The sequence below is a fragment of the Brucella sp. MAB-22 genome (assembly GCF_025908475.1).
Taxonomy (GTDB): Bacteria; Pseudomonadota; Alphaproteobacteria; order Rhizobiales; family Rhizobiaceae; genus Brucella; species Brucella anthropi.
In genome coordinates this window covers 1,026,717-1,142,059 of record NZ_CP109781.1, presented here as the reverse complement: position 1 = coordinate 1,142,059, position 115,343 = coordinate 1,026,717, and the positions used below count along the sequence as shown (strand labels likewise).

Genomic DNA, 115,343 nt, shown 5'->3' with positions numbered 1-115,343 from the left:
TGCAATGGCGAAGGCTGGCAAGATCCCGCAGGAACTGCTCGACAAGCTGCCGCCGGCAGAAGCCTATGAAAAGGCTATCTTCCCGACCCTGGAACAGATTGAGGCCGCACAGACCACGATCACCAAGGAATGGGACAGCGTCGTGGGCGCAAACGTCCAGTAAGGACCTGTAAGCGCCAAGTACACACTTGTCGCATCGAACACATATCGCGTCGGCCTTAGAGCGCATCCCGAAAAGTGTGAAACGGTTTTCGGAAAAGATGCACGGTGCAGAACAAAAGTTGAGATACATTGATCTGGTTTATTCAGATCGGCGTATCTCAACGGTCGGCGCGATATCAAAGCGGCTTTCATCTGAGCCGCCGGTCCTCTTTTCCAAACAGCGTCACGCTCTTTGGCAAACAGGATGCGCAGTTCAAAAAGAATGCTAGCTATTTCCGGCAGGGGCGAATGGCAGCCTGCCGATCGCAAAAAATAAAAACAAAAGTCGGAACGGTTCTGTCAGTTCCGTTCTGGCGGGAACCGGTCTAAAGAAAGAACGTATGAGTTCAATAGCCGAAACATCAGCCCCCAGCGGAGTGCGCAAGCGCCGACTTCCGTTATCATGGCTTGGCGTGACACCGTTTTTCATCTTCGCCATTTTGTTCCTGATCTGGCCGACGATGTATCTCATCATCGGTGCATTTCAGGACCCGGCCGGAAACTTCACGCTCCAGAACATCCACGATCTGTTCCAGCCGCAAATCATGAGCGCGTACTGGGTATCGATCAAGGTCAGTCTCGCATCGGCCATTGGCGGCGCGATCATCGGCTTCTTTCTGGCCTGGGCGGTCGTTCTCGGCAACCTGCCTTCGTGGCTGCGCCCGACGGTATTGACCTTTTCAGGCGTCGCATCGAACTTTGCAGGCGTGCCGCTTGCCTTCGCCTTTCTGGCGACACTGGGGCGAACCGGCTTTGTGACGATCCTGCTCAGGGAGTGGTTCGGTTTCAATCTCTATTCGACAGGTTTCAACCTGCTCTCCTTCTTCGGCCTGACGCTGACCTATCTGTTCTTCCAGATACCGCTGATGGTGCTCATCCTGACGCCCGCGCTCGACGGTCTGAAAAAGGAATGGCGGGAAGCCTCATCCATTCTGGGTGCGACTACCGCGCAATACTGGCGCATGGTGGCCTTCCCGATCCTGTGGCCGAGCCTGCTCGGCACGACGCTTCTGCTGTTCGCCAATGCCTTCGGCGCAATCGCAACCGCCTACGCTCTGACGGGTTCCTCGCTCAACATCGTGCCGATTCTGCTCTATGCCCAGATCCGCGGCGACGTTCTGCATAACCAGAACCTCGGCTACGCGCTGGCACTTGGCATGATCGTCATTACGGGTGTTTCGAACCTCATCTATATCTGGCTGCGTATGCGTGCCGAAAGGTGGCAACGATGAAAAAGAAAGGCATTAATGCCCAGAAGATTGGGGCCTGGATCGCCTTCCTGATCGGCGCAATCTACTTCCTCGTCCCACTGATTGGCACGTTCGAATTCTCGCTGCGTATGCGGCGCGGCGAATATTCCTTCGATGCCTATCGGGTCGTGTTCTCCGATCCGAACTTCCAGGCCACCTTCGGCTATTCGATTCTGCTTGGCTTGCTCACCATCGTTTTCGGTGTTCTCCTGGTGGTGCCTACGGCCTATTGGGTGCGCCTGCGCCTGCCGCAACTGCGCCCAGTGATGGAATTCATCACGCTGATGCCATTGGTCATTCCGGCCATCGTCATCGTTTTCGGTTACTTGCGCATCTACAATTCGTCGTCGTGGCTGCCGTTCACGGCATCCACCCGCGCGACCGACCTGCTCCTGATGTTCGGCTATATGACGCTGTCGCTGCCCTATATGTATCGCGCTGTCGACACAGCGATGCGCACGATTGATGTTCGCACGCTGACCGAAGCAGCCCAAAGCCTCGGCGCGGGCTGGGGCCGCATCATGTTCAAGGTGATTTTCCCAAACGTCATCTCCGGCGTGATGAGCGGTGCTTTCATCACATTCGCCATTGTCATCGGCGAATTCACGCTGGCTTCGCTTTTGAACCGTCCGGCCTTCGGTCCCTACCTGCAGCTGGTCGGCGCAAACCGCGCCTACGAACCGTCAGCGCTGGCGATCATTTCGTTCGGCATCACGTGGCTCAGCATCATCATGCTGCAGCTCGTCTCGCGCCTCAATAAATTCAAGACAACCGCCGGGTAACATTCATGGCTTTTCTCAACATCAAAAACCTGAAAAAGAGCTTCGGCGCCAATACCGTCGTCCACGATTTCAACCTCGCCGTGAAAAAAGGCGAATTCGTTTCTTTCCTCGGTCCATCGGGCTGCGGCAAGACAACCGTTCTTCGCATGATCGCCGGTTTCGAAGCGCCCGATAACGGCGCCATCGAAATCGACGGCAAGGATGTGGTCGATCTCAAGCCCAACCAGCGCAATATCGGCATGGTGTTTCAGGCCTATGCGCTCTTTCCGAATATGACGGTGGCGCAGAATGTTTCGTTCGGCCTGCGCGTTGCCGGGAAGCCGAAGGCGGAAATCGACGCCACCGTGCAGGAGATGCTCGGCCTCATCCGCCTCGACCATCTGGCGGATCGTTATCCCTATCAGATGTCCGGTGGCCAGCAGCAGCGCGTGGCACTGGCCCGCGCGCTTGCCACCAAGCCGCAGGTTCTTCTGCTCGACGAGCCTCTATCGGCGCTGGATGCGAAAATCCGTATATCCTTGCGCGAAGAAATCCGTGCCATCCAGCAGAAGCTTGGCATTACCACCGTCTTCGTCACCCACGATCAGGAAGAAGCGCTGTCGATTTCCGACCGCATCGTGGTCATGCACGAAGGCCGCGCCGACCAGATCGGCTCGCCGTTCGACATCTATAACCGCCCTGCCTCACGCTTCGTGGCATCTTTCGTCGGCACACTCAACATGCTGGAAGCCTCGGTTAGCGAACCCGGCAAGAACAGCATCGAACTCGACGGCCGCACCATCACCGTGCAGGAAAAGCTCGACCATCATCCGAAGGGCAAGCCTGTCACATTGGCCTTGCGCCCGGAAGCTGTCAGCCTCGAAGCACGCAAGAGCCACGATACCTCGCTGGATGCGACGATCGAGGACGTGCACTTCCTCGGCTCTGTCATCCGTACACGTGTGGCGCTTGGCAAGAACCGCCTGTCGTTCGACACGTTCAACGACCCCACCCAGCCTCCGCCGCAGCGCGGTGACAAGGTGACGGTGCATTTCGCCTCGCATGATCTGCTCGTGCTGGCAGATTAAAATAAAAAAGCCGCCCGATGGGCGGCTTTTTCAATTATAGCGAATTTTATTCGCCCCAGGGACCGTGGAAATCACCATCCTTATCGATACGCTTGAAGCCGTGCGAACCGAAGAAGTCGCGCTGGCCCTGAATGAGATTGGCCGTGCCGAGCGCCTGCGTGAAGCTGTCGAAATAGCTGAGCGCTGAGCCGAGCGCTGGCAGAGGCAGGCCAGCGAGTGCCGCCTTGGCGACGATCTGGCGCAGGCCCTTGGAAGCCTTGCTCATGCGTTCGACAAAAGCAGGTGCCAGCAGCAGGTTGCGGCTTTCGCTGTCTTCGAAGGCATGGGCAATATCGTCCAGAAGCTGCGAACGAATGATGCAGCCTGCGCGCCAGATGCGCGCCGTTTCGGCAAGCGGAATGTTCCAGCCATGCTCTTGCGAGGCGGCTTCCATCACCGCAAACCCTTGAGCATAGGCAGCAATTTTGCCAGCAAGCAGGCCCTGCTCCAGATCGGCAAGGAATTTTGCCTGATCGGAAATGTCGAGGCTGCGCGAACCCGGCTTGTAGGCCTTTGCGGCAAGCTCACGCGTAGCCTTCAGCGAGGACAGCGAGCGCGCGGCAACAGCGGCTTCGATTGCCGTTGCCGGAACGCCAAGCATCTGCGCCTCGATGGCCGCCCAGCGGCCCGTGCCCTTCTGACCGGCTTCATCGAGGATCATGTCGACCATCGCCTTGCCGGTTTCCGGATCGGTCGCCTTCAGCACCTTGGCGGTGATTTCGATCAGATAGGAGTTGAGCGGGCCTTCGTTCCACTTCTCGAACACATCACCGATGGCCGGAGCCGAAAGCCCGAGGCCGTCCCGCAGGATGCCGTAGATTTCGGCGATCATCTGCATGTCGGCATATTCGATACCATTGTGGATTGTCTTGACGAAATGACCGGCGCCATCCGGGCCGACCAACGCGCAGCAGGGCTCGCCCTTATATTTGGCGGCGGCAGCAAGCAGGATCGGTGCGATGCGCTCATAGGCTTCCTCAGTGCCGCCGACCATCATCGACGGGCCATGGCGTGCGCCTTCCGCACCGCCGGAAACGCCCATGCCGACAAAGGTCGGGTCGTTGGGGCCAAGTGCCTTCAGACGGCGCACCGTATCGCGGTAATCGGAATTACCGGCGTCGATCATGATATCGCCCTTCTCAAGATAAGCCTTGAGGCGGGTGGTTTCGGCATCCACGGGAGCGCCTGCCTTGATGAGGAAGATGATGGGACGCGGCTTGCGGATATTGGCAGCCAGATCCTCGAAAGTGGGGCAAGGGATGATCTTGTCGCGCAGCGGGCCAGCCTTTTCCATGAAGGCTTTGAGCACAGGCTCATCACGGTCATAGACGGCTACCGTGTAGCCTTTCTCGGCTATGTTCAGCGCCAGGTTGGAGCCCATGACGCCAAGGCCGACCATTCCGATATCTGCTTTTTCCATTTTGTGCCCTTCAGAAATGCAACCGACCGGCCGTCGTCTAGACACATGCAGAACATCGAACGCCGACAAGCCGAACCGATAAGAATAGGCTGCAGCCGGATTTCGGCAGCAGCGCATGTCAATCTGTATCCTATTGTGGGATGATCTAGGGCATATGACGCAAAGTTGATAGACCTCCCATGACGAAAATCACCGGTTTTGCCCGTGGAATCGTCTGGTTAAATCGGTTAGCTCACCCCAAAAACCTGTATTTCGCACACTTCACACCCGTTCCAGCTTGCGATGCGGCAGCGGCGGCAATTCGACAATTATCGCGTCTTCCGCCTTCACCGTGCCGCCTGCAAGAACGACGGTCATGATGCCGGACTTGCGAACAAGTTCGCCGTCGGGCGTGCGATCCAGCACAGCATCGAGAAGCCCGGCCTGGAAATTCTCTATCTGGGAGCAAGGGTTGCGCAGGCCCGTTGTTTCCAGAACGACCTCGTCGCCAATTCGGATCAAAGCGCCCTGCGGCAGCCCCAGAAGATCAACGCCGCGCGTGGTGACGTTCTCGCCAAGATCTGCGGGCGCGACATCAAAACCCTTTTCCGCAAGCTCGTCGAAAAGCTCGGCATGAATGAGATGCACCTGCCGCAGATTGGGTTGCGTCGGGTCGGCCCGCACGCGTGAACGGTGCTTCACCGTCACGCCTTGATGCGCGTCGCCTTCGACGCCGAGTCCTGTGACAATGCGGATTTCCGGCACGACCTGCTTTGAAAAACGATGCTCGCCATCCCGCGCCACAGCCACGACAAATCCACGCATCACGTCCACCTCCCCTGACAGGATAAACAAACTTCGTTGGCCGCATTACATGGGTTATATAGCACCTGTATGAAGCTGTAGGGCAAGCACGTGAATCACGACAAGCAGGTAAAAACGGATTTCCGCTGGGGCATTTGGGGCACAGGCACGATAGCCGCCGCCTTTGCTGCCGATATTCAGGCAAGTGCTGGAATGCGCGTTACCGCAGTCTGCTCGCGAGCATCAGAGACCGCCGAAACATTCCGGCGACGTATCGGCGCCGACAAGGCGTTTGGCGATTCAGGTGAATTTCTTTCCGACGCGAATATTGATGCCGTCTATATTGCGACCCCGAGTGCCATGCATGTGCTACAGGCCATGCAGGCAATCGCAGCGGGCAAGCCCTGCCTGATCGAAAAGCCGCTCTCGCTGGATGCTGCTGGCGCGCGGCAGATCGAAGCTGCGGCAAAAGCAAAAAGCGTCTTCGCCATGGAGGCCATGTGGAGCCGTTTTCTGCCGGCGATCCGCGCTGCCAAACAGCATATCGATAGTGGTCGCATCGGCACCGTGACACGCATCGAAGCCGATCTTTCCTATATCCGTGCCTACGACCCGCAAAGCCGCTTCTTCAGCCCGGACCTTGGCGGCGGCGCAGCATTCGATCTGGGTGTGTATCCGGTTTCGCTTGCATTGTATTTTCTCGGTCTGCCGGATCATGTCGATGGCCGCTGGCAGCGCGCCAAAAGCGGCGTGGACATGCGCACCGAGTTCCAGCTTGGCTGGCAGGGTGCCACGGCCAGCCTCTCCTGCGGCTTCGACCGCGACGGCGACAATCGCATGCTGATCGAGGGAACCAGGGGCACGATCCTGATCCACGCGCCGTTTCTGAAAGCCCAGAGGCTGACCCTGTTTTCAGCCTTTGCGGCGCGGTCGTCGCTCGGGCCGAATGGCGGCAAAGGCCTTGTCGGCAAGGTTATGAACCGTCTGCCCCTGCCGGGCCGCACAATCGAAACTCATGCCTTTTCCGGCAACGGGCTGCAGTTTCAGGCCGAAGCGGTCCGCGATGCGGTGCGAAGCGGCCAAATCTCCAATGCGATCATGCCACTCGACCAGAGTGCAGCCGTTGCCGATATCGTCCGCAAGGTGCTGGCTAGAGCATGATTCCGAAAAGTGGGAACCGGTTTTCGGATAAAATCATGCTCAAACAAAAGTTTAGAGCGGGATAACGATTCAACTTAAAAACATCACGCTCTAAAGGCTAGAAGCTGCTTCTCATCCTGTAAGGCTGTGCATTTTCGCCAGCATTGTTCAAGGCAAGCGCGATTTCAGTGATATGCAACGCCACATCACCGGAAAAGAATGCCTTATCGCCGGTTTGGATAGCCCGAGCCTGATCGGCAATACCGCGCACAAAATCGATCTGCGAAGGATACATCGGCAGCGTCCGCTTGTCGGCCTTCGGATAGGAGAGCTTTTGACCGACGGTCGGTTTCCATGACAGGAACTTGCCGATGCGCATTTCCAGAATACCGAACAGGCGCGCCAGAAAACGGCGTTTTTCTTCCGTGCGCTCAAGACGGACAGCCGAGCGATTATCCCAAAGGTCATCCACCACAATCGAGCCCTTGTCGGCAACGATTGTCAGGCTGCGATCCTTCGGCATCGCAAGCCCGGATGTGAGGCGTGCCACCAACCCCGACCTGAAAACAAGACAGCCGACCGAAAAATCGCGCGCCATATGCAGATGTTCGGTCCCCGGCCCCTTGTCGGGAAAGGTTATGGCAGAAAATGCCGAAACGCTCTCGACCGGGCCGAACAGCGACACCAGCCATGACAGTGCATAGCCTGCATGTTCCAGCGTGCAACCAATCTCAAACTCGTGCAGGCCCGGCCATGGCGCTCCCGACTGCGAACGCCAGGTCGACCATTTGTCACGAAATACCGGCCCGTCTTCCATTTCGGCATAAACCAGCCGCGGCATGCCGATCCCGTTGATCACGCTTGCTACCAGACGATAGGCTTCGCTGAGGCCGTTTGCCGGGGCTGCCGCCAACGTGAGGCCGGCTTGCCGTGCAAAAGCGACCAGCGCTTCCGCATCCTCATAATTCATAGCCAGCGGTTTTTCGGAGTAGACATGTTTTCCGGCGGAAAGCGCTGCATGCGAGATTTCAAAATGGCTTTCAGGTGTTGTCAGATTGACGACGATCTGCACGTCTGGATCGGCCAGCACGGCCTCGAAACTTTCATAGGCGCTAACTGAATAGTGCGCGCAGAACGCTTTCAGTCGTTCAGGCGACCGATCATAGACCCCGCGCAGCGTCAGCTCGGGATAATTGCGCAGCGTGGTCATGTAATAGTCGGCAACAAACCCGGTCCCGACGATTGCGATATTCATGAAGTGGCTCCGGCTACCCTTTTAGGAATGATAATTTTCGCAGTCAGTCTGAGGCCGAAAATCGCAAAGACGAGCGTAAGCCAGACCGGGTCCATGCGGCGGAAGAAAAAACTTTCCAGCATGGCATTCAGCGTTCCGAAGAACACGATCATCAGGAAGAAATCGGCAAGCAGCAGATTTTCGCGAACCGGACGGCACCGCACATAATTGACCAGCGGCATCACGATGATGACCAAGATCGTGCAGATCAGCGCCGGAATCCCCATCGATACCGCAATATCGAGATAGCCATTGTGTCCATGCACGATGCCGCGCACATCCCAATCCAGATAATAGGGATTCGCCGCCTCTTTCACGATTGGCGTGCCCCAGAAGCTTTCATAGCCGAAACCGGTCCAAGGGCGATGGGAAAGCGCCTCAACGGCAAAGGCCCAGATGGAAGTGCGTCCGGTGAAGGTCGGATCAACATCAAGCTGCAGAACGAGCTGGTGCATCGGCTCGAAAAGAATCGTACCGAAGGTGAACAGCGCGAGCAGAAACTGGATCGTGAAAACTGCCACTGGCGCAAGAAAACGGAGACCAAAAATGCCGGGGCCGATCACGAGCAGCATGGCGAGCGGCACCAGTGCCGCAGTGGTTTTCGATCCGGTCTGCGAAACGAAGATCAATGCAGAAACCGCAATCAGAAAACCGCTTACGCGCCAGCCGCGCCGCCACAGATAGACACCGGCAAAGGCAAAAGCGGCCATGACCGGACCGGCAATGTTCTTGTGCGTGAAGACACCGCGCCAGAGATAGGCGTTTTGCGGCTCCAGAGCGTCGGCGCCGTGTGTCCCGAGATTTGGCAGGAGGAGGACGCCCGCATAGGAAATGACAATCACGACCGAAGCCACCGCGACCAGCATCGACGAATAGGCATCGCCATCCTGTGGCAGGCTCAAAACAGCGATGACGGTCAGAATGCCGATCATCGTCAAAAGCACGCCGCGTATGGCGGTTGACGGATCGGGGCTTGCGAAAACCGATGCGAACAGGAAGGCGAACATCAACAGCCATCCGGGGCTGACGATTTTGACCACTTTTTTCGGGTCGGCAAACATCGCAAGCGACAGAAGCGCCACCGCGCCGAGGCAACCGAAACCAAGCTGATTGATGACGTCGCCGCCGCCCGATGCGGCACCGTCGGCTGCGGCACTCAGCGGATTGAACGGGCGGAATGAAATCAGAAGGATGCAGAACGTTATCGTGGCGATAACAAGCGCAATCGTACGGATCGTCGCCCGCATATCGGTTTGCGCTGCAACGTCGGAGCGGGTGTCAGTTCTTGTCCGGGTTGCGATACTGCTCATTCAGATATCCAAAATGGGCCATGACCCGGCCCAACCCGATATGGATGAAATAGGTCCCGACCGGCACGAAGCGCGCCGCGAATCCGCGCCGCAGCGCCTTGATTGGAGAATAACCCAGAAGTGCAACGCTTTTCAAAAAGACACGGACCTGACCGAAAGGCTCGTCCTTGCGCTGGCGCTGTTCGATCAGTGTCGACAGAACACCGTTGCGCAAGCCGCGCGCCGTGATCCAGTCACTCTCCAGCCGCCGCGCCGGAATGGTTTCACGGACAATGCCTTCATTGCACCAGGCGATATTAAAGCCCTTGGCCCGTGAACGATTGATGAAATCTGAATCGCCGCCGCCGGTGAAGTTGAACTTCAGGTCCATGAACGGATAGCCAATGGCTTCCAGAACCGGACGCGCAATGAGCAGATTACCGGATGAATAGATGATCGGAACCGGGCCAGTCTTGTTGTAATGCGGCAGGAAGACAGGATGTCGCGCCCATTTTTCCGCGCCCGGCTTTTCAAAGATCGGATATTGCGGGCCCCCGACGAGGCTGGCGTTATAACGCTCGGCAGTGGCTACCATGTTTTCGATCCAGGCCGGATCAGCCAGTTCATCGTCATCGATGACGATGACATATTTGAAGTTCGGAAAGTAGGTCATCGCCGTCAGCCAGCCCGCATTATATGCGTTGCAGTTGCCGCGATGGGATTCGACAATCAGCATGCCGGTATATTTTCCGGCCTCGAACTGAGGCGCCGCAACCTTGGCGCCTTCCTGGTCCTCCGCCTCGTTCTCGATCACCACGACCGCGAAGCGGCGGCTCGTGACCTGAGCATTCAGCGTATCCAGCGTCCGGATGACATGCTCCGGACGGCGGAACGTCGGCAGCGTTACCACCACCTCGACTTCATCGAAACGAAGCCCAGGAGTTTTAGCAATTACTTGTATATGACTAGGTAAATCAGACATAAACGCTACCGGATATTTCGAACTTCTATATTTGTTTATCCGCCACTATTGAAAAACATTTAAAGAAAAGTTCACCGCAGGACTATAAACACTGGCCAAAACTATCATAGAGCATACCGACCCGAAATGTTAAGGGTTTTAAGATGAATAATGCATTAGGAAAAGCTTGAGCGCGCACCATTATTTTTGATGCTGCCAGCGCGAAAATGATTGTTCAGGAGTTGAATTGCCGTCCCCTCACCTTGTTTTCGTGACATCGATTGTTCCGCACGGAGTACCGACCACCGGCTATGAAGTGGCAAACGCCGCCGTGGTCGACGGCTTGCGTCGTTCGGGAGCAAAGGTGACCGTTCTTGGCTTCACATGGCCGGGCGTGAAAGCCGATGCCGCGGATACTGTCGTTCTGGGCGAAGTCGAAGTACGGACCGAAGGCGCGGGTATCAAGCGCAAGATCGGCTGGGTGCTGAAATCCTTCCTGACCGGCCTTACGGTTTCCTCGGCGAAGCTGCGGGTGATACCAGCTGAGACACTGCACGCGGCCATCGCCAAGATCGGCCCGTTCGATGCCTATGTGCTGAACGGCGTGACCTTGCCCGGTGCATTTGAAGACATCTTCAAGGACAAGCCCTCGCTGTTCGTGGCGCATAATGTGGAATATCGCTCGGCAGAAGAAAACGCCGCCGACGCCGGAAGCTTCGTCCAGAAATTCCTGTTTGGTCGCGAAGCCCGTATTCTGAAAGGATTGGAAAGCCGTCTCATCGGGAATGCCCGCTTCGTTTTCACTTTCGCCGAAGATGACGGGCCGGCGCTCGGCCTCGGCCCTGATCGGTTTGCGACAATGCCGCTTGTTACGCCGGGCGGGATGCAAGCCGCACAGCAGCGGCCTGTCAAGTACGACCTCGCCCTGATCGGCACATGGACTTGGCACCCAAACCGCATCGGGCTCGAATGGTTCCTGCGCGAGGTAAAGCCGCATCTTCCAGACGATATTTCCATCGCAATTGCGGGCAACACGCCCGCCGATCTGATTGCTACATGGTCGGGTGTGGGGTCCGATATCAATTTCGTCGGCAAGGTGCCGGACGCGACTGAATTTGTCGAAAGCGGCGCGCTTGTACCGCTCATCAGCCGTGCGGGAACCGGCGTGCAGCTCAAGACCATCGAGACATTCGAACTGGGCATGCCAAGTGTCGCGACATCGCATTCCGTGCGCGGTATCGGCAATATTCCGGACAATTGCACCATTGCCGACGACCCGAAGGCATTCGCTGCGGCAATCGTCGAGCGCATTGAAAAGATAAGGTTGGGGGATCGCCAGAGACTGGACGGCAAAGCCTTTACAGGGTCACAAATCGAAGGCATGGACCGCGCAGTTGCCAGAGGTCTGCAAGCACTTCATGGCGAAGAGAAAAATACGGACCAGGCATGATGCATACCGAAAATGTCACTTACCGGAATATCCTTGGCGTGAAGGTCGCCTGTTTCGACTGGGCCGGCGCCTTTGCCTTTTTCGAGAACCGCATCAATGAAGGCCGGTTCATGAAACAGGGTTGGCTCAATGCCAACAATTCCAACATTACGGATACCGACCCAGCTTACCGCACTGCATTGCAGGATTTCCTGATCCTGCCCGACGGTGTGGGCGTCGATATTGCAAGCAAGGTCGCCTATGGCAGCAAGTTCCCTGCAAATCTCAACGGAACAGACTTCATTCCGGGCCTTCTGCAGCATATGAAACGCCCGCTGAAGGTTGCACTTCTCGGTGGCGGTCCGGGCGTTGCCGCCGATACTGCGCAGCTCTTCATGCAGCAGATACCGCACCATGAATATCGCGTCATTTCCGACGGCTTCTTCAAGCCCGCAGATCTCGACGGCATTCTCGGTCAGCTCAAGGAATTTCATCCCGATATCCTGCTCGTCGCCATGGGCGTTCCGCGCCAGGAACTCTTCATCGACAAGCATATCACGGCGGAGCATTGCACGGTGGCGAGTGCGGTCGGCGCCTTGTTCGATCTGCACACGGGTCGTGTGCAACGCGCCCCGCACTGGGTGCGCAAGATCCAGATGGAATGGGTGCACCGGCTGCTACAGGAACCGCGACGGCTCGCAAAACGCTATCTCATCGGCAATCCCGTATTTCTGTGGCGCGTTGCCAAAGGCTGGATGAAGGGAGAACCCCGGTGAAAACCGCAATCGTCACAGCCAGTTGGGATCAGGATTTCGAGCGCTGCAAGCTGCTTTGTGAAACCATAGACAAATATGTCAGCGGTTTCACGAAGCACTATATCCTTGTCGACAGCAAGGACGTTGCCCTGTTCCGCAAACTCGAAAGCACACAACGCGTCATCATCGATGAACGCGATCTGCTGCCCTCATGGCTCCACGCCTTCTGGGATCCGACCTATCTGTGGCGCAGGCGCGTTTGGCTCTCACTCAGAACCAAGCCGCTGCGCGGCTGGCATGTGCAACAGCTGCGCCGCATCGCACTTGCCGGTGCCGTGGAGGAAGATGGATTTCTCTATACGGATTCCGACACGGCTTTTCTGCGTCCCTTCGATTGCGGCACACTCTGGCACCACGAAAAGCTCCGGCTTTTTGTGCGCCCCAATGCGCTTGCAAACCCGGAATGGCCGGAGCATCCAGTCTGGGCGGCCAATGCGGCAAAGCTGCTCGGCATCAGGAAAGGGAAAAGCGGGCTGAACGACTATATCGGCCAGCTGGTCTCATGGCGGCGCGATAGCGTGATTTCCATGTGCGAAAGGATCGAAGCCCATACCGGACAACATTGGGTGGCAGCCCTTGGCAATATACGTCGTTTCTCCGAGTGCTTCATCTATGGTCGCTATGTCGATGACGTCCTGCACGGCTCCGGTCATTACAGCGACACCCATGATCTGTGCCGGATGCAATGGTTTGCACCGCCGCCAAGCGAAGAGGAATTCCGCACCTTCATCGCGGAAATGGAACCGCATCAGGTCGCCATAGGCATGCAGTCCTTCCTCGGCCTTTCGGTCGATGACATTCGGCGGATTATCGGAGCCTAAATCTCAAACACGTTTTGCCGGCAAACGAATGCTCGTATAGGTGAAAACCAGCGACAGCAGATAGAGCCCGGCGAATACGACGTTGAGGCCGAGAATCCAGTCGTGATTATCGGCATAATTCACGAGCAGAAGCCAGACGAAGAATGCCTTGGCAGCGGTCATCAGCACCATGCTCAATGTCCTCAGACCGGACTGGCCGCGCGCATAGAGAATTTCGGTCTGATACTCGATGAGGTTGCGAAAACCCGGTACGAGCAACACCAGCGGCAGCAGCCCGACAATCGGGGCAACGCTTGAACCGAGTGCGTTCGGGAAGATTTGCAGGAACACGACCATAGCGCCAAGACCTGCCACCGAGACGGCAAAGACTGCAAATTCCAGCCCGGCGCGGATGCGCAATGAGGACAGCATGTCCGGCGTGCGCATGAGCTTTTGCACCAGCATCATGTTGAAGGACCGCACAGGCAAAGCTGTCAGATCGACAAGCCGCATGATGATCGCATAAAGACCCGCCGTCGCAGGCCCGCCAACGGTCAGCACAAGAAGCTTGTCGAGCTCGGCCTGAATATAGAACAGCAGTTCGGCCCCCATGACTGCAATCGCATCCGAAAGCCGCCGCATATAGAGAACCGGTTTGAAGCGGAGCCGGATAGACGGATAGAATTTCAGCGCCGTAAGCAGCGCAACGCCATTGGCCGCCGCATACCACCACGCCCAATGGGCAATGTCATGAACACTCGCCAGCCACATGAACAGGACAGCCGCCACAGCGCGTGTGGCTGTTCCGAAAATCACCAGCCCCGCCGATATGCCGAACCGGCGCAGGCCATTGTTGACGATGATGATGATTTCCGTCGAACGCCAGAGCAAGGCTTCCGCAAATACCACCACGGCAAAAGGCAGAAATGAAATGTCGCGGCTGAAAAAGACGAAATAGACCAGCCAGGACGCCAGCGCGAACAGTGGCAGGGAAACCAGAAGAGCGACAAGAAAACCCGCCGTATAGATGCCGAGCAGGCGCGGCTTCACTGTCGATATGCGGTAAAGCGGCGAACTGAAGCCCAGAGAAACGAGACGTGACAGAACCACGCCCGTGCCCGATGCGGTGGCAAATATACCGAAATCACCGGTCGGCAGTGTGTTTGCAAGCGCAATGAAATAGACAAGCGAGACGACCAGCCTGCCAGCGGAGCCTGAAAACAGGGACAGGTAATCGCGCACCATTCCGGCGTTATTGCCTGACAGTTTCCGGAGCGCTTTCGCTATCAACAGGGAGCCTCGCCTATCATAGTCTGGTGTATATGCCTGTTCGTTGGAACGGAGGCATAATCGGGGTTTAGCTAAAAAGACTTAAACTCTTCTTTGCAAGCTCAAAGAGTAAACAAGCAAAAGCTAAAGTTGCAGATTCAAGGAATTGGCACTTCACCTCGACATTATTTTAACGTTTTGTTTTCTATAAAAAATTACATTCGGCCTTGAGGTGCGAGCCAATCGGATTCCCGTTTGGCATGCGCAAGCCTTGGCTTATGAATTTCAAAGCAGCCGTTGGCGCCGGAAACGGTTGAGACGGCTTACAGACACGGACGATTTCGGCAATGAGCGATCACGAGGAGCGCAGAAAGGCGGGAGTTGAGAAACCTCTTCTCGCATTCTCCGACGCTCGCCCCGCTGGTCGTTTTGACAGCGAAACCGCACCACCCTGGACACCACCGGCGACGCCGGATGAACGCGCCGCGTTCTTTCGCCAGCACGATCATGCTGCGCAGGAAACACCAGAACCGGCGGAACCTGTTCTCGAAGAGGAACTGGATGATGCCGATGTCGCCGAGCTGCAAAAGCGCGTCGCGCTGATCGAGGCGGAACTGGAACGCAAGGTTCAGGAACGCGAGCGCCGCAAAGTCACAGTCGAAACTCCCGTTCCAACGCCAGAGCCGACCCGCGCGCCGGCCCCGGAGCCGATCAAGCGCCAGCGCCCTGTCATTGACGGACCGGCACCTGATGCGGAATGGAAACCACTGATCGATCCGCGCATCGCTATCGACGTGCTGCGGGGATCGCGCAAGCTACTGCTTGTCAGCACACTACTGGGTGGTGTGGTCGCCGCGCTCTATGCATTGTCCTTGCCGCAGATGTATGTCGCATCGACCGATATTCTGGTCGATCCGCGCAATATCAAGACCGTTGGAGACGAACTGACACCAGGTCAGCTCCCGACCGATGCGTCACTTGCCGTTGCGGAAAGCCAGGCACGCATCATCGATTCCAGCAGTGTGTTGCTGAAAGTGATCGACAGGACCGAACTGACAAAAGACCCCGAATTCAACGGCACTCTGGTTCCAACCGGCATTGCCGGGCTGTTTGCACAGATCAGGGATATGCTGTCGCCCAAAAAGGCAAGCGACAGCCAGACACTGCAAACCCGCGTCCTGTACAATCTGCACAAGAGCATCGCCATCGGTCGCGACGCCAAGACCTTCATCTATTCAATCTCGGTGAAAACGCGTGATCCGCAGAAATCGGCATCGCTTGCGAACACGATCAGTTCCGTGTTCCAGAGCGAGCTTGCATCCGTGCAATCCGATGCTGCACGGCGCACCTCGGACGAACTGTCGAACCGTCTTGCCGATATGCGCGCCAATGTCGAACAGGCGGAGCGCGCAGCAGCTGATTTCCGCGCCTCACGCGATCTCGTCAATGTCGACGGCAAGCTGATCAGCGATAACGACCTGACCCGGCTCAACGACCAGTTGACCAACCAGCGCGCTGAAACAATGCGGCTTCAGGCCCGTGTGCAGGTACTGAACAGCGCCACATCCGACAGTGTTGTATCCGGTACCTTGCCGGAAGATCTGCGTTCCAACACGCTGACCGCGCTGCGCGCGCAATATGCGCAGGCGCGCCAGACGGCAAGCGGCCTGTCCACCCAGCTTGGGCCGCGCCATCCGGCACTCATTCAGGCACAGTCGCAGGCAGGCACGGTCCTGAACGACATCGATGCCGAATTGCGACGCATCCGCTCCTCGTTGCAGGTCGAGGTCGCCCGGTCCACGCTGCAGGAAAAGGACCTCACTGCCCGCCTGGCGCAGCTAAAATCGCAACAGGCGAACAATAGCGGCGATCTGGTGAAGTTGCGTGAGCTTGAGCGCGAAGCCACAGCACGGCGCTCGGTCTACGAAGCCTTCCTCCTGCGCTCGCGCGAGACGAACGAACAGGAAGGTCTGAATACGGCCAATGTCAGGGTTTTGTCGGAAGCTCGCCCGCCGCTCGATCCCGCAGGCACATCGCGCAAGCTGATCGTCATTGCCGGGCTGATTGCAGGCTTCCTTGCAGGCCTTGCAATCACAGCCGTCCGCAACTTCGGACGGCTGCTGCGTCTATCTTAGAGCGCGTTTCGATCTGATTGGATCAGATCGGCGCTCTATCTCTTTGTTTTGACGCGCATCTTTTCCGAAAACCGTTTCACACTTTTCGGGATGCGCCCTAATTCACGCGGACTGCCGCAAAGAGGTCTCAACGCGCGGCACCTTGCGCCCGCTGGCACGCAGAATGCCATGTGTCCCGTCAAGATGGCCGGGCTTCAGCTCCAACGCCAGAAAGCGACGCTTTTCATAAGGGCCGGGCATGGCAAGCTCGCCGGTCTTTTCAGCGGTGAAGCCGAAACGCTCGTAGTATTCCGGATCGCCGACAAGGATGATCGCGCCATGGCCGCGGTCTTTTGCTTCATCGATCGCACGACGCATCAACGCCGAACCGATACCGCAACCGGCAGCGAACGGATCGACCGCCAGCGGGCCGAGCAGCAAGGCAGGCACCGGAAAGCCGAAAACATCGAGACCGGCATGGACATTCCATAGCCGCACAGTACCTGCAAGCAATCCGTCTTCGCCAAGCGCGGCAAAAGCCAGACCGTCCGCAGGCAGGCGACCGCGACGCAGCTTTTCCGATGACTTCCGGCGACGGCCTTCACCCATCGCGCGATCCAGCAGCGATTCACGCGCAAGCACGTGCTCCAGCGTTTCGCCCGCTATTGTGAAAGCCGGAGCGACGATGGTTGCAGTATGTTCCTGAATTTCCAGAGTTACATTCATGACATCTATCCCCGCAAAGCGGCAGCAGCACACCCCACCCAGCGCCTTGCAGCACTGGGCGGATTGAGAGGATCATTCGGGACTTTTGAAGATATGATCTAATCCGAAAATCGGTTCCCACTTTTCGGGATCATACCAAGTCTGAATGATCAGATGACGTAGGATCGGAGCGGTTCGAAGCCGTTGAACGCCACCGCCGAATAGGTGGTGGTGTATGCGCCCGTGCCTTCGATGAGGATTTCATCACCGATGGTCAGCGAGACCGGCAGCGGGTACGGCGTCTTTTCATAAAGTACGTCCGCACTGTCGCATGTCGGCCCAGCCAGCACGCATGGTTCGGTTTCGCTGCCGTCATGCGGGGTCACGATCTGATAGCGGATCGCCTCGTCCATGGTTTCGGCGAGACCGCCGAACTTGCCGATGTCGAGATAGACCCAGCGCACATTGTCGTTGTCTGCCTTGCGCGAGACCAGAACCACTTCGGTCTTGATCACGCCTGCATTGCCGACCATGCCGCGACCCGGTTCGATGATGGTTTCCGGGATACGGTTGCCGAAATGCTTGGACAGCGCATCGAAGATCGCCATGCCGTAGGCCTGAGCAGTCGGCACGTCCTTGAGGTAACGGGTCGGGAACCCACCGCCCATATTGACCATGCGCAGGACAATGCCTTCGTCAGCCAGGGTGCGGAACACCGATGCTGCATCGCCAAGCGCGCGGTCCCATGCAGAGAGGTCCGTCTGCTGCGAGCCGACGTGGAACGATACACCGTAGGAATCGAGACCGAGCGACTTTGCATGGCGCAGAACGTCGATGGCCATCGCAGGCACGCAACCGAACTTGCGCGACAGCGGCCACTCAGCACCTTCACCATCCGTCAGCACGCGGCAGAACACGCGGCTGCCGGGAGCGGCGCGAGCAACCTTCTCGACTTCTTCAACGCAGTCGACCGCATAAAGGCGAATGCCCAGCTCGAAGGCGCGCGCAATATCGCGCTCCTTCTTGATGGTGTTGCCATAGGAGATGCGGGTTGGCGTTGCGCCGGCTTCCAGAGCCATTTCGATTTCAGCAACCGACGCAGTATCGAAGCACGAGCCGAGCGAAGCGAGCAGGCGCAGGATTTCCGGCGCAGGATTTGCCTTCACCGCGTAGAAGATGCGCGAATAGGGCAAAGCCTTCTCGAAGCTCTGATAGTTGTCGCGCACGACGTCGGTGTCGACGACGAGGCAAGGACCGTCCGGACGGCGGGTGTTGAGGAAGTCGATGATACGCTGCGTTGCCATGGTCGTTCTCCCGCACGGCTTGATCTTGCCGTATTCTGGTGCGTAACCCCGAAAAGTTTCAGACTTTTCGGAAAGGATTACGCAGAAAAGGACTTAGAGAATTTCGCAGGTCCTCTTTGGACCAAGAGAAACTCTAAGGACAAAGTGTGCATGAACGCATCCGCCGTGAGGCCAGCCTTTGGAGGTGCTGATGTCACGCGAAAACTCATGCGGCGATGGAACAACGCTAAACCCGCGTTACTCCGCTTTGTCTGCCTTGGATTGGAATTGGAGAACCGCATCCGCACTTCTGGCAATGAAGGTGTGCCTCTTCAGTAATTTCGGCTTTTGGACAGCCGAAAGACACTAGAAAGGCCCGCACCGTCGTTGCTTCAAGATGTCCTCGATCTGGCGGTTGGCCAACAGATCGACTGGAGCGGTTAGGTCCAGGTACCGTACCGAATTCCTCACCATTCGAGGATCGGCGGACACCCACAGGCACGTGCGACTTTGGGCAAGCGCGATATAAGCGCAAAGTCGTGTCCATTCAATGACAAAAATTCCTCCGGACGAATTTATTTTGGCAGGATCGCGTTGAACGGCACGCTTGCCATTGTTCAATATAAGTGAAACATTCGCAGCTCAGACCTGCCTCGAAAGAGCGTAAATAGACCGTTAATTGCTGCATGTTGTGAACAATGGCCAGTTTCGATCCCTTCAACGCCATCATTGCAAAACCCGAAAAGTCACCCGTTCACACAACGGACGGACCGCTTAAAGGTGAACGGCTGGCCGTAAAAGACATTTATGACGTCGCCGGAATGGCAACCGGATGCGGGAATCCGCAAATCGAGGCCGAATCACCTCGCGCCGAAAGATCGGCCCCGGTGGTGGAGAAGCTCCTCGCCGCCGGTGCCGAATTTGTCGGCAAGGCGCAGACCGACGAACTTGCCTTCTCCCTGATGGGGCAGAATTCGCATTTCCCCTATCCGATCAATCCGGCAGCACCGGACCGCGTTACCGGCGGCTCATCATCCGGTTCGGCAGCAGCAGTTGCGGGCAAACTCGCCGATATTGCGCTCGGCTCCGATACGGGCGGCTCCATTCGGGCACCTGCAAGCTTTTGCGGTCTCGTCGGCCTGCGCACCACCCATGGCCGCATTCCGCTCGAAGGCATCATGCCGCTTGCGCCCTCGCTCGATACGATTGGATGGTTTGCACGCGATATCGACCTTTACGACCGCGTTGGCTCTATCCTGCTTGGCAACGACGCCCGAGAATTCAGGCTGACGCAACTTCTCTATATGCCGGTTCTGGAACAGCTTCTGCTCGGTCAGCAGGAAACAGACGCCTATCGCACCATGTTCGCCCAAGTGCGACCGCACTTCTCGGGTCTCAAGGCGGCGAGCCAGCCGACGCTCTCGATAGACGAACTCTATCTGGTCTTCCGCCACATACAAGGCGCGGAAGCCTGGGCGACACACGGCGGCTGGATTTCCTCCGGCGATCGCAAGCTCGGCCCCGGCGTCGCGGACCGTTTTGCCTTCGGTGCGGAAATCGCCGCTGATCTCGTTGCCAGCCAGCGTATGCGCCGGGCACAATTCACGCAGGAACTCGAACAGATCGTCGGCAATGATGCCGTGCTGGCACTCCCGACCGTACCGGGTGCAGCTCCGCTGGCAAAAGAGCCTTTCGAGACATTGCAGGCCTATCGCGAACAGGCTTTGCGCCTGCTTTGCCTTTCGGTACTTTCCGGCCTGCCGCAGATCACATTACCTTTGGGACAGGTGCAGGGCGCACCTTTCGGGATTTCCTTCATCGGACCACGCGGCAGCGACCGGGCGCTGATCGGGCTGGCCAAAAACATCATCGGGAAGCGGGGCTAGACCATGGACACACTCACACGTATGCGCGCCTTCATCGACGTGGTCGAGGCGGAAGGCTTTTCCGCCGCTGCGCGAAAAATCGGACGTTCCAAGGCGCTTCTTTCCAAATATGTGCGGGAATTGGAGGACGAACTCGGTGCACGCCTTCTCAACCGTACCACGCGGCAATTTTCGCTGACCGAAGCCGGTCACACCTATTATCACCGAGCGGTGGAGATCATTCGCGAGATCGACGCGCTGCAGGATGCTGTCAGCGAAACCAGTTCTGATGCGCGCGGGCGTATCAAACTGTCGGCCCCGCGCACTTTTGCCGATGCCGTCATTGGGCAGTCGCTGATCGACTTTTGCCTCGCCCATCCGGACATTGTGCTCGATGTGCGGCTGGATGACCGTTTTGTCGATCTGGTGGAGGAAGGCTTCGATCTTGCGATCCGCATCACGCGTTTGCAGGACTCTTCCCTCATTGCCAAGCGCCTGTCGCCATTCCATTCCATCCTGTGCGGCGCGCCCGAACTCATCTCCCGCGTCGGCAAGCCCGAACGTCCGGAAGATCTGGCCGATCGGCCTTGCATCATCGACACCAATGCACGCTCGCGCAACAATTGGCATTTCCGCAATACGGATGGCTCGATGATGACAGTTCCCGTCAACGGTCCCATCGAGGTGAACAGCCCCGTCGCCACCAAGAATGCAGCACTCGCCGGGCTTGGCTTCTGTATGCTGCCCGCCTTCATCGCCGAAGAAGAAATCGAGCGCGGCAGGCTGGTTGCCTGTCTGGATGAATTCATCGTGAAGGATGGCGGCATCTATGCCGTCTATCCACATCGGCGCTATCTGCCGGCAAAAATCCGGGCATTGGTCGATTTTCTGACCCAATGGTTCAAGGAGCGAGAATAGAATGCATCCTGAAAAGTGTGAAACGGTTTTCGGGACTAAGATATACGATAAAGCAAATAGAACGTCGCACTTTCGCCGCCTTCGGGCATAAGCGTGGGAAAACTCTAACGGAAAGTTTTATGCTGGTTTCGTCGTCTTGGCTCAAAAGCAGGTTCGTTCGGTCTGCCGCAGCTGCACTGCTGGCCGGTCTCGTGCCGACGGCTGCGCTCGCTCACCCGCATGTCTTTGCCGACGCACGACTGGAACTGACCATAGCCCCCGATGGCACAGTGCAACAGCTTGCGCATGTCTGGCGTTTCGACGACGTTTTCTCCTCCACCGTCCTGATGGAATTCGACAAGAATGGCGATCTGCAGCTCGACAAGAATGAATTGATCGACCTCGGCCATGTCATCAACGGCTCGATTGCCGAGTTCAAATATTTCCAAACTGTTCTGGATGATGGCAAGGACGTGAAAATGGCGAGGCCGACCGACCTCGCAGCAGATTTCACCGAAAATCGCCTGCTCATCATCTTTACGAGCAAGCCTGAAAAGCCGTTGAAACTCGCCCCCGGCCACAAGGTCAGCTTCGGCGTCTACGACCCGACTTTCTATACTGCCATCGATTACATGAACGACAGCGATCTGGTTGTGAAAGGCCTGCCCGCAGGCTGCACCTCCAAGGTCGTGCGCCCCAATCCGGATGAAGCGCTCGCCCAGAATCAGGCAACACTGACCGATGCCTTCTTCAACGATCCGGCAGGCACGGACATGTCGAAAATATTCGCGACCCGTCTTGAGATAGACTGCGAACCGAAAGGGAAAACAGGCTGATGAGAAAACCGGCTACCTTCATTCTAACTCTTTGCCTTACGATGATCGTTGCGCAGGCCTATGCGCAGTCATCGCTCGGTATCGGTGCGAATGAGGTGGCGATGAAGCCAACCGGGCCTTTCGCGCACATCATTCTCTGGATGAACGAACAGCAGCGCTCGTTTTATCTCGCCATGACCAATGCGTTGAAAGCCATGCGTGAAGATCCTTGGCAGGCTTCGGTTCTGGTCGGACTTTCCTTCGTCTATGGCATTTTTCATGCGGCAGGGCCCGGCCACGGCAAGGCAGTCATCTCGTCCTACATGATCGCCAACGAAACGGCGCTGCGGCGCGGCATCTTCCTGTCGTTCATTTCGTCGCTTTTGCAGGCGATTATGGCCATCGCCGTGGTCGGTCTGGCATGGTTCCTGCTGCGTGGCACCGGCATTTCCATGAATCAGACCGCCCGTTATATGGAAATTGCAAGTTTTGCGCTTGTCCTGTTTTTCGGCCTTTGGCTTCTGGCGCGCAAACTACCGCTACTTTTCAAGAAGCAAGACGATGCAAGCCCCAGCCCGGCCTCGTCGCTTTTTGCTGCAGCACCCGAACCGGCAATGGCTTCCGGTCCGGCATGGCAGGGCAGTATTTCGCAGACCACGCGCGCGGCGGCTGCCACCAGCACAGTAAAGCTCAATTACAAACCCGCAACCGCTGCTGCATCGGATCATATTTTCATCGGCGAGGGCGATGTGTGCGCCGCGTGCGGCAACGCCCATATTGCCGATCCGTCGACGCTCGGCGACGACTTCAACTGGAAAACGGCGTGGTCGGCGATTTTCTCGGTGGGCCTGCGTCCCTGCTCCGGCGCGCTGATCGTGCTGACGTTTGCGCTTTTGAATGGCCTGATGGTCGGCGGACTGCTTTCAGTCTTCGCCATGGCGTTCGGCACATTCATCACCGTGGCTGTTCTTGCCACGCTGGCTGTCACAGCAAAAAACACGGCCTTGCGATTTGCAGGCAGCAATGCCATGTCCGGACGGCTGAAGGCGGCAATCGAAGTTGCCGCCGCCCTGTTCATCGCGCTGACAGGTGCGCTTTTGCTCAGCGCTTCGCTGGTTGGTTAATCCTTGTTCTGGCGGCGCGAGCGCAGCCAAAAAATGGCGAAGAAGCCCAGAACGAAAACTATCGGGAAGATAATCGCCGCGATTTGCGAGCGCTCGCCCAGCGCCAGCATGATGCTGGGCACGAAATAGGCAAGCACCCCGAAGCCGATCAGGATGATGGCGGCAGCAATTGCCGGATTGCTCTTCTTACGCTCAGCCAAGATCACGAAACTCCTCCAGCTTCTTCTTCTGCTGACCGTCACTATCAAAGTTTTCCGGCGCAAGCCATGCCTGATAGGCTTTCTTCAAGGCAGGCCATTCGCTGTCGAGAATGGAAAACCATGCCGTATCGCGGTTCTTGCCTTTCGCCACCATATGCTGGCGGAAAATCCCCTCGAACGAAAAGCCGAAGCGCTCCGCAGCCCGCTTGGACGGCAGATTGTCGTTGTTGCACTTCCATTCGTAGCGACGATAGCCAAGCTCGTCGAAAATATACTGCATGAACAGGAATTGTGCTTCGGTGGCGGCGGGCTTGCGCGAAATCAGTGGACCCCAATAGATGTTGCCGATTTCAATCGCGCCGTGAGCGGAATCGATGCGCATCAGGGTCTGGCGTCCGGCGACCTTGCCGCTGGCCTTGTCGATGACGGCGAAAAACTGTGGGTCTTCGCTTTTCGCCACCTTTTCCAGCCAGGGCTCGAATTCTTCCCGGGTTGCGGGCGGAAACTCGAACAGCCACGTAAAACGTTGGTCTGCATCGGTGACCGAAGAAGCGGCGAAAAGTTCGTCCCCGTGCTTCTTCGGGTCCAGCGGTTCCAGCCGTACATATCGACCTTCAAGCACTTTGCGTTCCGGCTTGGGGCGCGGCGTCCAGTTCTGCAAATCAGTCATGCCTATTCTCCCATTCGGCCGAGACAGGAGCATAAAACAAGCGGGGCGAAAACCGGATTATTGTCCCCGCGTCATTTTTCCCGAATAGCCGCCCGATCAACGGAAACCGCCTTCACCAGCGCAACCACATGGTCACCTGTTTGAAGGGCCAGTTCATCTACAGAACGCCGCGTCAGCCGCGCACCAAGACGACGTCCCTGAAAGTCCAGCGAAACATAGGCATTCGGGCCATCATCCGCCGTAACGGCAGTGACGGTCACCGGCAGCACATTGCGGATGCTAATCGCTTCCGGCACCTTACGTGCGATGGAGACGTCGCGCGCACGCACGCGCAGCCGCACACGCATATTCTGTTCCAGCCCCGCATCGCTGAGCTGGAACGACGCGCCACCGAGATCGATTTCTGCCAGTTTGTAGCGCTCGTCATAAGACGAAACCATACCCTCCAACAGCACGCCACCGCCCTCGCCCTCGGCGTCGATCAGCGGAAACACATCCGCCGCCGCACCACTTGCCGTCACCCGGCCAGCGGAAAGAAGCACAATTTCGTCAGCAAGCCGCGCGACTTCATCGATTTCATGGCTCACATAGACGATCGGCACGTGGCTTTCATCGCGAAGACGCTCGATGAAGGGCAGAATTTCCTGCCGGCGCGCATGGTCGAGTGAAGAAAGCGGCTCGTCCAGCAAAAGAAGTGCGGGATCAGACAACAGCGCGCGACCGATAGCGACACGCTGGCGTTCGCCGCCGGAAAGCGTCGATGGCCGCCTGTCGAGAAGATCATCAATGCCGAGCAGCGCCACCACCTCGTCAAAGCTCCGTGTCGCCTGCCTGTGCCCGGCCCAACGCGCATAAGTCAGGTTCCGCTTCACGCTCATATGCGGAAACAACCGCGCTTCCTGAAACACATAGCCGATGCGGCGCTTTTCCGGTGGTAGATTTACGCCCTTTTCGGCATCGAACAGCGTGAAGTCACCCACGGCAATGCGTCCGCTCTCCGGACGGAGTGTTCCGGCAATCATTTTCAGAAGCGTCGTCTTGCCGGCGCCCGAATGGCCAAACAATGCAGTCACGCCCCAGTCGGCGGCGAAATCGGCCTCGACAGGAAACCTGCCATTGCGCCCTTTGATCGAGACAGCAAGCCCGCTCATTTTGTCGCTCCCGCAAGCCTGCGCTGCAACCACTCGGAAAGGACCACGGCGGCAATTGAGATAGCTGCAGATATGGCAATCAGACGGAATGCTTCGGCATCACCCGTTGGCGTCTGCATCAGGGCATAGATGGCAAGCGAAAGGGTCTGCGTTTCGCCGGGAATGTTGGATACGAATGTGATCGTAGCACCGAATTCACCCAGCGCCTTGGCAAAACCAAGCACTGCGCCTGCAAGCACACCGGGTAGCAACGGCGGCAGAATGACCGTGAAGAAAGCCGTGAAGCGGCTGGCGCCAAGCGTGCGCGCCGCTTCCTCAAGTCCCCGATCCAGCCCCTCTATCGAAAGCCGGATCGGCCGGACGAGCAACGGAAACGCCATGACACCGGCGGCAAGGGCGGCGCCCGTCCAGCGAAAGGCAAAGGAAAGACCGAACAATTCCTGCAAAGGCGCTCCCAGAGCACCCCGCGCGCCAAACAGGATCAAAAGCAGATAGCCCGTCACCACCGGCGGCAGGACCAGCGGCATGGTGACGATAGCCTGCGCCAGAGACTTGCCCGGAAAATTGAACCGGGCAAGAATCCAGGCGACGATAAAGGCAACTGGCAGCGCAACAATGATGGCTATTCCGGCAACCCGGAGCGACAGAGACACAATCTGCCAGACATTACTCTCAATCATCTTTGGCCATCATTATTCAGCAGCCTCCGCAGCTCCCACAAAGCCCTTTTCCTTGATGATCGCCTGACCGGCATCGCTTTCAAGGAAAGCCAAGAAAGCCTTGGCGGCATCGGTTTCGTTCTTCGCAACAAGTGCCGCCGGGTAAAGGATCGGGGCGTGGCTGCTTGCCGGGAAGCGATAAGCTTCGACCAGTTCCGGTGCTGCGGCACGGTCCGACGCGTAGACGATGGCCGCCTTCACTTCCGCGCGGCTGACATATTGCAGCGCAACGCGAACATTCTCGGCAAACACGCCATTCTTCTCGACGTCTTTCCAAATGTTGAGCTTTTCAAGCGCTGCCTTGCCGTATTTGCCCGCCGGGACATTCGACGGGTCACCCATGGCAAAACGACCGGCGCTCAAAAGCTCCTTGGCGTCACCCTTCGGCGTGTCTTTCTGCGTTGCAATCACCAGCGCATTGCCGGCGATCACCTTGCGTGAAGCCTTGTCGATGGCATCGGCCTTTTCGACATAATCCATCCAGTCGAGATCGGCGGAAATGAAAATCTGCGCCGGAGCGCCCTGCTCAATCTGCTTGGCCAGAACCGACGAAGATGCAAACGACGCGACCACTTCGGTACCGTCCTTGGCCTTCATCTGCTTGGCAGCTTCTTCGATAACGTCTTTCATGCTGGCGGCAGCGAAAACAGTCACCTTCTCGGCAGCATGGGCAACCGAGGCGGCACCCGCAGCAACGGTGATGAGAAATGCGGCGATCAGTTTCTTCATGAATATCCTCCATATTGCCTGCGACGACAGGCAAACCATCATCCGCCGGAAAACCGGCGCTGTTTCTGTATGAGCATTGGAGATTTCCTATGCCCCGACTTGCGATGATGGGTGTGATGGAGGCAAACGCGACCCGGATGCCGTCAAACCCTTGATGCACGGGCGTCCATGCAAAAGCCGCCCAAATTCCGTAACGAATTCAGATCGTTCCGGAACCAGAGCCACCATAATGGGATGAAATCTGTTTGACCAGCCCTGTGGGGATGCATGCGGCAATAGAGCATTTTCTGTTTTGATTAAAACATTGGAAATGCTCTATTGTTTTGTTCTGACGCGCATCTTGTCCGAAACCGTTTCACACTTTTCGGGATGCGCTTTAGAGCATTGCCGCAAATTGCGTCAACTGCCGATGTGCTTGTGCGCCCCACGCATTTCGGCGAGCTTCACCTGCTTCTGGCGTTCTGCGTAGCGGGCGCGATCTTCCGGCGTGCGCTCGTCATAACAACCGGCACAGGAAACGCCTTCCTCGAAAAACTGTGAAAGCTTGTCCTCCGGCGAAATCGGGCGGCGGCAGGCACGGCACAGTTCGACATCGCTTTCAGCAAGGCCATGGCCCACGGCCACGCGCTCGTCGAACACGAAGCACTCGCCGTTCCACATGCTGTCTTCACGCGGAACTTCCTCAAGATATTTCAGGATACCGCCCTTTAGATGAAAGACATCGTCGAAGCCCAGCCCCTTGACGAAGGCCGTTGCCTTTTCGCAGCGAATACCGCCTGTGCAGAACATGGCGATCTTCTTGCCTTCCAGCTTGTCGCGGTTCTGCTCGACCCATTCGGGGAACTCGCGAAAAGTCTTGGTCTGCGGATCAAGCGCCCCTTCGAATGTGCCGATGGCATATTCATAATCGTTGCGCGTATCGACCACGACGGTGTTCTCATCGGCGATGAGTGCGTTCCAGTCCTGCGGCGCGATATAGGTGCCGACGCTTTTCAGCGGATCGATACCATCGACACCCATGGTGACGATCTCACGCTTCAGCCGCACCTTCATGCGATGGAACGGCATTTCGGTCGCATGGGAATATTTGAGCTCCGGGTCAGCCAGACCGGGGATAGCCGTGATGTGCTGCACCAGCTTTTCAATTGCCTGGGGTGTGCCTGCAACCGTCCCGTTGATGCCTTCCGCCGCCAGAAGCAGCGTTCCCTTGATGCCATTCGAGCAGCAAAGCTTGGCAAGCGGCTCGCGCAGGCTTTCATATTGCGGGAGCGGCGCAAAGCAATAAAGGGCGGCAACGGTGAAAGGCAAATTGCTCATCGGTTCTATCTTCTTTGAAAACTATCCCGCAACTAATCCCCACAAACGGCGAATTCAAGTCAACTTTATCCTCATGCGACCAAGACGCCCCAAAATCCGCCTCGAAGACCACTTTTCGAGGAGAGAGATATGTTCGACAGCCAGACAATTGCAGCCCTGACGACAATGGCAGATGAGACGGAGATTAACCCGGCGGCTTTGCTGGCAATTGCGGAAGTGGAAAGCGGCGGGAAGGCGCTATTCGATATCAGCGGAGGCAAAGAACCGGCCATCCGGTTCGAAGGGCATTATTTTGACCGCAGGCTGTCCGGTCGTCTACGCGACTATGCCAGAACCAACGGCCTGTCGGCACCAGTTGCAGGCCAGATACGCAATCCGAAATCGCAAGCTGCGCGCTGGCTTCTGCTTGAACGTGCGATGGGCTTGAGCAAAAAGGCAGCGCTCGAATCCACCTCCTGGGGGCTGGGGCAGGTTATGGGTGCGCATTGGGAATGGCTTGGTTATGCCACCGTCGATGAACTTGTGGCGGAAGCACGCGGATCGATTGCCGGGCAGGCGCGGCTGATGCTGCGCTTCATCGAAAAGGCAGAGCTTCTCGACGTGCTGAAGGCCCGTAACTGGCGCGAGTTCGCCCGACGCTATAACGGTCCGGCTTTCGCCCGCAACGAATATGACAAACGCATGGCCGAAGCCTATCAGCGCTGGCAAAAGCGGCTTGAGAACTTTAAAAGAGCCGCGTGATCAAGCCTTCTTCAATGGTGGACAAACCGACGAAGGAGATTTAAATCGATTTATCCACTCAAACAGCCGAGCAAGCCGATGTCCCAGAAAACCGATCTTCTCGTCCCCATCATGACAGGCCAGCCGGTCATTCCGGTTCTGTTGATCGACAAGGTGGAACATGCTGTTCCGCTGGCACGCGCGCTTGCCAAAGGCGGATTGCCCGCCATCGAAATCACCCTGCGCACGGCTGCGGCACTCGATGCCATCCGCGCGGTCGCATCGGAAGTGCCGGAAGCAATCGTCGGTGCCGGGACGATCCTCAATGCCAAACAATATGAGGATGCAGCGAAGGCTGGTTCGCGCTTCATCGTCAGCCCCGGCGCAACGAAATACATCGTCGCTGCCGCCAATGACAGCGACGTGCCACTTCTGCCCGCCGCCATCACACCGAGCGAAATGCTGGCGCTCCGCGAGGAAGGCTATACCCATTTGAAATTCTTCCCCGCTGAACAGGCTGGCGGCGCATCGTTCCTGAAGGCGCTGTCCTCTCCGCTGGCCGGAACCTTCTTCTGCCCGACAGGCGGCATCAGCCTTGCAAACGCCAGGAATTACCTGTCGCTGCCGAACGTCGTCTGTGTCGGCGGCTCGTGGGTTGCACCGAAAGAACTCGTCGAGGCTGGCGACTGGGATGCAATCACCGACCTTGCAAGCGAAGCAGCTGATCTGAAAAGCTGAGTAAGCTCATATGGGATGTAAAAAGGGGCCTCGAAGGCCCCTTTTCTTTTGGTTTGTCATCGTTTGGATGGCGATCAGTTGGTTTCCGTGAACTTGGCCACCGTCAGGAAGGTAACGGCATTGCCGCTGAACTGGTTGGCGCGTTCGGTCGGCAGATTGCCACGCTGGAAACCTGCCGTGTAGACCATGGCCGGTGCGGAGCGCATCGCATCATTGCGGAGGACCGGATTGGTCACCGGTATGGCGCTCGACACCGATTCCGTCGACATGGCTACTTCCGAAGTTGGCATCACCGCAGGCTGGACAACTGCACGCGGCTTGGACTGGGCCTTGGCTACATAACGTCCGCCCTTCGCGGTGGTACGAACGCCCGTCTCGGCTGCCTTGCCAATCGCTGCGACCTGTTTATGGACTGCGGCAGAAGCAGTGGCTGTCGGCTTTGCCGGTGCCGTGCGGGCAACCGAAGCTGTCTGCACAGCTGCCGGAGCCTGTTTTGGCGCAGCGTCTGCAACCGGCTTGCTGTCGTAATAATCGTCAGAAGGCGGTGCGATCAGTTCGCCGATCTCATCCCTCTTGGAAAGCAGGGCAAGCTGCGTGTTGGCACGCGGCGCTTCCTTCGGCAGCGGGAACGCTGCCGTTTCGCCCGGCTGCGGCACAGCCGCATTGCCTGCATCGGCAAGCTGTGTCGGTTCGGCCTGCTGGCTATTGACCAGCGCGGCAATCGCATCCTGACCGTTTGTAGCAGGGCTTTCACCCGGACGCGTCGGACGCGCTGACGGCACCACTGCAGCTGCAAGCTGCATATTATCCGTTTCAAGCTGCGGGCGAGCCGACGGGATTGGCACAAAACCATTCATCAGCGGCGAAGGCGTGCCAGCATCGGCAACCTGAACCGTATTCGCATCCACGGCGGCACGGGCGGCAGCTGCCGCATCGGCGGCAGGTTCGGCTGCGGCGAGTGCAACGGCATCCTGTGGCGCCATTGCGGGTTTGCGAGCTGGGATAGGAACGTTTAGTGCGGCGACCGGGACTTCGGCTGCGGCCTGAGCCTGTGCATCAAGGCCCGTTTCCGGACGCGGTGCTTGTACCGGAAGCGGAGCATCGCGGGCAGGCAGAGCAGCAACCATGGTTTCACGCGGCTGCTGGACCGGCTCTTCCGGAACGGCTGCCGGAGCCTGACGCGCAGGCGCGGCGCGAGCCGGCCGTGCCGTCGCCGGCGGGGCGCTCACATCACCAGTGTCTTCTTCTTCATCGGCACCGCCGCCAAACAGCGCACCGAACAGGCTCTTGCTGCGACGCGGCGCGGAATTGCTGGCCATCAAGATCTCGCCGCCACCGGCCTTGCGCTTCTCGATCATGGCCAATGCCTGCTCATAGCCCGGCAACGGCTTGCCGTCTGCGGGAAGGTGAGCGGTCTTGCCATCCGGGAAGAGTGCGAGCAGTTCGCGGCGGCTCATGCGCGGCCAGGAGCGAACATTGCCAACATCCATGTGGACGAATGGCGAGCCGGAACGCGGATAATAACCGACGCCACCGATCTGATAGCGCATGCCGATGCCGCGCAATTTTGCCAGAGGTACGCCAGGAATATAGAAGTCCATCGCCCGGCCGAGCATATGCTGGCTCTTCTTGGCAACGCCGGTCTTCGCGGAACGCGAGCGCAGCATGGCATTGGTGGCCGGTGAACGATAAGCGGAAACGACGGTGATATACTGGCTCGACCCAGTAGAGCGATAGACCTGCCAGACCAGATCGAACAGGCGCGGGTCCATCTTGGTCGGCTCGTTGCGGCGCCAGTCTCGCAGGAAAACGTTCAGCTTCTTCAAACCCTGGGCGTCAAAGCGACCGTTTCTCTTGAAGACGATTTCCGCTTTTTCACCGGTGTGAACGTAATAAAGCTTGAGAGAGCGGGTTTCAGCCGAAGCCTGCGAAGGAGACAGCGCCATGAGAACCGCAGCAGCGGCAAGGGCAGACGGAACGGACATAGATGCCTTCATCCCGGTCCAAACCTTCGCAAAGCGCGCTTTAATGGTCGATATGCTGTTCATCGAATCGTATCGCCTTACCGTTTTTCCGCCCCAGAAGCATTCTCCAGGCATCCCTCGGGACTTTCTTTGTGGTGCCACAAAAAGCCTGCGTCCCAGTTCCGCTCGAGCTCCGATTGTCGGATTTAATGGTTAATGGACGCTTAGTGAACAACAAATGAGGAAACACCATGGCAAAAAAGCCACACACGCGCATCTATTTTTGTCATGGTTAAAAAATTATTAACAGTCTTTAATCGGCAACAGTACCTGCCAAGCGTGACAGCCAATCTATTATAAACGACTAAAATTCAATTGGTTACGCATAGTTTCATCAACTGGCAGCACGGTTGAAAGGGGTCGTTTCCCCCTCCTCATCGGCACCCGGCCCCTTGCCGGAAATCGACGTCACATCGATGCCATATTCCTTCAGCTTCCGGTAAAGTGTGGTTCTTCCAATGCCCAAACGACGGGCAACTTCACTGATTTGCCCGTCATAATGGGCGATCGCAAACCGGATCATTTCTTCTTCGGCTGCGGCAAGGGTGCGCACCTCGCCTGCTCCGTCGATCCCGCTGAACAAGCCTGACTGACCACTCACCGTCGGATCTTGGTCGACAAGGTTGAACCGGGCAGATTGCTGTGTTGCCCTTGCGACCTCAGCCCCCGCACCGATCTGTGCGAAATCGGCCGCTGTCAGTTCGCCAGTCTCGCAGAGAAGCACGGCACGATAAACGGCATTTTTCAGCTCCCGCACATTGCCGGGCCAATGATAGGTCTTCAGCTTTTCCAGCGCATGGGTGGTGATGCCGGTGATGTGCCCCATCCGCTCTTCGCTGACATAACGCATCATGAACTGATGCAGCAGGATCGGAATATCCTCCAGACGGTTGCGCAACGACGGCATAGCAATAGCAAAGGAGCCGAGCAGATGGTAAAGCCCTGCATGGAAACGCCCCATATGGACGAGATCCGCCAAAGGACGGCTGTTCGATGCCATGATGCGGGCGTTAGACAGCGCGCGCTCGCCTCCCCCGCCGGCCTCAAACTGGCCGGACTGCATGGCGGCAAAAAGCTTGATTTGCGTGTGGCGTGGCAGCGCACCCACCTCATCCAGGAAAAGTGTGCCACCATCGGCTTCCGCAAGCTTTCCAAGACTGCGAATGGCGTCATCATCGCGGCGATCGCGCCGCGCGGTCGAAACGCCGAAGAAAACTTCGTCGGCATTGTCGACGGTCAAGGTACGGCAATCGACGGCCACGAAAGGGCCGCGCCAGCGGGCACCGCCACTGCAAATAGCGCGCGCCAGTGTTTCCTTGCCGCTGCCGGGCTCTCCCTCGATCAGAAGCGGTGCATCCAGCGCCGAAGCACGACGTGCCAGAATGCTGACCCGCTCCATTTCCGGGCTTTTGATCGCCATGTCGGAAAGTGTCAGATGAGCTTTCAGGGATGAGCGAGCGCGGCGGATTTCCTGCGTCAGCGCATCGATCTTCAGAACATTGGAAACCGAAACCTGCACACGCTCGAAGGCGACCGGCTTGGTCACAAAATCGACCGCGCCCATTTTCGTTGCCTGCAGAACCGGCTGGAGATCATCATTCTGAACGAGAACGATAACGGGAACATTATTTCCAGCTTCGCGCATCCGGCGCAAAACGGTCAGGCCATCCATGTCCGGCATCGATAGATCAAGCAGCATCAGGACGATGTCCTTACGCTGGCTTACGAAACCGAGTGCGCTTGCTCCACCGTCAGCAAGAATGGTCCGATAGCCCATGCGCATGACTATCGCTTCAAGATTGCGCCGATGAATCGGATCGTCATCCGCTATGAGTATGCGCGTGGCCATTAACAGCTATCATCAACCTATGGAGTTCCCACGCCCAAAATACTTAAACAGTTTAAATGTCTCATATTCCAGGCGCGTTATTTGGAGGCAAGCCTTCGTCGAATGCAAGGTACTAAATGTACCTAAGCGTCCCATTCACAAAAATTGTATCCTGAATCCACTTCCTGATTCAGGTATTTGCTTTTCTGCAATCTACCACGGGACAGGCCATCACAAAATTTCGAGGCGCTTTTCCCACCTCTTGGCGATCCTGGCAAGACATGCGAGAAGAGGCCTAGTAGAGCGGTTCCGGTTAACGCGGAATCGTGGAACCGCTCTATCTCTTTGTTTGTACGCATTATCCGACGAAAAACCGTTTCGCACTTTTTCTGGAAATGCTCTTGGAGAATGTTCATGACCCGCTTTTCAGAATCCGTTTCCTTCAACAAGGTTTTGCACGCACCGGCCAGTGATGCGGTTGCTGCCGAAACGACTGACCTCGGCAACCTGCCGGAATGGAATCTGGGCGATCTTTATCCGTCTGCGGACAGCGCAGAACTGAAAAACGATATCGAAAAGGCGATGAAGGACGCTGCAGTCTTCGAGAAACACTGGAAAGGCAAGCTCGGCGACGAAGCAGCCAAGACCAATGGCGGCAATTTTGTCGATGCAATCAGGGAATTCGAGGCTCTCGATGAGCTGATGGGCCGTATCGGCTCCTTCGCGGGCCTCTACTATTATGGTGACACGTCCGACCCGAAGCGCATGAAGCTTTTCGGCGACGTACAGCAGAAGCTGACCGACGCCAGCACCCATCTCATTTTCTTCGGCCTTGAACTGAACCGCATCGAGGATGCAGTTCTCGAAAAGGCGATGAGCGACAATGCGGCCATTGGCCATTACCGCCCATGGCTGACCGATCTGCGTATGGACAAGCCGTACCAGCTTGATGACAAGCTGGAGCAGCTCTTCCATGAAAAGTCGATTACCGGCTACAGCGCCTGGAACCGGCTGTTCGATGAAACGATGTCAGGGCTTCGCTTTGAAATCGATGGCAAGGAACTCAGCATCGAGCCGACGCTGAACATGCTTCAGGACGCCGATGGGGCCGTGCGTAAAAAAGCCTCCGATGCACTGGCAAAGACTTTTGCCGCCAATCTGCGCACATTCACGCTGATCACCAACACGCTCGCCAAGGACAAGGAAATCTCCGATCGCTGGCGCGGTTTTCAGGATATTGCCGACAGCCGCCACCTTGCCAACCGCGTCGAGCGGGAAGTGGTGGACGCGCTGGCCAAGGCGGTGGAAGACGCCTATCCACGCCTTTCGCACCGTTATTATGCCCTGAAAGCCAAATGGCTCGGCCTCGAAAAGCTTGAAAACTGGGATCGCAACGCGCCGCTGCCGGAAACGCCGCAGGCGCTTATCTCGTGGGATGAAGCGCGTGAAACGGTGCTGTCCGCCTATGGCAATTTCGCGCCGGAAATGGCCGCAATCGCCAAGGATTTCTTCGACAAGAACTGGATTGACGCGCCGGTGCGCCCCGGCAAGGCGCCGGGCGCTTTCGCGCATCCGACCGTGCCGTCTGCGCATCCTTATGTGCTGCTCAACTATATGGGCAAGCCGCGCGATGTGATGACGCTTGCCCATGAGCTTGGTCACGGCGTGCATCAGATTCTGGCTGGCGGTCAGGGCGCGCTGATGGCCTCAACCCCGCTGACGCTCGCCGAAACCGCCTCGGTCTTCGGCGAAATGCTGACCTTCCGCTCGCTTTTGGAGCGGACGAAGGACAAGCGCGAACGCAAGGCCATGCTGGCCCAGAAGGCTGAAGACATGATCAATACGGTCGTGCGCCAGATAGCCTTCTACCAGTTCGAACGTCGCGTCCACACCGAGCGCCGCGAAGGCGAACTGACCGCAGAACGCATCGGCGAAATCTGGATGGATGTGCAGCGCGAAAGCCTTGGCGATGCCGTCAATCTCAATCCGGGTTACGAGACCTTCTGGACCTATATCCCCCACTTCATCCATTCACCGTTCTATGTCTATGCCTATGCTTTCGGCGATTGTCTGGTGAACTCGCTTTATGCGGTCTACCAGAACTCGGAAAAGGGCTTCCAGCAGAAATATTTCGACATGCTGAAGGCTGGCGGCACCAAGCACCACAAGGAATTGCTTGCGCCGTTCGGTCTGGATGCAAGCGATCCGGATTTCTGGAGCAAGGGCCTGTCAGTGATCGAAGGCATCATCGACGAGCTTGAAGCCATGGAAGACTGAGCACTTGCGTGACTCACCAAAGCAATAAGCCGCTTATCCTGTTCCGGGATGACAAGGCGGGCCGCGATGTGCTTTTCACGGCCCCCTCATCGATCATTCGCGCCGACACACCTGATGAATTTGAACCCGCATGGGATGCGATGCAGGCGGCCCATAATGCCGGAAAATGGCTTGCGGGTTATCTATCCTATGAAGCCGGCTATCTTCTCGAACCCAAGCTGAAGCCGTTGCTGCCAGAGGGACGCAATGCCCCGCTTCTCTGCTTCGGCGTGTTCGATGGCCCTTCCGACCAATCGATGCACGGGCGCAGCGAAGACAATGCCACCTTTCTGCGCGATCCGGTCGAGCAATGGTCGTTTGACGACTATGCGCCCCGCTTCGAACGCTTGCACCAGCACTTGCGCGAAGGCGATTGCTATCAGGGCAACCTCACATTTCCGATCCATGCGGAATGGGGCGGCGATCCGCTGATCCTGTTCAACATGCTCGCAAAACGTCAGCCGGTTCGCTACGCGACCTATTGCGATCTTGGTGGACCGGTTGTCCTGTCGCGCTCGCCGGAACTTTTCTTTGAAGTCGACGGCGACGGGTGGATTGAAACCCATCCGATGAAAGGCACCATGCCCCGCGGTGCGACGCCTGAAGAAGACAAGCAGAACCGCCAGTTTCTGCTGAACGATCCGAAGAATCAGGCCGAAAACCGTATGATCGTTGATCTGCTTCGCAACGATATTTCGCTTGTCAGCGAAGTGGGATCGCTCGACGTGCCGGAACTCTTCCGCATCGAAACCTATCCCACCGTCCACCAGATGATCAGCCGCGTGCGGGCCAGACTGAAAGAAAACCTGCCGCTGCGCACGCTCTTTGCAGCCCTTTTCCCGTGCGGCTCGATCACCGGCGCACCAAAGATCAGCGCCATGGAAATCCTGCGTAAACTGGAGGCCGGGCCGCGCGACGTTTATTGCGGCTCGCTCGGCTGGATCGAGCCAAGCGGGCGGATGCGTTTCAACGTTGCCATTCGCACGATCTCGCTTCTCGATGAAAATCGTGCGATCTTCAACGTCGGGGGTGGCGTGGTCTTCGATTCCACGGCGCAAGCGGAGTACGAGGAATGTCTTCTGAAAGCACGGTTCGCGGCACTGTCGAGCCACACGGGGCGCAGGCTGTGATCATGGAGCCGGATTATCAGCTGATCGAAACCATGCGCTGGGAGCCGCTCTCGGGCGTTTTACGCTTCGATTTGCATATGGCGCGCCTCGAAAATTCCGCCCGTGAACTCGGTTTTTCCTGCAATATGGAAGCTGTCCGGCAGAAGGTTTCCGAAAGCGGAACCGGTGAGCAGGCCCTGAAGCTGCGGCTGACACTTGCGCCCGATGGCGTGACCACCGTCTCGACCATGCCTTTTGAACCACTCTCCTGCCAGACGATCTGGCGAATCGCGATTGCCCGCACGCACCTTGATCACAATGATACTCTGTTGCGCCACAAGACGACGCGACGGCAGGCCTATATCGCAGCACGCGAAGAGTATTCAACGGCAGAGATCGACGAAGTCATCCTGCTCAATGATCGCGGCGAAGTCTGTGAGGGAACCATTACGTCGATATTTCTCGATGTAGGCGGCACGACCTGCACGACGCCCGCCCTGTCATGCGGCCTCCTCGACGGGGTTCTGCGCCGTGAATTGCTGAACAACAATGTTGTCGAAGAGGGTATCGTTACCGTCGAAACGCTCAAAAATGCGCGCAACATTCTCGTCGGCAATTCGCTGCGCGGTATGATCCGGGCACAGCTAATCGAGGCTTAAAAAGCCAATCCGCATTAAACATGTATTGATGTCATAGGCTTGTGACGTTTCTTTCTTTCTATGAAGTTGTGTTATCGTTCCCGCGCATAAGCTAAATCGGGCTAAGGATAACCCAACACCGCAATTCTGCGGCACCTCAGAGGAAGAAAATGGCGAAAGCGAAATGGCAAGTCTATGGCGAGATAACCGGCCCCGTCATCATGATCGGCTTTGGGTCGATCGGGCGCGGTACCCTGCCGCTGATTGAACGTCATTTCAAATTCGACAAGTCGCGCATGGTCGTTATCGATCCGAGCGAAGCCAATCGCAAAATCCTCGATGACAAGGGCATCCGCTTCATCAAGGAAGCAATCACCAAGGACAACTACAAGAAGGTTCTTGGACCTCTCTTGAAAGAAACGGAAGGCCAGCCTTTCATCGTCAATCTTTCGGTCGATACCGGATCACTCGATCTGATGCGTTCCGCCCGAGAGCATGGCGCGCTTTATATCGACACCGTGGTGGAACCCTGGCTCGGCTTCTATTTCGATGAAGAAGCTGACAATGCCTCGCGCACCAATTATGCGCTGCGCGAAACGGTGCGCGCTGAAAAGCGCAAGAATCCCGGTGGCACGACCGCGGTTTCCTGCTGCGGCGCCAATCCGGGCATGGTCTCGTGGTTCGTCAAGAAAGCGCTCGTCGATCTTGCGACTGAACTGAAGCTCGATTTCACCGAACCGGCAGCGGATGATCGCCACGGCTGGGCGAAACTGATGAAAAAAGCCGGCGTCAGGGGTATCCACATCGCCGAACGCGATACTCAACGCGCAAAAGAGCCGAAACCTTTCAACACATTCTGGAATACATGGTCCGTCGAAGGGTTCATCGCCGAAGGCCTGCAACCGGCAGAGCTTGGCTGGGGCAGCCATGAAAAATGGATGCCCAAGAATGCCCGCAAGCAGAAGAAGGGCAACAAGGCCGCAATTTTCCTTGAACAGCCGGGCGGCAATACCCGTATTCGTACCTGGTGTCCGACGCTCGGTGCGCAATATGGCTTGCTCGTCACCCACAATGAAGCGATCTCCATCGCCGATTTTTTCACGCTGCGCGACAAGAAGGGCAAGCTCGATTTCCGCCTGACCTGTCACTACGCCTATCACCCGAGCAATGACGCCATTCTGGCCCTTGATGAAATGTTCGGCGCAAGCGGCAAGGCACAGCCGGTGCAGCACGTTCTGGAAGAGCATGAAATTCTGGACGGCAGCGATGAACTTGGCGTGCTGCTCTATGGCCACGACAAGAATGCCTATTGGTACGGCTCGCAGTTGACCGTAGAGGAAGCGCGCAAACTTGCGCCTTATCAGAACGCGACTGGCCTGCAGGTTTCCTCAGCCGTTCTGGCGGGCATGGTCTGGGCGCTGGAGAATCCGCACAGCGGCATCGTCGAGACCGACGAGATGGATTACCGCCGTTGCCTTGAAGTCCAGATGCAATATCTGGGTCCGTTGAACGGTTATTACACCGATTGGACACCGCTGGAAGGTCGCGGCCATCTGTTCAAGGAAGACCTCGATACCAAGGATCCGTGGCAATTCCGGAATATTCTGGTTCGCTAATCAAGCTGGCCCGGCTTCGACCGGGCCATTCCATGAGGAATATGTGCGTTTATCGATATTTGCCCGCAATACGATAAAGCTGGCTGTAAGCCGGTTTCCTGATCTGATGGCTCTGATCTGCGGACTTCTGGTCTTGCCCTGGATTCTAGGTGTGCCGGGGCATCCCAGCCAGACGGTGCAGTTTGGATGGACGATCGGGCTAATCTCGATTGTCCTCTATCTCGCTCTCTACCAGTTAACGAAATCCATTGCCTCCATGGTCTCGTTCAAGAACAATACTGCGCTCAAGCACTATCTTCGTCGCGCACTTTCAGCGTCGTCGGTGATCGTCGCCGTCATGATGTTTATATCGGCAATGCTGATTTTCGGGTCGTGACAGCGAAACGGAAAGATCGGGCACAGCCTTCCACTCTGCGCGGCGATCTTGCATCATTGTCAACAAATCGACAAACGGAGGCCCATTCCTCACAATGAGGGCTTGTTTTCGTGCAAGTTTCAATACATCAAACTAACCATCCCCGAGCGGTTCCAATCGGCACGGAATCGTTGAAGCCGCTCTAAATACTTGGTTTTACGCATTTCAGACGCCAGCCATTTCGCAGTTCTGGCCCGAAAATGCTTTAATGGAGAGCATGGATATGAAACGCTTCCGCATCATTGCCCCTCTTGCAGTCATGTCGCTGGCGTTGGCCGCGTGTGAAACGACTGGCCCGGTCGGCGGCAATGTCCCGACCGTATCCCGCGCCCCTGCCGGCATCGAAGGCAGCTGGGTCGATCCAAACGGCATCGTCTCGTCGTTCAACGGCGGCATTTTCGAGACCCGCTCCACCGACACAAACGAAAAGCTTGCCGAAGGCAACTACCGTTACCAGTCGCCGCAGCTTGTCGAGATCGACATGCGTTCCATCGTGCGCGGCACATCGTCAAAAGTGAACTGCGCACTTGTTTCTCCGACGCAGCTCAACTGCACGTCGTCGTCGGGTTCGCGCTTCTCCCTGACACGGCGCGCGGCAGCATAAGCACCCGATATCTTGCGTAAGTTTCAAATATTTACGGCGCGAAAAACATTCGCGCCGATAGAATTGCGCCAGCGGCAATTGTCAGGATTGTAATTTGTCTTTTTTTCTCTAGTTTTCCGGCTGAACAGGAGTCGGAAGATGAGTGAGATGGATAAAGTGCAGGAGAAGCCCAGCCAGACAACCAATACTGAGGTGCAGGCAAAACTGCCCAAGGTCGGTGTTCTGCTGGTCAATCTCGGCACACCGGATGGCACGAGTTACGGCCCGATGCGCCGCTATCTGGCCGAGTTTCTCTCGGATCGCCGCGTCATCGAATGGCCGCGTCTTATCTGGTATCCGATCCTTTACGGCATCGTTCTCAACACTCGCCCGAAGCGTTCCGGCAAGCTTTACGACCGCATCTGGAACCGCGAGAAAAACGAATCTCCGCTGCGGACCTATACGCGCGCGCAGGGCGAGAAGCTTGCCACGGCGCTTGCCGACTATCCGAATGTGGTCGTGGACTGGGCAATGCGCTATGGCCAGCCCTCCATTGAAAGCGTGACCGACCGCCTGCTGCAGCAAGGTTGCGAGCGGATCGTCATGTTCCCTCTCTATCCGCAATATTCGGCAACGACGACAGCGACGGTGAACGACAAGTTCTTCGAAGCGCTCATGAAAAAGCGCTTCCAGCCAGCGGTGCGCATCGTCCCGTCTTACGAGACGGAACCCGTTTACATCGAAGCACTGGCCCGCTCCATCGAGAAGCATCTGGAAACACTTTCCTTCAAGCCGGAAGTGATCCTCGCATCCTATCATGGCATTCCGAAAAGCTATTCGGACAAGGGCGACCCCTACCGCCAGCAATGTCTTGAAACATCGCGCTTGCTGCAGGCCCGGCTGGACCTTGATGACAGCCAGTTTCGCTCCACATTCCAGTCGCGCTTCGGCCCGGAAGAATGGCTCCAGCCTTATACCGACGAAACGGTGGAAGAACTGGCCAAGCACGGGGTCAAGTCGATGGCCGTTCTCAATCCGGGTTTCGTGGCCGACTGTCTGGAAACAGTGGACGAGATCGGCAATGAGGCTGCTGAAGAATTTCTGGAAAACGGCGGCGAGAGTTTCAGCCATATTCCGTGTCTCAACGACAGCGAAGACGGCATGAAGGTCATCGAGACACTGGTGCGCCGCGAATTGCAGGGATGGGTGTAAGGCAATAGGCGATTAGGGCAGTATGTTTGCCGCGCTAAAGCATCTATTGTCATATTGCCCTACTGCCTTAATGCCTTAAAAGGGAAACAATCAATGACCGGTTTCGATATCACGCTGCTCATTCTGGCCGCACTGGTTCTGGCAACGCTGTTTGCCGGTATCAAGACCGTGCCGCAGGGGTTCAACTACACAGTCGAGCGGTTCGGACGCTATACGCGCACCCTCAATCCCGGCCTCAATCTGATCGTGCCATTTTTTGACCGCATCGGCGCGCGCCTCAACATGATGGAGCAGGTGCTTGATGTGCCGACGCAGGAGGTCATCACCCGTGACAACGCCATTGTCGGCGTTGACGGCGTGGCTTTCTATCAGGTGCTGAACGCAGCACAGGCAGCCTATCAGGTCGCGAACCTGCAATATGCGATCCTCAATCTCACCATGACCAACATCCGTACCGTCATGGGTTCGATGGATCTCGACGAGCTGTTGTCGAACCGCGATGCGATCAATGATCGTCTGTTACGGGTCGTCGACGAAGCTGCCCATCCGTGGGGCCTCAAAATGACCCGCGTGGAAATCAAGGATATCAATCCGCCGGAAGATATCGTCACCTCGATGGCGCGCCAGATGAAGGCAGAGCGTGACAAGCGCGCGCAGGTTCTTGAAGCCGAGGGCGACCGCAACGCGCAGATTTTGCGCGCCGAGGGTCAGAAGCAGTCACAGATTCTCGAAGCTGAAGGCAAGCTGGAAGCGGCCAAGCGCGAGGCAGAGGCACGCGAGCGCCTCGCGGAAGCCGAAGCGAAAGCCACCACCATGGTTTCCGATGCGGTTGCCAACGGCAATGTACAGGCGCTTAACTACTTCGTTGCGCAGAAATATACGGAAGCTCTCAGCAATATTGCCAGCGCCAAGAACCAAAAGGTCGTGCTGATGCCGCTTGAGGCGAGTGCCCTTATCGGCTCGCTCGGCGGCATTGGTGCAATTGCCAAGGAAGTCTTTGGTGATGGCAGCAGGCCGGTAGACCCGGCACCGCAGCCGCCGACCCCTTCCCGCCCGCGCAGCGTTCCGTCCGCAGGGCGCTAAAGCTGCTCAAAAAAGAAGAGAGGGCGCCATGATAATTGAATATCTGTCCGGTCTCGGCATATGGAACTGGCTTGTTTTCGGGCTGATCCTGCTCATTCTGGAAATCTCGGCACCCGGCTTCTTCTTCATCTGGTTCGGGCTTGCAGCACTTGTAACCGGTGCGCTCGCCTTTCTCTTGTCTTCGACGACAGGGTTTGGCTGGCAGTTTCAGACGGTTGTGTTTCTGGTTCTGGCCGTCATTTTCGTGCTGGTGGGGCGTCGCTTTTTTGGCTCACGCAGCACCGATGCCGACGAACCCTTACTCAATCGTCGCGGCGAGCAGCTGGTCGGCCAGCGCGCGACATTGACCGAACCGATCATCAATGGTCGCGGGCGTATCCGTATCAACGATACGATGTGGCGCGTGAAAGGCCCTGATCTGCCAACCGGAACAGAAGTCCGCGTTGTGGCTTTTGATCCGGTCTCGCTGGAGATTGAAGTGGCAGAATAAGGCAGTAGGGCAATATGACTGCCCTACAAAACATAATGCCTCAATGCCCTATCAAGCAGCGCCGATCCGCAGCAGGTCGTGGAAATGCACGAGCCCGATCGGGCGCCCGGCCTCGGTGACGATCAGTGCGCCGATGTGATTTTCATTGATGGTGTTGAGTGCGGCCGTCGCCAGCATGTTCTGGTCAACCGTCTTGGGCTTGCGTGTCATGACGTCGTCAACCGCCAAAGCCGCAAGGTTTCGGCTCAGATTGCGCGATATATCGCCGTCTGTGACGATGCCTGCCAGATCACCACCACCGTCGACAACCACAACACACCCAAAACTCTTCTGCGCCAGAACCTTCATCGCGTCCGGCAGAGAGGTGCCCACTTCCACCAGCGGGAGGCGTTCGCCGCGATGCATGATATCGCGGATATGGATAAGACTTGCCCCCAACGAACCACCGGGATGAAATGTCTTGAAGTCACTCGGAGTGAAGCCGCGCGCTTCCAGAAGTGCTATTGCCAGCGCATCACCGATGGCAAGCTGCATCATGGTTGAGGTCGTGGGTGCCAGACCATGCGGGCAGGCCTCGGCAGTTTTCGGCAAGAGCAGCACGACATCCGCAGCACGACCAAGCGCAGAATCCTCACGTGAGGTGATCGCGATCAATGGAATGCGGAAGCGCTGCGAATAATTGACGATCCCCTTCAATTCGGCCGTTTCACCCGACCATGAGATGGCCAGAATAACATCATCGCGGTCGATCATGCCGAGATCGCCGTGATTGGCTTCCGCCGAATGAACGAAGAATGCCGAAGTGCCGGTCGAGGCAAAAGTAGCAGCGAGCTTGGAGCCGATATGGCCGCTCTTGCCGACGCCCGTAACGACCAGACGTCCGCGCGAGGCGACGATACGCTTCACCGCTTCGACAAAGGGGCCGGAAAGGCCGTCATTCAGCGCTTCTTCAAGTGCTGCGAGGCCCGCATTTTCGGTCTTTATGGTGCGCAGCGCCGAAGCAATAGTCGCTTCCGCATCTGCCGGAGGGATGATCTGATCGAGCTTTTCCATGGCGGCAAGGGTTAACTTTTTCACAGTCGGTTGTCCAAACATTTGTGCAGCGAGCATCGCCATGAATTCAGCCGCAGCAACCAAGAATTAACCATGTGCCTTTACCGTTCATCTACCACGTTGCGACGGTTTGAAAACACGACATGCTATTTGCCAAGACCCCTTCTGGCGGTTCGACGCCCATTGCCCGCAGGCTGCAATGCCTGTTTTTGTCGGGCGTGGCGATAGCAATCTGTCATGGTTCTGCATTTGCTCAGGAAGCCTATCTGCGCGGAAGCGTTGCCGAGGACGTGCTTTCAGCCTCCTCGCCGGAAACGCTCGCAAATCGCGGGCTTGCTGCGCCCGGATATGATGACGGCGCCAGCGAGACGATCGACGACAGTTATACCCCGCCTGAAAACACGACAGCGGCAGACCCGACCACCACAACACAAACCGCTCCGGCCGTTCCCGTGCCGCAGGACCGTCAGCCGCTTCGACCCGACAATATTCGTGTTGGCTCGGTCGATACCGACGCAAGCGACGAAACGGGCCGGGCACAGCGCGAAAATCTCCGGCAATCGCCCGAGCAGGGGCGCAGCTCCACGCAGGAGGTCGATCCGTTCGCGCCGGTCGGCATTCGCACCGGTTCGTTCATCCTGCGACCGTCGCTGGAACAGGGTATCCGTGTCACGACCAACGGCGACAACAGCGCAAGCGGTTCTAGCGCCGTTCTCAACGAAACCACGTTGCGGCTCAATGCACAGTCGGACTGGGCGCGCCATCAGGCAACACTCGACGCTTCGGGCACATGGGCCAAGTCTATTTCGGGCGAAGACGTTTCCGAACCGCAGGTCGATATTCAGGGCAAACTGCGTTTCGATCTCGGTGACCAGACGACCGTCAACACTGGCGCAGGCTATCGGCTGCGCCGCGAAAGCGCGTCAAGCCCGAATGGGGTCGTCGGCGCATTGCAACGGCCTCTGGTTCACACACTCAATGGAAGCCTCGGCGTCGAACGAGACATGGGCCTGATCTTCGGCAGCGCAACCGGACGGGTCGAGCACAATATTTATGGCGATGCGGAATTGTCCTCCGGCGGCACGGTCAGCCAGAAGGATCGCGACAACACCTATGCCAGCATTACGCTGCGCGGCGGCTTCAGCCTGTCCCCGGCAATCAAGCCCTTCACTGAAGTTGAGCTGGGCAAGCGCATCTTCGACGAGAAGGTAGACAGCAACGGCTATGAACGCAGCGGATCACAATTTGCCCTGCGCGGCGGTATGATGCTGGATATGGGCGAGAAGCTGAACGGCGAATTCGCCGCCGGTTACATGCGCGCCAACAGCGATGATTCTCGTCTTGGCGACATCAGCGGACCGTCGATCAATGCAGCGCTCAACTGGTCACCGCTGCGCGGAACCGATGTGAGCCTCTATGCGCAGACAATGGTCGATACTTCGACCACGCCCGGCATTGCAGGGTCGCTCCTGCATTTTGCCAGCCTCGATGTGACGCACCGCATACGTTCAGACCTGAGCCTCAACGGCAGGCTCGACGCGAATATCCGGCAGAACAAGGATGGCACCGGAACCGATTACACGATCGGTGCGCAGATCGGGGCAACCTACTGGATCAACCGGTTTGTCGGGCTGGATGCGCGCCTGCGTCACGAATTCCTGACAAGCAAGATTTCCGATCGCGAATATACCGCCGACAGCGTCTATCTCGGCGTGAAGGTGCAGCGCTAGAGCATGTCTCCCGAAAGTGGGATCCGGTTTCGGGATAAAGACATGATTAAAAACAAACAGATAGAGCATTTCCAATGATTCAATTAAAACAGGAAATGCTCTAGTGTGGAGATAAAACGGCATCCCTTTCGGGATGCCGTTTTATCGTGAGTTTAAGCGAGCCAGAACAGAATACACGCCATGCCGAAGCCCAGAAGCCCGATAAGGGTTTCCAGAACCGTCCAGGTTTTCAGCGTTGTCTTGACGTCCATATTGAAGAAACGACCGACGAGCCAGAAACCGGAATCGTTGACGTGGGAGAGCATGACCGACCCTGCAGCAAGGGCGATCACCACCGCGGCGGTCTCAAGCCCGTGATATCCGGCAGCCTGAACGGCAGGCTGGATAAGCCCGGCAGCCGTTATCAGCGCTACCGTTGCCGACCCCTGTGCTACGCGCAAAATCGTTGCGATCAGGAAGCCTGCCACGATGACAGGCAGTCCTGTATCGGCGAACGCATTTGACAAGGCGTCGCCAATGCCGGAAGCACGCAGAACACCGCCAAACATGCCGCCTGCGCCCGTAATCAGGATGATGGAACACACCGGACCGAGCGCCGAATCGAGAATGCGTTCGACGCTGGCTGCATCTCTGCCGCGCCGTGGTCCGAGCACATAGGATGCCACCAGCACTGAAATCAGGAGAGCAACCGGCGTCGATCCGATCATTCGCGCCAGCTGATACCAGTTTGCATCGGCGCTGACCCAGCCTTGCGCGCGGGCAAAATCGAGCCCCGTATTGATGAAGATCAGAACCAGCGGCAGCAGAAGCAGCAACATGACCAAGCCGGAACTCGGAGGATTGACAGCTTCTTCTCCGTTTTTCCCGGCATCAAAACTATCGGGGATCGGAAGTACGATCTTCTTGCCGATCCATGCACCAAAAAGGTGCCCGGCGATGAACCAGACAGGTATGACGACCACGATCCCGACGAGGATGAGAAGCCCCACATCTGCACCCAGAAGCTCGGATGCAGCCACCGGGCCCGGATGCGGCGGCACGAAAACATGCATCACCGAAAAGGCCGCTGCGACCGGAATACCGTAGAGAAGCAAGCTTCCTTTCAGGCGCCGTGCGACAGTGAAGACCACGGGAAGCATCACGACCAATCCCGCATCGAAAAAGATGGGGAAGCCGAAGATGAGCGACGCGATGCCAAGCGCCATGGGCGCGCGCTTTTCGCCGAACCGTCGGATGAGATCGTCGGCAAGTGCCTGTGCGCCACCGGATATTTCAAGCAACCGGCCCAGCATTGCGCCAAGACCGACCAGAAGTGCCACCCCGCCAAGGGTTGACCCGAAGGCGGAAGTGATTGTCGTCAGAATATTGCCTGCCGGGATGCCGGTCGCGAGCGCCGTCAAGAGGCTGACGATTATAAGCGCTACGAAGGCATGGACACGAAACCGGATGATGAGCAAAAGCAATAATAGAACAGCGCCCACCGCTATCGAGATGAGCGCGCCTGCACCCATCGTCTGCTGGAATTCCTGCATGCTTTATTCCTTATGAGGGGGAGGAACCTGTTGGACCGATTGCACCCAAAAGATGTTTCACACTTTTTTGGGTACGTACTAGGCCAAAAGCCTATTGTCATTGTCAAAAAAAGCAAGTTTCACGGAAATAATACCCGCGACCATAAAAAAACGCCCCCTTTGCAGGGGGCGTGACCAGAGATTTGACTGGTTATATCAGGCTGGTTTGATGGTGTTCAGCAGATTGCCGATCGAGCTTTCGACCGAAGGCCGAATGTCGTTGCGCCACAACGCGAAGGCAACGTTGGCTTCGATGAAACCAGCCTTGGAGCCGCAGTCGAATGTCAGGCCCTGATAATCGAAGCCGAAGAATTTCTGTGCGTCGGCAAGCTTCAACATGGCATCCGTCAACTGGATTTCGTTGCCAGCGCCCTTTTCCTGCTTGCTCAGAAGTTCGAAGATTTCCGGCTGCAGGATATAGCGACCATTGATGTAAAGATTGGAAGGCGCCGTGCCCTTGGCAGGTTTTTCAACCATCTGCGTGATTTCGAAACCGCTGCCGATGGCTTCGCCCTTGCCGACGATACCGTATTTATGCGCTTCTTCCGGGTCGCATTCCTGCACGGCGATGACGTTGCCGCCGGTCTTTTCGTAAAGCTCGACCATCTCCTTCAGGCAGCCCTTCTTCGACTGCATGACCATATCTGGCAGCAGGAGAGCAAAGGGCTCATCACCGACGAGCTCACGAGCGCACCAGACTGCATGGCCAAGACCGAGCGGCACCTGCTGGCGGGTGAAGCTTGTCGTTCCCGGCTGCGGCTGGATATCCTGAAGATGCTCCAGTTCCGCCTTCTTGCCGCGCTCTGCGAGCGTGGAATAAAGCTCAACCTGCGCATCGAAATAGTCTTCGATGACCGCCTTGTTGCGCCCGGTGACGAAAATCAGATGTTCGATACCAGCTTCGCGCGCCTCATCGACCACATACTGAATGACGGGCTTGTCGACGACCGTCAGCATTTCTTTGGGGATGGATTTGGTGGCGGGCAGGAAGCGGGTGCCAAGACCTGCAACAGGGAACACGGCCTTGCGAATTTTTCGGATCGAACTCATTCCTCTCCTCGATTTCACTATTTCAGATTTACTATCAAAGCATTGAAACGACTGAATTTCAAATAAGGCCTTTTCATTAAAGAACGACGAAATTGCGTGACCCATCCCATCACATTCAATGACCCGACCTTAATGTTGCTTGATTCAAAAATTTTTCGAAACTTTAGCGAATTTTAAAGCAAGGCCGCGATGGTAAACCAATTGCTAACCGACAGGTTCTAAATTGAACGTTCAACGGTTCGATCCGGAATTTTCTGCTGGCTCAAATTCAACACAGGATGGTATTAATTGAATAATGCAATCCGGAGCGGGCAGAATCCAGGTCGAAGGGAAACGCGCCGGTATCGGCTAAATTTGATTGCAGAAGGGAAACACAGAATGCTGCGATTTCCATTCACGGCGGGCCAGACGATGAAGCTGAAAGCAGCTGCAACGGTTGCGATAGCTGTGCTCGCCTCAACGCTGACGACCGGTTCCGCACTGGCTGATGCGAAATTTCGCCAATGGGTCGCCAGTTTTCGCCCTGTCGCCATAAATGCAGGTGTTTCGCCTTCCACGTTCGACCGCGCATTTCGCGGCGTGGATGCGCCAGACCCGGTCGTGCTGCAGAAGGCCCGCTATCAGCCCGAATTCACCGAACCGGTCTGGAACTACGTCGATAACCGCGTAAACGAACATTCCGTTTCGGTCGGCCAGAACATGGCGCGCAAATGGGGTCCGTGGCTCCAGCGCATCGAACAGCGTTTCTCGGTCGATCGCAATATCCTGCTCGCCATCTGGTCGATGGAAAGCAATTACGGCGAAATTCTCAAGCGTGATGACGTCATGCGCGATGCCGTCCGTTCGCTGGCAACGCTTGCCTATGCAGACCAGCGTCGCGCCAAATATGGCCGCACACAGCTGATTGCTGCAATGAAGATTCTCCAGACCGGCGATATTGACCGCGGCCATCTTTCCGGTTCCTGGGCCGGTGCGCTCGGCCACACACAATTCATCCCGACGAGCTATCAGGCCTATGCCGTCGATATGGATGGCAATGGCAAGCGTGACATCTGGAATTCGATCCCCGATGCGCTGGGTACAGCGGCCAACCTCCTGCATCGCAATGGCTGGCAGCCGGGCCGTAGCTGGGGTTACGAAGTAGCACTGCCGCAAGGGCGCAAGTTCCCTTCCGGCTCACTCTCGATTGGCGAATGGCAGAAGATCGGTCTCGTTCGTGCCAACGGACGCGCCTTCCCCGATCCGAGCGAAAAAGCAACGCTGAAAGTGCCGGATGGCCGTCAGGGGCCCGCCTTCCTGATGACAAAGAATTTCTTCGTCTTGAAGCGCTATAACAACGCCGACAAATACGCACTTGCTGTCGGCCTGCTTGCCGATCGCATCGGCGGCTATCAGGGACTTCGTCAGGACTGGAATCGCCCATTCACGCCGATTACCATGGACGAGAGGCAGGAATTGCAAACGCATCTGAAAGCGCTCGGCTATTATGACGGCAATATTGATGGCAAGATCGGCTCCACTTCGCGGGCGGCCATCGAAGCCTTCCAGCAGCGCAACGGACTTCAGCCGGACGGTCATCCGAGCAAGGAAGTTCTGTCGGTCCTGCGCCGTCGCTAGACTGTCGGGCAAATTATCGAATGGGGCGTGCTTCTGATCAAGTGCGCCCCATTTTGTTTTTCCAAGCAGCCAAGCTAATATAAAGGCCATGAAGGCAAGACTGATGCGCCAAAATCGGATTGGGAGACGAATGGTGAACGCTGCTGGCGTCCTGCTGGCAGTCGCAGCTCTGCTGTTCTCAGGCATCATCACGGCTTCTGCACAGGAACGTCCGCGCACGCTTTTCGATCTCTTGTTCGGCTCGCGGCAGGCACAGCCACAGCGCCAATATCAGCAGCCCACTCCACAACGCGCCCGGCCAAAGGCGAAGCGGCCCAAGACCACCTCTCCCGCTTCACGACCGACGCCGCCACCGGCTGCGACCCCGGCAGTCGAGTTCGTCGAGAAAAAGCCAGATGCCAAAAAGGTTCTTGTTGTCGGTGATTTCATCGGCAACGGTCTGGCCGAAGGCCTTGATGTTGCTTTCGCGTCGGACCCCGATCTTCAGGTTGTAACCCGGATAAATGGCTCCTCCGGCTTTGTGCGCAACGATCATTTCGACTGGCCCGACAATATCGGAAAGATACTGGACGAGGAGAAACCGGCTGCTGTCGTCGTGATGATCGGTTCCAACGACAGACAGGCAATCACCGAGAAAGGCTTAAGTCTGCCAGCCCGATCCCCGGAATGGAATGAAGAATATCAAAAGCGCGTCGCCGCCTTCATCAAGGTGATCAACGACAAGCATTTTCCTCTGGTGTGGATAGGGCAGCCACCCTTTCGCCCGAAAGGCATGTCGCAAGATATGCTGGCGCTCAATGAAATCTATCGCACCGCCACCGAGAAGGCGGGCGGAAAATTTGCCGATGTCTGGGATGGTTTTGTCGATGAGGATGGTAATTTCACCCAGACCGGCTTCGATATTAACGGTCAGACCGCGCGTCTGCGCGGCAATGACGGCATCAACATAACTTCGGCAGGCAAGCGCAAGCTCGCCTTCTATGCGGAAAAGCCGCTTCGCGCCTATCTCGGCGGCGCAAAGGAAGAAGATCAGCCCCTGCCCGCAGCAGGCACGCATGACCCGTCCAAGCCGGTTGATCGCGTGGCACCAGTCAGCATTCGGGACGTTGATAAGGACGATAGCGGTGTTCTACTTGGTGGCAACATCACAGCGCGTCCGCAAGCCACACGGCCAGCCCGGACTGAGAGCAAACCTTCACCCGGACGAGCCGACGACTTTTCCTGGCCACAGAAGAGCTCAAATCCCTAAATTATTGCCGTTCCTCAATAGGATTGAGCTATCAGCTGATTGATAGCCCGCGCCTTTCTCTATCCGATATGATTCTAATTGCTACATTCTGCGCTGTTCACAGGAGCGTTCGCATCGTCTATCAGAAGGCGCCGTCTGCCTGAAAAGGCTGGACAGGAAGGGCGCTTTTCCTCGCGTGAGCAGGAGTAGTTTCCAGCGTCCGCCAGAAACAAGAGGCGTTTGAATGAATATCGCATCAAAGCCTTCTGTCGATCCACATCGGGAGGAGGAACCCCATCTTGCACGCAATCTGTCCAACCGACACCTGCAGCTGATCGCCATTGGCGGCGCTATCGGCACCGGCCTTTTCATGGGTTCGGGCAAGACCATTTCGCTGGCAGGCCCTTCGATCCTGCTGGTTTATGCCGTGATCGGATTCATGCTGTTCTTCGTCATGCGCGCATTGGGCGAAATCCTGCTGTCCAATCTCGAATATCGCTCCTTTGCGGATTTCGCAGGCGATTACCTCGGGCCGTGGGCACAGTTCTTCACCGGCTGGACCTATTGGCTTTGCTGGATTGTGACCGGTGTGGCCGACGTGGTTGCCGTTTCGGGCTACGTCTCGTTCTGGTTCCCGGAACTGGCGCTCTGGATACCGGCGCTCGGACTGATCTTCACGCTTCTGGCGCTCAATCTGCCGACCGTGCGCAATTTCGGTGAAATCGAATTCTGGTTTGCCCTCATCAAGATTGTCGCCATTGTCGGGCTGATCATCGCAGGCGTGTATATGCTCTCGACCGGCTTTACGCTTCCGAATGGAAGTCAGGCATCGGTCGCCCATCTGTGGAACCATGGCGGGTTCTTCCCCAATGGCTTCCTCGGCTTCGTTGCCGGTTTCCAGATCGCGGTTTTCGCCTTCGTTGGCATCGAGCTCGTCGGCACCGCCGCCGCTGAAACCAAGGACCCGGAGCGCAATCTGCCCAAGGCAATCAATTCCATCCCGATCCGCGTGGTACTGTTCTATCTCGGCGCGCTATTCGTCATCATCACCGTCATTCCGTGGGATCAGGTCGATCCGAATTCAAGCCCGTTCGTCGCCATGTTCTCGCTCGCCGGTCTCGGCATCGCAGCCCATGTCGTGAATTTCGTCGTGCTGACTTCAGCAACGTCGAGCGCAAATTCCGGCATCTACTCGACCTCGCGTATGATCTACGGCCTTGCCACTTCCAAACTCGCGCCGAAAGCGCTCGCCAAACTCAACAAGCGGCAAGTACCGGTCAATTCGCTGTTCTTCTCGTGCGTTTTCCTGCTCGCAGGCGTGGTTCTGCTTTATGCTGGCCAAAGCATCATCGAAGCCTTCACCATCGTCACGACGATTTCGGCGCTGCTCTTCATCTTCATCTGGTCGATCATTCTGGCGTCTTACCTGCAATATCGCCGCAAGCGCCCGGACCTGCATGAAAAGTCCACATTCAAGATGCCCGGCGGACGCGCAGCCGTCGTGATGGTCTTCGCATTCTTCGCCTTCATTCTCTGGGCGCTGGCGCAAGAGCCGGACACTGCAGCCGCGCTGAAAATCACGCCGCTCTGGTTCGTGCTTCTCGCCGTCGCGTATCTGGTGATGAAGTCGCGACGCAGCCAAGGCTAAAAACAAAAAGCCCGCCAATCTGGCGGGCTTTTCATTTCTGAGTCTCTCTTAGCGCGGTAGAACGGAACTACCCATCAAATCAGCATCGATGGCGTGCGCTGCCTGACGGCCTTCGCGGATTGCCCAGACAACCAGCGACTGGCCGCGGCGCACATCACCGGCTGCATAGAGCTTGTCGACATTGGTGCGGTAGTCACGCTCATTGGCCTTGACCGACTTGGAGCCGCGACGGTCGGTCACGATGTCGAGCTTTTCGCCCAGTTCCTTGACCACGCTGTCTTCTGCCGGTCCGGCAAAACCGATTGCGATGAAGGCCAGATCGGCCTTGATGAAGAATTCCGTTCCGGCAATCGGCTTGCGCTTTTCATCAACCTGACAGCACTTCACATGGGTGAGGCGGCCGTCTTCGCCGATGAACTCCAGCGTTGCCACCTGAAACTCGCGGGAAGCACCTTCCGCCTGGCTGGAAGAGGTACGCATCTTGGTCGCCCAATAAGGCCAGACGCTGAGCTTGTCTTCCTTTTCCGGCGGCTGCGGACGAATATCAAGCTGGGTAACATTGACCGCACCCTGACGGAACGCCGTGCCCACGCAGTCCGAGGCGGTATCGCCACCGCCGACCACAACGACATGCTTGCCGCCTGCCAGGATCGGAGCCGAAGTCCAGGCAACGGATTCGATATTTTCGCGCCCGACGCGGCGGTTCTGTTGAACCAGATAAGGCATGGCATCATGCACGCCTTCAAAATCTGCACCCGGAATACCCGCCGGGCGCGGCGTTTCCGAGCCACCGCTGTAAAGCACGGCATCATAGGTATCGAGGAGACCGCGCAACGGCTTGTCGACGCCGATGTTCACACCGCACAGGAAGCGAACGCCCTCGCCTTCCATCTGCGCGACGCGGCGGTCGATGAGGTGCTTTTCCATCTTGAAATCTGGAATACCGTAACGCAACAGACCGCCGGGGCGGCTTTCGCGCTCATAAACATCAACCATGTGACCAGCACGGGCCAGCTGCTGCGCAGCGGCAAGGCCAGCCGGTCCAGAACCGATGATGGCGACCGACTTGCCCGTCTTGTTGGCGGCTGGCTGCGGCACGATATGGCCGAGCTCATAGGCCTTGTCGCCCAATGCCTGCTCGACCGTCTTAATCGCAACCGGCGTATCCTCGAGGTTCAGCGTGCAGGCTTCCTCGCAAGGAGCCGGGCAAACGCGACCCGTGAATTCCGGGAAATTGTTGGTCAGATGCAGGTTGCGGATCGCCTGATCCCAATTGTTGTTATAGACGAGATCGTTCCAGTCCGGGATCTGGTTATGCACCGGACAGCCCGTCGGGCCATGGCAGAACGGAATGCCGCAATCCATGCAGCGCGCCGCCTGCTTCTGCACTTCGCCATCCGTCATCGGAATGGTGAATTCCCGGAAGTGACGGATACGATCCGACGCCGGCTGGTACTTCGCTACCTGCCGGTCAATTTCAAGAAAACCAGTTACCTTACCCATTCTCTTACTCCCCTCGGCCTGCGACCAGCGCGTGGTCGGCTTTGCCGGAAGTTGCCCTGTCTGCCGCATCATCTTCCAATGCGCTGGCATGCAAGGGCGTTGTTATCTCTCATGTGGCTAAGGGTACCCGACCCAAAGGCCGGGTTCCACTTTTCAGGATCATGTCCTATTCAGCCGCGACACCGATCCGCATACGCTCCATGTCTTCCAGAGCACGGCGGTATTCGACCGGCATGACTTTCACGAATTTGGGACGATAGCTCTCCCAATTGTCGAGAATATCTTTCGCCCGCGTCGAGCCGGTGTAATGCAGATGATTGGCGATCAGCTGCACCAGACGTTCCTCGTCATGATGGGTCATGTTGGCCGAAACGTCCACACGGCCCTTGTGCATGAGGTCGCCGCCATGGTGATGCAGCTTTTCGAGGATGTCGTCTTCTTCCGGAACCGGTTCCAGTTCGACCATCGCCATGTTGCAGCGCTGGGCGAAATCGCCTTCCTCGTCAAGCACGTAGGCGACGCCGCCCGACATACCGGCCGCAAAGTTGCGACCCGTCTGACCGATAACCACGACGACACCGCCGGTCATGTATTCGCAGCCGTGGTCGCCCACGCCTTCGACAACCGTAACCGCGCCGGAGTTGCGGACGGCGAAACGTTCGCCTGCAACGCCGCGGAAGTAGCACTCGCCTTCAAGCGCACCGTAGAGCACGGTATTGCCGACGATGATGGAGTCCTCGGCAACGATACGCGTGTCTTCCGGTGGACGGATGACGATGCGGCCACCCGAAAGGCCCTTGCCGACATAGTCGTTGCCATCGCCGATCAGCTCGAACGAGACGCCGCGCGCCAGGAACGCACCGAAAGACTGGCCAGCCGTACCGCGGAGCGTAACGGCGATGGTGTCTTCCGGCAGACCCTTGTGGCGGAAGCGCTTGGCAACTTCGCCGGAAAGCATCGCACCGGCAGAACGGTCGACATTCTTGATATCGATGTCGATCTTGACCGGCTGGCGGTCTTCCAGTGCGGGCATAGCCTCGGCAATCAGCTTGCGATCAAGGACATCCTCAATCGGGTGATGCTGACGCTCGGTCCAGTAGATTTCGTGCTTCTCGGCTTCAGGCTTGTAGAAGATGCGGCTGAAATCGAGACCCTTGGCTTTCCAATGGTCGATCATGGCCTGCTTTTCCAGAAACTCGGTCTCGCCGATAATCTGTTCCAGCTTGGTGAAGCCCATCTCGGCAAGCAAGGCACGCACCTCTTCCGCCAGATAGAAGAAGAAATTGATGACGTGTTCCGGCGTCCCCTTGAAGCGCTTGCGCAGAACCGGGTCCTGCGTTGCCACGCCCACCGGGCAGGTGTTCAGATGACATTTGCGCATCATGATGCAACCGGCAGCAATCAGCGGAGCGGTCGAGAAACCGAACTCATCCGCACCGAGCAGCGCGCCAATAATGACGTCGCGACCGGTGCGCAAGCCGCCATCGACCTGCAATGCCACGCGGGAGCGAAGCCCGTTCAGCACCAGCGTCTGGTGGGTTTCGGCAAGGCCAATTTCCCAGGGGCTTCCGGCATGTTTCAGCGAGGTAAGCGGCGAAGCGCCCGTACCGCCATCATAGCCCGACACGGTGATATGGTCGGCACGCGCCTTGGCAACACCGGCAGCAACCGTGCCCACACCCACTTCCGACACCAGCTTGACCGAGATATCGGCAGCAGGATTGACGTTCTTCAGGTCATAGATCAGCTGCGCCAGATCTTCGATCGAGTAGATGTCATGGTGCGGCGGCGGCGAAATGAGGCCGACACCCGGTGTTGAGTGACGGGTCTTGGCGATGGTCGCATCGACCTTGTGACCCGGCAGCTGACCGCCTTCACCCGGCTTTGCACCCTGCGCAACCTTGATCTGGATCAGATCGGAGTTGACCAGATATTCCGTCGTCACACCAAAACGGCCAGAAGCCACCTGCTTGATGGCAGAGCGTTCCGGGTTCGGCTTGCCATCCGGCAGCGGATAGAAGCGATCCGGCTCCTCACCACCCTCGCCGGTGTTCGATTTGCCGCCAATCGCGTTCATGGCGCGGGCCAGCGTTGTGTGGGCTTCTCTGGAGATTGAGCCGAACGACATTGCCCCTGTCGAGAAACGCTTGACGATTTCCGTCGCCGGTTCGACCTCATCGATGGAAACCGGCTTCAGGCCGCGCTCTTCGGCGAAACGAATATTGAACAGGCCGCGAATGGTCTTTGCCTGCGCCGACTTGGAGTCGAGCATGCGTGTATATTCCGTGAAGGTCTCCGGGTTGGAGGTGCGCACTGCATGCTGCAGTCTGGCGACTGCATCCGGCGACCACAGGTGGGCCTCGCCGCGCATACGGTAGGCATATTCACCGCCAACTTCCAGCGAGGTCAGGAGAACCGGATCGCTGCCGAAAGCGTCGGTGTGGCGACGTACGGTTTCTTCCGCGATTTCATCGAGACCAACGCCTTCAATACTCGTTGCCGTGCCGAAGAAGAACTTGTCGACAAAGCCCGTCTGCAAACCGACGGCATCGAAAATTTGCGCGCCGCAATAGGACTGATAGGTCGAGATGCCCATCTTGGACATGACCTTGAGCATGCCCTTGCCGATGGACTTGATGTAGCGCTTGACCACTTCATCCTCGTCCACTTCCGGCGGGAACTCGCGACGGCGATGCATGTCGAGCAGCGTGTCGAAGGCGAGATAAGGATTGATCGCCTCGGCACCGTAGCCAGCGAGGCAGCAGAAATGATGTATTTCGCGCGGCTCGCCCGATTCCACCACCAGACCGACCGAAGTGCGCAGGCCCTTGCGGATCAGGTGATGGTGCACGGCTGCCGTCGCCAGCAGCGCCGGGATCGGAATGCGATCCGGACCAACCTGACGATCCGACAGGATGACGATGTTGTAGCCACCGTGAACAGCCGCTTCGGCACGGTCACAAAGGCGTTCGATGGCGCCGTGCATACCGGCTGCCCCTTCACCCGTATTGTAGGTGATGTCGAGCGTCTTGGTGTCGAAGCGGTCTTCCGTGTGGCCGATGGAACGAATCTTTTCCAAATCGCCATTGGTCAGGATCGGCTGGCGCACTTCCAGACGCTTGCGGCGTGACGTGCCGACAAGGTCGAAAATATTCGGACGCGGGCCGATGAACGAGACAAGGCTCATCACCAGTTCTTCGCGGATCGGATCGATCGGCGGGTTGGTGACCTGCGCGAAGTTCTGCTTGAAATAGGTGAACAGCATCTTCGACTTGTCGGACATAGCCGAAATCGGCGTATCCGTACCCATCGAACCGATGGCTTCCTGACCGGTCGTGGCCATGGGCGACATCAACAGCTTGGTATCTTCCTGCGTGTAGCCGAAGCTCTGCTGCCGGTCGAGAAGGCTCACATCCTTGCGCAGCGCACGTGGTTCGACCGGATTGAGGTCTTCCAGAATGAGCTGTGTGTTGGCGAGCCACTGCTTGTAAGGGTGCTTTTGCGCGATCTGGGACTTGATTTCCTCGTCCGAAACGATGCGGCCCTCTTCCATATCGATCAGCAGCATGCGGCCCGGCTGGAGACGCCACTTCTTGACGACTTTCTTTTCCTCGACCGGCAGAACACCGGCTTCCGAAGCCAGAATGACGAAATCATCGTCCGTCACGATATAGCGCGCCGGACGCAGGCCGTTGCGGTCGAGCGTCGCGCCAATCTGGCGACCGTCCGTGAAAGCCACCGCTGCCGGACCGTCCCATGGTTCCATCAGTGCTGCATGATATTCATAGAACGCGCGGCGTTCATCCGACATCAACTTGTTGCCTGACCATGCTTCCGGGATCAGCATCATCATCGCATGGGCAAGGCTGTAGCCGCCCTGATGCAGGAATTCGAGCGCATTGTCGAAGCAAGCCGTGTCCGACTGGCCTTCGTAGGAAATCGGCCAGAGCTTGGAAATGTCGTTGCCGAACAGTTCCGAGTCCACCGAAGCCTGACGCGCAGCCATCCAGTTGACGTTACCGCGCAGCGTGTTGATTTCGCCGTTATGCGCAACCATGCGGTATGGGTGCGCCAGACGCCAGGACGGGAAGGTGTTGGTGGAGAAGCGCTGATGCACCAGCGCCACCGCGCTTTCGAAACGCGGGTCTTTCAGATCCTGATAATAGGCACCGACCTGATAAGCGAGGAACATGCCCTTGTAGACGACCGTACGCGCCGACATGGACACGACATAGAAGCCCTTATCGTCGCCGTCATTTTCCTGATAGATACGGTTGGAAATGACCTTGCGCAGAACGAACAGACGGCGCTCGAAATCGTCATCCGTCTCCAGCATCGGATTGCGTCCGATGAAGACCTGAACGTGAAACGGTTCGGTTGCGGCAATATCCGGCGCCTTGGACAGGGACGAATTGTCGACAGGCACTTCGCGCAGGCCGATAAAGGTCTGGCCTTCGGCAGCGATGACTTCCTTGACGATCTCTTCAATATGGGCACGCAATTCTGGATCGCGCGGCATGAACAGATAGCCGACGCCGTAATGACCGGGCTGCGGCAGATCGATGCCCTGGCGCGCCATTTCCTCGCGGAAGAAGCGATCCGGAATCTGCACGAGAATGCCGGCGCCATCGCCCATCAGCGGGTCGGCACCAACCGCACCACGATGGGTGAGGTTTTCCAGCATCTTGAGGCCGTTTTCAACGACCTGATGCGACTTCTTGCCCTTCATATGCGCAATAAAGCCAACGCCACACGCATCATGTTCGTTGCGCGGATCGTAAAGTCCTTGCGCTGCGGGAAAACCCGCCGCTGTCGTTTTTCGCGTCGTTCGGTTGGGAGCGGTCGTCGCAGCTTTGACCGTTCCGTTCTGTACGTTGTGAGAAACCACATTCGATACAGATGGCGTCAAATGCGTCATCGTCATTCCCTCCGTTTGGCCCTCATCATGAGGTGCGCGATCAGTATATACCGAGATGGTGTGACAACCATCCCGCCGTTGCTTTACGTATAAAGGAAGCCTTATCGACAAGGCGTTGGACGAGGTCCCGGGCGAGCGGCAAAGCCGGTGCGAGGAACGATGTTTAGCGCCTTATTCTCATCAGGCTTGGACAGACGACACTCAGCCCACCAGAAAATGGCGCACTAGAATTCCTCCTGTCGCGGTCGGGGCGCCTGTTACCGCCAGGCTATGTGCCTGCCAGTACGGCGCCTCTTTCTGAAACTTTTCGGAGAGCGTTGTGTCGCTTCCGTCTGCATCAGCGTTTAATTGGACAGCATTGCTGTCCTAATTACGTATGACAGAATTCAAATTGCCTCACAAGATGGAAACGCAATTTTTCTCAGCAGCTTCCGTAATAAAATATCAAAAGCCGTGATTTTACTGGATTTTAATTGCGTTTAATGGCCATTGCGTCAGTTTGGCGCGCTTTTGCCCGCCCCTCGAATGCCTAAAAAATAGGCATGTTGATGACATTTTTCGCGCAAGTCGGACCTTAACCGCTTCTGTCAGACAGGTTATAGAAACATCGACTGTGCGACAGCCCATTCAACCCATCTGGAGGAACACGTGCATTTTGCGTCAGACAATTGGGCAGGCGCCCACCCGAAAATCGCCGAGAGCCTTTCGTTGCATGCTGCAGGTTTTGCGGCAGCCTATGGCGCGAGCGAAATCGACAGCCAAGTGGAACAACGCTTCAATGAATTGTTCGAGCGCGAAGTTGCCGTGTTCTTTGTCGGCACCGGAACGGCCGCCAACTCGCTGGCGCTGGCCAGCGTCAACCGGCCCGGCGGAGTTTCGCTGGTGCACCGCGAAGCGCATGTGATCGAGGACGAGTGCGGTGCACCTGAATATTTCACCGGCGGCGCACGTCTGCATCCGATTGACGGCGCGCATGGCCGCATCGACCCCGAACTTCTCAAGCGCGAACTGAAGCGGTTCAATCCGGCTTTCGTTCATGCCGGACAGCCCATGGCCGTCAGCATCACGCAGGCGACCGAAGTTGGTACGCTCTACCAGCCTGAGCATATCGCCACCATTTCCAAGATCTGCCGCGATGCCGGTCTGCCACTGCATATGGACGGCGCACGCTTTGCCAATGCGCTTGTTTCGCTGGACATGACACCAGCCGAAATGACCTGGAAACAAGGCGTGGACATCGTTTCCTTCGGAGGTACGAAAAACGGCTGCTGGTGCGCCGAAGCATTGGTCTTCATGGACCCGGCCCGCGCCAAGGACCTACCGTTCATCCGCAAACGCGCGGCACAGCTCTTTTCCAAGACACGCTTTGTGGCAGCGCAATTCGATGCTTACCTGCGAGACGATCTCTGGCTGGAACTGGCACGTCACTCCAATGCACTCGCCGCGCGCCTCGCCGGTCATATCAATGCGTCGAGCCAGATGCGCCTTGCCTGGAAACCGGAAGCCAATGAGGTCTTCGCCATCATGAAACAGTCGGTCTATGATCGTCTGCGCAATGCCGGAGCGATTTTCTACGACTGGAACCCCCCGCATTCGGAAGTGAACCGCATCAGCGACGGCGAAATTTTCGCCCGCTTTGTGACGAGCTTCGCCAACACGGAAGAAGATGTCGACCGGTTCGCCGACTTGATCGCCTGACGCTCTTTCGTATCTGTCAAAATGAAAAAGGCGGCGCTTCAAGCACCGCCTCTTCTTATTCATTCTCAACCAAGCTTAATGCGCGGTTTTCGCCTCGATCTGCTGAGCGCTGTCGGAGCCAGCCTTGGCAACTTCGATCTTGCGCGGTTTCATCTGTTCTGGAATCTCGCGCTTGAGATCGATGTGCAGGAGACCGTTCTTGAGGCTCGCACCGGCGACTTCAACGAAGTCGGCAAGCTGGAAACGGCGCTCGAAAGCACGTGAGGCGATACCACGATAGAGAACTTCACCGATATCGGAAGCATTTTCATCCGCCTTCTGACCCTTGATCGTCAGCAGGTTGCGATGCGCTTCGATTTCGAGTTCACTTTCGGAAAAGCCCGCGACCGCCATGGTGATGCGATAGGTGTTCTCACCCGTGCGCTCAATATTATACGGCGGATAGGACTGGTTACCTTCCGGCGAAGCGAGCGTATCAAGCATGGAGAAGAGCCGATCGAAACCGACCGTGGAACGATAGAGCGGGGAAAAATCTACGTGACGCATGTACTAGCCCTCCTTTAGAGCGACATGATGCTTGTTTCAGCATGATCTGTTCCGAAGAGCGCTGGGCGCATTCGGGACCATACACGGCGGCGAAACTCCCTTATGGCGAATTCCTTGATGCCGGCGGCCCCTTCCAGGCGACCGCAAAACTCATTTGGGAATGGTTCTTTTTCATTTCAAGGCCACGTGCGCGCGAAGCTTGCGAAACACGGGCTGTCACGCCGCGTAATAACTCCTGATCAATAGGGGCCTACATTTTGGGGGATTCGTCGCACAATGAACCCAAAATGAACATCATCTTTGGCGAGCGTTCAGCCGCTTGGGGCTAATGTCCCACCATGCCTGCTGCAAAGCGGGTTCATTAAAGGATCACGGTTATGAGAAAAGCTGTTCTCGCTTTTGCCGCACTTGCTACCGTCGCGACAGGGATTGCGACACCCACCCTTGCAGCCGATAGCGGCCTGCGCGTTCAGATACAATATTACGATGATGATGGCTATCGTCCGCCGCGTCCATATCCGGGTCCACGCCCTGATTGGGATGGTGGCCCGGATCGCCGCCCGGGCTGGGGCGACGATTATGGTCGTCGCGACATCATGGGACCGCGTCGTATCGCACGCTCGCTGGAACGCCGCGGCTATGATGTCGGCGACATGCGCCTTAACCGCGACACCTATTTCGTGCGCGCCACAAGGCCGAACGGCCGCCGCGTCATCGTCATGGTCGATGCCTATTCAGGCCGCATTGTTGGTGAACGCCGCCCTGGCGGATACTGAGCGCCTTCTTCAAATTTTCTCTACAGACCAGCTGGTGTAACGTCCCTTGCATCGGCTGTTCTTTGAGCCGGAAGTTCGTTCTCGAACTTCCGGTTACTTTTTATCATCAATTGCCCCATTATGCTGGAGCCACATATCCCAATCTGAAGCAGAAAGGTTCGCAATCGGATGTCGGAACTACTTTTCGAAACCGATGCGAATCCGATTCCGCACGGGATCAAGGCTGGCCTGCTTGAAGCGAAGGGCGGCAAGACCCTGCGCTATGCCATTCTTAAAGCCGACGCGAAACCGATACGGGGAACGGTGGTCCTGCTTCAGGGACGCAACGAATTTATCGAAAAATACTTCGAAACCATGACCGATCTGACCGCGCGCGGCTTCACGGTCGTAACTTTCGACTGGCGCGGACAAGGCGGCTCGCACCGGTTGCTGAAGGACCGCCAGCGCGGCTATGTCCGCAGTTTCGAAGACTATTCCGACGATCTCGACCTTATCCTTGACCAGATCGCCTTGCCTGACTGTCCCCCGCCCTTCTACATTCTCGGCCATTCCGCCGGTGCGCTTGTGGCGCTTTCTTCGATGGGCAGACTGACATCGCGCATCAGTCGCATGGTGCTGTGTGCGCCCTTCATGGGGCTTGATGGGCAACGGCTCAGCGATGACAATGTACGCCGCATCGCCTCCGCCTTTCGATGGCTCGGCCTCGGCCAAGTTTACGCATCCGGCGGACGCAGACTGGCTTCGCGTCCCTTTGCAGGCAATCCGCTGACCAGCGACCCGGCACGCTTCATGCGTAATATGGAAATTCCACGCCTTCACCCGGATCTTGCGCTTGGCGGTCCGACCGTCCGGTGGCTCTGGAGCGCTCTCGAAACGTCTCGGCGCATCAATCAGCCGGATTTCTATAATGGACCCACAGTACCGGTCCTCATCGTTGCCGCTGGCGCAGACCGCGTGGTTTCCACATCGGTGATCGAACGTTTTGTCGCCCGCACGCGCAATGTCTCACTGACCACAATTACCGGCGCACGTCATGAGATGCTTCAGGAAGCCGACTTTTATCGTGAGCAGCTCTGGGCCGCCTTCGATGCCTTCATTCCGGGCTCGTCAGAGGTCGAAACCATGCCGGAGACCATTGAGCCCCTAGCCTCCGGTATTTAGAGCGATTTCGCCTGCGGTAGAAGCATTGAAATCGCTCTAAATGTTTGTTTTTACGCATTATCCGACGCAAAACCGCTTCGCACTTTTGCTGGAAATGCTCTTATCAGCTATTCAGCAGATCAAGCGCTGCCCTGTGCAGTTCAGGAGAAGCTGCGGCGACAACATCGCCGCCCTTTTCCGCCGGACTACCATCACGTTGCGTCACCACACCGCCAGCCTGCTCAATCAGCGGAATGAGAGCGACAATGTCATAGGGCTGGAGACCCGCTTCAACGACAATGTCGGCAAAACCGCTTGCGAGCATTGCGAAGGCATAGCAATCAACTCCATAGCGGGACAGACGCACCGCGCTTTCCAGCCGATCAAATCCCTTGCGGCTTTCACCCTTGAAAAGAGCAGGCGTCGTCGTAAACATCGTGGCATCGGCCAAGGTTGCATTCTTGCGCACCGACAGACGGCGAGGCGCGTCTTCGCCGCCATTACGCGCGAGATAAGCACCATTACCATCGCTGTAGAACAACTCGCCGGTGAAGGGCTGCGACATCATTCCCGCCGTGGCATCGCCATCGACAGTCAGTCCCAAAAGCGTGCCCCAGACCGGCAGGCCGGAAATGAAAGCACGGGTCCCATCAATGGGATCGATGACCCAGACATGGCTGCGGTCAATATTCTCCGGCCCGTATTCTTCCCCAAGAATACCATGGTCGGGAAAAACGCTGCCAATAACCGCACGAATCGCACGCTCCGCCGCCCGGTCCGCTTCGGTCACCGGATCGAAACCAACGCTATATTTGTTGTCGATTTCCGTCAGCTGACGAAAACGCGGAAGCGTCTGAGCAGCTGCCGCTGCAGCCACTTCGGAAAAAAATGCCTTATCGATCAGCAACCCCGAACTCCTGTTTCCAACACATGGCGCATACTTATGCAAACCATGCTAATTTTGCCTACATAATGAGCATAATTAAATTAGCCCAAAAAATATGCGCATTTTCTTGACGTTACCGCCATTCGGACGTAACTTAAATCCCAGACAGGTTTTCCTGTCGATGCCTTTCGGGGCATTTCCTCCCTAGTCTTTGACCGCGCTCGTATCGTTCGGGCGCGGTTCTTTTTATCTGCGAGAGGCGCTCGTCGGAACGGATTATTCTGCGGCCAGAGGTGGCGCGATAAAGAGATCGTCCGGCAGGGATGTCAGGTCGCTCAGAAACCCATGCAGATCGGCACAGAGCGTTTCGAAACCGGCAAGCTTATGCAGGTTCTGCTCGTTCACATAAAGACTGCGATTGATTTCAATCTGCAGGGCATGACACGCCATAGCAGGCCGCCCGTAATGCTCCGTGATGAACCCGCCCGCATAGGGCTTGTTGTGCGCAACAGTGTAGCCCAGATCCTGCAGCAGATCGATGGCAGCCTGCGTCAGCCTTTCGCTGCACGAGCGACCGAAACGATCACCAACGATGAAATCCGGACGCGATCCGACTTCGCCGGGCCGCGCGCCGCCGGGCATCGAATGGCAGTCAATCAGAACCGCATAACCGAAACGCTGACGGGTGGACTGAAGCAGTGCATCAAGCGTCTGGTGGTAAGGCTTGTAGAGGTCTTCGATACGGTAAAATGCTTCGGCGAGTGGAATGCGCCCCGGATAAATCAGCTGCCCCTCACCGACCAGACGCGGCACCGTTCCAAGCCCACCTGCAACGCGCGCCGACTGGCTATTGACGAAAGGCGGCAATGGCTCGGCGAACATGCGCGGATCCAGTTCATAGGCTTCGCGATTCACATCGAGAAACGCACGCGGAAAATGCGCCTTGAGCAAGGGCGCACCGAGCCGCATGGCGGAAGCAAAAAGCTCATCGACATAACAGTCTTCCGAATGACGTATGCTCAAGGCGTCGAGACGCGACGCTTCGACGAAAGAATGCGGGTAATAGCGTCCGCTATGCGGTGAATTGAAGACGAACGGAATGCGCTGTTCCGCCGGAGCGCATATCTCGAAGGGCGGTATCAGACTAAAATCGCGCTCCAAACTCATTCTTCACCCGTTTTCGGCCGGAACATCCAGGCCATTCGACGACGATCCACGTCAGTATTATAACAAATTACGTCAGGCGGCCCATGCGTGCAAATGGCTGGCAGCCGAATCTTCCGGCCTCTGCATGGCGTGCATATGCGACAATCCTGTCACACTGAACAGCTTGTTGCCAAATACGCGCCATAACAATTAACATTCGCGCGAGCATTCATTCCATATTTACCAAAGAAGCGTTTTCTACGGTGGATATTGAGTCGTTAAGGGTCAGCTTTTGGGCGATGAACACGACACAGAATTCGGACGGAACAATGAAGAGAATCCTTCTAGCTGAAGATGACAATGATATGCGCCGCTTCCTCGTCAAGGCGTTGGAAAAAGCCGGTTATCACGTGACGCACTTCGACAACGGCGCGAGTGCCTATGAAAGATTGCAGGAAGAGCCTTTCTCCCTTCTGCTGACCGATATTGTCATGCCGGAAATGGACGGCATCGAACTGGCGCGGCGCGCGACAGAAATCGACCCGGATCTGAAGATCATGTTCATTACGGGCTTCGCCGCTGTCGCCCTCAACCCCGATTCGGACGCGCCGCGCGACGCAAAGGTGCTTTCCAAGCCGTTCCACCTGCGTGACCTGGTGAACGAAATAGAAAAAATGCTGATCGCCGCCTGAGGCGATCTCACTGATTTGCGGCCCTTTGTTTTGTCATCAACAAAAAGACGAAAAAACTTCACAAAAGGGCATTGACGGGCGCAACGTGATATGGTGTATGCGCCACATCGAATGGGCGTGTAGCTCAGCGGGAGAGCACTACGTTGACATCGTAGGGGTCACAGGTTCAATCCCTGTCACGCCCACCATTCGATCTCCTTGGAATTATTGCGATAACTTGGCTCGACAGAGCGCTGGTTCCAGAACAGGTTTTCAGTCTGGCAACTTAAAAAAGCATGACTGCGCGACGGTGCTTGTATCGGCAAATGCCGATTGCTCAGAGTTTCCTGACATTCATTCTAAAGATCAAAAAAATCTCATCGCCACGTTCGCATAAGACGCCCCGATTCATAGAAAACCGCATCGTTTTTCCGCCCCTCTGAGTATCAATCTGCTTCGGACGGGATGCGCCTGCGATCAGTACGATAACGCCGCTCATTACCTAAGAACCCAGGACTATTCGTTCGCCAGAGCGTGTCTGTGCAATCACAGACATATCCTGTTGGCTACCGATAACTGCTTCGATCTGATTCTTGTCCATGAGGCTGAACGCAGTTGCCCAGGCATCGGCTCGCGCCGCATCGCGGGCCACGACAGTCACCCGGCGATAAAGTGCCGCTGAAAAGCCAGTTTTTGGGTTGAGCAAATGGTTAAACCGTCCGGACTCATCGAACTGAAAGCCCGTGAAGCTGGATGTCGCGAGCGCCTGATTGCGGATATCAACATACTCTTCGGCAGCAGCTCCGGCTTCCAGATCGGCGATGCCAATGCACCATGCCGTGCCGTCAGCTCTTGAACCAAGAGCGCGATACTCCCCCATATCGACCAGTGCATATTCGACTCCTGCCCTTTGCAACAATGCCGTCACGCGGTCGGTGACATAGCCCTGCGCAATACCATTTAAAGTCAGAGACATAGATGGCTTGGAGAATGCAATGCGGTTATCATCGAATAGAACGTGACCGAACCCTACCTTTGCAAGCGCTTCGTCCCAAAGCTGTCGCGATGGTCCGTCGGGAGAAGGACGTTCTTGCGAGAAATGCTTTTTCAGACAGTTCCAAAGGGGCTGTACCGTCGGATCGAAAAGGCCGTCGCTGGCCTGCCAGCATTCATGGCAGATACGCAATACCTCGACCAGATCAGGCGAAGGCGATGCCAGCGCCCCATCGCGATTAAGTTGGGTGAGTTCTGAATCCGAACGATAGAGGCTGAAAATGTTCTCCAGCCTTTCCGCTTCTTGAGCAGATTCGCGCAGCAACCGTTCAGCGGTCGAACGATCCGGATGATAGAGTATGATCTTGGCAGGTGCCCCCATCGCCTGACTACGCCAGATGATGGGCTCCGGAAGGTCGAGTGAAACTGCGTGTTTTGGAATGGCCCAGAACACTACTCCAGCCGCACCACCCGCAAGTACAAGCCGACGGCTGATACGCTGACCACCTTCAATGCGCATGGCTTTCGGCTCCAAGATCGGAGGGCCGCACCGACTGACCGCCGAGAACGTAATCCTCTGGTATTTCGGTAAAAGTGCTAATACGGCCGCCCTTTTCCGCAACGAACTTCTCCGCTGCTTCTCGTGTCGAAAACGGTACGGCCTCCTGTGCCCCCATTCCACCTACAGCAGCGCTTTCAATCACGAAAAAGGCTTTGCGCGCATCGACCCAGTTTTCCGCTCCCGGCTCTTCCCAGCTTGGCGCTTTCGCCATATCTGAAACGTAGATCGCCGCGATCCCTTTTGGCTCCTCAGGCAGCATCGTAAAGGCGAGCGTATCACGGGCGGAAGAGAACCATACTGCCTCGTTTGTCGGCTCTAGAATGATTTGCCCCTTGGGGCCGGGGTGCTCCAGAACATTCATTCCGCAATATCGGCCCATTGCGCTTTCCGTCAGCGCGAAAGGAGCCATCACGGCATCATTCTTTTCATCCGGAGAACACCCTGCAAGCAGAACCAGAAACAGGGGGGCAAGAAACAGAGCGTGTTTCATAATTCTTTCCTCGAGAAAACCAGCATGGAAAGGGACAGCGGCAGCATGACCCAAAGGCCGAGCGCTAGCGTCAGAGCTGGAGCAGAGAGCGTAGCGTTACCGGCTATTCCGCCCATGCCAGTTAAAGATCCGGCCTGTCCGAGACCGAAATTGAGAAGCCGGTAGGAATCGGCTGGATTGAGAAGAAGCAGACCGTTGAGTACCCCACCGCCAACAATACGGCCTTGATCGAAAACCAGCAGAGCAAGAAGTGCTGCGTCATAGATCAGCACGAAAAACAGCCAGACGCCGATGGCGATACCTGCTGCCGTGCTCCGCTCCCGCACCAGCGAACTTGCGAGAAAGCCGATGGCGATGAACACGGCTCCCAGCAGGACCGACGAGATAATGAGTTTGAACAGCGACAGCCAGCTTCCCGCATCCACGCCGGACCCGGTCACGATCAGCGCCACAGCCGCCGCGCCGTACCCGAACAATGTCGCAAAGGACAGAATAGCAAGCTGACCAACGAATTTTCCAAGAACCAGCTGAAATCGGCTTATCGGATAGCTCAGAAGCAGCAGCATCGTGCCGCGTTCCATTTCACCGACGATTGCATCATGCGAAATGAGAAGGGCAATAAGAGGGATGAGGAAGATTGTCAGGCTGGAGAGACTGACGATCACAACGTCCAGCTTGCTCGCGGCAACCGAACTGCCGGTGGGTGCGCTGCCGAGAAAAGTCATGCTTAGGGCCAGTGCCGCAAGCAATAGCGTGGTCGCCAGAACCCAGCGATTGCGCAAGCCTTCCTGAATTTCCTTGGAAGCGATTATGAGAATATTGTTCATTCCGCTGCCTCCGCGAGGGCCTCTTCCCCGGCATTGAGGAAGTGGGCGTAAAGTTCGTCCAGCGTCGGCGGAACGAGATCAAGTTCTGTGAGATTGTCGTTCATGGCCACGATTTCACGGACAAGAGCCATCTTACCTTCCGTCGGAGCTTCCGTTTCGAAGATATCCGGGCCGAGACGATGCCAGCGCAATGCAGTATTGGCGGTTGTCGAAGGCAGCCGGGAAACGTCTGGCGTCTGCACCCGTATGCGAAGCGGTAATTGTGAAATCCGGCGCAACGCATCGATGGAGCCATCGGCAATAATCTTGCCTTTGTTCGCGATGATGACGCGCCCGACTTTGGTTTCCAGTTCGGTCAGGGCATGGGACGACATGAGGATTGTCGTGCCTTTGCTCCGCAATTCTTCAAGGACTTCATAGAAGCTCTGACGCAAGGCGGGATCGAGACCGGTCGTCGGCTCGTCAAGCAACAGAACGGACGGTTGCCCGAGCAATGCCTGAGCAAGCCCCAGTCGCTGGCGCATCCCCTTCGAATAGGTGCCGACCCGCCTGTTTGCGGCATGGGCGAGGCCGACGCGCTCCAGCAGCTCTACATTTTGGGCAACCGGCATTCTCTTGAGCCGCGCATAGAAGCCGAGCGTTTCGGCTCCCGTCAGCGCCAGATTGAAAGAGACGTGCTCAGGCAGATAGCCGAGCCGCAATCTGGCGGCAAAGGCACCGGTCGCCGGATCCTCGCCCAACACGCGAACCGCGCCCTTGGTCGGGCGGATCAGTCCGAGCATGAGCTTTATCATCGTCGTTTTTCCAGCACCATTATGGCCGACCAGCGCAATGCTTTCTCCAGCGTGGAGGCGGAAACTTGCATCGCTGATGGCATTGAACCCGCCATAGGACTTTGTGACCTGATCAAGAATGACAGTCTCAGTCATTTGGTTTTCCTTTCGCCGGATCGGCCGGATGCGGCGGCTTCATAAGGGGATAGCTATCGACGACACCGCCCGGCAGAAGCGCCGGGAACTGGGTCTGTGCCCAGCGGATTGTCTCGATTGCCGGACTATTGATGAGAATTTTTGCCTGTGGCGCAGTCCACAAAACCTTGTCGATCAGATCATTGGGCCGGTAAGGACTATCTGCGATACCGTCACCATTGAGATCGAAGGCCGGATTGTCGCTCCAGTAATTGCCGCGTCCATTGACCGACCAGTCGAGGTTGCGCGTGCCGACATATTTCACCTGATTGCGGTTGTTGATGAAGGCGTTGCCGCTCATGGCATTGCCCTCGGAACCGGCGGTAAAGTGAATGCCTATGCTGCAGTTCTCGAAACTGTTTTCGGTGAACTTGTTCTTGTTGGCATTGTAAATGAAGACGCATTTTTCCGGACCGAGCCGCGAGGTCTCGCCCGTCTGGGTTTCTGTCTGGTCGTCCGCAGGAAGGCCGTGTTCAGCCTTCTGAACACCGGCATCGAGCCAGCGATCTATCGGTTGCATGCGCCCGATCACGCGATTGCCGGAAATGACCGAGCTATTTGCATAATTGAGCAACAAGCCATGATCCCGGTCGCCGTCAGACAGGTTGTCCAGCACCTTGAGACGGTTGGTGTACATGATCGCGAAACCGACCGAATTGTTGCGCGAAACATTGCCGATGACCTGGCTGTCATCCGTGTACATGTAATGAACAGCGAACCTGACATCCTCCATTACATTGTCGCGAAAGATATTCTTGCGGCTGGCATTGGTGTAGATGCCGTCGCGCCCGTAGCGAATGACGTTGCCGATAACCTGTGCGCCGGGCGCATTCCAGATGGAAACGCCGCTACCGGTTTGTGCCATGCGCACGCCTCGACGACCAACGATCTCATTGCCGCTCGCGATGGAATTTGCGGCGCCATGCAAATAAATCCCGTAGAGGTTATCGATAAGGCGATTGTTCTCGACACGTGCGCCCGTGGCGGTTTTTGCCACGAAAATTCCGGAATTGAGGTCGGGCATGTTTTCACCCGAACCGCGCACTTCCAGCCCACGCACGATAGCGTCCGGTGCGTTGACCGTTATGGCGTTACCCGAGCCAACTCCGTCTACAACGGCGCCCGGTTCGCCGGTCAGTTCAATGGCGCGGTCGATCGTAACCGCGCCATTGTGTTTGCCTTTCAGAAGCCGGACGATATCGCCCGGCTCCGCTTTTTCGATAGCCGCCTGTACGCCTTCGCCTGCCACGACATCGATCTGCCGTGCCTGCAAACCGTCGCACAGAACAACGGTCAGCAGCATTGCAGCACTCAAGGACTGAAACCGGCGGGGGAACTTCATGGCAGTCAGGCCTTCTTCGGTTCCACGAGCATCCGGCCCTTCATTTCCATGTGCATGGCATGGCAGAACCACGAGCAATAATACCACCACACACCCGGCTTGTTGGCTGTGAAGGTAACTGACGCGGTTGCCTGCGGACCCACCTCCATGTTGACACCATAGTTGATGATGGCAAAGCCGTGGGTGAGATCTTCGATTTCATCGATGTTAGTGACATAAACCGTCACCTCATCGCCCTGCTGGACGGTGAACTCGGTTAGACCGAAGGCTGGCGCGGCAGACGTCATATAAACGCGCACCTTGTTGCCATCCCGGATCACCTCATTCGCGTCCATCAGGTCGAGGCCATCGGCTTTCGCCTGAGTGACAGCGTCGGCGAAGAATGGATCCTCACGGCTCCAGAAGTTGACGGGATTGATCTTGGAACGATGAACAATCGTTGCATCGTGCGGTTCAGCAAAACTTGGCCCGTCATGGACAATCATCATCTTCTCACCGGAAATATCGATGAGCTGGTCATTTTCCGGCTTGAGTGGGCCGACATTGAGATAGCGATCCTTGGAGAACTTGTTGAGCGAGATCAGCCACTGACCGTCGGCTTCCTTGGTTTGCCCCATGGAAGTGTGATTGTGACCGGGCTGATAATGTACATCGAGTTTCTGACGGATCGGATCGACCTTTTCACCCTTGAAGGCTCGCTTGGCGTCCTCGATATTCCATTTGCAGATCTGGCTGTCGATGAAGAGCGTTGTATAGGCGTTGCCTTTGCCATCATAAGCCGTATGCAATGGCCCAAGTCCGAGTTCAGGTTCCGCAACCACAGCATCGCGGGGCTTGATCTTGTCGTCGAAAAGCTCATCGAACTTGCGAACGTCGAACACGGTAACGGTCGGCGACAACTTGCCGTTGGCAACCACATGGATACCGTCTGGCGCAGTGTTGATGCCATGCGGGCTGTTCGGCACAGGAATATAACGCGTATATTTGGAACCGTGACGTCCATCGATGACCGGCACACCGTTGATTTCCTTGAAATCACCCTTGGCAACCGCTTCTTCGATACGCTTCAGGTTGAAGATGACGATCCAGTCCTGCTCGCTCGACATCATTTCGGCGAGCGTCGTACCCTCTTCCGAATTGTAGCAGGTGGCAAAAGCGTACTTGCCCTGATAATCGCAGTCGACATTGTCCAGATTGCCATCGACCATGATCTGCCAGGCAACCTTCATGGTCTCGCCGTCAACGGCCGTGAAGATCGCGTGATATTGCTTGGTATCGGTCAGATTGCTGCCGTCGTTCGGGATCGGCGCGCGATCTTCACCGTTGCAGAAGACATATCCGGTTTTCGGATATTTCTGCACACGCAAGCCATGCACGGTGTGCTGGTTCGGGAGCTGAATGATCTTGTCGCATTTCATCACATCAAGACGGATGCGGCAGACACGCGTATTGGCCTTGTCGTTGGCGTAGAGATAGCGTCCGTCATAGGTGCCTTCCGTGAAGGACGGGTGCGGGTGGTGCAAGTCACCATTCAGGAAAATGCCCCCGCGATCTTTGAGGAACTCTTGGTCCTGCGGCAGAAGGCCTTCGGTCAGCACTTTCAGGCTTTCATTTGTCTGGCCCCAGCCGGTCGCGCTATCGCGATTGAACACCGGAATGCGCATCAGTTCGCGCATCGATGGCAAGCCGACAATACGGACCTCACCGCTCTGACCGCTGGAAAAGAAGACGTAATATTCGTCCAGTTCTCCAGGCTTCACTTCTGCACTATGGCCAGCACCGCCGGCAGCAGCTATTGCCGGTTCGGTTGAACCTGCAAACAGCGCTCCACCAAGACCGCTTGCGCCGGCAGCAGCCACAAAGGCTGACGAGCCGAGCAGCTGTCTTCGACTAAGCTGCGTTTTTTTGGTTTCTTCAGACATGCTTCTCTCCTTTAGAAAAGTCAGACAGCAGGACCGGTATCGGCAACGCCTTCAACCGGCTTTCCTTTGACTGAGATGACGGGTCTGGCCGGTCCCCCGCCACGTTCGGCAGCCGCTGCGAGGGGGGCATTGCGGGCTGCGAATTTTTCACGCTTCACGCGCACCTGGATCATGTGCGGGCAGCGTTGGTCGTCGTGATAGAGTTCCTGACAATGCATGCAGTAGATGCATTCATTGACGTTGATCTGCCCCTCCGGATGGATCGCCTCGACCGGGCATTCCTTGGCACAACGGTGGCAGGGCGAACCGCATTCCGGCCAACGTTTCAGCCATTCGAACATGCGGATGCGTCCGGGGATGGCGAGAGCCGCGCCGAGCGGGCACATATAGCGGCAGTAGAAGCGCTCGATGAACAGGCCTGCAGTCAGAAGTGTCAGCGCATAAATGACGAACGGCCACTCACGTGCGAATTTGAGAATTATCGAGGTCTTGAACGGTTCGACTTCTGCAAACACTTCTGCCAGCGCAACCGAATAGAGCGACAACCCAAAAAGGCCGAGGAAGATCATGTATTTGAGGGGCCAGAGACGCTCGTGCAGTCCCCATGGAAGCTTGACCTGCGGCACCTTCAGCCATTGGGCGAGATTATTGGTAAGTTCTTGCAGGGCGCCAAACGGGCACAACCAGCCGCAGAAGGGTCCACGCCCCCAGAACAACAGCCCCGCCGCCACCGACGCCCACAGAATGAAGATCAGCGGCGATGTCAGGAAGAATTCCCAGTTAAAGCCGGTAATCAGGGAGTTGGTGAAGGTCAGGACGTTGACAACCGACAATTGTGCATTGTTGTAGAAACCGAGCCAGACAAGGATGAACAGAAGATAGCTGCGCCGCAGCCAGGTGAAGAAGCGCGGATGCCTGACCAGACTGTTCTGGAAGAAGAAGATGCCGACAAGAACCGTGATGGCAAAAGCGGTGATGACTACATTGGCACGATTCATCTCCCACATCCGGACCCAGAGCGGATTGCCCTCGCCCAGAATGTCGGCAGCATTGGCTTCGCCGACCGGTTGCGGCTGACGTGGTGCGTCGGCGATTGATACAGCAGGCTGGACAGGAGCCGGTTCCGGCTGCTTCGCCAGATATTTTTCCGGCAAACTGTAGCCGAGATCGTAACTGATATTGGCCTTGTCCCGCGCACCGAAACCGCGCTGTACCAGAAGCTGCAAATCCCACGGTTCTGTCACGTCGAAGGCAAACCCGTCAGGCACCTCGAACAGTGCTATCTCGCGCAAACGCGGTGCGCCTTCGGCCATGATATCGCCGATACGAGTATGGTTCTTGTCGCGGAAACGTACGCCCTGCCCGTCCTGCATCAACTCGATGCGGTCAAAGATACCGCCGCGCACATATCCGGAGCCCTTGAAAGAATAGGCTCCGTCGCCCGCAACCAGGATCGCCTGATGTCCTGGCTTCAGCCGCTTTTGCAAGCGTTCGAAGCCATCCTTGCCAAGCAGGCTGATACCGATCGACGGCACTGATACCGGCGCAACATAAAGCTCGATGAATTCGTCTTCGGGATTGGTTGTTTCAGGATTGTCGGCGGCGCGATCGTGCTTTGCGTCACGGAATGCCTGTGTCACATCACCAACCGACAGTTTCAGGCTGCGGACCGAACCGTCACCGATCAGTGCCTGCCAGTCCTGCTCGTCGCGGATCTCCAGATCAACCGTGCGCTGCGCATCAGCTGCGGCGACCTGCACAGGCGCGTTGCCAAGACGCCCGCTGCGGACAAGCCCAACGGCCGAGCGAACGACACTGTCTCCCATGACGAGCACGGTAACCGTGGCACCGCTGACGATTTCCACCTGCGGAGGCTTGTTCTGGCCAGCCGCGACAGCACTCATGTCACTGTCGACCAGCGAGTTCAGCGCAGCCACAACCTTGGCTTCGGGAATGCCGATCAGCACGATCGGCTCTTTGTGGTCGACCAGTTTTATGCCGCGTATGACGCCTTTGGTATCAATGCCGACGACGATATGGATGGGTTTGCCGGAATAACCGATGGAACTGGTGAAGTCAGAATTCAAATAAGCATAACCGATCACCTCGCCCCGCTTCATCAGTGGTGCGATTGGCGGCTCGCCCTGCGGCTTGCCGATAGCATCGGCCTCTTTGAAGAGAGCGCCTGCCTCAACCTTCGGAAGGTATTTTTCCAGATCAGCAGCGGATGCTGTGGTCTGCCAGCAGAGCGCCAGAACCATCGCCGCCAACGCGACGACCCTGGCGGCTTCTAGTAAAAATGAAAATGGCTGACTGACACTTGGAAAACCCTGTTCCGGCAGTCGGAAAGCTGGAGCGACCACACGGCCCAATAATGCTATTTTCACGTCCAACCTGCATTTGCTCTGCTATTATTTGCGAGCATGTCTTTCGGTTGGAAATTATCCGATCAGACAGAGAGTTCATTGATTTGGAACAAATACAATAAGAAATCACCCAACAACACGACAAACAGAAATCCAAAGTGTTAAAGGCTCGCCGACACCAAGCCGGGCAAAGCATCCGAACGCGGCTTTCTAGAATCCTGCCACGCACCTAAGGTATCTCGCCGCGCAGATGGCTCGACAGGAAGCCCAGATTGTCCTGTCCCCAATAAACTTCATCTTCATAGATGTAGGTTGGAAATCCGAACACGCCCTTTTCGACGGCAATCTCGCGATCATTTCGCCATTTTCGCAGGACGTCCTCGTCCTGCTCCCGTGACAGGAGATAGGCCCCGTTGAAGCCTGCGGCGTCAGCCACCGCGCGGCGGACATTCGGTTGCCCTATATCCTTCGCTTCTTCCCAAAAGGCATGTTGCAGCGCCCGCGCCAGCTGCAACCAGTTCTCGCCGTCAAGATAGGCGGCGATCACCAAAAAGGAAGCAGACGTCGGGTCGCCGAGTGCCGGGCGATTTTCCACCAGCAAAGGTTTACCACGAAACTTCGCCCATCGTTTCAGATCACGCGTGCCATAGGCACGGCGCGCATCGGGACGGTTTCTGGCGAATATTCCGCCATTCTCCTCGATGACAGTCGCCAGATGAGGCTTGATTTCAACCAGATGTCTTGAGGACAGCTCCTCCAGCGTATCCAGCCCGAGATATGACCACGGCGATCCGATGGAGAAGAAATATTCGATAGTTTTTGGCACCTTCGATCCTTCAGTTGCGGGGAAATAATGTCCGGCTCAGTTGAACTTCGGCAGTCCCGGCGGGTTTGTTTCGGAGCGGGGCAGCGCTTCTTCCTCCAGCTGCCAGCGCTCGAGAATTCTGGCATAGGTTCCATCCTCGATCAGACCATTGGTAGCTACCGTCAGTGCATCGGCCAGACCGCTCCCCTTGCGGGTTGTGATCGCGACATCGGAACGATCCGGCCAACCTGCGCTCAATGTTCCGACCCGCTTGATATTCTTGTCACGCGCTGCAATGAAAACGAGCTGCGCATGTGGCTGCACAATCACGTCGGCCCGTCCTGACCGGAGCGCAAGCAGGCTTGCGGCTTCATCGTCGTAATATTGCAATTCAATCGGTTTCAGACCGGCGGCAACGTTTTCCTCGCTCCATTTGACGAGAATGCGCTCCTGATTTGTCCCCGCACCTACAATGATGCGCAAACCCGCAGCATCCTTCGGTTCCTTAATAGAGGTGACCGGACTGTCCGACTTGACGAAGAACCCGTGCAGACCCTGCCGATAAGTCGAAAAGTCGAATTTTTCCTTGCGTTCCTCGGTCACGCCAACGTTTGAAATGACGGCATCATACTTGCCGGAAGCCAGCCCCAGCGGCCAGTCGATCCACGCCACCGGAACGAGCTCCAGCTGCAGGCCCAGACTTTCAGCGATCGCAGAAGCATATTCCGGATCGGCGCCGACGACCGTTCGCGCATCAGTGGCATAAGTCGCCAGAGGCGGGCCACCGGGAGCCACGGCCACGGTAAATTTACCCGGCGCAACGAATTTGAAGTCAGAGGGAATGGCTGTGGCAGCCGTCTCATTTTTCTTCGTATGAATACGACCCGGTTGCTCCGGAGAAAGGTCGAAACCGTCCCCTGCCACTGCCGTCAGAACCGGAAATGTTACCCATGCAAAGGCCGCGATCAACAGAGCTCCTGCTCTCATGTAAATTTTCTCCAGTATCACAGAAATATGCGGGTCAGTTCGCGTCCCCTCAAACCGACCCGCCCCTCACCTTTCAACTCACGAGCCGCTCTTCGGCAGTCCCTGCGGGTTGGTTTTGGCTTCGGTGATTGCTTCCGGTCCAAGATTCCAGGTTTCCAGAACCTTCTGATATGCCCCGCTTGCGATCAAATCATTCAGGACATCGGTCAGCGGCTGGGCAAGGCCACTTCCCTTGCGCGTCGTGACGGCAATTTCAGCCGTAATCGGCCAGCCCCCGCTCACAGTGCCGACCAGCTTCGTCTTGCCGTTAATGCCTGCAGAGTAAGCTTGCGTCGCATTTACGCTGAAAACGGCGTCGGCGCGTCCGCTCTGGACGGCGAGATCCTTGACCGCATCATCATCGTAATACTGCACCTCAACGGCTTTCAGACCGGCAGCTACGTTCTGGCGGTCCCATTCCAGCAGGATTTTTTCCTGATTGGTGCCCGCATCTGTGATGACCTTGAGACCGGCAATATCTTTCGGAGACTTGATCTCGCCGATCTCGCTGTCGGATTTCACATAGAAGCCAAGCTCATCCTTGCGATAGGTGGAGAAATCGAATTTCTCCTTACGTTCTTCCGTCACCGTCACATTCGAAATCACTGCATCGAACTTGCCAGAGGAAAGACCCAGCGGCCAGTCAGCCCATGCGACAGAAACCAGTTCCAGCTGGAGGCCCAGACTATCGGCGATGATCTGCGCCAGATCGACGTCGTAACCGATGACGGTCTTGGAATCCGACGCATAGTCATGCAGTGGCAGATGTCCGCTGGTGCTGATGCCGATAGTCAGAACGCCGTCCTTGACGAACTTGAAGTCCTTGATCTCCTCGACACGCTTGGCGATCTTCTCGACGCGCAGCCGGTTCGGCTGTTCCGGGCTGAGATCGAATTTCCCCTCGCTGCGTGCGGCACCGGAACCAAGCAACCCAATAGCGATAACTCCGGCGGTCCAGTAGCTCGCTTTTCTGATAAATGTCATTTCCCGTCTCCTTGTTGTGTCGGTTCTTCCAGCACCGGTTCAAAGAACCTTGGCCAGAAATTCACGTGTGCGCGGATGCTGCGCGTCGTTGAAAATGCGGGATGGCGGACCGGCCTCTACGATCTGCCCGGCTTCCATAAAGACAACCGTGTCGGCAACTTCACGCGCAAAGCCGGTCTCGTGAGTGACGATCACAAGGGTGGTGCCAGTACGGGCAAGTTCCTTGATAACGTCGAGCACCTCACCGACCAGTTCCGGATCAAGCGCCGAAGTCGGTTCGTCGAACAGGATGACCTTCGGACGAAGCGCCAATGCCCGCGCTATCGCCACGCGCTGCTGCTGTCCTCCGGACAATTGACGCGGATAGGCTTCAACCTTGTCACTGAGGCCGACACGGGCGAGCAGATCGAGCGCCAATCGGACCGCTGCATCCCGCGCAAGACCGCGTACCTGGATCGGCGCTTCGATGATGTTTTCAAGAACCGTCATGTGCGGAAAGAGATTGAAGTTCTGGAACACCATCGCGATATCGGCACGGCGTTTGAGAATGTCCTTTTCCTTCAACTCATAGAGCGTGTCTCCGTCCTGGCGATAACCGACCAGCGCGCCATCAACGGAAATGAAGCCCTCATCCACACGCTCCAGATGATTGATCGAGCGCAGCAGCGTGGACTTACCGGAGCCGGACGGGCCGAGAATTGCCGTCACACTGCCTGCCGGAAGGGACAGTTCCACATGGTTCAGCACCGTGTTCGTGCCGAAGCGCTTGGAAATATCGTGGATATGAATAGGTGCGCCCGCAGACACTGTGCCGACATCGCGGAAACCCGCGACCGGAACCGTCCTGTGCACTTGTCCCGACAACTCCGAGGTCAGCGGCAAGGAGCGCTTGTAGCGATTGAAGAATGCCTGGAATGGCAGGGGAACCGGATTGCGAACCGCACCCTTGGCGAAATATCGCTCAATATAGTACTGCGCCACCGAAAGCACGGTCATGATGACCAGATACCAGACCGTCGCGACCATCAGCAGCGGAATGACTTCCAGATTGCGCCGGTAGATCACCTGAACTGTGTAGAACAGCTCCGGCAAGGCGAGCACGTAGACCATGGAAGTGCCCTTGGCGAGACCGATGATCTCGTTGAAACCCGTCGGAAGGATGGAACGCATGGCCTGTGGCAGAACAATTCGCAAGGCTTGACGGTTGCGCGGCAGGCCAAGCGCGGCAGCAGCTTCATGTTGACCCTGATCGACGGAGAGAATGCCGCCGCGTACGATTTCGGCGAAGAAGGCTGACTGGTTGAGGGTCAGGCCGAGAAAGGCAGCTGCAAACGGTGTCAGCAATTGCACCGTCGGGTAATCGAACAATACGCGATCTGTGAAAGGCACACTCAGCGTGATGTTCGCATAGAGGTAACCGAGATTGTTCAGGATAAGCAGCAATACGATCAGCGGTATGGAACGCAACAACCATATATAACCCCAGGAAAGGCCTGAAAGCAGCGGCGACCTCGATACACGGGCTAAGGCCAGCAGCGTGCCGAGAATGGAACCTGATACAGCCGCGAGTGCTGTCAGCAGCAGCGTCCGCCCGAGGCCGACGAGCACCGGTTCGGCAAAGAACCATTCAGCAAAAACGTTCCAGCCCCACTGCGGATTGGTAAAGATCGAATAGAGCACAAGCCCGATCACGAGGGCCGCGAACACACTACCCACAAAGCGTGCTGGATGCTTTGCCGGAACGATCCTGTAGCGCGAATAGTCCTGCTTGCGCTCCACGGGGCGGGTTGCAATCTGCACGTTTGAGAATTCTGTCGTTACTGCCATCTGGTCATTCCTTGGCCTTCAGCCCTGTGATGATGTTCACTGGCTGGCGATATGTTGTCGGTCCGTGATGTGATGATCGTTGCCGCGCCCGAGCGGAGCGACCAGATGGCCGATCTCCTTTTCAAAAGGCAGCGTCTTGTAAATTTCAGGATCCGCACCTGTGTCGAAAAGCGCCGTATAACCATTGTTCAGATAGAGACCGACGGCTTCAGGCTGACGGAAGCCGGTCGTCAGGTAGATGCGGGAATAGCCCTGTCTTGCTGCCTGTTCTTCCAGTTCCACGAGAAGCTTGCGCGCCAGCCCCTGTCGCCGCAGATCTGACCGCGTCCAGATGCGCTTGAACTCCGCAGTACGCGCATCAAAAGCCTTAAAGGCACCGCCGCCGATGGTTTCACCGTCCCGGATCAACAGCACAAAATTACCGCCGGGTGGCGCAAACGCCTCGGGCGGATAGCGGTTCATTTCTGCCGCCGCACCTTCCGCATTGAAATATGTGCCGTAACGACTGTCATATTCATACAGAAGCTCATCGATGAGCGGCTTCGCACGTGGATCAAGAGAACTGGTGTACAGAAAGATATCGCTCATCATCATCATTACCGTCTGTTTTCGTTGAGAAAGGCTTCGGCAAGCTGCACCCAATAGAGGGCAGCTGGCGCGATGATCTGATCGTTGAAGTTGTATTCGGCGCTGTGCAGCGGCGCGCTGTCGCCGTTACCGACGAAGAGATAGCTGCCGGGCTTTGCCTGCAGCATGAAAGCAAAATCCTCGCTGGCAGTGCGTGGCGCAAATGCGCTGTCTAGAGCGTCATCGCCGAAGGCGTCGACTGCAACCTTGCGGGCGAATGCGGTCTCCTCAACCGGATTGATGACAGAAGGAAAGCCCAACCTATAGTCGACCTCCGCAACGGCACCAAAACTTTCAGCCTGAGCGCGAGCAAGCGCCGGGATGCGTATCTGCAATCCGCGCCGCACCTCTTCGCTGTAGGAACGGATCGTCAGTTGCAGTTCCACCGAACCAGGAATGACGTTCGAAGCTTCACCGCCATGAATGGAACCGACCGTGACAACCGCCATTTCACGTGGATCGACATTGCGCGAAACGATGCTCTGCAAGGCGGTAATGAGAGACGCAGCGGCGACGATAGGGTCGACGGCATTGTGCGGTTCAGCCCCGTGACCACCCTTGCCGACGATCTTGATGACAGCCTTGTCTACAGATGCCATAGCCGGTCCCGCGACAAAGCCGAAACGTCCTGCAGTGACACCCGGCCAGTTGTGCAATCCGAACACCGCATCGGCGGGAAACTGCTCGAAAAGCCCTTCGCTTATCATCTTGCGTGCTCCGGCACCGATTTCTTCTGCCGGTTGGAAAACAAGATCGAGCGTACCGCTGAAATTCCCCGCCTCGGCCAGATATCGCGCAGCCGTAAGCAGGATCGTCGTGTGCCCGTCATGACCGCAAGCGTGCATCACACCTTTGTTTCGGCTGGCATAGGGAAGTCCCGTTGCCTCTTCTATCGGTAGAGCGTCCATATCTGCCCGGATCGCGAGACGGCGCTGACCTTCCCCCCGCACCAAGGTTGCAACCACGCCGGTTCCCGCAACTCCCGTCGTAACGTCATAGCCCCAGGAGGCGAGTTTTGAAGCAATGAGGCGGCTCGTGCGATGCTCGTTGAAGGCAAGCTCCGGATGCTGATGAATGTCATGGCGAAGCGCTATGAATTCATCGAGATGCGCGGCAATGCCTTCTCTCGCGGCATCAAGCCTGTTGCGGGATCGGGAGGTAACATCCATGAAACCGGCTCCTCAGGCCCGTGCGGCCTTGTTTACCGGTTGATCTACCGCCGACGAATAACGGCTTTCGCGAAACGGCAGCCCCAGATGATCGCGCAGCGTTTCACCGCTCAGTTCCGGGTTGAAATAGCCACGCTCTTCCAGAATCGGCAGTACATATTGGATGAAATCATCGAGACCTTCCGCAATGACGGGAAAGCCGAGAATGAAACCATCGGCGGCTTCGCTTTCCACCCAATCGATGAGTTCATTGGCAATGGCCTCCGCCGTTCCAATAAAGGCAGTGCGTGGTGTCGCGACGTCGAGTGCGATCTCGCGTAATGTGGCGCCGGTTTCCCTTGCCGTTTTCTTGATGCGGTCTGTCGTGGCGCGGAAACTGTTCTTGCCGATTTCGCCGAGTTCAGGGAAAGGCTCGTCGAGCGGATAGATGCTGAAATCGTGATGATCGAAGAAGCGACCGAGATAAAGCAGCGCCTCTTCGACCGACACCAGATTACGGATCGCCTGATACTTCGCGTCGGCTTCCTCCTGCGTCCGCCCGACAATCGGGCCAATACCCGGGAAAATTCCCACATCGGAAGAACTGCGCCCCTGCGCAACGGCACTTTGTTTGACCTGTCTGTAGAAAGATCGCACGTCCTCAATCTTGGCACCGTTCGTGAACACTGCATCGGCATGTTTACCGGCAAGCCGGATGCCCGAATCCGACGATCCGGCCTGAAACACCACTGGCTGCCCCTGTCTGGAACGGCTGATATTTAGCGGTCCTTCGACATTGAAAAAGCGCCCTTTGTGATTAATGCGACGTAGCTTGTTTTTATCGACATAGACGCCGTTTTCGCGATCGCGGACGAAGGCATTGTCATCCCAGGAATCCCAGAGTCCTTTGATGACGTCGAGATATTCGTCCGCGATTTCATAGCGTAGTTCGTGTTCCGGATGCGGGCGCCCGTAATTACGGCCTGACCCTTCGAGTGGGGAGGTGACAGCATTCCATCCGGCGCGTCCGCCAGAAATAAGATCCAGCGAAGCGAACTGGCGCGCGATGGTGAAGGGGTCGCTGTAGGACGTCGATACCGTACCTACCAAACCAATTTTTGAGGTGGAAGCAGCGAGTGCCGAAAGGATCGAGATCGGTTCGAAGCGATTGAGGAAATGCGGTATCGACTGTTCATTGACGTAAAGTCCGTCAGCAACAAAGGCAAAGGCGATCCCCGCCGCCTCTGCCTTACGCGCGGCATTGACGAAGAACTCGAAATTGGTGCTTGCATCGACGGGTCCACTTGGATGCTTCCATGCGTTCATATGGCCGCCAGCCCCCTGCAGCATGACGCCAAACGTGATTTGTTTTCGTTCACTCATGTCTTTTCTCCAAGGAAGAGTTCGACGCCATGCGTCCATCTTGCAGTTCCGGTCGCGCTGCATCCGCACCGAGCAGCTAGACGTTTTCCATGGGGAGCAGCGTAAGCACCCGTCGGCCTGCCGATAAGAAAAGTAATTCTATAATTTTTATATACTTTAAAATTGCAATGCAGCATAAAGCGGCACAATACAGAATATGCCATAGAGTCAATTAGATAGCGTGGTTATGACGTCATTCATTCTTGTCAGTGACAAGCTCAAAAGAAAAATCTGACTGAAAAGAGGTGGATTTTGAGACGTCTGTTCCTTGAGGAAGAATGTTTGGTGGCCCACCATTCAAACATGGATACGAGCTATACCTATATCATCATCGCCCTGCTCCCGTTTCTGCTTTGGAGCGCGATTATCTTCGTATTGTCGGAAGCCGACATCCAAGCCGATTGCCGGGACTCCGAGGATATGAATGACGATCGCCCGACCGACGATCAGATGGCCGATATCGTGACCATTCCCTACGGTCTAATTTTCCCGCTTTATTATCATACACCGACCGCATCGCGCGAAATCGGTTAAAACAGCCACTATACTGCGACACTCGGCCAGCCACCGTAAGCTATTAATTCTCTCGATTTCATGCAAAAGCATTCCGGCGAAACATCGGCGGAGTGGTTATGCTTACGAAGAAGGGCAAATACGGTCTGAAGGCTCTGGCTCATCTCGCCGCACTTGAACCGGGAGAAAGTGCGTTCGTCGCCGATATTGCCACCCAGAACAATATCTCCAAGAAATTTCTCGACGCAATCCTGCTGGAATTGCGCAATGACGGCATTCTACGGTCGAAGAAAGGTCCCGGTGGCGGTTATAGCCTTTCCAAGCCTGCGTCGGAAATTACCATTGGTCAGGTCGTCCGTGTTCTCGACGGACCACTGGCACCAATCCGTTGCGCCAGCCGCACAGCGTACGAACCGTGCAACGACTGCGTGGATCATCGCGCCTGTCAAGTACGTCGATCCATGCTGCTGGTGCGCGAAGCAATAGCAGGCGTTCTCGATAGGATGACGCTGGAACAGTTTACCCGCAACGGTGGGTTGGAAGACGACCGCTCTGCGCCCGCTTGGGCGCAGTTAAGCGCCTGATATAGCGTCCAGAAGGCGATAGCCGCCATTGTGATACAGAAGCGGTTCACCGGAACCCGTAACGATTTTCAGAACGCGACCGATCACGATTGCATGTGTATGGCGTTCGATCACGTCTTCCACGGCGCAATCAACGGAAGCCAATGCGCCAGCAAGTGCCAGCGCACCGCTTTCTAGTGCATACCATTCAGCATCCGCGTAACGTTCAACACCCTTGATGCCACCCTTGCCAGCAAAACGATCGGCAATGGACTGATGGCCGGAGGACAGCACATTCACGCAGAAATGGTTATGGCGACTAATCGCCGACCAGACCGATGAACCACGATTGATATTTACGATAATCGTTGGCGGCTCAACCGAAAGCGCTGTGGCTGACGTCACAGTCGCCCCGGTGCGCCCTTCATCGAAACCCGCCGTGACAACACTCACGCCACCTGCAAGCTGTCTCATGGCTGCTTTAAGTTCGCCAGGAGAAACCTCGATATCTTCAGGCTCTTCAACATATTGCGGAATATTCTCGCGGAGATATGTTACCGTTGATCCCATCTCTGTTTATTGCTCCAGATTTATCAATCTGCCATACGGTAGCAGCGCTCGGCAAATTGGCCGAGAATGCCATTTCTATAATCGACTGATTTTGTAGAAAATTAGAACCCGCCTCTAAAACGGAAGTAGATGTGCGGCGGTGTCACTATGTGCCACTGATTAATGCTCGCAGCAGTTACGCTGAAAGACCCAAATTACTTACAATGTTGGTTCATTAGAATCATCTCGAAACATACTCAGAAACAGATCTTGAGATTTGTTTCATGACTTTATTCCAATCGTAAGTGAATTGATCGGAGGGCTAACCTGCCCGAACGACACTGAGTTCCGGTTTCCTTGTGCCAGATGCGGGAAGCAGCCGCCCAAAGTCCGTGAGGATTTGTGCATAATCCTCTGCGTGAAATTCATAGGGCAGCTCCAGGCGGAATTCAGACACAAGCGGCAGAACCGGGTCGACTGCCAGCTTTTCGAGAATTTCTTCCGTCGTCCCGACAATATCAGACAAGAACAGCGTGCGGCGTGGACCATGAAAAAGCCCCGTCCGCTTATCACGTTCAGCCGCAAATTCCGCATAACGACGACGCGCGTCCGGGCTGGCGCCATCTGTAGGCAATATTACACGCCCAAGTGCGACGCGCGGCGCACGTTCATGCGCCCATTCCTGACGGAAACGTTCAATCAATGCTTTCTGCGCAGTCAGAAAACTGTCGGTGTTTTCACCGCTGACAATATTTCCAGTCAAAAGATTAAAGCCGGCTTGTCCCGCCCATTTGGCAGAATTTTGCGAACCCCCGCCATACCACAGGCGTTCGGTCAGCCCTTCCGCAAACGGTCTCAAACGCGGGATTTGGGCACCAGCGGCATTGCCTGCCTCCGTCTTGCCGGACAGTGGCTCTGAACGTAGGGCACGCGCCAGTTTTTCAGCCCGTGAGTGACTGTAATCTGCAATTGGAACGGCATCGACAAAGTCCGCGATCAGATGAGCGAAGGGCGGTTCGCCGACTGAAACACCAACATTCAGCCTGCCATTCGAAAGCAGATCGACCGTCGCCAGATCCTCAGCCAGACGAAACGGATTTTCATAGCCAAGCTGAATAACCGCGGTGCCTAGACCAATCCGTTTCGTCCGCTGCGAAGCTGCTGCGAGAAAGGTGGCCGCGGATGAAATACCGCGCTCCAGATGGCGCTGCCGCACCCATGCACTGTCGTATCCCAGCCGCTCTCCATGCTCGAAAAGCTGCAATGTGTCCTCCAAACCCTGCGCGAGATCATTTTCGCGATGGCTGCCAGGAATGAGGAAGGCAAAATGTCCAATGTGTGAAAGGGGCATGGTTTGTTTCCCTGCTCATGCCGCGGCTTCGCGATAGCTTTGAAGCCGCGCCAGAATGTTTGCTTCCTGCGCCGCCTTGCGCTCCTGCACACGCTGGGTTGCTTCTTCGAAGGAGGCAGATGCTGGATAAAGTGGCGAGGAGATCTGCTGGCCCAATTTGGTGCCAATGTGCTTTTCAAAGGGCAGTGAGCGATATTGCAGAACATCGACGGATGTATCGAAAAGCGGACGATAGCCGAGTGCGATGTAGAGCGCAGTTGCTTCTGGTTGGCGGAAGCCCGTAGACAGATAAGCGCGCGTATAGCCCAGATTGCCCGCACTTTCTTCGAGCGCCAGCACAATGCGGCGCGCCAGCCCCTGCCTGCGCAAATGCGACGCGGTCCAGATACGTTTGAGCTCCACGGTTTCATCGTCGTGGCTCATATAGGCGCCACCGGCAATGGTTTCCCCATCGCGTTGGAGCAACAGGAATCCGCCAAGCGGCGGCGCAAATGCGTCCGTGGGGTAACGCAGAATTTCTGCGCGCACGCCACCGGATCGGTCCAGATCGGCATAACGAAGATCATATTCGTGAGCCAGGCCATCGATAAGGGGCTGCGCTGCCGGATTCAAAAGAGAGGACTGGACAATAATATCAACCATGGAAAGCCTCCGCTGAACAAATGCTGCCCGACTTTGTTGAGTGGGAGCAAAAAGCCGCCATCGAACAGTATCTTCCTTTAACGGTGCCTCTTTGCTTGCACGTTTGCACGGCATGAACGTTTAATGAGCGTGCAAATATTGGAAGATCGTTGCTCGATTAATATTCTACAAAAAACATAGATTACTCCTCATCAAATTGTTGATGAGGATGAAATGCCCTACGCGCTCAGTTTTCTCGATAAAAGTCCCATTCATGACGGCGAAGCAGCTCAAACGGCACTGGCCCGCACGATAAAGCTTGCGCAGAAAGCAGAAACCGCAGGTTTTCATCGCTTCTGGGTGGCTGAACATCACAACTCACCAGAGCTCGCCAGTTCATCACCGGAAGTGTTGATCAGCTTTTTGCTGGCACATACCAAACATATCCGAATTGGTTCAGGCGGCGTTATGCTGCAGCATTACAGCACCTACAAGGTCGCAGAAAATTTCAATCTCCTGTCTTCACTTGCGCCCGGACGTGTCGATCTGGGTGTGGGCAAAGCCCCTGGGGGACTGCCGCTTTCAACCCGTGCCTTGCAGGGCGCCTATGACCCTGATCGGAAACCATCCTTCAATGAGCAACTGATTGAGTTAGATAAATTTCTCGACCAAAGCCCGGAAAATACCGCCGACCGGAGCGGCCTTGCCGCTTATCCGGTTCCGCCACAAAAACCTGAACGTTTCCTGCTGGGTGCGAGCGTCGAAAGTGCTCAGCTTGCCGCACGTCTCAACTGGGACTTCGTCTATGCCGGTCATATTCAAGGTGACCCGACAGCCATAAAGGAAGCCGTTGACGCCTATCAGGCAATCACAAACCGTCCTGCCATTTTAGCTGTCGGCGTAATCGTTGCGGAAAGCGATGCCGAGGCAGAGAGGCTTGCTGTTGATATTCGGCGCTTCCGTGTTGCAGCCGAAGGTTTGCAGCCGGTCAACGTCGGCAGCCACGAACAAGCGCTCGAATATGTAAGGCAGGCAGGCGCCACGCAATACACGATTGAAGAGCGCACGCCACGTGTGATCCGTGGCACGGCCATCCACGTTCACATTGAGCTTCAACGCCTGCACCGTGAGTTTGGCATCGCTGAGTTTATCATCGACTGCCCGGTTTCCGAAGGAAGCCATCGGCTCAAAACGATCGAACTTCTCGCCGAAGCGCGCCCGGCCATAGCGGCATAACTCTGCCACTTTCCCGACACCGGATGGTGGTTACGCATCGGTTGACGCTATGGGAGAATAGGCAGCGAGTTCACCAAAATCTGCTTATTTGCTCATTCATTATCGGGCATGCCGTTCTGCTTGAGTTCGGCAAACTTGATAGCCATCGTTGGGTTACCGCGCGTGAGCCGCTTTACCGTCAGGTCCTCTGCCTTGTCGTTTGCAAGCCGCAAGTTGTTGGCCGACTTGTGAAGCGCTTCCTTCGTTTTCTCCAGATCCTTGATGGCCTCGTCGATGCGTTTGACTGCTTCCTCAAAGCCATCTGAAGCCAGACGCCAGTTGCGCCCGAATGCGGCTTTAAAGTCATCAAGCTGGGATTCGAAGTTTGTTATGTCGACATTTTGCGCCTTCACCAGTGCCAGCTCATTCTTGTAGTGGAGCGAGTTCATCGCCGCATTGCGCAGCAGCGTGATGATCGGGATGAAAAACTGCGGTCGGACGACGTACATTTTCGGATAGCGATGGGATACGTCAATGATCCCGGTGTTGTAGAGCTCATTCTCGGGCTCAAGCAACGAGACCAGAACGGCATATTCACAGCCTTTCGCGCTCCGGTCCTTGTCTAATTCTTTGAGAAAGTCTTCGTTCTTCTTCTTGGTAGCCGTCTCGTCATTTTCGTTCTTCATCTCGAACATGATCGAGACGATTTCAGAACCTGCATCGTCCATGTCGCGGAAGATGAAGTCGCCCTTGCTACCGTTGCGCGCGTCGTTATCCTTCTCAAAATACGCACGGGGGAAAGCCGTCGCACGAATGCGGTCAAACTCGATTGAGCAGTGCTGTTCCAGCGTCTCGCCGATCATTTTTGTCGATAGTTTCGCTTTCATATCCCTCAGACGCTCGATTGCGTCGTTGCGATCCTTCAGCTGCGTTTCGTACTTGTCCCTGAGTGCAGTTTCAGCAAGCTGTTTTTCGAGCGTGATCCGAGCAAGCCCATTCTTCAGTTCGTCACGCTCTTTCTCAACCGTATTGACGGCTTCGGTGACCGCGAGCTTCTGCGAAAGCTCCCCTGCATCGAGCCTGGCCTTCAGGCTCTGGATCTCCGCGTCTTTAGTGGTGGCTGCTTTCTGTAGTTCGGCAATAAGCTTCGCCTCGGCCAGTTTTGATGCAGCCTCCTGCTCCCGTCTTGCTTTCTCAAGCTCATGCAAAAGAGTATCGCGTTGTTTTTCGACAGCACTCAGCGCCTCAGCAACTGCGAGTTTCTGCGCGACTTCACCGGATTCAAGTCTTGCCCTCAGTTCCTGGATTTCAGAATCCTTGGCTGCGGCAGTCTTCTGCAATTCATTGGCAACTTTAGCCTGTGCAAGCTCAACAGCGTTACGCTTGTCCTGATCAGCCAACTCCAAGCGCTCATGCAGCTGCTTCTCGAAATCACTGTCACGCACCTGCTTCAGGATATCGGCATAGCCAGTCTCATCGATCTTGAATGCCTTGTTGCAATGCGGGCAGATGATTTCATGCATGATTATTTCCATTAGCCTTGGCCAGACGCTCTTGGAGAAACTCCGAGAGCTGCTATTGATCCGTCATCTTGTGAACGATCACTGTCTACGCGGTCAAGGTCATTTACGGTTGCTTAACCAGGCCTGCGGTCTAGCGAACCGAAGAACCCGGCTGAAATCAGCCACGCTACAACATGAAGCAGTGCTCGCCGACTGACAGCACAGATGACCGGTTGATGGTCAAACGGCTGTACCAACGAATGGATAGCGCATCCGGCTTGCTTGTAATTTCAGCTATCGGCTTTAAACCAATAAATACGTCGTGGCCTGCGAGTCGAAGCCAACAATACGCTTACCTTCGTCGAAGGCAGTCAGCAGCTGTTCGCGAAGCGACAACCTTGCATTCATTGCCGCCGCCGGATCAACTGCAAGCAGGTGATCGATATCGCCCGGTATTTTCACGCGTCGAGCATCTGCGGGAAACTCAAGTTTCTGGCCTCGAGATCGAGCTTCTACACGCAGATCGTCCAATTGCCAGTCAGCCACGATCCGGTCCGAAGGCAACCCAGAATTGATGCCGACCATAGGGCCGTAATAGTCGATATGATAAGTGGACGATGTGGCCCCGAGGCTCGCAATGTTCAGACTGGCATTGACCGCCCGGATCGGATCATAGGTCCAGCGCACATGCGTAATGCCTCTCGCAAGGCACCAATCGCGCTGGAACCACTTCATCCGCGCGCCAAGTTTCAAGCCTCTTGCTTCCGGGAGAACCGCCAGACGGTGAGAATGCTGAACACCCGGCGTTGCACTTGGGAAACCAAAGATGAAGCCTATCATCTTCCCGCCATCGAACGCTCCGGCGACAAGGCCGCCTTCGTGTTGGATGGCGAGCAATAGGTCTGAGGCATCGACAGGATCGTCGTCTCCCCACACCAGCCGCTGAACAGTCTCCGAATCCTTCATCTCGTCGAGAGAGGCGAGCTCGCGGACCAATATTTCGCTCATGCGACGAAATCCTCGCGATGGCTGGTGACCGTATCGAGAAATGCATGATCCAAGGTCACACCGATACCCGGACCGTTCTTGGGAACGGCCATTCGCCCATTTTCGGCTTCCAGCGGCTCGTTGACAATATCGCGCGGGAAGTAGCGGCTGGCGGACGATGTGTCCCCCGGCTTGGTGAAATTCGGCAGTGCGGACAGGTGAATATTGTGCGCCCGACCAATGCCTGCTTCAAGCATCCCACCGCACCATACAGGCACATCAAAGGCTGCGCAGACATCGTGAATTGCGCGTGATGCACTATGTCCACCGACGCGCCCCACCTTGATATTAATGACACGGCAAGCTCTTGCGACAAGCGCCTTGCGCGCATCCACCGAAGACCGGATGCTCTCATCCAGGCAGATGGCAGTCAGCAGCTTTTCCTGCACATGGACATGATCGGTAATGTCATCGAAAGCCAGCGGCTGTTCGATATAATCGAGTGCGAAAGCATCCATTGCTTTCAGAAGCGGCAAGTCGGAAAGCCGGTAGTCTGTATTGGCATCAACCGTCAGCTTGGCTTCCGGGAAACGCTCGCGCACCGCCTGAATCATTGCGAGATCATGACCGCGCTTGATCTTCAGCTTAACGCGCTTGTAACCGGCATCGAGCGAGGCAGCGACCCGGTCAATCGTCGTTGGAATATCGGCGATGCCAAGGCTGACACCCACGTCGATAGCATCGCGAACGCCACCAAGCGCAACGCTCAATGGTAGGTTCAGTGCTTTTGCCCACAGGTCCCATATCGCCATCTCAACCATGGCCTTGCTCATTCTGTGTCCGCGCCATGGATCGAGAATGGCTGCAAGATCGGCGGGGCCGTTAAAGCGTTTGCCAACAATCTGGGGCAACAGCACATCGCGCAGGAAAGAGAGCGAACCGGAGATGGTCTCCTCCAGATAATCCGGCAACGGATCCATCACGCCTTCGGCATAACCTTCCAGGCCTTCAGCCCGCAAGGTGAGGATCGGTATGATCTTTTCGGTCATTGTTCCGGTGGAAATCACGAAAGGCACGAGCAGCGGCAAACGTATGACCCGTATTTCAGCCGCCTCGATTTTTAACCCGGCGAAGATTGGCGCTGCGTGCATCGGACACTCCATCCGTGAGTACAAATGATCAATCTGGTCCAGGAGTTCCATGGTGACGAAACGTCATCCTAATTGTTCCCCTCGACCGAATTAAATTCCCTGTTCGCTGTCAAAAGTCCAATAGTTTCGTCAGCACTCTTACTGATGCTGATCCGACAGTGTGTCCAGGGGGAAAACCGGACGCCGCAGGCGAGCGTAGATCCGTTTCGACAGGTCCGGTGAGCTCAGACCACCAGCATCGGTAACAATGATCTGTGTTGCAATCGGGCCGAACGCCCCTTTGAAATGCTGCATTGATTTGACCGCCAGAACGGATTTTTCCTTCGGCTCGATGCCGACGATACGGAAAATGTTCTGATCAAGCATCTGCATGCGTTCCGACACGATCATAATATCGATCCCCTCCACACGCAGGCACACAGCTTTTCCGGTCGTTCCAGGCAAACCTGTAAACATCGGCCCCTCAAAGACGAAGGTACCGTCGCTGACCGACATGACACGGCCTGTCACAGTCAAAGGACCGCCACCAACAGATGGATCGGATTTGCCGCCAATCGTCACCGTAACAGTCTCGCCTATCGCCTTGGCTGCAATCTCTGCCACCGCTTCAGGATCGAGAAGAGCGCCTGCGGCGGCATTGGTCACACCCGCCTGAAGCATAGCCGCAATGAGCGCTGTGCAATCGCTATAGGCCCCCGAACCGGGATTGTCGGAGAAATCAGCGACGACAATCGTACCTTCAGCACCCCGAACCTCTTTCAATTGCCGGATACATTCATCGAGAGGCATCGGCTGCGACCACTGATCCTTATAGGCCCAGATTTCATCGCACATCTTGTCCGCGACATCGCAAGCGGTTTGTCGGCTAACGCATTTACGATCGAAGGTCACGATCACACTCGGCCCGGCCGCCCAGACATCAGCATCGGTAAACCCGGCATTGACCGCCACATTCAGGATTCCCGGTTGTTGCATCTCACGGCCTGCACTTTCGAGCAGGCGGCACATCGGACCGTTATCTGTCGTGCGACCATCATCACAACCGAGAAGCATTGGTGGGCGTCCAATGGCCAGCGCAGGTTCGATTTCCCCTTTCATCGCTTGATCCAGCAACGAACAGGCCTCAACTCCGACCTCACTCATATCGATATGAGGATAAGTCCGGAATGAAACGGCGATCTGCGCCAGATCAGCCAGTTCATCAAAAATATTCGCGTGAAGGTCTAGGGTGATGGCGATCGGAACATCGTATCCGACCACGGACCGGATCTCCCGCAGGAACTGGCTGTCGCCATCCTGATCGGTCTCCGTCACCATGGCACCATGCAGGGCAACAAATATGCCGTCAAAAGGTCCGGCTTCCTTCAGCCGCCGCAAGCACTCGCCGGTGATTTCCTGACGCGCAGTTTCAAGCACCGGTCCGTTCGGCTCCGCATGGGCTGCGGTGATATAAACAGGCGTCCAGCCCTTTTCATCCGCGACCTTTATCGCGCCACCGACCTCAGAGCCTGTACCTCGGAAATTGGCTGGAATCTCATCGCCCTTGAAGTAATGCGACGCCCGAAAATCGCTGATGCTCGTGCGATTTTGCGTGAAGGTATTACTTTCATTGATGAGTTCGATGATCGCAACACGATAGGACACGGATCGACCTTTCTTTTGTCGGCGAAGACCACTCTGTGTTGGTCGAAACGAAATGGCTGAGGCCTGACTATGCCACACGCAGTGAGCACCTGATCTGATGTGGTGTCTCAAATCAGGCACTCTGTATGTGAGGGTGGAGCGAACTACTTCGCGAAGATTTCGCTCGCGAATTTCGGCTTTTCCCTGATGTCAAAATCAAAGTACTTGGCACTGATCTTGTCGTAGCTACCGTCCTGGATGATCTCCGCAAGCGCCTTGTTGACGCGCATGCGCAGTTCTTCGTCATCCTTGCGGAATGCCATTCCAGCACCCAGGGTTCCATCTAGAAGGAATTCGTTGCCGACAAATTCGCAGCAATCCGCACCCTTCTTAATCCAGTCGCTGAGCGCGAATTTGGATTCCAGCAAGAGGTCAATGCGGCCGTTCTCGATATCCAGGAAGGCTTCTTCCAGTGTCGGATAGAGCTTCACCTCATTATCCGGGAAAAAGCGCTGCAAAGCATCGACGGCGATGGAGCCTGTCTGGGTGCCTATGACCTTGCCCTTGGCACTTTCAGGCGTCACATCCTTCAGGCCAAGCTCCTTCAAAGCGACAAACCGCATGGTGTTGTAGTAATACGGATCGGAGAAGCTGACCTGCTGCATACGCGATTCAGTAATAGCCATCGAAGAAGCCATGATGTCGAACTTCTTTGACTGAAGCGCCGGAATAATCCCGCTCCACTCGTTGGCGCTCCATACGCAATCAGCTTTCAGTTTTTCACAGATCGCATTGCCGACGTCGATATCAAAGCCTTTGAGCTGCCCGCTCGGGTCCAGATAATTGAAGGGCGCATAGGCACCTTCGGCTCCCATGCGGATTTCCTCAGCATGGGCTGGAAGGGCACCGCATACAGCGACAAGAGCGGCAATAATTCCCATTTTAGCTTGCTTAAGCACGTTTCGTTCTCCTGTTATATGCCCTTACCGGGTTCGTCGCCTGCGCGCGCCGTCATCCATGATCAGGAACAGCAGAGCTCAAACACCCAGGGGCGTTTTTTTGTTTATTGACGATTATGCTTGTGCCGAGGGTCGATCAATGCAAAAGATCTATTCAATGGTATTAGAAAAATTCATAGTGTTATGACGTCAAGGGCGAAGCGGCGAAAACTCCCAAGCTTGAGAGCCTTAAGGGCTTTTGAAGCCGTTTCGCATTGTCAAAGCTTCACTGCCGCCGCAGAAGAGCTTGCAGTCAGTCAGGGTGCTGTGAGCCATCAAGTCAAGCTTCTGGAACAGGCTTTGGGTTGTCAGTTGCTTATTCGCGGCTCGCGCGGTGTATCCGTTACCGCAGAAGGTGCGCTGCTGCTGGAGGTTTGTGCTCGGGCATTTGATGAAATCGGCGCGGTTACGACGCTGATCGGACAGGACAACAAGACCCAAATTCTCCGGGTTCGCGCCGGTCCTTTTTTCGCAATGGAAGTGATCGCAAGCAGGATTGCTGGCTTCTTGAAGCAAAATCCAGGCATCCAGCTTCACCTGAATAATCTCGATATAGATTCCATCGCTCAGGATAGAGAAGACGCACAGATAAAGTATTGTCTGCATCCGCCTGCAGGCATGTACAACATCGAACTTCTAAAAGAAAAACTGGTGCCTGTCTGCAGCCCCTCACTTCTGGCCAATGTGACAAATCCAGAAGATCTTCTCGTGAACCCTGACATTCCTCGCTTGCATTATCGGGACGTAAACGACTGGAAAAGATGGATATCCCACCACGGATTTGATGATCTAACCGCCAATTCAAACCTCTTTTTTGACGACCAACACACATTGTTGGCGGCTGCTCGTTCCGGACAGGGCATTGGTTTTTCTCATCGGCCTCTGGTCGAAAACGACGTGCAGCGCAGAAGCCTTTGCATCGTGTCCGAGCGATATTTCGAGCCCAAAGAATCCTACAAATTTATATGCAGCCACGAAAACATTGCCTCCAACCCGGCGTTGCAGCTCTTCCGCGACTGGCTTGTCAAAGAGGTTTCGACCATCAGTTAGGTTCAGACAATTATTCCAGATGGAGGAGGTAGCGGATTCACGCTTGTCCAGCGGCAGTCGTTTACGATCTGCTGACGCAGATATGCATCCCGAACCGCTGCTCGTTTGCAATTGCAAGGCTGCCGCCACTATGCGTGGCGGCCGTTTGGTCATGCTCAGAGGTTTTCCTTGTAGAATGGAATCAGCTTCGCCAATGCCTTTCGAACCGGCTCCGGCTAATAATCAGAACCCGGCAATGCGCAACCAAGAAGGTCAACGCCATGCCAAGTTCTGCCATCTTTTCCTTCAGATAGTGAAGGCCTGATCAGCTGATAAAGAGCCGGAAGACCAGAGTCTTGGTCATGGGCAGAACTTTATCAGCCATTCCTTGGTCTTCTTATGTGTTTGCCGAAACGAAAGCCGACATGCTGGTGATCAGCAGCATACCGACAGTTGCGCCTGCATCCTGAAGACCGATGGTCTTTTCCTGAAAAGCTGCGGCCTTGCCGTGCTGGGCAACCATCGTTTTGGTTGCTTCAAGCGCATCTTCTGCAGCTTTGGCTGCGGCTGCAAGCGCATCAGTAAGTGAGGCACCCGCTGATGCTTGTGCTTCAAGCGTTACGGCGATTGGATCAAGCACATCGAGAAGTGTCTTGTCGCCAACCTTTGCCTTGCCGCGCTCGGCGATACCATCGCGATAGGCACGCCAGAAGGCGGCAATCTCTGCGGTCCCCAGCTCGTCGATACCATCGCAGGCCTTGCTTGCACGCAGGAAGCCGGTCGCGGTCAGCGTACCCATGGTCGATGGCGCAACGCGTGCCATGGTGGCGCCAGCTGTGCGCAGAAGCTTGGCGATGCCTGCAGCTTCACCTTCCGCATGGACAGCTTCTGAAGCTGCTGCAAAGGCCTTGCTCATGGTGATGCCGAGATCGCTATCGCCAACTTTGCCGTCCAGCGCGATAAGGAATTCGCGCTGTTCTGCAAAAAGCTGCTTCCAGCTGTCGAAGAGATTAATCAGATCAGATGCTGTAATGACGTTCATGACTGCACCTCAACCCGCAAAATGCTTGAAGAATGGGGTGTTGGCGGAAGCGGCAACCAGCGGTTCCAATTCGTCATCGAGATGCAGCACGGAAACTGACGCGCCAGCCATTTCCATGGAAGTGGCAAACTCGCCGATCCAGACATGCTTGACCTTGACGCCACGCTCATCAAACAGCTGGGAAACCCGGCGGAACATGATGTAAAGTTCTTCTAGTGGTGTGCCGCCAAGACCATTGACCAGCACGGCTACTTCATCGCCCTTGGCATAGGTCTGTTCGGCGAAAATGCGTTCCATCAGTTCGTCGATAACCGCATCTGCACTGGCAAGCTTCTTGCGGCTGATGCCCGGTTCGCCATGGATGCCCATGCCGATTTCCATTTCATCTTCGCCGATGGAGAAGGTTGCGTGACCGATTTCCGGCACAACGCAGCTCGAAAGCGCAACGCCCATGGTGCGGGTGCGCAGGCGTGCCTTGTCGGCAAGGCGTGTTACTTCATCAAGCGACAGACCGTTGGCTGCAGCTGCACCGGCTGCCTTGTAGACAAAAAAGATACCGGCAACGCCGCGACGCTTGTGTTCTTCACCGACAACCGAGGACGCCACATCATCATTGCCGACAACCTGCTTGACGGCAATGCCATCGAGATCGGCGAGTTCTGCTGCCATATCGAAGTTGATGATGTCGCCGCTGTAATTGCCATAGATGTAGAGAACGCCAGCGCCCTGATCGATAGCCTTGGTGACCTGATACATCTGCTCTGAACTTGGCGACTGGAAGACGCCGCCGACAGCCGCGCCATCGATCATGCCTTCGCCGATATAGCCCAAGAACAGCGGCAGGTGGCCAGAGCCGCCGCCTGTTGCAATGCCGACCTTGCCGGATTTGGTATTGGCTGTGACCATGCAACGCTTGTCATTATCGACAAAGGTAAGCTCGGGATGCGCCCGATAGATGCCTTCGAGCATCTCATCCACGAAATTGACGGGATCGTTCAGGAATTTCTTCATGATTTCCTCTTGAGAGTATCGGGTTATTTCTTGCGTTGGCGGGTGACGAAGAAGGCAGCAGCCAGCAGGATGAAGCAGCCGACGACGAGACGCTGCCATGTGCTGGGGATGCCGACGAGCACGAGAACACTGTTGATGACGGTGATGAGCAGCACGCCAAGAAGGGTGCCGAAGACGGTGCCGGTGCCACCGGTGATGCGTGCACCACCGAGAACCACAGCGGCGATGACCGCAATTTCTGTGCCAACAAAGTCGAAAGGGCTCGATTGGCGATTGGCGCAGACATGGATGATGCCTGCAAGTCCGGCAAGACCACCTGCATAGCCGAACAGGAAGATATGGATGGTGCGCAGATTATAACCGAGGCGGCTTGCGATCTGGCTGTTACCACCCATCGCAAAAATCGCGCGGCCCATCAACGTGCGGTTCAATATCCACCAGGTCAGGATTGCAGCCGCAGGCAGCACCAGAAAGTAGAATGGCATGGTGATGGTGGCACCGGTCGCCGATTCAAACTGGAACAGCGGCAGGCGACCGAAAGCCCCCATTGTCGGCGGCAGGGACATGATCCAGACCGTGCCGACAAAGGCCAGCAAGAAGCCACGGAAAAGATATTGCGTGCCGATGGTGACGATCAATGACGGTACATTGAGGTAATGCACCAGAAGACCATTGAGGACGCCGAGGAAAATACCGCCAGCAATCGCCATCAGAATGATGAAGATGATCGGCAGTTCCGGCATATAGGCCTGCACCAGAAGCGTCAGCGAATAGACTGTCGTGGCAGCAATTGCCGTAAAGGAAACATCAATGCCGCCAGCGGCGAGAATGATGAAGACGCCAAGCGCAAACAGGCCCATCACCACACTGGCACGACCTATATCGATCAGCGTAGAGGCTTGCAGGAATGCCGGATTGATGATCGAGACAATCGTGCAGATTGCCACGAGCAGGAAAAAAGTGATCGATTCCGGGCGCCTGCGAATGAAGTCACCCAGTTTGAAGGATCGGGCGGTCCCCAAGTTATTTTGGCCCAGATCCTGTTGATACTGCGACGCACTCATTAGGCAACTTCCTTCTGCGACGACATCATGGCTTGATAGAGCTGATCTTCGGTGGCCTGTGCAGCATCCAATTCTGCGGCGATGCTGCCTGAGTTCATGACGAGAATGCGGTCTGCATTCTGCAGAAGCTCCGGCAGATCATCGCTGACGATGATGAGGCCCATGCCAGCTTCGGCCAGCGCCTGAATTGCGCGGTAAATCGTGTCTTTTGATCCCACATCGACGCCGACTGTCGGGCCGTGCAGCACCAGAAGCTTGGGGCCAATGCTCAGCCAGCGACCGATCAAAACGCGCTGCTGATTGCCGCCCGAAAGCGCACCAACAGGCAGGTCCAGATTGGTTGTATTCAGCCGCATCTCTTTCATCAGCGAGGCGGCGATGTTGCGGCCCTGTTTCTGGTCGACGATGCCAAGGCTGTTGCAGAGCTTTCTAAAGATCAGCGCGATCTCGTTTTGAAAGATCGATTTATCGAGGAAAAGGCCTTCTGCAAGGCGGTCTTCCGGCACATAGCCAATGCCACGCTCGATGGCTTCCGCCGGGCTTTTAACTTCGGTCTTCTGACCTTCGAGGCGGATTGAACCGGAATGCGCAGGCGCTACGCCGGTGATTGCCATGGCCAGCTCGTTGCGTCCGGAATCTGCAAGGCCGGTAATGCCGAGGATTTCACCTTTGCGAAGGGTAAAGCCAATGTCCTTGAAGCCCGATGCGGTAAGGCCGTCGAGTTTAAGCAGTTCGGCATCGCCGGGCTGTGCCGTGCGATAGCGCTCGGCATCAATTTCTCTGCCGATCATCAGCTCGGAGAGCTGCTTTTTGGTGTAGTTTTCGATCGGGCCTTGTGCCACACACTGGCCATCGCGGAAGACAACCGCATTGCCGCCGATGCGATAGCATTCATCGAGTTTGTGGGTCACGAAAAGTACGGCGACGCGTTCTGCGCGCAGGCGTTCGACAACTTCAATCAGATTATCCACTTCGCGACGCGTCAGCGATGTGGTTGGCTCATCCATGATGACAAGCTTGGCGCGCGTTGCAATGGCGCGGGAAATGGCAACCAGCTGGCGCATAGCAAGCGGCAGCTCGGAAACGATTGTATTTAGAAAGGCTTTGTCGGTTGGCAGGCCAACCGTGCTCAATGCCCGTTCCGCAGTCTCGCGGAGCTGCGAAAGCTTGACGCTGCGGAACAGTCGGCCATTGCCTTCAACGAGCTGCTCATTCAGCGCTACATTTTCAGCGACGGTCAAGTTGGGAATAAGCGACAGATCCTGATAGACGGTTTCGATACCGGCTGCCAGCGACTGAATCGGGTTCAGCGAGGCATATGTCTTGCCATCGAGAATGATTTCGCCTTCGCTGGGTGCATGTGCGCCGGACATGATCTTGATGACTGTGCTCTTGCCGCAGCCATTTTCACCCAACAGGTGATAGGCCTGACCAAGATCGATTGTCAGGTCGATGCCGCGCAGCGCATGAACACCACCAAACCGCTTATGAATGTTGCGCAGTTCGAGAAAATGATCCGGCGACCGGTCGTTGCTCGTCCCATTCGTCGTTGTAGTTGACACGTTAAATTCCTTTATCGCCGCACCGCTCACCAAAGCGATTGGGCTGGCTGTAGGACCGGTTGGCTTTCGTTCGCCACGCGCTAATGTCTTGATTTTTTGATGGTTCGTTTGGTCCAGGTGCCCGGATGCAGTGAAGCATCCGGGCTTTTGACACCATCGCATGCGGCTGAACGATGTCCGCACACGATGGTTAGTCAGCCCGTGCGAAACGCCTAGAACAGGTGTTCCTTGTAAGTCGCCTTGTCAGCAATAACCATGCCGTTGCCGATCACGAGAAGGCCTTCACCGGCACCCTTTTTGACGCTGACCTTGTTATAGCCTTCAACGCCGAGGTCGGTGCCTTCCTTGACTTCCTTCTTTTCGAGCAGAAGCTTGGCAACCGCATTCATCGCCATGCCAGCCTTCTGCGGATCCCAGAAGCCGATTGCGGTGATGGCGCCGGATTCAAGAAGATCTGCCGATGGGTTCGGAAGGCCGGTGCCGACGAGGCAAACCTTGCCGCTCAGGCCAGCTTCATCGATCGCACGGCCAACGCCGAGAACGTCGTTACCGGCAGAGGTCTGGAAGCCCTTCAGGTCAGGATGCTTGCGCAGGATTTCCTTGGCCTTTTCATAGGTGCCGTTGGCATCGTCAAAGGATTCGTTGTTCGGATCGACGAGCTGCATGTCAGGATACTTCTTGGCGTTTTCTTCGCCCGAACCAACCCACTGCATATGCGTACGGCTGCCGAGCGAGCCAACAAAGGTGGTCCACTTGCCGCTCTTGCCCATGCATTCTGCCAGACGTTCGTTGAGCGCCGTGCCGTAATCGGCATTATCGAAAGCTTCGACGTCGGCCATGGTGTTGACCTGGTTGTCGGCTTCATGCGTCACAACAATGATGCCGCGTTCCATGGCGCGCTTGAAGGTACCTTCGAGAACAGCCGGGTCCATCGGGACGACTGCAAGTGCGTTAACGCCCTTGGCAACGAGATCCTGCACGATCTGAAGCTGCTGTGCTGCGTCTGCCGTTGCCGGTCCGCTCTGTGTTGCAACCACGTCCGGGTTGGCCTTCTGATAGGCTTCAACACCGGTGTTCATGCGGTCGAACCAAGGAATACCGCTGATCTTGACGACAGTTGCGATAACCGGCTTTTCCTGTGCGACGAGCGTGCCCGCGCTGCCCGCGACGATCGCTGCACCAATGATGGTTCCGGTGAGCAGTTTTTTCGTTGTTGCTTTCATCATTTCCTCCACACTTACCATCCCCCAAAGTCTATGTTCGGGTGCCTGAGGGTTGAGCACCGATGTTTCCCTTTTGGCGATTGCCGAGGGTAAAGAATCCCGCGATGTCGTATTTGCCGATTGCAAGGAAGGCGAGCAGCAGCAAGCCCCAGGCGAAGTCGCGGACAAAATTGGAAAGGCCGCCGAAGTTGAGCAGGCTGGACATAAGCTGCAAAGCAATAGCGCTCAGCACCACGCAGATGACACGGCCATAACCACCTTCAGGCTTCACGCCGGCCATGACGGCGATGAGAATGGCGACCAGCAGATACGAGCTGCCATAGTCGAACTTCACGTTGACGTTGCGCGCTGCAATAATGATGCCTGCAATCGCTGCCAGAAATCCGCTCGTTGCATAGGTCGCAATCAGCACGCCATTGCGCGGGAAACCAGCGAAGACAGCGGCTTTCGGATTGGTTCCCATCAGCATCAGCCAGTAGCCGTAAGGCGTGAAGCGCACCACGGCTGCGATCAGCAAGGCTACCGCTATGAAGATCAGGAAGCTGATTGGCACGGCGAGGAACATGTCATTGCCGATGCGCGACAGAAGATCGGGGCTGCCAACCATGACAGCGCGACCGCCAGACACAACAACAGCAAGACCCGTAAAAGCCATCTGCGTGCCAAGCGTGCAGAGGATCGGAGTGATGTTGAAGCGCGCAATCAGGATTCCGTTGACGATGCCGCCCGCAAGACCGATCACCAGTGCCAGTCCGATGAAGGCGAGGCTGAAGCCAAGCTGGTTTTCGGCGCTTGAGATAAACATCGAAACGATAACAGCGGAGAGCACGCCGGAAAGGTTGGCCAGCGCAATACCCGAAAGATCGATCCCGCCATTGCCAGCGCACATGGCCAGCATGACGCCGATTGCCAGCAGCCCGAGTTCAGGCACCTGACCTGCCATGGACTGCAGATTGAACAGGGATAGGAAAGATCCTCCCGAAATATACGCGCCAAGCGCGAGCAATCCGAGATTGATGACAACAAGCATAGCAAGCTGATTGCTTGTCTTCTGCATGGTCTCCTCCTACCACGTTTAGTAAACAAAACTGTTATTCACTAAATAAATGACGAGATGGCATACGGCTGTCAAGCGCAATATCGGCAAGTTTCCGTTGCCTGTGGATCGATTTTACCCTAATCGGTTTAATTATCGCTCATATTGTTTACTAAACATATGATTCATATCAGGATGCAAAATCGAACGTTTGCCGTTGAAAAGATGGGGCCTGTTAATTCTTGATCTGAGACCAAAACCGGCAACATATTGAATCTGGCGCCAATTGCGGATTTGAAGTTCCCGAGAGCAGATGCCATACAAATGGCAGCTGTTTTCAATCCCGGAGCCAATGTCCTTAACCGAATTCCTATAATCGTGCGGAGCATATGAAAAAGAAAAAGTCTTTTACGATCAGAGACATCGCAGAGACTGCCGGCGTTTCTCCGGCAACGGTTTCGCTTGTGCTCAACGGTAAGGGCGAAATTTCGGGCGAAACGCGTGCACGTGTCCTCGAAGCCGTTTCCAGACTGAACTATGTTCCGCGCGCGTCAAAAACTGCGCCAAGCACCGGGGAGACGATCCGCTTTCTCAAGATTGCCAAGCATGGCGAGACGGTCAACCGCGATCACAGTGTTTTTGTCTCGGATTATATTGACGGCATGTCCTCGGAAGCGACGCGCCGAAACTATACGCTGGAAGTGGTAAGTTTCGACGGGCAGCCGATCAGTGCAGTAGCGGAATCGCTTGCCGGTGCGCCGGTGCGCGGTGTGATTGCGCTTGGGACCGAGCTTTCGGCGGCAGATATCCACATGATACAGGGGCTCGGCCTGCCCACAGTCTTCATCGATACCTTTTATGAGGTCATTGAAGCCAATTTCGTCGACATGAACAATGAGGACGCCGTCTTCAAGGTTCTGTCGCGCTTCAAGCAGCTTGGTTTTTCGCGGATCGGTTTTGTCGCCAGTCATACGGAGACAACAAACTTCCGTCTTCGTCGCGATGCGTTTTTCAAGAATATGCAACGTCTGGACCTGAAGGTTCAGGAGCGCGATATCCTTTCGGTTGAATCGACCTATGAAGGCGCCCATCGCGATACTTGTGCGATGCTGCATTCAGGACTCGATCTGGCCGAGTGCTATTTCTGCACGAACGATATCATCGCCTATGGCTTCATCCGCGCACTGAAGGGCAAGAGTCTTCGTATTCCTGACGATGTTTCGGTGATTGGCTTCGATAATCTGCCGCAAAGCGCCACCATGGAGCCGGGTCTCACAACGGTTGACGTGTCCAAACGGAAAATCGGAAATCTCGCGGTCACCGTGCTCGACGATTTGATCAACACAGCCGAACCGCAACCGCCAGTAAAGATACTGGTTGGGGCAAACCTGATCCTGCGGGCGAGTGAGACTGCTCGTACCCCGAAAGCCGCCAGAAGCCGTGAATTCGGCTAGCGTAAGGAAATGTGCCCGATAGAGCTGGAAACCATACTATGAAACCGGTGAGTAGCTGGTAAGCAATCCGGGTCCGACAGACCAACTTCAGAAAGACAGAAAATTGTCCAGAAACCCTCCTCGCAATCAGGCCGGTTTTGCAACACGTGCGATCCATGTCGGTCAGGAACCTGACCCTTTGACCGGAGCCGTGATCCCTCCGATCTATCATGCGACGACCTACGTGCAGGATGGCATAGGAGCGAGCAAGGGGTACGACTATACCCGCAGCGGCAATCCGACCAGAAACGGTCTTGAACGCTGCCTTGCCGATCTCGAGGGCGCGGCAGCGGCTTTCGTTTTCCCGAGCGGGCTTGCCGCGGCCGCAACATTGCTGGAGGCGCTTCCGGCCGGTTCGTCGATATTGGCCCATAACGATCTCTACGGTGGTGTCTACCGACTGCTGGCCGATGTCAGACCAGTCACCGCCGCGCACAATGTGAATTTCGTGGATTTTTCCGACGAAGTTGCACTGCGCCAGGCTGTCCTCGACCATAAGCCAGCTCTGCTTTGGTTTGAGACCCCGTCCAATCCAACGCTTCGCATTGTCGATCTGTCACTGGTTGCTGAACTTGGCAAACAAGCTGGTGCAATTACGGTTTGTGACAGCACCTTCTCATCGCCGGCAGGCCAGCGTCCTATCGATCATGGAATTCATGTGGTTGTACATTCGGCAACAAAGATGCTGAACGGACATTCGGATCTTTTGGGGGGCGTGGTCGCGGTATCAGCAAACGCACCCGCCAAGCTTGCCGAACGGGTTGGTTATCTGCAGAACGCCCTCGGCTCGGTCATGTCACCGACAGATTGTGCTCTTCTGCACCGTTCGCTGAAAACCCTGGAAATCCGCAGCATAAGGCAATCGGAAACGGCACTGAAGCTGGCGACCAGTCTCGAAGAAAGAGCTGAAGAACTGGGACTGACCAAGGTTGTATATCCTGGCCTTGCCAGCCATCCGCAGCATAAACTGGCCGCTGAACAAATGATCAACTTCGGCTGCGTCATTTCTATCGAGGTTGCAGGCGACCTGACACGCGTCGAACGTATTCTGACTTCGACCCGTTATTTCCACTTTGCAGTCAGCCTCGGAAGCGTGGAAAGTCTCATTCAGCATCCATATTCCCTGACCCACGCGGTTGTGCCTGAAGACCAGAAAAACCACCTGGGAATTGGCGCTCAGCTCATTCGCATCTCGATCGGCCTGGAAGATCCGGAAGATCTGGAAACCGATCTGGTGCAGGCACTCTCAAGCAACCGGTGATCGCCCCCATCTCGGACTTTTGCAACTGAGCCACTGTGCCGAGTGGCTCACACGCTTCTTCGATCGCAAGGAAAATTCCCGCCTTCTTTGAGATACAACAAATCCGGTTTGTGACTGTCACTCTAGAATGGCTCGAATGATGATGCGGCTGTCATCATCATGCTTCGAAGCCTGACAGCCACGGAACAATCAGATGTCGGCAGAACCTGTCTCACTATCCCCCGTAATTGATGTTCGCACCATACCGCCCATTTCGCGACATGCGACGATCTTCTCGATGATCGATTCGCTTGAACCCGGCGAAGCGCTGGAAATCGTCAACGATCACGATCCAGTGCCGCTGCATCACCAGCTTGAAACCCGCAATCCAGGCGCATTCTCGTGGGTCTATAAGGAAACTGGTCCATTATGGCGGGTCGAAATCGGTCGCCGAAAAGGCCATCATGGTGCTGACCATGAATGCACCTGCGGCAATCACTGAAGTCTTGTAGGCACAACGTCCAGGACGAACTGAGATGATCGGCGCGACGCTTTCCCGTTGGACCCTATCCTACTTTACCGCTTCGCTGGCTTTCCTTGTCTTTGGACTTGCCTTGATGGCAGGCGGTTTCGGCTTTCCGGGTCATGGAATTCGCGCTGCGGAAACACTGATGGTTGTGCACGCCATCGCTATTGGATGGCTTGCACTGCTCATGAGCGGCGCACTCCTGCAATTTGTGCCGGTTCTCGTGAACAAATCCCTGTGGGGAAGCCGGGCAAGCCTCCCGGCTTTGCTTCTGCTCGTGACAGGCTTGTCCGGACTGCTCATTGGTTTTGCGGGCATGGCTGGGCTGACGGAGAGCCCGGCATGGTTGCTTCCGGTCTCTGGCATCCTGTTGACCTGCGGATTTTCCACCATTTTTGCCATACTGGGCATGACCCTCTGGCTCGCTCGCCCAATCGCCCTGCCCGCGCGGTTTGTTGCGGCAGGCATCTGCTGCCTTATGACAACAGCTCTGCTTGGCAGTGTTTTCACCTTCGCGCTCTCCGGCTTTACGGAGCAAGCCGTTCTGCTCGATATTGCGGGACCGGCATTGCCGGTTCACGCAGCGCTTGGTCTCGGTGGCTGGATGACTTTCACAGCTATGGGTGTAAGCTACAGACTACTGACAATGTTCATGTTGTCCCCTGATGCTGCGCGGCAAACAACCAGAATTATCTGGTGGGAAGGCGCTGCTGCCCTGACCATCCTCGCTGTCGGAATTGTCGTTGTCGCCTTGGAAATGGGATCGGTCGAAATCGCCGTCACGGCGGCTCTCATTCCCGGAATCGCCTGCATTGCGCTCTATATCGTCGATATTCAGACGATCTACCGGCAGCGCAAGCGCAAGACGATAGAACTGAACAGTGCCGCCAGTATTCCAGCCTTCATCGCGCTAGGGCTCTCGCTTCTTCTGGCAATTGGCCTGTTCTGGACAGGCACTACCGATGCGATGATTGCAGCCCTCATCTATCTGTTCGCCTTCGGTTGGCTGACCGGCCTCAGCCTTGCCCAACTCTACAAGATCGTGCCGTTCCTGACCTGGCTCGAATGTTATGGTCCTGTCATGGGCAGGGCACCGACGCCGCGCGTGCAGGACATGGTCAGCGAGCGTCGCGCACGTCAGTGGTTCTCTCTTTATTATACTGGCGTTGCCGTCGCGACGCTGGCTTTGATTGCCGAATATCCAACCGTGTTTCGTTTGGCCATTACGTTGAATCTCATGGCGATCCTTGCATTGATCGTGCACTTCTTCCGCGCCCGGCGGCTTCTCGATGTACCGCACGGCCTACGCCTGCCAAAAGGGGCAACCCTGCCACATCTCATCTATGCCGGTGAACCAATTCTCAGGAGATCGAAATGACACTCTCAGTTCAGGACATCACGCATCATGTGCTGGACGTGCGCCCTCTGATCAAGGGCGGCGTGGAACCGTTCAATGCCATTATGGAAGCAGTCGACAGTCTTTTGCCGGGACAAAGCCTCCTGCTGATCGCCCCGTTCAAACCGGCACCGCTTTTCAGTGTCATGGAGCGAAAAGGCTTTTCCGCAAATGCGGAGCCGCTGGACGATGGCGACTGGCAAGTCCTGTTCAGTCCGGCGATGGACGCCGCGCCTGAACTGCGGTTCTCGGACAATGTCGGTTCACCGGATGTCTGGCCTGAACCATCACGCTATCTCGATTGTTCGGACATGCAGCCGCCGGAACCAATGGTGCGCATTCTTGCGGAAGTGGAAGAGATGCCTGCAGGCGCGGTTCTGTTCGCCCTGCTGCACCGCGAACCTTTATTCCTCTTTCCCGAACTCGAAAACCGCGGTCACGAATGGGTCGGCAATTTCGATGAGACCGGCACCGCCTATCGTATAATGATCCGTGTTGGAGACGCGAGGTAGTCGTCATGCAACACACGGTACATGACCAGCTGGAGAGGCAGATCATCGAAAGTCTGCGTCTGGTGCTCGATCCCGAACTTGGGTTCAACCTCGTTGACCTTGGCATGATCTACAGTATCGACATTGGTGATGGCGGAACTGTCGATATCAGCATGACGACGACGACGCCCGGCTGCCCCGCTGCCGGTTATCTGACCGATGCCGTTCGTGCGAGCGCCGAATCTGTCGAAGGGGTTCATGCAGTCAATGTCGAACTGACCTACGAGCCGGAGTGGATTCCGGAGATGGCGATGCCTGAAGTACAAGCGCGATTTGGAGATTAATCTCCCGACGTATATCCGCATCATCGAAACCAGCGAACAGAGCCAATCTGTTCGCTGGTTTCACTTTTGGCCAAACCCCTGCGGCTGAGCCTTTGTTCCAGCGCAAATAAAGCGGGACGGACATTAATCAGTCAACTTAAGTCATTGATATTAAACGTCTAATATTACCCAATTTTTTGTATCACCTTGATCGCAGTCAAGGAACATCGAGGCGCCTCTTCCTATAGTCGGCATGACAGAGCAGGAAATGCTCGGTCCTATCGTAAAGGAGAGTATCGATGGCCGAACAGATGCAAATCAGTCGCCGCACCATATTGGCAGGAGCCGCCCTGGCTGGGGCGCTTGCGCCGGTTCTGGCAACCACATCCGCCTGGGGACAAGGCGCGGTGAGGAAGGCAACTGCGGCAGAAATAGCAGCACTTCCACGCCAGAAGGTGGAGCTTGTGGACCCTCCCTTCGTGCATGCCCATAGTCAGGTTGCAGAAGGCGGACCCAAGGTGGTCGAATTCACCATGGTGATCGAGGAAAAGAAGATCGTCATCGACGATGCGGGAACCGAAGTTCACGCCATGGCATTCAACGGCACCGTACCAGGACCGCTGATGGTCGTGCATCAGGACGATTATCTCGAACTGACACTCATCAACCCTGAAACCAACACGCTGATGCACAATATCGATTTCCATGCGGCAACCGGTGCATTGGGCGGCGGCGGGCTGACCGAAATCAATCCGGGAGAAAAGACCATCCTGCGCTTCAAGGCGACCAAGCCCGGCGTCTTCGTCTACCACTGCGCACCTCCCGGAATGGTTCCCTGGCATGTCGTATCGGGCATGAATGGTGCGATCATGGTGCTGCCGCGCGAGGGTCTGCATGACGGCAAAGGCAAAGCACTGACTTACGACAAGATTTATTATGTCGGCGAACAGGATTTCTATGTCCCGCGCGACGAGAACGGCAAATACAAGAAATACGAGGCGCCCGGCGACGCTTATGAAGACACCGTCAAGGTGATGCGCACTCTCACTCCGACCCATGTGGTGTTCAACGGCGCTGTGGGTGCACTGACTGGCGACAAGGCCATGACGGCGGCGGTTGGCGAGAAAGTCCTGATCGTCCACTCGCAGGCCAACCGCGATACGAGACCACATCTGATCGGGGGGCATGGGGATTATGTCTGGGCGACCGGCAAGTTCAATACGCCGCCCGACGTCGATCAGGAAACCTGGTTCATTCCGGGTGGTGCCGCCGGAGCAGCCTTCTACACGTTCCAGCAGCCCGGCATCTACGCCTATGTGAACCACAATCTGATCGAGGCTTTTGAACTCGGCGCTGCCGCCCACTTCAAGGTCACGGGTGAATGGAACGACGATCTGATGACGTCGGTTCTCGCACCATCTGGCACGTAAAGCGAATGTATGAAGGCGCTTCGCCTCCCAGAGCGCCTTTGGCAAACCTGGAGCGGCTCCAGTCAAAACGGAATCGGAACCGCTCTCTCCCTCTGCACGCATTATCCATGCGAAACCACTTCGCACATTCGCTGGAAATGCTCTGACCATGCTTTAGGATGAAAGGCTCGGGGCTGCATCCATCTGCCTCCCGGACGGATGCAGCCCCCTGATATCCGATGAACGAAGGCAAAGGAAAAAAGTGCCTGCGCGAGCTTGCCGTGGCCGTTCCGGCGGTTTTGCTGGCAGTCATCGCGGGATTGATCGTCGTTGATGTCGTAGGACGTCCAGACCGCGCAATGCCGGACGCTTCGGCCGTTGGTCCGGAAATGATCGTTATCGCTCCTCGTACCATGACGTATCGGGCCGATGGCGACTTTCAGAAGAACAATTACCCCGTTGACGCCCCATTGACGACCCGCAAGCTGCAGCGGGCATTCGAGATCATGAAGTATCAGGTAAGCACATCTGACTATGAGCGCTGCGTCGCCGACGGCGACTGCCAGTCCGCCGAGGCTCTGCCGCACAATCACGACGCATCCGATGCAGAGGGTCCGATCGTTGGCGTCAGCTATGATGATGCGCAAAATTATGCCGACTGGCTTTCACGCAAAACCGGCGAAATCTGGCATCTGCCGACAGACGAGCAATGGGCATTCGCTGCCGGCTCGCGCTTTCCCGACGACGCCCTTGGCATTGAGGACGATGCTGCGGCCAATCCGGCAATCCGCTGGCTGAGAGACTATGAAAAGCAAAGCGCTCGCAAGCTGGACAGGAGCCCGACCAGACGCCCCACCGGCGCTTTTGGTATCAACGAGCTGGGCGTAGCCGATATCGCAGGCAATGTGTGGGAATGGACGCAGACCTGCCACCGCCGCGTCAATATCGATGCCTACGGCAAGCAGGTCGCGGAAGTACCGTCTTGCGGCGTTTATGTCGTCAATGGCAAGCACCGCGCTGCGATGAGCTCGTTCATTCGCAACCCGAAAACCGGAGGATGCAGCGTCGGCGTTCCACCCGACAATCTCGGTTTCCGGCTTGTCCGAGACAACCGCTGGTATGCTGTGGTATGGAAGCGCATCCAGAACATCGGCGCATGAGGGATTAATTGTGAATGCCCGATCCCCGGCTCCGAAAACAATTCCAAGCCCGCCTTGCTGTGCTAAGGTAGATACAGGGTCTTGGAGTGTGAGAAACGCAATGTCCTTGATAGATCGCGGACTAGTCAGGAAACTGTCCTTGTTCGCCAAAATGAGTGATGGCGAACTCGATAAGCTTGTTTCGTATGCAACTACAAAGCGCGTTCCTCCGGGAGAGGCGATTTTCGAGCAAGGCGACGATGCCGTTCTTTTCTACCTCCTCCTGCACGGGCGGTTGAAGGTCAATCAGATCACCCCGGACGGACAGCAGATCATCGTCCGCATGGTGCATCCGGGGGACCTTTTCGGCTTTGCCAGAGCCTTGCAGAGAAGCGATTATCCGGGCACAGCGATTGCCGTGGCGGAAAGCATCGTACTGGCCTGGCCAACCGAGCTTTGGGATTATTTTGTCGAGCAGAATCCCGGTCTGGCAATGAATGCGATCCAGACAATCGGCAAAAGGCTGGAAGAAGCCCACACGCGTATCCGTGAGATGTCGACGGAAGAAGTGGAACGACGTGTCGCGCACACCGTTCTGCGCCTCGCCCGTCAGGCTGGCCGGAAAGAAGATGACGGCATCCGGATCGATTTTCCGATCACCAAACAGGATATTGCCGAGATGACCGGAACGACACTGCATACAGTGTCACGCATTCTCACCGGCTGGGAAGCGCAAGGATTTGTTCGGGGCGGCCGCCAGAAACTGACCGTACTCAATATGTCAGGTGTGAGACGGCTTGCCGACGGCGAACGGTAGAACAGCCGGAAACACGGTATGCCGAACGAAAGACGCCCGGCATATCGCCTTCGCCTCATCCAAAAACTTCCCGCTCCTCGGATTTCGCTGCCAGCAGCGCCTCTATCATCAGTTTTTCCGACAGGATGTGGCGGCGTACGCTCTCCATAAAGCCACGTACCATGTATGAAATGGTGTCGGAAGCAAGACGGCAACGACCGTCTGCAATTGCCATCAATGTCTGTGACAATTCCTCGGCGGCCAGCCGGTCACAACGATGTTCCGCCTTCAGGCGTTCAATGATGGCGTTGGCGAAATGGGAATGAGCCTGCCGACTGAAATCTGGAAACAGAACTTCTTCTTCAAGCGCATGGGTTTCACCAACAAGACGCGGAATGAGCGTTGATATCCGCCGGTACTCCTGCACAGAGACGCCGGTCTCAAGGTCCTCAGCGATTTCCTCCAACTGCAGACACAGTTCCAGCAGATCATGATGGTGGGCCTCGAGGCGGCTGATATCGGTCGCGTGCAAGACTGACGGCGCGTCCATAATTCTTCCCTCTACCTACTGACCAAGGAAAAGAACGGCTGCAATCACGATGGAAGCCGCAACGGCGGAGAGCGTGCCCGCGCCCTGTAAAGCTCCCATACGATAAAGAACCAGTGAAAAGCCGATGATCGCCGGTGTTGCGACCATGAGCCCGATCTGTGCATCGGTCATTGAAATTTCCTCTTCTATGGCGAGGATACAATGTCGTCGTCCGTGCATTTCTTCTTTGCCAAAACGCAAAGAAGGCCTGAACTGCGGGCGCTAGGCATGTTCCATGTCTGGAACCGAAGATTTGACCATAACTGCAATCAACGCGGAGGATCGCGCGGAAGATGATCTTCTGCTCTGGATCCTCGTGTGGAGCGAACTCGTTGCCTTCGCAATCCTGCTGATTGCGTTCATGGTGATGTCGGCCATCAATGTGGAAGGCGTTGCGCAGTTGCGCGCGCATCTCAGCCCCGGTCTGGCTGCAGCCAACACCGTTGTGCTGCTGATGAGCGGCTGGCAGGCGGCTATTGCCGTGCGCAGACGTCACAATGTCAGTCAGGCTCGCCGTCCGCTTTTATATGCCGCCCTTTTCGGCCTCGTTTTTGTAGCAATCAAGCTCATCGAATATTCGCATGAAATCCAGTTTGCTGGTGATGAAGCTGTGGGGGCGTTTTTCGAGCTCTACTTTCTTCTCACCGGTTTTCACCTCATGCATGTGCTGTTCGGATCGATCATTCTGGCGCTGGTCGCATGGCGACCATCTGCTTCCAATGTTCTGCTGATCACGACGCTCTGGCACGCGATTGATCTCGTCTGGCTGGTGATGTTTCCTGTCCTTTATCTTGCCTGAGGCCCGCAGTGTCCGATCGTGACCATTCATCCCTGACCCGTACATTCGTCGTTCTGATCATTCTCGCTTTGAGCGGTGCATTTATCGCAGGCACCAGCGCCGGGATGCTCGCAGCTATCGTCATTGTGTTGATCCTCGCTTTTGCAAAAGGCTGGTTAGTCATCCTCGACTTCATGGAAATGCGCGGAACCGACGGCATATTGAAGCCCGCCTTGTTGGCTTGGCCCGCCGTTCTGCTCACACTGGCACTGGTGCGTTCTGTCGCAGTGCGCTTCCTCCTCTGAGCAGCACGCTATCTCTTTGTTTTTACGCATTATCCGACGCAAAGCCGCTTCGCACTTTTGGCTCGGAAATGCTCCAGTCTTTGCCAAATCGCAAAGAAGGCTTTCCTCCGACCGATAGAACAGTCCTGTCCCGTGATGCTGGCGAGGGGATTGACCAGCCGCACTATCGACGGGGGATTTGATGCCGAGGCTCCGCCTTCGGCCAATGAAAGGACGAAGGGGATGGCAGAACGCCTAACCAAGACCGGCGCACGAAACGTCTTCTACGGCGGGTCTATTTTCTTTTTCGCGATCTTCGTGGGGCTGACGGCGCACAGCCATTACTACATGAAAACCACCTCCACGGATGAATCGACGCTGACCGATGCGGTCGCGCGCGGCAAGCACATCTGGGAGAAAAACTCCTGCATCAATTGCCACACACTGCTTGGCGAAGGCGCTTATTTTGCGCCCGAGCTTGGCAATGTCTGGAAGCGCTGGGGTGGCGAAGAAGACCCGGAAGGCGCACGCGAGACGATGAAAGCCTGGATGCAGGCGCAGCCCACGGGGATAGAAGGGCGTCGCCAGATGCCCCAGTTCAACCTGAGCGAACAGGAACTCAACGATCTGGCTGATTTCCTCGAATGGACCAGTCGCATCAAGACGCAGAACTGGCCGCCCAACGAGGCAGGCTGAGCGCGGGATGAACGGAGTTTTATGATATGAAATATGAAAGCCAAAAGGTCGCGATGCTCTATTTTTATGGAGCGCTCGTGCTGTTCATCGCGCAGGTCGCGTTCGGCGTTCTTGCCGGTACGATCTATGTTCTGCCCAATACGCTGTCAGAGCTTCTGCCCTTCAACATCGTTCGCATGATCCACACCAATGCGCTGGTCGTCTGGCTGCTGATGGGGTTCATGGGTTCGACCTATTATCTTCTGCCGGAAGAAACGGAAACCGAGCTTTACAGCACCAAACTCGCCGTCATCCAGTTCTGGCTGTTCTTCGTCGCGGCTGGTATCGCTGTTGTCGGCTATCTGTTCCACATTCACGAGGGGCGCGAATTTCTCGAACAGCCATTCATTATCAAGGTCGGCATCGTCGTCGTCTGCCTGATCTTCCTGTTCAACATTACGCTGACGGCGCTCAAGGGCCGCAAGACGACCGTGACCAACATCCTTCTTTTCGGTCTGTGGGGCCTTGCCCTGTTCTTCCTGTTCGCCTTCTACAATCCGATCAATCTCGCACTCGACAAGCTCTACTGGTGGTATGTCATCCATTTGTGGGTTGAAGGCGTGTGGGAACTCATCATGGCGTCGATCCTCGCCTTCCTGATGATCAAGCTGAACGGCATCGACCGCGAAGTCGTCGAAAAATGGCTCTACGTCATCGTCGGTCTGGCGCTGTTCTCCGGCATTCTTGGAACAGGTCACCATTATTACTGGATCGGTGCGCCGGGCTACTGGCAGTGGATCGGTTCACTGTTCTCGACGCTGGAAGTTGCTCCGTTCTTCACCATGGTCATCTTCACCTTCGTGATGACATGGAAGGCCGGTCGCAAACATCCAAACCGTGCAGCCCTTCTCTGGTCCATCGGTTGCTCGGTGATGGCCTTCTTCGGGGCTGGCGTATGGGGCTTCCTGCACACGCTGTCGTCGGTCAACTATTACACCCACGGCACGCAGCTTACCGCCGCCCACGGACACCTCGCCTTCTTCGGCGCCTATGTCATGCTCAATCTCGCAGTCATGGCCTATGCGATCCCGGAACTGCGCGGACGGGCACCGTACAACCAGATGCTCTCCATGGTGAGTTTCTGGGCCATGTGCACGGCCATGTCCGTGATGACCTTTGCGCTCACCTTCGCAGGTGTTGTCCAGACCCATCTGCAGCGTGTTCTGGGTGAAAGCTTCATGGTCGTGCAGGACCAGTTGTCGTTGTTCTACTGGATACGCCTCGGCTCCGGCGTCGTGGTGGTGATTTCGGCCTTCATGTTCATCTGGGCCGTCTTGGTTCCCGGCAAGGAACGCCGCGAAAACACCTCCGGCTTCGTACAACCCGCTGAATGATCGACACCAGGCCCCGCCTCATGGCGGGGCTTCATTGCCTGATACAAAGGAAAATGGTCATGAACCCCAGTCTCAGAAATGTTGAAAATGCCGATGTCTCGATCCCACCATACAGCCCGTCCGGTAATGAATGTGCGCTCTTCGAAATCGCCTGGATGCGTAAGCTGCCATTGCTTCTCAAAGGACCGACCGGTTGCGGCAAGACGCGGTTTGTAAGCCATATGGCCGCAAAACTCGGCCTGCCGCTTTCTACGGTTTCCTGCCATGACGATCTGGCGGCTGCTGATCTGACCGGGCGCTATCTGCTGAAAGGTGGCGATACAATATGGGTCGACGGTCCGCTGACCCGCGCAGTGCGTGAAGGCGGTATCTGCTATCTC

General features: G+C 56.3%; 104 protein-coding genes and 1 tRNA gene (2 of these 105 cut by a window edge). 51 read left to right on the top strand and 54 right to left on the bottom strand.

Going from position 1 to position 115,343, the window contains the following annotated elements:
- From OHI65_RS05070 to OHI65_RS05055, 4 genes are all read left to right on the top strand, one after another.
- Positions 1-163, top strand: the 3' portion of a protein-coding gene (locus OHI65_RS05070; RefSeq protein ID WP_010660711.1) for an ABC transporter substrate-binding protein. It extends 941 nt beyond the left edge of the window; only the last 163 of its 1,104 coding nucleotides appear in the window; its start codon lies off the left edge, out of view; it ends in the stop codon at positions 161-163.
- A 379-nt stretch (positions 164-542) separates the two neighbouring features.
- Entirely contained in the window at positions 543-1,433 is an 891-nt protein-coding gene (locus tag OHI65_RS05065) for an ABC transporter permease (RefSeq protein WP_125301767.1), read from the top strand.
- Positions 1,430-2,233 (top strand): ABC transporter permease, encoded by an 804-nt coding sequence (locus OHI65_RS05060; protein WP_010660708.1) that lies wholly within the window; start codon positions 1,430-1,432, stop codon positions 2,231-2,233. Before OHI65_RS05065 ends, OHI65_RS05060 begins: the two co-directional genes overlap by 4 nt.
- Positions 2,234-2,238: 5 nt before the next feature.
- Positions 2,239-3,300 carry an ABC transporter ATP-binding protein gene (locus tag OHI65_RS05055; RefSeq protein WP_010660707.1) on the top strand — a complete coding sequence of 354 codons (1,062 nt, stop codon included), beginning with the start codon at positions 2,239-2,241 and terminating at the stop codon, positions 3,298-3,300.
- 46 nt (positions 3,301-3,346) lie between these two features.
- Here OHI65_RS05055 and gndA read toward each other — a convergent pair whose 3' ends face one another.
- Both gndA and OHI65_RS05045 read right to left on the bottom strand, forming a co-directional pair.
- Positions 3,347-4,759 (bottom strand): NADP-dependent phosphogluconate dehydrogenase, encoded by a 1,413-nt coding sequence (gndA, locus tag OHI65_RS05050; RefSeq protein WP_012093528.1) that lies wholly within the window; start codon positions 4,757-4,759, stop codon positions 3,347-3,349.
- 261 nt (positions 4,760-5,020) lie between these two features.
- Positions 5,021-5,563 carry an MOSC domain-containing protein gene (locus OHI65_RS05045; RefSeq protein WP_125301840.1) on the bottom strand — a complete coding sequence of 181 codons (543 nt, stop codon included), beginning with the start codon at positions 5,561-5,563 and terminating at the stop codon, positions 5,021-5,023.
- A gap of 90 nt (positions 5,564-5,653) precedes the next feature.
- On the opposite strand from OHI65_RS05045, the gene OHI65_RS05040 reads away from it, so the two are divergent.
- On the top strand, positions 5,654-6,703 hold the full coding sequence (locus OHI65_RS05040; protein WP_125301769.1) for a Gfo/Idh/MocA family protein: 1,050 nt from the start codon (positions 5,654-5,656) through the stop codon (positions 6,701-6,703).
- Between the two features lie 97 nt (positions 6,704-6,800).
- Here OHI65_RS05040 and OHI65_RS05035 read toward each other — a convergent pair whose 3' ends face one another.
- Genes OHI65_RS05035 through OHI65_RS05025 form a run of 3 tightly spaced genes read right to left on the bottom strand, consistent with a single transcriptional unit; the run spans position 6,801 to position 10,247 of the window.
- Positions 6,801-7,937, bottom strand: coding sequence for a Gfo/Idh/MocA family protein (locus OHI65_RS05035; protein ID WP_125301772.1), 1,137 nt, complete (start codon positions 7,935-7,937; stop codon positions 6,801-6,803).
- A complete protein-coding gene (locus OHI65_RS05030) occupies positions 7,934-9,286 on the bottom strand; it encodes an O-antigen ligase family protein (protein WP_125301774.1) in 1,353 nt (450 codons plus the stop codon). The genes OHI65_RS05035 and OHI65_RS05030 overlap by 4 nt, the downstream gene beginning before the upstream one ends.
- Positions 9,255-10,247: a glycosyltransferase family 2 protein gene (locus tag OHI65_RS05025; protein ID WP_010660701.1), complete on the bottom strand. Its 993-nt coding sequence runs from the start codon at positions 10,245-10,247 to the stop codon at positions 9,255-9,257. The genes OHI65_RS05030 and OHI65_RS05025 overlap by 32 nt, the downstream gene beginning before the upstream one ends.
- 226 nt (positions 10,248-10,473) lie before the next feature.
- Here OHI65_RS05025 and OHI65_RS05020 point away from each other — a divergent pair, with 226 nt between their 5' ends.
- Genes OHI65_RS05020 through OHI65_RS05010 form a run of 3 tightly spaced genes read left to right on the top strand, consistent with a single transcriptional unit; the run spans position 10,474 to position 13,291 of the window.
- On the top strand, positions 10,474-11,676 hold the full coding sequence (locus OHI65_RS05020) for a glycosyltransferase (RefSeq protein WP_094515867.1): 1,203 nt from the start codon (positions 10,474-10,476) through the stop codon (positions 11,674-11,676).
- Positions 11,673-12,431: a WecB/TagA/CpsF family glycosyltransferase gene (locus OHI65_RS05015; protein ID WP_010660699.1), complete on the top strand. Its 759-nt coding sequence runs from the start codon at positions 11,673-11,675 to the stop codon at positions 12,429-12,431. The genes OHI65_RS05020 and OHI65_RS05015 overlap by 4 nt, the downstream gene beginning before the upstream one ends.
- Positions 12,428-13,291 (top strand): DUF6492 family protein, encoded by an 864-nt coding sequence (locus tag OHI65_RS05010; RefSeq protein WP_012093535.1) that lies wholly within the window; start codon positions 12,428-12,430, stop codon positions 13,289-13,291. The genes OHI65_RS05015 and OHI65_RS05010 overlap by 4 nt, the downstream gene beginning before the upstream one ends.
- A 3-nt stretch (positions 13,292-13,294) precedes the next feature.
- On the opposite strand, the gene OHI65_RS05005 is transcribed toward OHI65_RS05010, so the two are convergent.
- The gene (locus OHI65_RS05005) at positions 13,295-14,560 is read right to left on the bottom strand and encodes a lipopolysaccharide biosynthesis protein (RefSeq protein ID WP_040128563.1); all 1,266 of its coding nucleotides are present in this window, start codon (positions 14,558-14,560) and stop codon (positions 13,295-13,297) included.
- Between the two features lie 326 nt (positions 14,561-14,886).
- On the opposite strand from OHI65_RS05005, the gene OHI65_RS05000 reads away from it, so the two are divergent.
- Entirely contained in the window at positions 14,887-16,674 is a 1,788-nt protein-coding gene (locus OHI65_RS05000) for a GumC family protein (protein ID WP_094515863.1), read from the top strand.
- Between the two features lie 102 nt (positions 16,675-16,776).
- Here the strand turns inward: OHI65_RS05000 and OHI65_RS04995 are convergent, their stop codons facing one another.
- Together OHI65_RS04995 and odc2 are read right to left on the bottom strand one after the other, a co-directional pair.
- A complete protein-coding gene (locus OHI65_RS04995) occupies positions 16,777-17,379 on the bottom strand; it encodes a GNAT family N-acetyltransferase (protein ID WP_125301777.1) in 603 nt (200 codons plus the stop codon).
- A 149-nt stretch (positions 17,380-17,528) separates the two neighbouring features.
- Complete coding sequence (odc2, locus tag OHI65_RS04990) at positions 17,529-18,662, bottom strand: ornithine/lysine decarboxylase (protein WP_010660694.1); 1,134 nt, start codon at positions 18,660-18,662, stop codon at positions 17,529-17,531.
- A 677-nt stretch (positions 18,663-19,339) separates the two neighbouring features.
- Between odc2 and OHI65_RS04985 the strand changes: the two genes are divergently transcribed.
- The 4 genes from OHI65_RS04985 (at position 19,340) to OHI65_RS04970 (ending at position 23,342) form a co-directional block, all read left to right on the top strand.
- A complete protein-coding gene (locus tag OHI65_RS04985) occupies positions 19,340-20,527 on the top strand; it encodes an amidase (RefSeq protein WP_012093539.1) in 1,188 nt (395 codons plus the stop codon).
- A gap of 3 nt (positions 20,528-20,530) precedes the next feature.
- Positions 20,531-21,424 carry a LysR family transcriptional regulator gene (locus tag OHI65_RS04980; protein WP_010660692.1) on the top strand — a complete coding sequence of 298 codons (894 nt, stop codon included), beginning with the start codon at positions 20,531-20,533 and terminating at the stop codon, positions 21,422-21,424.
- Positions 21,425-21,543: 119 nt separating this feature from the next.
- Positions 21,544-22,239, top strand: a complete 696-nt coding sequence (locus tag OHI65_RS04975; protein ID WP_151689301.1) for a DUF1007 family protein — start codon at positions 21,544-21,546, stop codon at positions 22,237-22,239.
- Positions 22,239-23,342 (top strand): nickel/cobalt transporter, encoded by a 1,104-nt coding sequence (locus OHI65_RS04970; protein WP_012093540.1) that lies wholly within the window; start codon positions 22,239-22,241, stop codon positions 23,340-23,342. Before OHI65_RS04975 ends, OHI65_RS04970 begins: the two co-directional genes overlap by 1 nt.
- Here the strand turns inward: OHI65_RS04970 and OHI65_RS04965 are convergent.
- The 6 genes from OHI65_RS04965 to OHI65_RS04940 all read right to left on the bottom strand — a co-directional run bounded on the left by OHI65_RS04965 (position 23,339) and on the right by OHI65_RS04940 (position 28,128).
- Entirely contained in the window at positions 23,339-23,548 is a 210-nt protein-coding gene (locus tag OHI65_RS04965) for a hypothetical protein (RefSeq protein WP_010660689.1), read from the bottom strand. The two genes, OHI65_RS04970 and OHI65_RS04965, sit on opposite strands and share 4 nt — an antisense overlap.
- Positions 23,535-24,212: a GNAT family N-acetyltransferase gene (locus OHI65_RS04960; RefSeq protein ID WP_012093541.1), complete on the bottom strand. Its 678-nt coding sequence runs from the start codon at positions 24,210-24,212 to the stop codon at positions 23,535-23,537. Before OHI65_RS04960 ends, OHI65_RS04965 begins: the two co-directional genes overlap by 14 nt.
- A gap of 71 nt (positions 24,213-24,283) precedes the next feature.
- Positions 24,284-25,363 (bottom strand): molybdenum ABC transporter ATP-binding protein, encoded by a 1,080-nt coding sequence (gene modC / locus OHI65_RS04955; protein WP_012093542.1) that lies wholly within the window; start codon positions 25,361-25,363, stop codon positions 24,284-24,286.
- Positions 25,360-26,043: a molybdate ABC transporter permease subunit gene (modB, locus tag OHI65_RS04950; RefSeq protein ID WP_012093544.1), complete on the bottom strand. Its 684-nt coding sequence runs from the start codon at positions 26,041-26,043 to the stop codon at positions 25,360-25,362. Before modB ends, modC begins: the two co-directional genes overlap by 4 nt.
- Before the next feature lie 12 nt (positions 26,044-26,055).
- Positions 26,056-26,811, bottom strand: coding sequence for a molybdate ABC transporter substrate-binding protein (gene modA / locus OHI65_RS04945; protein ID WP_125301783.1), 756 nt, complete (start codon positions 26,809-26,811; stop codon positions 26,056-26,058).
- Positions 26,812-27,210: 399 nt separating this feature from the next.
- Positions 27,211-28,128 (bottom strand): rhodanese-related sulfurtransferase, encoded by a 918-nt coding sequence (locus OHI65_RS04940; RefSeq protein ID WP_012093546.1) that lies wholly within the window; start codon positions 28,126-28,128, stop codon positions 27,211-27,213.
- Between the two features lie 129 nt (positions 28,129-28,257).
- Between OHI65_RS04940 and OHI65_RS04935 the strand changes: the two genes are divergently transcribed.
- Positions 28,258-28,869 (top strand): N-acetylmuramidase family protein, encoded by a 612-nt coding sequence (locus OHI65_RS04935; RefSeq protein WP_094515857.1) that lies wholly within the window; start codon positions 28,258-28,260, stop codon positions 28,867-28,869.
- A gap of 78 nt (positions 28,870-28,947) precedes the next feature.
- Positions 28,948-29,586, top strand: a complete 639-nt coding sequence (locus OHI65_RS04930) for a 2-dehydro-3-deoxy-phosphogluconate aldolase (RefSeq protein ID WP_012093548.1) — start codon at positions 28,948-28,950, stop codon at positions 29,584-29,586.
- A gap of 74 nt (positions 29,587-29,660) precedes the next feature.
- Here the strand turns inward: OHI65_RS04930 and OHI65_RS04925 are convergent, their stop codons facing one another.
- Positions 29,661-31,583, bottom strand: coding sequence for a DUF882 domain-containing protein (locus OHI65_RS04925; RefSeq protein WP_125301786.1), 1,923 nt, complete (start codon positions 31,581-31,583; stop codon positions 29,661-29,663).
- A gap of 361 nt (positions 31,584-31,944) precedes the next feature.
- The gene (locus OHI65_RS04920) at positions 31,945-33,459 is read right to left on the bottom strand and encodes a sigma-54-dependent transcriptional regulator (protein ID WP_125301789.1); all 1,515 of its coding nucleotides are present in this window, start codon (positions 33,457-33,459) and stop codon (positions 31,945-31,947) included.
- 393 nt (positions 33,460-33,852) lie between these two features.
- On the opposite strand from OHI65_RS04920, the gene OHI65_RS04915 reads away from it, so the two are divergent.
- From OHI65_RS04915 to OHI65_RS04875, 9 genes are all read left to right on the top strand, one after another.
- The gene (locus tag OHI65_RS04915; protein ID WP_125301791.1) at positions 33,853-35,715 is read left to right on the top strand and encodes a M3 family oligoendopeptidase; all 1,863 of its coding nucleotides are present in this window, start codon (positions 33,853-33,855) and stop codon (positions 35,713-35,715) included.
- A gap of 8 nt (positions 35,716-35,723) precedes the next feature.
- A complete protein-coding gene (locus OHI65_RS04910) occupies positions 35,724-36,884 on the top strand; it encodes an aminodeoxychorismate synthase component I (RefSeq protein WP_125301794.1) in 1,161 nt (386 codons plus the stop codon).
- Positions 36,827-37,522, top strand: coding sequence for an aminotransferase class IV family protein (locus tag OHI65_RS04905; RefSeq protein WP_125301796.1), 696 nt, complete (start codon positions 36,827-36,829; stop codon positions 37,520-37,522). The genes OHI65_RS04910 and OHI65_RS04905 overlap by 58 nt, the downstream gene beginning before the upstream one ends.
- Positions 37,523-37,671: 149 nt before the next feature.
- A complete protein-coding gene (locus tag OHI65_RS04900; protein WP_125301799.1) occupies positions 37,672-39,117 on the top strand; it encodes a homospermidine synthase in 1,446 nt (481 codons plus the stop codon).
- 43 nt (positions 39,118-39,160) lie between these two features.
- Positions 39,161-39,493: a hypothetical protein gene (locus OHI65_RS04895; protein WP_012093557.1), complete on the top strand. Its 333-nt coding sequence runs from the start codon at positions 39,161-39,163 to the stop codon at positions 39,491-39,493.
- Positions 39,494-39,755: 262 nt separating this feature from the next.
- Entirely contained in the window at positions 39,756-40,136 is a 381-nt protein-coding gene (gene omp10 / locus OHI65_RS04890; RefSeq protein ID WP_010660674.1) for an outer membrane lipoprotein Omp10, read from the top strand.
- 138 nt (positions 40,137-40,274) lie between these two features.
- Positions 40,275-41,327: a ferrochelatase gene (hemH, locus tag OHI65_RS04885; protein WP_125301801.1), complete on the top strand. Its 1,053-nt coding sequence runs from the start codon at positions 40,275-40,277 to the stop codon at positions 41,325-41,327.
- A 93-nt stretch (positions 41,328-41,420) separates the two neighbouring features.
- On the top strand, positions 41,421-42,410 hold the full coding sequence (locus OHI65_RS04880) for an SPFH domain-containing protein (RefSeq protein WP_010660672.1): 990 nt from the start codon (positions 41,421-41,423) through the stop codon (positions 42,408-42,410).
- 28 nt (positions 42,411-42,438) lie between these two features.
- Complete coding sequence (locus OHI65_RS04875) at positions 42,439-42,900, top strand: NfeD family protein (protein WP_012093559.1); 462 nt, start codon at positions 42,439-42,441, stop codon at positions 42,898-42,900.
- 51 nt (positions 42,901-42,951) lie between these two features.
- Here OHI65_RS04875 and OHI65_RS04870 read toward each other — a convergent pair whose 3' ends face one another.
- Positions 42,952-43,953, bottom strand: coding sequence for a KpsF/GutQ family sugar-phosphate isomerase (locus OHI65_RS04870; protein ID WP_029929782.1), 1,002 nt, complete (start codon positions 43,951-43,953; stop codon positions 42,952-42,954).
- A 143-nt stretch (positions 43,954-44,096) separates the two neighbouring features.
- Here OHI65_RS04870 and OHI65_RS04865 point away from each other — a divergent pair, with 143 nt between their 5' ends.
- A complete protein-coding gene (locus OHI65_RS04865; RefSeq protein ID WP_125301804.1) occupies positions 44,097-45,683 on the top strand; it encodes an outer membrane beta-barrel protein in 1,587 nt (528 codons plus the stop codon).
- A 152-nt stretch (positions 45,684-45,835) separates the two neighbouring features.
- On the opposite strand, the gene OHI65_RS04860 is transcribed toward OHI65_RS04865, so the two are convergent.
- Both OHI65_RS04860 and galU read right to left on the bottom strand, forming a co-directional pair.
- Positions 45,836-47,215 carry a GntP family permease gene (locus tag OHI65_RS04860; protein ID WP_010660668.1) on the bottom strand — a complete coding sequence of 460 codons (1,380 nt, stop codon included), beginning with the start codon at positions 47,213-47,215 and terminating at the stop codon, positions 45,836-45,838.
- 195 nt (positions 47,216-47,410) lie between these two features.
- Positions 47,411-48,304, bottom strand: coding sequence for a UTP--glucose-1-phosphate uridylyltransferase GalU (gene galU / locus OHI65_RS04855; RefSeq protein ID WP_012093562.1), 894 nt, complete (start codon positions 48,302-48,304; stop codon positions 47,411-47,413).
- 378 nt (positions 48,305-48,682) lie between these two features.
- Here galU and OHI65_RS04850 point away from each other — a divergent pair, with 378 nt between their 5' ends.
- The 3 genes from OHI65_RS04850 (at position 48,683) to cycA (ending at position 52,797) form a co-directional block, all read left to right on the top strand.
- Positions 48,683-49,921, top strand: coding sequence for a lytic murein transglycosylase (locus OHI65_RS04850; RefSeq protein ID WP_125301807.1), 1,239 nt, complete (start codon positions 48,683-48,685; stop codon positions 49,919-49,921).
- 130 nt (positions 49,922-50,051) lie between these two features.
- Positions 50,052-51,170, top strand: coding sequence for a DUF459 domain-containing protein (locus OHI65_RS04845; RefSeq protein ID WP_125301809.1), 1,119 nt, complete (start codon positions 50,052-50,054; stop codon positions 51,168-51,170).
- Positions 51,171-51,393: 223 nt separating this feature from the next.
- Positions 51,394-52,797, top strand: a complete 1,404-nt coding sequence (gene cycA / locus OHI65_RS04840) for a D-serine/D-alanine/glycine transporter (RefSeq protein ID WP_125301812.1) — start codon at positions 51,394-51,396, stop codon at positions 52,795-52,797.
- A gap of 48 nt (positions 52,798-52,845) precedes the next feature.
- Here the strand turns inward: cycA and OHI65_RS04835 are convergent, their stop codons facing one another.
- Entirely contained in the window at positions 52,846-54,300 is a 1,455-nt protein-coding gene (locus OHI65_RS04835) for a glutamate synthase subunit beta (protein WP_010660663.1), read from the bottom strand.
- A 166-nt stretch (positions 54,301-54,466) separates the two neighbouring features.
- Positions 54,467-59,218 (bottom strand): glutamate synthase large subunit, encoded by a 4,752-nt coding sequence (gltB, locus tag OHI65_RS04830; RefSeq protein ID WP_125301814.1) that lies wholly within the window; start codon positions 59,216-59,218, stop codon positions 54,467-54,469.
- A 648-nt stretch (positions 59,219-59,866) separates the two neighbouring features.
- Here gltB and OHI65_RS04825 point away from each other — a divergent pair.
- The gene (locus OHI65_RS04825) at positions 59,867-60,916 is read left to right on the top strand and encodes a threonine aldolase family protein (RefSeq protein WP_094515848.1); all 1,050 of its coding nucleotides are present in this window, start codon (positions 59,867-59,869) and stop codon (positions 60,914-60,916) included.
- A 75-nt stretch (positions 60,917-60,991) separates the two neighbouring features.
- On the opposite strand, the gene OHI65_RS04820 is transcribed toward OHI65_RS04825, so the two are convergent.
- On the bottom strand, positions 60,992-61,462 hold the full coding sequence (locus tag OHI65_RS04820) for an Hsp20 family protein (RefSeq protein ID WP_010660660.1): 471 nt from the start codon (positions 61,460-61,462) through the stop codon (positions 60,992-60,994).
- A gap of 377 nt (positions 61,463-61,839) precedes the next feature.
- Here OHI65_RS04820 and OHI65_RS04815 point away from each other — a divergent pair, with 377 nt between their 5' ends.
- Both OHI65_RS04815 and OHI65_RS04810 read left to right on the top strand, forming a co-directional pair.
- A complete protein-coding gene (locus tag OHI65_RS04815) occupies positions 61,840-62,238 on the top strand; it encodes a hypothetical protein (protein WP_010660659.1) in 399 nt (132 codons plus the stop codon).
- Between the two features lie 168 nt (positions 62,239-62,406).
- Positions 62,407-63,399: an alpha/beta fold hydrolase gene (locus OHI65_RS04810; protein ID WP_125301817.1), complete on the top strand. Its 993-nt coding sequence runs from the start codon at positions 62,407-62,409 to the stop codon at positions 63,397-63,399.
- A 103-nt stretch (positions 63,400-63,502) separates the two neighbouring features.
- Here OHI65_RS04810 and hisN read toward each other — a convergent pair whose 3' ends face one another.
- Together hisN and OHI65_RS04800 are read right to left on the bottom strand one after the other, a co-directional pair.
- Entirely contained in the window at positions 63,503-64,285 is a 783-nt protein-coding gene (gene hisN, locus OHI65_RS04805; protein ID WP_012093570.1) for a histidinol-phosphatase, read from the bottom strand.
- A gap of 255 nt (positions 64,286-64,540) precedes the next feature.
- Positions 64,541-65,431: an N-formylglutamate amidohydrolase gene (locus OHI65_RS04800; RefSeq protein ID WP_029929775.1), complete on the bottom strand. Its 891-nt coding sequence runs from the start codon at positions 65,429-65,431 to the stop codon at positions 64,541-64,543.
- Positions 65,432-65,739: 308 nt separating this feature from the next.
- Here OHI65_RS04800 and cpdR point away from each other — a divergent pair, with 308 nt between their 5' ends.
- Both cpdR and OHI65_RS04790 read left to right on the top strand, forming a co-directional pair.
- Positions 65,740-66,102, top strand: coding sequence for a cell cycle two-component system response regulator CpdR (gene cpdR, locus OHI65_RS04795; RefSeq protein WP_002966536.1), 363 nt, complete (start codon positions 65,740-65,742; stop codon positions 66,100-66,102).
- Positions 66,103-66,215: 113 nt separating this feature from the next.
- Positions 66,216-66,290 (top strand) — tRNA-Val (locus OHI65_RS04790).
- Between the two features lie 293 nt (positions 66,291-66,583).
- Here OHI65_RS04790 and OHI65_RS04785 read toward each other — a convergent pair.
- The 14 genes from OHI65_RS04785 to OHI65_RS04715 form a co-directional block, all read right to left on the bottom strand.
- Positions 66,584-67,594: an FAD:protein FMN transferase gene (locus OHI65_RS04785; RefSeq protein WP_123218559.1), complete on the bottom strand. Its 1,011-nt coding sequence runs from the start codon at positions 67,592-67,594 to the stop codon at positions 66,584-66,586.
- The gene (locus OHI65_RS04780; protein ID WP_012093626.1) at positions 67,584-68,126 is read right to left on the bottom strand and encodes a nitrous oxide reductase accessory protein NosL; all 543 of its coding nucleotides are present in this window, start codon (positions 68,124-68,126) and stop codon (positions 67,584-67,586) included. The genes OHI65_RS04785 and OHI65_RS04780 overlap by 11 nt, the downstream gene beginning before the upstream one ends.
- On the bottom strand, positions 68,123-68,953 hold the full coding sequence (locus OHI65_RS04775) for an ABC transporter permease subunit (protein WP_125301057.1): 831 nt from the start codon (positions 68,951-68,953) through the stop codon (positions 68,123-68,125). The genes OHI65_RS04780 and OHI65_RS04775 overlap by 4 nt, the downstream gene beginning before the upstream one ends.
- Positions 68,950-69,882 carry an ABC transporter ATP-binding protein gene (locus OHI65_RS04770; protein WP_125301058.1) on the bottom strand — a complete coding sequence of 311 codons (933 nt, stop codon included), beginning with the start codon at positions 69,880-69,882 and terminating at the stop codon, positions 68,950-68,952. Before OHI65_RS04770 ends, OHI65_RS04775 begins: the two co-directional genes overlap by 4 nt.
- Positions 69,875-71,263: a nitrous oxide reductase family maturation protein NosD gene (locus OHI65_RS04765; RefSeq protein ID WP_125301059.1), complete on the bottom strand. Its 1,389-nt coding sequence runs from the start codon at positions 71,261-71,263 to the stop codon at positions 69,875-69,877. The genes OHI65_RS04770 and OHI65_RS04765 overlap by 8 nt, the downstream gene beginning before the upstream one ends.
- Positions 71,264-71,268: 5 nt before the next feature.
- On the bottom strand, positions 71,269-73,185 hold the full coding sequence (nosZ, locus tag OHI65_RS04760) for a TAT-dependent nitrous-oxide reductase (RefSeq protein WP_114048175.1): 1,917 nt from the start codon (positions 73,183-73,185) through the stop codon (positions 71,269-71,271).
- Between the two features lie 20 nt (positions 73,186-73,205).
- Positions 73,206-75,446 carry a regulatory protein NosR gene (locus OHI65_RS04755; protein WP_114048185.1) on the bottom strand — a complete coding sequence of 747 codons (2,241 nt, stop codon included), beginning with the start codon at positions 75,444-75,446 and terminating at the stop codon, positions 73,206-73,208.
- 334 nt (positions 75,447-75,780) lie between these two features.
- On the bottom strand, positions 75,781-76,377 hold the full coding sequence (locus tag OHI65_RS04750) for a 2-hydroxychromene-2-carboxylate isomerase (protein ID WP_094515414.1): 597 nt from the start codon (positions 76,375-76,377) through the stop codon (positions 75,781-75,783).
- Positions 76,378-76,413: 36 nt separating this feature from the next.
- On the bottom strand, positions 76,414-77,343 hold the full coding sequence (locus tag OHI65_RS04745; protein WP_125301060.1) for an ABC transporter substrate-binding protein: 930 nt from the start codon (positions 77,341-77,343) through the stop codon (positions 76,414-76,416).
- Between the two features lie 78 nt (positions 77,344-77,421).
- Entirely contained in the window at positions 77,422-78,366 is a 945-nt protein-coding gene (locus OHI65_RS04740; RefSeq protein WP_094515416.1) for an ABC transporter substrate-binding protein, read from the bottom strand.
- A gap of 39 nt (positions 78,367-78,405) precedes the next feature.
- Complete coding sequence (locus OHI65_RS22935; protein ID WP_125301061.1) at positions 78,406-80,193, bottom strand: amino acid ABC transporter permease/ATP-binding protein; 1,788 nt, start codon at positions 80,191-80,193, stop codon at positions 78,406-78,408.
- Between the two features lie 36 nt (positions 80,194-80,229).
- On the bottom strand, positions 80,230-80,781 hold the full coding sequence (locus OHI65_RS04725) for a GNAT family N-acetyltransferase (protein WP_036596283.1): 552 nt from the start codon (positions 80,779-80,781) through the stop codon (positions 80,230-80,232).
- Between the two features lie 8 nt (positions 80,782-80,789).
- On the bottom strand, positions 80,790-81,989 hold the full coding sequence (locus tag OHI65_RS04720) for a M20 aminoacylase family protein (RefSeq protein WP_264358531.1): 1,200 nt from the start codon (positions 81,987-81,989) through the stop codon (positions 80,790-80,792).
- A gap of 12 nt (positions 81,990-82,001) precedes the next feature.
- Complete coding sequence (locus OHI65_RS04715) at positions 82,002-83,351, bottom strand: LLM class flavin-dependent oxidoreductase (protein WP_094515419.1); 1,350 nt, start codon at positions 83,349-83,351, stop codon at positions 82,002-82,004.
- Between the two features lie 324 nt (positions 83,352-83,675).
- Here OHI65_RS04715 and OHI65_RS04710 point away from each other — a divergent pair, with 324 nt between their 5' ends.
- A complete protein-coding gene (locus tag OHI65_RS04710; protein ID WP_010660641.1) occupies positions 83,676-83,924 on the top strand; it encodes a hypothetical protein in 249 nt (82 codons plus the stop codon).
- Between the two features lie 98 nt (positions 83,925-84,022).
- A complete protein-coding gene (locus OHI65_RS04705) occupies positions 84,023-84,487 on the top strand; it encodes an RrF2 family transcriptional regulator (RefSeq protein ID WP_012093639.1) in 465 nt (154 codons plus the stop codon).
- Here the strand turns inward: OHI65_RS04705 and OHI65_RS04700 are convergent.
- The 3 genes from OHI65_RS04700 to OHI65_RS04690 form a co-directional block, all read right to left on the bottom strand.
- A complete protein-coding gene (locus tag OHI65_RS04700; protein WP_094515420.1) occupies positions 84,476-85,036 on the bottom strand; it encodes a flavin reductase family protein in 561 nt (186 codons plus the stop codon). The genes OHI65_RS04705 and OHI65_RS04700 overlap by 12 nt on opposite strands.
- Before the next feature lie 301 nt (positions 85,037-85,337).
- Positions 85,338-86,366, bottom strand: coding sequence for an LLM class flavin-dependent oxidoreductase (locus OHI65_RS04695; RefSeq protein ID WP_125301063.1), 1,029 nt, complete (start codon positions 86,364-86,366; stop codon positions 85,338-85,340).
- A 15-nt stretch (positions 86,367-86,381) separates the two neighbouring features.
- Positions 86,382-87,008 (bottom strand): GNAT family N-acetyltransferase, encoded by a 627-nt coding sequence (locus tag OHI65_RS04690; protein ID WP_125301064.1) that lies wholly within the window; start codon positions 87,006-87,008, stop codon positions 86,382-86,384.
- Between the two features lie 213 nt (positions 87,009-87,221).
- Here OHI65_RS04690 and OHI65_RS04685 point away from each other — a divergent pair, with 213 nt between their 5' ends.
- A complete protein-coding gene (locus OHI65_RS04685; RefSeq protein ID WP_125301065.1) occupies positions 87,222-88,223 on the top strand; it encodes an LLM class flavin-dependent oxidoreductase in 1,002 nt (333 codons plus the stop codon).
- 92 nt (positions 88,224-88,315) lie between these two features.
- Here the strand turns inward: OHI65_RS04685 and OHI65_RS04680 are convergent, their stop codons facing one another.
- The 5 genes from OHI65_RS04680 to OHI65_RS04660 all read right to left on the bottom strand — a co-directional run bounded on the left by OHI65_RS04680 (position 88,316) and on the right by OHI65_RS04660 (position 94,424).
- Complete coding sequence (locus OHI65_RS04680; protein ID WP_125301066.1) at positions 88,316-89,725, bottom strand: DUF2130 domain-containing protein; 1,410 nt, start codon at positions 89,723-89,725, stop codon at positions 88,316-88,318.
- A 282-nt stretch (positions 89,726-90,007) separates the two neighbouring features.
- A complete protein-coding gene (locus tag OHI65_RS04675; RefSeq protein ID WP_125301067.1) occupies positions 90,008-90,712 on the bottom strand; it encodes a GNAT family N-acetyltransferase in 705 nt (234 codons plus the stop codon).
- Positions 90,709-91,842 (bottom strand): o-succinylbenzoate synthase, encoded by a 1,134-nt coding sequence (menC, locus tag OHI65_RS04670; protein ID WP_125301068.1) that lies wholly within the window; start codon positions 91,840-91,842, stop codon positions 90,709-90,711. Before menC ends, OHI65_RS04675 begins: the two co-directional genes overlap by 4 nt.
- A gap of 138 nt (positions 91,843-91,980) precedes the next feature.
- Positions 91,981-93,486 carry a M81 family metallopeptidase gene (locus OHI65_RS04665; protein WP_125301069.1) on the bottom strand — a complete coding sequence of 502 codons (1,506 nt, stop codon included), beginning with the start codon at positions 93,484-93,486 and terminating at the stop codon, positions 91,981-91,983.
- 143 nt (positions 93,487-93,629) lie between these two features.
- The gene (locus OHI65_RS04660; RefSeq protein ID WP_012093648.1) at positions 93,630-94,424 is read right to left on the bottom strand and encodes an ABC transporter substrate-binding protein; all 795 of its coding nucleotides are present in this window, start codon (positions 94,422-94,424) and stop codon (positions 93,630-93,632) included.
- A 183-nt stretch (positions 94,425-94,607) separates the two neighbouring features.
- On the opposite strand from OHI65_RS04660, the gene OHI65_RS04655 reads away from it, so the two are divergent.
- On the top strand, positions 94,608-95,513 hold the full coding sequence (locus OHI65_RS04655; protein ID WP_012093649.1) for a LysR family transcriptional regulator: 906 nt from the start codon (positions 94,608-94,610) through the stop codon (positions 95,511-95,513).
- Positions 95,514-95,889: 376 nt separating this feature from the next.
- Here OHI65_RS04655 and OHI65_RS04650 read toward each other — a convergent pair whose 3' ends face one another.
- The 6 genes from OHI65_RS04650 to OHI65_RS04625 all read right to left on the bottom strand — a co-directional run bounded on the left by OHI65_RS04650 (position 95,890) and on the right by OHI65_RS04625 (position 102,451).
- Positions 95,890-96,534 carry a dihydroxyacetone kinase family protein gene (locus OHI65_RS04650; RefSeq protein WP_125301070.1) on the bottom strand — a complete coding sequence of 215 codons (645 nt, stop codon included), beginning with the start codon at positions 96,532-96,534 and terminating at the stop codon, positions 95,890-95,892.
- 9 nt (positions 96,535-96,543) lie between these two features.
- Positions 96,544-97,545, bottom strand: coding sequence for a dihydroxyacetone kinase subunit DhaK (locus OHI65_RS04645; protein WP_010660625.1), 1,002 nt, complete (start codon positions 97,543-97,545; stop codon positions 96,544-96,546).
- Positions 97,546-97,568: 23 nt separating this feature from the next.
- A complete protein-coding gene (locus tag OHI65_RS04640; RefSeq protein WP_125301071.1) occupies positions 97,569-98,609 on the bottom strand; it encodes an ABC transporter permease in 1,041 nt (346 codons plus the stop codon).
- Positions 98,609-100,171, bottom strand: a complete 1,563-nt coding sequence (locus OHI65_RS04635; RefSeq protein ID WP_125301072.1) for a sugar ABC transporter ATP-binding protein — start codon at positions 100,169-100,171, stop codon at positions 98,609-98,611. Before OHI65_RS04635 ends, OHI65_RS04640 begins: the two co-directional genes overlap by 1 nt.
- Positions 100,172-100,383: 212 nt before the next feature.
- Positions 100,384-101,394 (bottom strand): substrate-binding domain-containing protein, encoded by a 1,011-nt coding sequence (locus OHI65_RS04630; RefSeq protein ID WP_012093653.1) that lies wholly within the window; start codon positions 101,392-101,394, stop codon positions 100,384-100,386.
- A 31-nt stretch (positions 101,395-101,425) separates the two neighbouring features.
- Positions 101,426-102,451: an ABC transporter permease gene (locus OHI65_RS04625; protein ID WP_125301073.1), complete on the bottom strand. Its 1,026-nt coding sequence runs from the start codon at positions 102,449-102,451 to the stop codon at positions 101,426-101,428.
- A gap of 368 nt (positions 102,452-102,819) precedes the next feature.
- Between OHI65_RS04625 and OHI65_RS04620 the strand changes: the two genes are divergently transcribed.
- From OHI65_RS04620 to OHI65_RS04580, 9 genes are all read left to right on the top strand, one after another.
- Positions 102,820-103,884, top strand: a complete 1,065-nt coding sequence (locus tag OHI65_RS04620; protein ID WP_125301074.1) for a LacI family DNA-binding transcriptional regulator — start codon at positions 102,820-102,822, stop codon at positions 103,882-103,884.
- Positions 103,885-103,987: 103 nt separating this feature from the next.
- Positions 103,988-105,184, top strand: coding sequence for a trans-sulfuration enzyme family protein (locus OHI65_RS04615; protein ID WP_125301075.1), 1,197 nt, complete (start codon positions 103,988-103,990; stop codon positions 105,182-105,184).
- A 193-nt stretch (positions 105,185-105,377) separates the two neighbouring features.
- Positions 105,378-105,665, top strand: a complete 288-nt coding sequence (locus tag OHI65_RS04610; RefSeq protein WP_125301076.1) for a DUF2249 domain-containing protein — start codon at positions 105,378-105,380, stop codon at positions 105,663-105,665.
- A gap of 34 nt (positions 105,666-105,699) precedes the next feature.
- Positions 105,700-107,067, top strand: a complete 1,368-nt coding sequence (locus OHI65_RS04605) for a hypothetical protein (RefSeq protein WP_125301077.1) — start codon at positions 105,700-105,702, stop codon at positions 107,065-107,067.
- Positions 107,064-107,597 (top strand): DUF2249 domain-containing protein, encoded by a 534-nt coding sequence (locus OHI65_RS04600; RefSeq protein ID WP_125301078.1) that lies wholly within the window; start codon positions 107,064-107,066, stop codon positions 107,595-107,597. The genes OHI65_RS04605 and OHI65_RS04600 overlap by 4 nt, the downstream gene beginning before the upstream one ends.
- A 5-nt stretch (positions 107,598-107,602) precedes the next feature.
- Positions 107,603-107,920, top strand: coding sequence for a metal-sulfur cluster assembly factor (locus OHI65_RS04595; protein WP_012093659.1), 318 nt, complete (start codon positions 107,603-107,605; stop codon positions 107,918-107,920).
- A gap of 278 nt (positions 107,921-108,198) precedes the next feature.
- A complete protein-coding gene (nirK, locus tag OHI65_RS04590; RefSeq protein ID WP_010660614.1) occupies positions 108,199-109,329 on the top strand; it encodes a copper-containing nitrite reductase in 1,131 nt (376 codons plus the stop codon).
- A gap of 218 nt (positions 109,330-109,547) precedes the next feature.
- Positions 109,548-110,468, top strand: a complete 921-nt coding sequence (locus tag OHI65_RS04585) for an SUMF1/EgtB/PvdO family nonheme iron enzyme (RefSeq protein WP_094515433.1) — start codon at positions 109,548-109,550, stop codon at positions 110,466-110,468.
- 100 nt (positions 110,469-110,568) lie between these two features.
- Positions 110,569-111,264 carry a Crp/Fnr family transcriptional regulator gene (locus OHI65_RS04580; RefSeq protein WP_010660612.1) on the top strand — a complete coding sequence of 232 codons (696 nt, stop codon included), beginning with the start codon at positions 110,569-110,571 and terminating at the stop codon, positions 111,262-111,264.
- Between the two features lie 55 nt (positions 111,265-111,319).
- Here the strand turns inward: OHI65_RS04580 and OHI65_RS04575 are convergent, their stop codons facing one another.
- Together OHI65_RS04575 and OHI65_RS04570 are read right to left on the bottom strand one after the other, a co-directional pair.
- Positions 111,320-111,793, bottom strand: a complete 474-nt coding sequence (locus tag OHI65_RS04575) for a hemerythrin domain-containing protein (protein WP_012093663.1) — start codon at positions 111,791-111,793, stop codon at positions 111,320-111,322.
- Positions 111,794-111,808: 15 nt separating this feature from the next.
- Complete coding sequence (locus OHI65_RS04570) at positions 111,809-111,964, bottom strand: hypothetical protein (protein WP_010660610.1); 156 nt, start codon at positions 111,962-111,964, stop codon at positions 111,809-111,811.
- 103 nt (positions 111,965-112,067) lie between these two features.
- Between OHI65_RS04570 and OHI65_RS04565 the strand changes: the two genes are divergently transcribed.
- From OHI65_RS04565 to OHI65_RS04545, 5 genes are all read left to right on the top strand, one after another.
- Entirely contained in the window at positions 112,068-112,631 is a 564-nt protein-coding gene (locus tag OHI65_RS04565) for a cytochrome c oxidase subunit 3 family protein (RefSeq protein WP_012093664.1), read from the top strand.
- Between the two features lie 8 nt (positions 112,632-112,639).
- On the top strand, positions 112,640-112,915 hold the full coding sequence (locus OHI65_RS04560; RefSeq protein WP_012093665.1) for a cytochrome C oxidase subunit IV family protein: 276 nt from the start codon (positions 112,640-112,642) through the stop codon (positions 112,913-112,915).
- A gap of 222 nt (positions 112,916-113,137) precedes the next feature.
- Positions 113,138-113,590: a c-type cytochrome gene (locus OHI65_RS04555; RefSeq protein ID WP_010660607.1), complete on the top strand. Its 453-nt coding sequence runs from the start codon at positions 113,138-113,140 to the stop codon at positions 113,588-113,590.
- Positions 113,591-113,616: 26 nt separating this feature from the next.
- Positions 113,617-114,963: a nitric-oxide reductase large subunit gene (locus OHI65_RS04550; RefSeq protein ID WP_012093666.1), complete on the top strand. Its 1,347-nt coding sequence runs from the start codon at positions 113,617-113,619 to the stop codon at positions 114,961-114,963.
- A gap of 59 nt (positions 114,964-115,022) precedes the next feature.
- Positions 115,023-115,343, top strand: partial view of a CbbQ/NirQ/NorQ/GpvN family protein gene (locus OHI65_RS04545; RefSeq protein ID WP_125301079.1) — the 5' end (the start) only. Its footprint extends 492 nt past the window's final position; only the first 321 of its 813 coding nucleotides appear in the window; it begins with the start codon at positions 115,023-115,025; its stop codon lies off the right edge, out of view.

Bases quoted from the DNA above. Each gene is read 5' to 3' on its own strand.
- OHI65_RS04810 (WP_125301817.1), top strand. From the start codon at position 62,407: ATGTCGGAACTACTTTTCGAAACCGATGCGAATCCGATTCCGCACGGG.
- OHI65_RS04920 (WP_125301789.1), bottom strand. From the start codon at position 33,459: ATGGCCACGCGCATACTCATAGCGGATGACGATCCGATTCATCGGCGC.
- OHI65_RS04925 (WP_125301786.1), bottom strand. From the start codon at position 31,583: ATGAAGGCATCTATGTCCGTTCCGTCTGCCCTTGCCGCTGCTGCGGTT.
- OHI65_RS04820 (WP_010660660.1), bottom strand. From the start codon at position 61,462: ATGCGTCACGTAGATTTTTCCCCGCTCTATCGTTCCACGGTCGGTTTC.
- OHI65_RS05025 (WP_010660701.1), bottom strand. From the start codon at position 10,247: ATGTCTGATTTACCTAGTCATATACAAGTAATTGCTAAAACTCCTGGG.
- OHI65_RS04570 (WP_010660610.1), bottom strand. From the start codon at position 111,964: ATGACCGATGCACAGATCGGGCTCATGGTCGCAACACCGGCGATCATC.
- OHI65_RS04720 (WP_264358531.1), bottom strand. From the start codon at position 81,989: ATGGATGTTACCTCCCGATCCCGCAACAGGCTTGATGCCGCGAGAGAA.
- OHI65_RS04745 (WP_125301060.1), bottom strand. From the start codon at position 77,343: ATGAGAGCAGGAGCTCTGTTGATCGCGGCCTTTGCATGGGTAACATTT.
- gltB (WP_125301814.1), bottom strand. From the start codon at position 59,218: ATGACGCATTTGACGCCATCTGTATCGAATGTGGTTTCTCACAACGTA.
- OHI65_RS04960 (WP_012093541.1), bottom strand. From the start codon at position 24,212: ATGACTGATTTGCAGAACTGGACGCCGCGCCCCAAGCCGGAACGCAAA.
- OHI65_RS04580 (WP_010660612.1), top strand. From the start codon at position 110,569: ATGTCCTTGATAGATCGCGGACTAGTCAGGAAACTGTCCTTGTTCGCC.
- OHI65_RS05045 (WP_125301840.1), bottom strand. From the start codon at position 5,563: ATGCGTGGATTTGTCGTGGCTGTGGCGCGGGATGGCGAGCATCGTTTT.
- OHI65_RS04575 (WP_012093663.1), bottom strand. From the start codon at position 111,793: ATGGACGCGCCGTCAGTCTTGCACGCGACCGATATCAGCCGCCTCGAG.
- OHI65_RS04775 (WP_125301057.1), bottom strand. From the start codon at position 68,953: ATGAACAATATTCTCATAATCGCTTCCAAGGAAATTCAGGAAGGCTTG.
- OHI65_RS04610 (WP_125301076.1), top strand. From the start codon at position 105,378: ATGTCGGCAGAACCTGTCTCACTATCCCCCGTAATTGATGTTCGCACC.
- gndA (WP_012093528.1), bottom strand. From the start codon at position 4,759: ATGGAAAAAGCAGATATCGGAATGGTCGGCCTTGGCGTCATGGGCTCC.
- OHI65_RS04620 (WP_125301074.1), top strand. From the start codon at position 102,820: ATGAAAAAGAAAAAGTCTTTTACGATCAGAGACATCGCAGAGACTGCC.
- menC (WP_125301068.1), bottom strand. From the start codon at position 91,842: ATGCACGCAGCGCCAATCTTCGCCGGGTTAAAAATCGAGGCGGCTGAA.
- OHI65_RS04645 (WP_010660625.1), bottom strand. From the start codon at position 97,545: ATGAAGAAATTCCTGAACGATCCCGTCAATTTCGTGGATGAGATGCTC.
- OHI65_RS04835 (WP_010660663.1), bottom strand. From the start codon at position 54,300: ATGGGTAAGGTAACTGGTTTTCTTGAAATTGACCGGCAGGTAGCGAAG.
- OHI65_RS04940 (WP_012093546.1), bottom strand. From the start codon at position 28,128: ATGAGCAATTTGCCTTTCACCGTTGCCGCCCTTTATTGCTTTGCGCCG.
- modC (WP_012093542.1), bottom strand. From the start codon at position 25,363: ATGAGCGGGCTTGCTGTCTCGATCAAAGGGCGCAATGGCAGGTTTCCT.
- OHI65_RS04650 (WP_125301070.1), bottom strand. From the start codon at position 96,534: ATGAACGTCATTACAGCATCTGATCTGATTAATCTCTTCGACAGCTGG.
- cycA (WP_125301812.1), top strand. From the start codon at position 51,394: ATGAATATCGCATCAAAGCCTTCTGTCGATCCACATCGGGAGGAGGAA.
- OHI65_RS04600 (WP_125301078.1), top strand. From the start codon at position 107,064: ATGACACTCTCAGTTCAGGACATCACGCATCATGTGCTGGACGTGCGC.
- OHI65_RS04770 (WP_125301058.1), bottom strand. From the start codon at position 69,882: ATGACTGAGACTGTCATTCTTGATCAGGTCACAAAGTCCTATGGCGGG.
- OHI65_RS04980 (WP_010660692.1), top strand. From the start codon at position 20,531: ATGGACACACTCACACGTATGCGCGCCTTCATCGACGTGGTCGAGGCG.
- modA (WP_125301783.1), bottom strand. From the start codon at position 26,811: ATGAAGAAACTGATCGCCGCATTTCTCATCACCGTTGCTGCGGGTGCC.
- OHI65_RS04630 (WP_012093653.1), bottom strand. From the start codon at position 101,394: ATGAAAGCAACAACGAAAAAACTGCTCACCGGAACCATCATTGGTGCA.
- OHI65_RS04585 (WP_094515433.1), top strand. From the start codon at position 109,548: ATGAACGAAGGCAAAGGAAAAAAGTGCCTGCGCGAGCTTGCCGTGGCC.
- OHI65_RS04845 (WP_125301809.1), top strand. From the start codon at position 50,052: ATGGTGAACGCTGCTGGCGTCCTGCTGGCAGTCGCAGCTCTGCTGTTC.
- OHI65_RS04765 (WP_125301059.1), bottom strand. From the start codon at position 71,263: ATGAAGTTCCCCCGCCGGTTTCAGTCCTTGAGTGCTGCAATGCTGCTG.
- OHI65_RS04875 (WP_012093559.1), top strand. From the start codon at position 42,439: ATGATAATTGAATATCTGTCCGGTCTCGGCATATGGAACTGGCTTGTT.
- OHI65_RS04605 (WP_125301077.1), top strand. From the start codon at position 105,700: ATGATCGGCGCGACGCTTTCCCGTTGGACCCTATCCTACTTTACCGCT.
- OHI65_RS04715 (WP_094515419.1), bottom strand. From the start codon at position 83,351: ATGAGTGAACGAAAACAAATCACGTTTGGCGTCATGCTGCAGGGGGCT.
- OHI65_RS04985 (WP_012093539.1), top strand. From the start codon at position 19,340: ATGGCCAGTTTCGATCCCTTCAACGCCATCATTGCAAAACCCGAAAAG.
- OHI65_RS04870 (WP_029929782.1), bottom strand. From the start codon at position 43,953: ATGGAAAAGCTCGATCAGATCATCCCTCCGGCAGATGCGGAAGCGACT.
- OHI65_RS04625 (WP_125301073.1), bottom strand. From the start codon at position 102,451: ATGCAGAAGACAAGCAATCAGCTTGCTATGCTTGTTGTCATCAATCTC.
- OHI65_RS05030 (WP_125301774.1), bottom strand. From the start codon at position 9,286: ATGAGCAGTATCGCAACCCGGACAAGAACTGACACCCGCTCCGACGTT.
- OHI65_RS05065 (WP_125301767.1), top strand. From the start codon at position 543: ATGAGTTCAATAGCCGAAACATCAGCCCCCAGCGGAGTGCGCAAGCGC.
- OHI65_RS04695 (WP_125301063.1), bottom strand. From the start codon at position 86,366: ATGCCCCTTTCACACATTGGACATTTTGCCTTCCTCATTCCTGGCAGC.
- odc2 (WP_010660694.1), bottom strand. From the start codon at position 18,662: ATGGCAACGCAGCGTATCATCGACTTCCTCAACACCCGCCGTCCGGAC.
- OHI65_RS04900 (WP_125301799.1), top strand. From the start codon at position 37,672: ATGGCGAAAGCGAAATGGCAAGTCTATGGCGAGATAACCGGCCCCGTC.
- OHI65_RS04930 (WP_012093548.1), top strand. From the start codon at position 28,948: ATGTCCCAGAAAACCGATCTTCTCGTCCCCATCATGACAGGCCAGCCG.
- OHI65_RS04725 (WP_036596283.1), bottom strand. From the start codon at position 80,781: ATGAGCGATATCTTTCTGTACACCAGTTCTCTTGATCCACGTGCGAAG.
- OHI65_RS04780 (WP_012093626.1), bottom strand. From the start codon at position 68,126: ATGAAACACGCTCTGTTTCTTGCCCCCCTGTTTCTGGTTCTGCTTGCA.
- OHI65_RS04915 (WP_125301791.1), top strand. From the start codon at position 33,853: ATGACCCGCTTTTCAGAATCCGTTTCCTTCAACAAGGTTTTGCACGCA.
- OHI65_RS04595 (WP_012093659.1), top strand. From the start codon at position 107,603: ATGCAACACACGGTACATGACCAGCTGGAGAGGCAGATCATCGAAAGT.
- OHI65_RS04555 (WP_010660607.1), top strand. From the start codon at position 113,138: ATGGCAGAACGCCTAACCAAGACCGGCGCACGAAACGTCTTCTACGGC.
- OHI65_RS04995 (WP_125301777.1), bottom strand. From the start codon at position 17,379: ATGAATGTAACTCTGGAAATTCAGGAACATACTGCAACCATCGTCGCT.
- OHI65_RS04755 (WP_114048185.1), bottom strand. From the start codon at position 75,446: ATGGTTCTGGCGCTCTGCTGGCAGACCACAGCATCCGCTGCTGATCTG.
- OHI65_RS04550 (WP_012093666.1), top strand. From the start codon at position 113,617: ATGAAATATGAAAGCCAAAAGGTCGCGATGCTCTATTTTTATGGAGCG.
- OHI65_RS04865 (WP_125301804.1), top strand. From the start codon at position 44,097: ATGCTATTTGCCAAGACCCCTTCTGGCGGTTCGACGCCCATTGCCCGC.
- OHI65_RS04880 (WP_010660672.1), top strand. From the start codon at position 41,421: ATGACCGGTTTCGATATCACGCTGCTCATTCTGGCCGCACTGGTTCTG.
- omp10 (WP_010660674.1), top strand. From the start codon at position 39,756: ATGAAACGCTTCCGCATCATTGCCCCTCTTGCAGTCATGTCGCTGGCG.
- OHI65_RS05035 (WP_125301772.1), bottom strand. From the start codon at position 7,937: ATGAATATCGCAATCGTCGGGACCGGGTTTGTTGCCGACTATTACATG.
- OHI65_RS04850 (WP_125301807.1), top strand. From the start codon at position 48,683: ATGCTGCGATTTCCATTCACGGCGGGCCAGACGATGAAGCTGAAAGCA.
- OHI65_RS05060 (WP_010660708.1), top strand. From the start codon at position 1,430: ATGAAAAAGAAAGGCATTAATGCCCAGAAGATTGGGGCCTGGATCGCC.
- OHI65_RS04700 (WP_094515420.1), bottom strand. From the start codon at position 85,036: ATGGGATCAACGGTAACATATCTCCGCGAGAATATTCCGCAATATGTT.
- OHI65_RS05000 (WP_094515863.1), top strand. From the start codon at position 14,887: ATGAGCGATCACGAGGAGCGCAGAAAGGCGGGAGTTGAGAAACCTCTT.
- OHI65_RS04860 (WP_010660668.1), bottom strand. From the start codon at position 47,215: ATGCAGGAATTCCAGCAGACGATGGGTGCAGGCGCGCTCATCTCGATA.
- OHI65_RS04815 (WP_010660659.1), top strand. From the start codon at position 61,840: ATGAGAAAAGCTGTTCTCGCTTTTGCCGCACTTGCTACCGTCGCGACA.
- OHI65_RS04905 (WP_125301796.1), top strand. From the start codon at position 36,827: ATGTCTTCTGAAAGCACGGTTCGCGGCACTGTCGAGCCACACGGGGCG.
- OHI65_RS04800 (WP_029929775.1), bottom strand. From the start codon at position 65,431: ATGAGTTTGGAGCGCGATTTTAGTCTGATACCGCCCTTCGAGATATGC.
- OHI65_RS05055 (WP_010660707.1), top strand. From the start codon at position 2,239: ATGGCTTTTCTCAACATCAAAAACCTGAAAAAGAGCTTCGGCGCCAAT.
- modB (WP_012093544.1), bottom strand. From the start codon at position 26,043: ATGATTGAGAGTAATGTCTGGCAGATTGTGTCTCTGTCGCTCCGGGTT.
- OHI65_RS04970 (WP_012093540.1), top strand. From the start codon at position 22,239: ATGAGAAAACCGGCTACCTTCATTCTAACTCTTTGCCTTACGATGATC.
- OHI65_RS04740 (WP_094515416.1), bottom strand. From the start codon at position 78,366: ATGACATTTATCAGAAAAGCGAGCTACTGGACCGCCGGAGTTATCGCT.
- galU (WP_012093562.1), bottom strand. From the start codon at position 48,304: ATGAGTTCGATCCGAAAAATTCGCAAGGCCGTGTTCCCTGTTGCAGGT.
- OHI65_RS04680 (WP_125301066.1), bottom strand. From the start codon at position 89,725: ATGCATGAAATCATCTGCCCGCATTGCAACAAGGCATTCAAGATCGAT.
- OHI65_RS04935 (WP_094515857.1), top strand. From the start codon at position 28,258: ATGTTCGACAGCCAGACAATTGCAGCCCTGACGACAATGGCAGATGAG.
- OHI65_RS04685 (WP_125301065.1), top strand. From the start codon at position 87,222: ATGCCCTACGCGCTCAGTTTTCTCGATAAAAGTCCCATTCATGACGGC.
- OHI65_RS04640 (WP_125301071.1), bottom strand. From the start codon at position 98,609: ATGAGTGCGTCGCAGTATCAACAGGATCTGGGCCAAAATAACTTGGGG.
- OHI65_RS05015 (WP_010660699.1), top strand. From the start codon at position 11,673: ATGATGCATACCGAAAATGTCACTTACCGGAATATCCTTGGCGTGAAG.
- OHI65_RS04690 (WP_125301064.1), bottom strand. From the start codon at position 87,008: ATGGTTGATATTATTGTCCAGTCCTCTCTTTTGAATCCGGCAGCGCAG.
- nosZ (WP_114048175.1), bottom strand. From the start codon at position 73,185: ATGTCTGAAGAAACCAAAAAAACGCAGCTTAGTCGAAGACAGCTGCTC.
- OHI65_RS04655 (WP_012093649.1), top strand. From the start codon at position 94,608: ATGACGTCAAGGGCGAAGCGGCGAAAACTCCCAAGCTTGAGAGCCTTA.
- OHI65_RS04705 (WP_012093639.1), top strand. From the start codon at position 84,023: ATGCTTACGAAGAAGGGCAAATACGGTCTGAAGGCTCTGGCTCATCTC.
- nirK (WP_010660614.1), top strand. From the start codon at position 108,199: ATGGCCGAACAGATGCAAATCAGTCGCCGCACCATATTGGCAGGAGCC.
- OHI65_RS04565 (WP_012093664.1), top strand. From the start codon at position 112,068: ATGTCTGGAACCGAAGATTTGACCATAACTGCAATCAACGCGGAGGAT.
- OHI65_RS04675 (WP_125301067.1), bottom strand. From the start codon at position 90,712: ATGAGCGAAATATTGGTCCGCGAGCTCGCCTCTCTCGACGAGATGAAG.
- OHI65_RS04785 (WP_123218559.1), bottom strand. From the start codon at position 67,594: ATGCGCATTGAAGGTGGTCAGCGTATCAGCCGTCGGCTTGTACTTGCG.
- hemH (WP_125301801.1), top strand. From the start codon at position 40,275: ATGAGTGAGATGGATAAAGTGCAGGAGAAGCCCAGCCAGACAACCAAT.
- cpdR (WP_002966536.1), top strand. From the start codon at position 65,740: ATGAAGAGAATCCTTCTAGCTGAAGATGACAATGATATGCGCCGCTTC.
- OHI65_RS04975 (WP_151689301.1), top strand. From the start codon at position 21,544: ATGCTGGTTTCGTCGTCTTGGCTCAAAAGCAGGTTCGTTCGGTCTGCC.
- OHI65_RS22935 (WP_125301061.1), bottom strand. From the start codon at position 80,193: ATGGCAGTAACGACAGAATTCTCAAACGTGCAGATTGCAACCCGCCCC.